Below are 114,434 nucleotides of genomic sequence, written 5' to 3' on the forward strand. Positions count from 1 at the left end.
CACGAGCGCCGGCTGTACTCGGTGCGGTCCGTTCTGGAGAGCGACCGCATCGCCCTGCTCAAGGTGGACCTCCCCCCCTTGGGCGTCGCCGTACTCGTAAGGCAGCTGCGCCAGCTGTCCATCTGCGACTTCAGTCCGGGAGTGGTCGCCTCCGCCGCCCGGCTGCTGTCCCACTACATCCACGCGGGTGCCCTGCTGAACTCGGTCACCAAGTTCGACCGGATGCCGGTCGACCTCAGGACGCACGCCAAGTCCTGGGTGCCGGGCTCCCAGTTCGCCGCGGTCGCGGGGCCGACCCCGCAGCTCGTCAGGGTCGGCCCGAAGGCGGACCCGCCGACCGGCCCGGAATTCGCCACCCATCTGATGACCGCCAAAGGGCAGTCGCAGTCGGAGTGGGTGCAGCGGACCCTCGCACCCGCGTGGCAGGTCCAGACCATTCATGAGGCCGCGCTTCCTTCCGATTCCCCGGCATGGTGGGGAACCGGGAAACTGGTGGAATTCGCTGCCTATCTGCCAGACATCTCCGTCCTGTATCAACTGGTGTCCTCCGTACGTCGCGAGAACTGCCACTGGTGCGGAATGGACCTCATCGGTGACCGCTGCGGGTTCTGCTCCTCCCCGCTACCCGCAGCCGAGAGCCGAATGCACTCCGCCGGTGTCGTCAGCCATGGAGTGCCCGCACCACCGCAGTCCTAGCGCTTCCGCTTTCCTCCGCAGACGCCCTCCCGTCCGCTGCCCCACGCATCCGATTCGAACGAGGTTGTCCGGCTCATGAACTCCCGCCAGCGCCGCGGCGTGATACTCCTGCTTTTGTCGGTTCTGTGCGCCTTCGGCGCCTTCGCCGGCGTGCTCTCGGTGATCAGCGATGTCAACACCAAGGTGGGCCCCGAGGTCTCGGCCTACCAGTTGAAATCCGATGTAGCGCCCTATACCGCCCTGTCGTCCGGGCAGTTCGAGAAGATCTCGATGCCGAAGCGCTGGCTCTCCGCCAACGCGGTGACCGACCTCTCCGAGATCAACGGCAAGATCGCCGTCACCCAGCTGCGCAAGGGCTCGCTGCTCCAGTCCGACATGATGCAGAAGCGCCCCGAACTGCAGCCCGGGGAGCAGGAGATCGCCATCATGATCGACGCCGCGACCGGCGTCGCGGGCAAGATCACCCCCGGTGCCACGGTCAACATCTACGCCACCTTCGCCAGTGAGCGCGAAGGCGAACCCTCCCAGTCGAAGGTCATCGTCTCCAACGCCAAGGTGCTGGACGTCGGCAAGCTGACCGCCCTGGAGCCCAGCCGCGACGGCAAGTCCAGCATGGGCACCGAGGCCGTCCCGATCACCTTCGCGCTCAACACGCTCGACACCCAGCGCATCGCCTACGCCGAGTCCTTCGCGGAGCACGTACGTCTCGCGCTCCTGGCCTCCGGCAGCGACAGCACCATCCGCCCGGGCGACCGCAGCTACACGATCGACAAGGACAAGTGAGGATCGCATGACCACCAGGATCCTCCCGGCCGTCGGTGACGTCGACGCGGCCAGATCCGTCTCCACCCTGCTCAGTCAGCTCCCCGACGCCGAGCCGGCTGCTCCGGTCAGCGACTCGACGCAGCTCATCGACACTCTCGCCCGGCTCGCGGGCGAGTCCCTCGACGAGCTGCCCGAGGTCGTGCTGGTCCACGAGCGGATCGGTCCGGTGCCGGCGCTGGAACTGATCAGGGAGGTCTCCCTGCGCTTCCCCGCCATCGGGGTCGTGCTGATCACCGCCGACGTCACCCCTGGCCTCTTCGCGTCCGCCATGGAGTCGGGGGCGCGAGGCGTCGTCACCCTGCCGCTGAGTTACGAGGAACTGGCCAACCGGGTCCAGTCCGCCGCCCAGTGGTCCGTCGGCGTCCGCCGCCACCTGAGTTCCGGAGCCGAGGTGTTCACCGGCCCCGGCGGTACGGTCATCACGGTCAGCGGCGCCAAGGGCGGGGTCGGCACCACCGTCACCGCCGTACAACTCGCCCTGGCAGCACAGGCGTCCGGCCGTACCGTCGCCCTCGTCGACATGGACCTTCAGGCCGGCGACATCGGCTCGTACCTCGATGTGCAGTTCCGGCGTTCCATCGTGGACCTGTCGACGATCACCGACATCTCGCCGCGCGTCCTGTCCGACGCCGTCTTCACCCACGGCACCGGCCTCGCGCTGCTCCTGGCACCCGGCGAGGGCGAGAGCGCCGAGGAGGTCAGCGACCGCTCTGCCCGGCAGATCGTCAGTGCCCTGCGCTCGCGCTACGGGGTCGTGGTGATCGACTGCGGCAGCCAGCTGCAGGGAGCGAGCGCCGCGGCCATCGAGATGGCAGACACGGCCCTGCTGGTCACCACGCCCGATGTGATCGCGGTGCGCGGCGCCAAGCGCCTCGTACGGATGTGGGACCGGCTCCAGATCCGCAAGGCGGAGGAGACGGTCACCGTCGTCAACCGTTTCATCCGCAACACCGAGATCCAGCCACCGCTGATCGAGAAGATCACCGGAACCCGGACGGCGAACACGGCCGTTCCCGCGAACTTCAAGGAACTCCAGAGCGTCGTCGACGCGGGCCGTCTGCACGACCTCGACTCCAAGAGCACCGTCAAACAGGCCCTCTGGGCCCTTGCGGGCGAGCTCGGCATCGTGAAGGTTCCGGACAAGGCCGAGAAGAGCGGCGCGAAGAGCAGCGGAATGTTCAAGAACGACCGAGGCTCGATCGGGCGCCCACGCGTCGGCCGACGTGACGGCGACGCCCGGAACCGGGCGACGACCAAGGGGGCAAGTTGACCAATGGCACTTACCGAGACGACAGACATGGAGATACGGGGAAGGCGCTACGGTGATCCGTCCCCGGCGCATGGCCGGACGCGTGGCCGACTGCACGGCCACCTGCTCGGCCGCAAGCGCGACCGCGGCCAGACCACGATCGAGGCCCTGGGCGTCACACCGCTGATCATCCTGCTGGCGGTCGTGCTCTGGCAGTGCGCGCTGATCGGCTACACGTTCTCCCTGGCGGGGAACGCGGCGGACAAGGCGGCGCACCAGGGGGCCATCACAGAGGGCCTGCGGGTGCAGGAATGCCGGCACGCGGCCAAGGAGCACCTGCCGAAGGCCTGGCAGAAGTCGATGAAGCAGACGAAGTGCCGTTCCAGGTCCGGCATGTACACGGCCGAGGTCAGGCTGCAAGTGCCGGTCCTGGTGCCCGGTGTACTCAACTGGCCGTTTCGCGTCGAAGGCAACGCCGCGTTCCCGCTGGAGGGCTGAGCGATGAGCAAGCGCACGCACACACCCGGCCGGACGGCCACTACCACCACCACCGCCGCCCCTCGCCGCGACCGCGGCCAGGTCGCCATCGAGTATCTGGGCTTCCTCCCCCTCCTGCTCCTGGTCGGCCTCCTCGCGATCCAGGCGGGCCTCGCCGCGTACGCCGCCAACCAGGCGGGGACCGGGGCCCGGGCGGGAGCCCGTACGGCCAGCATGTCGACGGGCGACTGCGACGAGCAGGCAGCCAAGGACGCGATGAGCGACTGGACCGCCGAACGGGCCGACTTCGAGCCCGCCCGCTCCTCCTTCGACAAAGTCACCTGCACCGTCATTGTCGACGTGCCCGACATCATCCCGGGCGTCCATATCTGGGGTCCGGCCGAACGCAGTTCCACGATGCCGCGCACCTGACCCCGCGGCGCACCACACCGCTGTCTCGTCGGCGGATCAACAAGCAAGTGGGAACGAGGAGTTACGGAATGAGTCTGCGGGCACGCATGACCGCCCCCGAGAAGAACGGCGGGGCGCGGGAGGACAGCCACATGGTGGCCGCCTATCGCGCCAAGCTGCTCGAAGAGATCGACCTGGCGGAGATGTCCTCGCTCGCCGCCGCAGACCGGCGGGCCCGGCTGGAGCGCGTGCTCAGCCACATCATCAGCCGCGAAGGCCCGGTCCTCTCGACTGTCGAACGCACCCAGCTGATCCGCCGGGTCGTCGACGAGGCCCTCGGTCTCGGCATTCTGGAACCGCTCCTCGAAGACGCGTCCATCACCGAAATCATGGTGAACGGACCTGACCAGATCTTCGTCGAGCGCAGCGGCAAGGTCGAACAGCTCCCGATGCGCTTCAGCTCGCACGAACAGCTGATGCAGACCATCGAGCGCATCGTCTCGACCGTCAACCGCCGCGTCGACGAGTCGAACCCCATGGTTGACGCGCGTCTACCCAGTGGTGAGCGTGTCAACGTGATCATCCCGCCGCTGTCGCTGAGCGGCGCCACGCTCACCATCCGACGGTTCCCCAGGGCCTTCACGCTCCAGGAAATGATCAACGTCGGCTCGCTCGACGAGCAGATGCTGATCCTGCTCTCCGGACTCGTCCAGGCCAAGCTCAACGTCATCGTCTCCGGCGCCACCGGTACCGGAAAGACGACGCTCCTCAACGCGCTCTCCGGCCTCATCCCCGACAGCGAGCGCATCGTCACCATCGAGGACTCCGCCGAGCTCCAGCTCCAGCAGAGCCACGTCATCCGGCTCGAGTCCCGGCCGGCGAACGTCGAGGGCAAGGGCCAGATCACCATCCGTGACCTGGTCCGCAACTCCCTGCGTATGCGACCTGACCGCATCGTCGTCGGTGAGGTCCGTGGCGGTGAATCGCTCGACATGCTCCAGGCGATGTCGACCGGTCACGACGGCTCGCTCGCCACCGTCCACGCCAACAACGCCGAGGACGCGCTCATGCGTCTGCAGACCCTGGCCTCGATGTCCGAGATCAAGATCCCGTTCGAGGCGCTGCACGACCAGATCAACAGCGCCGTCGACGTTATTGTCCAGCTCACCCGGCACGCCGACGGTTCCCGCAAGATCACCGAGATCGCCGTACTCGACTCGCACGGCCGCGACCCCTACCGCATCGTGACCGTCGCCCGGTTCGACGCCCAGCCGATGGACGCCGAAGGGCGGATCAACGGCGAGTTCAGGTACCTCCCGATCCCGCGCAAGATCGCCGACCGCCTCTTCATGGCCAGCCAGCCCGTCCCGCAGGCCTTCGGGGTCGCCGATTCCGCCGAACAGCTCGCCACCCGAGAGGCCAACTAGGTACCGTGCCATGACGAATCTTCCTCTACTCACCATCGGCGTGACGCTGCTCGCCGGCGTCACCGGCGTCGTGGGCCTGCACGCCTATTCCGGCGGGAAGGCCGACCGGGACGCCCTGGTGGACCGCCTTTCGCACACCGGCCACATCCCGGAGACCGGTCGACATCGCCGCTTCCGGGCACTCGACAGCAGACTGCGCAAGACCGGTTTGGGCCGGAAGCTCGAACTGAAGCTGGCCGCCACGGGTCTCGAGATCACCCCGGGCGAGTTCCTCGTCTACGCGCTCGCCTCCATGGCCGGCCTCTGGCTGATCGCCTCGTCCATGCTCGCCAGCTTCTTCGGCCCGGTCGCCGCCCTCATCGGCCTCTGGGGCACCAACGCCTTCCTGAACTGGCAGCGGACGAAGCGCACCGAGCGCTTCATCAACCAACTCCCCGAACTCGCCCGCATCCTCGCCAACGCCACCCAGGCCGGCCTCGCGCTGCGTACGTCCATCGGCATGGCGGCCGACGAGATGGAGGACCCCGCGGGCGAGGAACTGGCCCGGGTCTCGCGCCGCCTCGCCGTCGGCGAACCCCTCGAAGACGCCATGAGTGAGCTGACCGACCGACTGCCCTCCCGCGAACTCGTCGTCCTCGTCACGACCCTCGTTCTGTCCAACCGGGCCGGCGGTACGGTCGTCAGCTCCCTGCGCAACCTCACCGAAACGCTGGAGGAGCGCAAGGAGACCCGGCGCGAGGTCAAGACCCAGCTCTCCCAGGTCACCGTCACCGCCTACGCCGTTCCGATGTTCGGCCTGGGCGCCATGCTCCTGATGAACGCGGTCATGCCCGGCGCCCTCGACCGCATGACCGGCGCCTTCCTCGGCCAGGTCGCGGTGGTCATCTCCATCGCCCTGTACACGATCGGATTCATCGTGATCCGTCGCATGTCCCGGATCGACGTCTGATGGGCGGCGCGCATATGGGCCTCTTGCTCGCCGGCGTCATGGGTCTCGCGGTGTACGGAATAACCGCCGGCATACGGATGTACCGGCGCGACGCGAAGCTCCCCGGCGACCTCGCGATCGCCCTGGAGGTCGGTTCCACCCGCACCAGCGCGGTCGGCTCCGGTATCGACCGGCTCGGCATGCGCTGGGCCCCTTCGGTCCTGCGGATGATGGGCCCCAAGGCCGTCAACAAGAAGCGCCGCCAGATCGACCTGGCGGGCAACCCGGGCGGTCTGACCATCGACCGCTACGCCGCCCGCCGCGCCGTCTACGGCGGACTCGGCGCGTTCGGCGCCTTCACGATGCTCATGCGCGGCCAGATCCTCTTCGCGCTGCTGCTGATCGCCTTCGGACTGTTCTGGGTCGAGGTCGGCATCTGGTCGGCGGTCCGCGTCCGCCGCGACCACATCGACCGGACCCTCCCCGACTTCCTGGACGTCCTCGCCGTCGTCGTCTCGGCCGGCCTCGGCTTCCGCCAGGCGCTGGGACGCGTCGCCGAGAAGTACGAGGGCCCCTGGGCCGACGAACTCCGCATCACCCTGCGCCAGATGGACATGGGAGTCAGCCGCCGCGAGGCCTTCGACCAGTTGCGCAAACGCAACGACTCGGAGCAGGTGGCCATGTTCGTGACCACACTCCAGCAGGGCGAGGAGCTGGGTGCACCGATCGTCGAGACGCTGATCCAGATCGCCAACGACATGCGCCGCACCGACGCCCAGAACGCCCGCCGGAAGGCGGCCAGGGCCGTGCCCAAGGCGACCTTCGCCGTCACGACGTTCCTGCTTCCGGGAACCCTGGTGCTGCTGACGGTCGGCTTCGTCTACGGAGCGAACATCGACTTCGGCTCCCTCGCGGGCGGATGACGTGAACTCGGCGGGCGGCGGGCTGGACGGTCGGAGGGAGGTGACAGGCTCGTGTCATTCCCACTCGGCGGCACCCAGACCGGACTGAATGCGGAGCTGCGTCAGGCGATCGCCGACCCCGGGTCACGCCCGGCGTTCGCGATCCAGCTGAATGCGCTGCAGGCGATGTGTCGCCAGGTCTTCGGCTTCCGGCTCGCGATGATCGCCATAGCCACGCCGTTCGCGATCGGCCACACCGCGAAGGGACCGGCTTCCTGGCTGATCGGCTCGGCCATCCTTGTCACCTTCATGGGCTCGTACGTCCTGTTCCGCGACTGGGAACGCTTCGGCCCGGTCCTCCTGCGCCACCCCTGGCTGCTCGGCATGGACGCCCTCTTCGGTGCTCTGCTGCTGATCACCGCCGGCCCCGAGTCCACCCTCGCGTACGTCACCGTGTGCACCCCGCTGCTGGCCGGGCTCGTCTCCGGCTGGCGAGGGGCGGCGGTCTTCGCCGCGCTCCAGACCATCATTGTTCTCGGCGTGTACAACGCTGATCCGAAACTGCAGCCGACCGACGCCACGGCGATCCTCCTCCCCGGCTTCTGCGTCATCGCGGGTGCGGTCGGTGTCACCCTGCGCAACCTGCTTCTCCGCTTCGGTACGGCCAGCCAGGCCCTCACCGAGACCAGGGCCCGCCTGGCAGTCAGTGAGGCGGTGGAGGGCGAACGCACCCGACTCGCCCGAGAAATGCACGACTCCGTAGCCAAGACCCTGCACGGCCTGGCGCTGGCCGCCGACGGCCTGGCCGGTTCCTCCGACCGCATGGACCCGCTCACCGTCAAACACCAGGCCGAGCTGGTCGCCCGCGCCGCCCGTCGGGCCGCTGCCGAATCCCGCGAACTCCTCTCCGACCTGCGCCGAGAGACCGGACTCGACGGCGGTGTGGATGTCGTACGGGAACTCCGGGCCCGTGCGGACGACTTCACCTGTCGCCACGGACTCACGGCCTCCTTTCGACTTCTCGACGACGAACCGATACCGCACGTCCCCCAGGTCGTCGCGCGCCAGCTCCTCACTGTCGCCTCCGAGGCGATGGAGAACGCCCACCGCCATGCCCACCCCACCTACCTCGTCGTACTGGTCGGTGTGAAGGGCGATGTCCTGTGCGTCAGCGTGTACGACGACGGGCGCGGTCTGCCTCCGGGCACCACGCTCGACGGACTCCGGCACGCCGGACACTTCGGCCTCGTCGGCATGGTCGAACGCGCCGCATCCATCGGCGCCCGCATCCGTATCGGAAGGGGCCAGGCGGCCAAGGGCACCGAAGTACGCCTGGAACTCCCGATCGCCGCACTCAGTACCGCACCGCTCTCGACACAGAGCAACTCAACTGAGCAACCGAACTGAACCACTCCAACTCCACCCTCACCCCCCATAAAACCCTGAGAGGAGGTCGCAGATGCCGGACGACGTCTCCCGCGCGTCGGGCCAGAACTGGGCAGCACGGAACCATGCCTCCCAGCACACGTCCTCGCACGTCACGCCGCTCAACTCGGAGGCCAGCTCCCCCGCGGTTCCCGCCCCCGTCCCCCAGCAGTCCGCGGCATCCGAGTCCATGCATCCCTTCCCCGCGGCGCCGCCCACGCCCGTACCCGGTGTCCTGCGGGTCGTCGTCGCCGACGACAACCCCGTGGTCCGGGCCGGCCTGGGCGTCCTGCTCTCCGGTCGCGACGACATCGAAGTCGTGGCCGAGGCCGCAGACGGCCGCCAGGCCTACGACATGGCCGTACAACACCGCCCGGATGTCGTCCTGCTGGACGTCCGCATGCCCGGCGTCGACGGCATCTCCGCCCTGCCCCACCTCGTTCAGGTCGCGCCGGTCATGATGCTGACCTACAGTCGCGAGAGCGAGATCGTCCACGAGGCCCTGCGCCTGGGTGCGGGCGGCTATCTGGTCCACGGCGAGTTCACGGCCGACCAGCTGGTGCAGGCGGTACGCGACACCAAGAGCGGCCGCGCCCACTTCACCGCCACCGCGGCCAACGCCCTCCTCGCCCACATGAGGCAGGGCCACGGCCCGCAGGGACGACCACTTCCGGAGGGGCTTGGTGCCGCCCTGAACGCGGGCGTTCCGTACTCGGGGGCCGGCTACGACGGCCATGCCCCGAGTTCCGTACAGCAACACGGTGCGCCTGCACATGCCCCCAAGCCCGAACCGACTTCACCTGTGGCGCGACAGGTCCGGTCGTCACAGGGTCTTTCGCATCTGCAACCCGTTGTGGCACAGTCTTCCCTGACCGGAGGGTCGGGCCTGACACCCAACAGGCGGCAGTACGGGCTGAGTTCGCGGGAGGCGGAGGTCATGGAGCTGATCGCGTCCGGCATGAACAATCAGCAGATCGCCGCCACCTGCTTCATCAGCGAGAAGACGGTCAAGAACCACATCAACCGCATCTTCACCAAGTTGCACAGCGCCAGCCGTAGTGAGGCCATCGCCCGCTGGCTCGGCACGGCCCCCGCGGCGGGTCCAGGGGCGCACGGGGCCGGTGGTCACCGTGGCTGAGCGTCGCAGCGGAAGCATGGTGGTACGTGCGGGGCGTGGGGCCCCGTTCGTACCGGCGCGGGAGGCCCAACTCACGCTTTGGGCCCGGGAATGGGCCCTGGGACCCTCCGGCGAGCACGGCGTGCCGCCGTATGTTTCTCACGTCGCCGGCGGCTCCGGCCAGGAGGAAGCCGGAACCGCGGGCGACACCCAAGAAACGTGCGAGTCGGCCAGCTACCGGTCGGCCGAATCCGGAGGGGAATTCCATGTCGAACATCACCCTGAAGACCGCCGTGCGCGTCAACGGCTGGGCCAATACCGCGGTCAGCGCGATCCAGAAGCGCTACGAGGCCAAGGACCGGGGTCAGACGGCGTTCGAGTACCTGGGCATCATCCTGGTGGTCGTGGCGATCATCGGGGCGATCATGGCTACGGGTATCGGCGGCGACATCTCGGATCGGATCACCAACATGGTGGCCGAGATCACCGCGGGTGGCGAGTGATCGAGCGCAGTCGCCGCGATGCAGGGCAGGCCTTCCCCATCTATGTAGTGATGGTGGCGGGCCTGCTCTTCCTCGTGTTCGCATTCTTTGCCGTCGGCAAGGCCGCGGCCTTGCGCAATGGAGCCCAGGGCGCGGCGGACGCTGCCGCACTGGCTGCCGCTCAACAGAATCGTGAAGACTTCAAGGCCGGTTTCCTCGCGTCGCTCCCCAATGACATGCTGGAGCAGTTCCTTCAGGCCCACCTGGTTAACGGGTGCCCCGCGGCTCGCAAATTTGCCGCAGAGAATCAGGCGAGACTCAGCGGCTGCTGGCCGACGCTTGGCGGCTATCGAGACCAGATCGAGGTTAAGGTCAAGGGCCGTAATCCGGTGGACTCGTCGGTGATTCCCGGCACGGAGAGAAAGTTCGCGAAAGCCACGGCCACTGCCATTGTCGAGTTCCGTTGCCCCGTGTGGGAGGCCTTGGACTTCGACGATAACGGCGTCAAGGACTTGTACATCTTCCATTGCGGGAGCGCCGGGGTGGTCGAAATCGCCCCGGGCAGTCCCCCGCCTTGGTCCAAGGTGAGCAGGATTCTCTACGACGTGCACCTGGTCGACAATTGACAGCGAACGACGAGTAAAGGAATCAGAACCCATGAGCATTCGGCGCTCCACCAAGTCCCGAAGGGCAGTGGCAGCCGTCTCGCTGGCGGCAACAATGGCCCTGACCGTCGTCGGTTGCGGCACCGATGACGGTGGCGGAAAGACCAATGGTGCCGGTCCGTCGCCCTCCTCCGCTCCGTCCACGCCCTCGGAAGAAGGCAAGGGCGCAAAGCAGGAGGACACTGCGGCCGGGGAAAACGTGGACCCGAATGTAAAACTTGCGCAGGTCAATGGTCGTAGTGGGCTGACTCTTGTCGTCAATGAGGTAAAGCGCGACAGCGGCGGGTTCGTTACTGTCAGTGGCGTGATCAAGAATGACGGGGACGGTATTCGCAGTGCCGGTCAGTGGGCGGGTAGCGAGAATGAAATCGTCATCAATAATCCGAATTCCGTAGCAGGCGCCACGCTTGTGGACAAGGTCGGCAAGAAGCGTTACTACATTCTTCGGGACACGGATGGGCGATGCCTCTGCACGACCGGGCTGACAGCGATTCAGGAGGGTAAGTCGGTCTCTGTCTTCATGCAGTTCCCGGCACCGCCGGAAACCACCACTGAAGTCGACTTCACGCTACCGACGTTCGCCACTGCCTCGCTGAAGATTTCTGGGTGATGGCCGACATGGAATGCGTTCGTACACGGCACAGGCAACGCCATGCCGCAGGGCGGGCCATCGCTGTAGCGGTACTGCTGGCCGGAAGTACCGTCTTCGGCGCGACGGCGGCTCTGGCTGAGGACGGCCCGAGCGTGCCGCCAGGCACCGAGTCGGCATCGGTGCCGTCGGTAGAGCTCGACCCCAACGATCCCGACCTGAAGATGCCCGAAGGCGGCACGCTCGCCCCGGCCAAGGTTCTCGACATCGTCCAGGTGATCGAGGACGAGGGCGGTGAAGAGCGTCGCGAGGACAGCAACGCGAACATCAAGTTCGCGCTCCAGGCAGAGGTCCTCTTCGGCAAGGACAGCGCCAAGCTGAGCTCTGCCGCCAACGCGCGTATCGCGGCCATCGCCGCCGAGATCAAGAAGCAGAACGCGACCAAGGTGCGTGTCTTCGGCTTCACCGACAATCTCGGTTCCTCGGCCCACGGTGACGTGCTGTCCAAGCAGCGCGCGAACGCCGTGCAGTCGGTGCTGGTCAAGGAGCTGGGCTCGACCGTCAGCTTCGATATCCGCGGCTACGGTGAGCAGTACCCGATCGCCAACAACAGCACGGAAGAGGGCCGCAAGAAGAACCGGCGCGTGGAGGTCTCCTTCCCGCGCGGCACCTCTTCCTGAGGCACCCGCACACACAGGGGCCCGGCACTGCGAGCGCGTCGCGGTGCCGGGCCCTTGCTGTTACAGCAGGTGGTCGGCCTTGCCGGCCTTGATGTCGCGGATCAGCTGTTGGAGGGCCTCGCGGCTGTCGACGATGTAACGATCCTCCTCGCCTCTTACGGCGATGAACCCGTTGCCGTCTATGTCAGTGCCCAGCCGGAAACAGTTGTTTCCCTCACCGCAGTACGGCTCTTCCCAGTTGATCTCAGGCATGCTGAACTTCCTTAAAGTTGGCGAGAGACGGCACGGATGAAGTCCCGGGATTCGGCGGAAGACAGCGAGGCGCCCTCCATCCAGTTCAGGTGTGCGCGGTACTTGGTCAGCTGCGCATCCGCGTGCATGAACTCCGGGCCATGAGCTGAATCGAGCTGCACGGTGTCGAGTTGGGGAACGACACCGTGGGCATAGAGGAGGGCGTGCCCGGCTCCGGGGAAAGCACCTCGGTCCACCGGAATCACCCGTACATCGACATGCTTGCGTTCTGACATCTCGCACAGGTGCAACAACTGCTCGCGCGTGACGTCTCGACCGCCGAACTGCATGCGCAGGGCCGCCTCGTGGATGTAGCCCACGTAGTCGATCGGATCTTCGCGGTCGAGTACCTGTTGCCGTTCCATGCGGTGCGCGACCCGCAGTTCGATCTCCAAGCGGGACAGCTCGGGCAGAACAGCACCGAACACCGCTCGCGCATATCCGTCGGTGTGGAGCAGACCGGGAAGATGGACGGTCTGCGCCGTACGGATACGTGTCGCGTGCCATTCGAGCTCGGCGATGTCCAGGAGACCCGGCGGGAGTGTGCCCCTGTACTGCTCCCACCACCCACGCTCGCGCTGCTCGGCCATTTCGACGAGCGCGTCGACGTAAAGAGGCTGGGCACAGGAGTAGTTGCAGGCCAGGGTGCGAACGCGTGCGGGTGCGATCGGGCGGACCCCGCCTTCCATGTTGGAGATCTTTGTCCGGTCGATTCCCAGCAGCCCGGCCGCGTACGCGGTGGTTGCCTCGGCTGCGACGCGCATCTTGCGCAGTTCGGCGCCGAGTCGCTTCTGGCGCTCCGTCGGAGTGGAACTGCTCGGCATAGGCCCTCTCTTCCACGGACTGTGGGAACAGTCTGCCGTTGCACGCGCGCCCAGTCCAACAGATGGGAGGCAATTACCTCCAATCGGGAGACACGTGTGCCACCGCTGCGCTACGTTGGGTCACGCACCGCTCACACAGCGACGACGAGCCGGAAGTGCATCACGCGGTCCTGCCCGCAACCTCCTTCCCTGGGAGAGGCAGTCCCGCGTCAGGGAGACAGGCCACTGCTCGTCCACAACACAACAACGTGAGCCACCCGTGCGCGCCCACGCGAAAAGAGAGACGCCGCCAACTCACCATCTGCATCAGGGGAGTCAGTCATGCATTCATCTCCGATCGCCGCACTCTGTCCGGCCGCCGCCGAGACACGTATGCCGGTCCCGTCCACGCACCCGAATTCGTATCCGCATCCTGCCCTGCGACCGAACCCGCAGTCGCATCCCCGGCCCTACCTCCGACCCAAGAGCCGCTCCGCGCGTGGGCTCGGGCTGAGCTTCACGCTGCCAGGTGATGTCCGCAGCGCGTTCATCGGACGGACCGTCGTCGCCGCCGCACTGGAGGCGCACGGGCTTGCCCCGTACGTCTGGCCGGCCACGCATGTCGTGGATGAGCTGATCTCGGTCACCGCCAGAATGAGCCCGGGTAAGGACCTCTACGTGTCTCTGCGCCAGCGGGACGACGCGGTCCGGCTCCTCGTCTGGGACCAGCACCCGCATCACGCCGAACCCGACCTGGCCGCGCTCTGCGAAACGCGGCGTCGGCGCGCGCTCTGGCTGCTGGCGGCCGTTGTCGACGACTGGGGCGGGGAGTGGGGAACCGGCGAGGCCGACCCGCCGCAGCAAGGAATCAAGTTGTGGGTTCAGTTGCCCCGCTGAGGCCGCCCGCCGAACAGATCGGCCAGTGTCCTGAGCGAGGCCGCAGCGGTGGCCGTCCGCGCCCCGCCCCGGTCGCACGCACGCGGCGCCGGCGCGACCGGTGTCCCCGCCGTCCCAAGAGGCTCGCCGCCCCGGACACACGCACGCGGGGGCCGGTGCGTCCTCGCTCCGGCCCCCGCTGCGCGATCGGGAATGTGCTCAGCTCTTCGGCTGGGTGAAGCGGATGCGGTTGCCGAAGGGATCGCGCAGGCCGCAGTCGGTTCCGTACGGGCGGTCGGTGGGCTCCTCGGTGAACTCGACGCCCTGGGCCAGCAGCGTCTCGTACGTCTTGCGGCAGTCGTCCGTGGTGAGGATGAGCCAGCCGCCCATCGCACCCTTGGTCACCAACTCCCGTACCTGCTGGGCCGTGTCCTCGGACATGGCCGGGGCGCCCGGCTTCTCCAGCATGATCTGGCGCTCAGGGTGGCCGGGGACGCTGACGGTCAGCCAGCGCATGAAGCCCATGTCCACATCGGCGCTGATCTCCAGGCCGAGCTTGCCGACGTAGAAGTCGAGGGCCTCGTCCTGGTCGAGGACGTAAATCTGCGAGTGCGTAATGGCGTTGAACATGTGCCTCACGCTACGGGGCACGGTCGAGAAAAACTTATCCAGAACCGCTCAGGTGCTCGGCCGTACCCATGCCATGGTGAAGCACGTCGGGACGCTCGTGGCCGCCGCTTCCTTGCGGTACGTTCTCGGCGACCGGCCGACGATGTCGTGGAACGTACGGCTGAACGTCCCCGGGCTGCCGAAGCCGACCTCGTAGCAGATGCGCGTCACGCTGTGGTCGGTCTCCCGCAGCAGGAACATCGCGCGCTCGACACGGCGGCGTTGCAGGTAGCGGTGGGGTGTCTCGCCGAACGTGGCCCGGAACGTACGTGTGAAGTGGGCCGGGGACACGTGCGCGATACGGGCCAGGGCCGGGACGTCCAGCGGCTGCGCATAGGCGCGGTCCATCGCGTCCCGCGCCCGCAGCATGCGGCGGTTGGTCTCCTCCACGGCGCGGTTCATGGAGCCATGACACCACACAGCATCCGGGTCTGCGGGCCGAGGTCTTCCTGGCGGGCCCGTGCCCACTGTTCCTCGAAGCCGTCCTGGCGAGGCCCGGCGAGGCCCGGCCCGGCGCGTTGCGGGGGCCGGGCGGAGGTGTCAGCGGACGACGTCGAAGACGTTCTTCTGCAGGCCGTTGGGGTACGCCTCGTGCTCGACGAGCTTCAGCTTCTGGGTGTCCTTGTCCGCGTCGCTGAACAGGCGCTTGCCCGCACCGAGGAGGAGTGGGAAGACGAGGAGGTGGTAGCGGTCGATCAGGCCGGCGTCCGAGAGGCTGCGGTTGAGGTGGCGCTGCCGTGGACGATGATCGGGCCGCCCTCGGTCTCCTTCAGGGCGGCGACCTCGTCGAGTGAGCGCAGGATCGTGGTCTCGCCCCAGTTCTGGACCAGGTCGCCCTCGGTGAGGGTGGTGGAGACGACGTACTTCGGCATCACCTTGTAGTCGGCGAAGTCCGCCATGTCCGGCCAGACCGGGCTGAACGCCTGGTAGCTGACCCGGCCCAGCATCATCGCGGCAGCTTCCTGCTGCTCGCGGCCCTTGATCTCGAAGGCCTCCGGTACGAACTCCACGTTCTTGAGGGTCCACCCCGCGTTCCGGTAGCCGGTCTCCCCACCCGGAGCCTCCACCACCCCGTCGAGCGAGATGAAGGCGGTGCTGATCAGGGTGCGCATCTGAGTCTCCCGAGGTCATGTCACGTGGCTGCGGTGCATCAACTGTCTCCTACTCACTGACTGCCGATCGTGGAGGGACTCATCGGTCATTGCCGAAACAATCGCCGGCCGTTCCCTGCCGCTACGGCGAGTTGACCACGTCCGGTCCCGGAGGAGGGCGTTCGGTGCGCTCGTCAGTCCTCGGACCGGGAGAGCGTGGCGAACGAATCGGGAAGAGAGTCGGGAAGAGGGGCGGAGGGGTGTTTCGTCGAGCCGGGGCCCGCGCGTTGTGCACGAACTCGGGGTCCGCGGTGTAGTTCGCGATGCCGCTGGTGTGGTTAAGCAGTCGGCGCAGGGTGATCCGGCTGCCGTCGTACCCGTTGCCCCGCACCAGGCCGGGCAGCCAGGTCTCGACCGAGTCGTCCATGCTCAGCCGCCCCTCCGCCTCCAGCTGGAGCAGCACGGTCGCGATGAACGTCTTGGCGATGCTGGCCCCGCGAAAGTGGTCGCCGGGGGAACGCTCGCGGCCGGTGGCGGTATCGGCGAAACCGACCGCCGCGTACCAACTGCCCCTGGCATCTGGCCGACTGGCCTGGAACAACTACATCTTCTCGACCTCGGTGCCCATCGACCCGAGCAAGACCAGATAGACGGTCAAGCTGCCCACCCCGGCCGCGCACGATCTCCACATCTTCGGAATGGCCACGGCCTCCTGAGGCCTCGGTCGCCGACGCCTCAACGCGGAGACGCTGAGGCGTCCGTGACCTGCGGACCTCGCTGACCGCTCCACGGCCCATGCAGGCCCGGGGCGTCGCGGTGAGGCTGATTCTGTACGAGATGCCACGCCGACCGGGGGATCGATCGCGATCCCCCGGTCGGCGCCTTCGTGCAGGGGCGGGTGCGCAGGTGGGACCGAGGATCGCCGGGGTGCTCCGCGCGTGCCCGAGATGACCGGCGACGGCCTCGACCCGGACCTGCGATCGCCTGGGGGTGACCGCAGCCTTTGCGTCCGTTACGCAGCGTTCGCAGCGGGATCGTTAACTTATGCCTGTGCAGCCGTATTTGAGAAGTGTTCACCTGCGGTTTGGAAGGGTGGGAGTGAGGCGTACCTAGGCTGCTGGCTGCCATGAATGGCTGCGACAGCACAACGGAAACATCACCGTTTGCCTTTGCGGTGGTCTTCGCTGTGATGTCTGCGCGTGTGCTGTCGCTCTAACAAGGAAGAACCAGCATGCGCATAGCGCGCCCAAGCATCCGAGGCCTGTTGGCCTCGGCCCTGCTGGCATGTATCGCCCTCCCGGGGGTTTCTGCGGCTGCGGCGACTCCGGACGCCGGGTCTTCGGACGCCGCGCCTTCGGTGGTTGTGGCCCCGCCCGGGGTTCCCAAGCCTGACCACGTCGTCATGGTGATGATGGAGAACAAGGGCTACGACGACATCCTCCACAACCCGTCCACCAGGCCCCAGGACCAGGTGCCGTACATCAAGTCCCTGGAAGCCCAGGGTGCGTCGTTCACCGACTCGTACGGTCTCACGCACCCGAGCCTGCCCAACTACTACTCGCTGCTGTCCGCCTCGGACATCGTGAAGACCAGCGAGTGGCCGGCTCCGCAGTCGGTCGACACCGACAACCTGCCCAACCAGCTGGTGACCCACGGGCACACCTTCGCGAACTACGCCAACCAGGGCAAGCCCACGCAGTGGCTTCGCTACAAGAACATTCCGGGCACTTCGGGGAACCTGAACCCGATGGACAAGCGGCAGGAGGAGTTCCCGACCACGCCGGAGGGGTTCGAAAACCTGCCCACCGTCTCCTTCTACGTGGGCAACGCCCATCAGAGCATGCATGACGGGACCCTCGCGCAGGGCGACGCCTTCCTCAAGAAGACCTTCGACCCGTACATCCAGTGGGCCAAGACGCACAACAGCATGTTCGTGCTGACCTGGGACGAGGACAACTTCACCCCGGTCAACCAAATCCCGACGATCATGGTCGGGCCGATGGTCAAGGCCGGTGAGTACGACGAGAAGATCAACCACTACAACGTGCTCAAGACGCTGCTGGACATGTACGGCCTGGACCACATCAACCACACGGCCGACCCCGACGTCGCGACGATCACTGACGCGTTCGATCTGTCGCAGACCGAGCGCCTGCAGGGCATGGCCGGGCGATGCCTGGAGAACCACGTCACCAACCCGGCGGAGCCGGGCGAGATCGGCCTGTGGCACTGTGAATCCGCTGCCGACCAGCAGTGGGTCAGGCACGGGGACGGCACGCTCCGCAACGCCGACCAGTGCCTGACCGCCACCGCGGACGGGAAGGCCGGACTAGCCGACTGTGACGGCACCCCCGCGCAGACCTGGCAGCCCGGGACCGACGGTTCCCTGCTCAACCCGGCATCCGGCCGCTGCCTGACCGTCCCTGGCCCGAAGGTCGCCAACGGAACCCCGGCGGAACTCCGGGACTGCGACGGCAAGCTCCACCAGAAGTGGTACGTGCCCAACTACTTCGCACCCCACCAGTTCACGCTCGACGCGCCCTCGTCCATCCCGGCCGGTTCCACCGTCACCATGACGACCACCTACACCAACAACACCAGTCCCGCGGTGCAGCGGGACGTTTCCCTCGACCTCACGCTGCCCAAGGGCTGGACCGCGCAGGCGACCTCGCCCGCCACGTTCCCGAGCATCGGAATCGGCAAGTCGGTGCAGACGACTTGGTCGGTGACTGTTCCGGAGAACTTCAGGCCGCGCGCCTACAAGCTGTCCGCGCAGGCCACCTACCGGGGCGCGCGCGGCACCGATGTCGCGACCGCAGGCACCACGGTGCCCTACCCGCCGGGACTGTGGAACAACATCGGCATCAGCGACGACAACGACATGTCCACGGCCGACCTGTACGGCAACGGCTATAGCCTGTCGGCGCAGACCCTGGCCGCCGCAGGTCTCACCCCGGGTGCGACCGTCGCCCATGACGGTCTGAACTACACCTGGCCGAACGCCGCCCCGGGATACCCCGACAACACCATCGCCAGCGGCCAGACGATCCCCGTCACCGGATCAGGCGCAAAGCTCGGCTTCCTCTACATGTCGGTGGGCGGTGCAACCTCCGGCACCGGCACGATCACCTACACCGACGGCACCACCCAGTCCTACACCCTGTCCTACGCCGACTGGGTTGCGACGAGCCCGACCGCCGACAGTGACATCCTCACCACCCTTCCGTACGTCAACAACTCCGCTGGCGGCAAGCGCGACTACCGTGCGAACGTGTACGCAGTGACCGCGCCACTGCAGGCGGGCAAGACCGTCGTGAGTGTGACGCTGCCCAACATCAGCGCTGGGATTGGGCTGCGCGAGCCTGTCATGCACATCTTCTCTACCGCAATCGGCTGACCCACACCTCTGCTGAGTCAGCTCTCTCCTGGCCGGCGCCGCTCTGCGGCGTCGGCCCACTTTTTCGCCGTACCCGGCAAGCACTACGAGCCGCTCTGCACGAAAGTGCCGTCCCGGTTGCCGGGTGAAGGCCGGAATGAAGTTCCCCCGCCGAGCTTGGTTTGGGCGGGCATCGCGGCCTCGGTTCCTGAGCGCGAGCCGCTGTCCGTGCACATCCAGGGCCGAGTATCGCTGGTTCGGCTTCTCCGGCTGGCGCCGACGGCCGCAGCGTCGGCATTATGGTCCGCCGGCTCACCCGAGGTTGCCCTGCCAAACGGCCAGGACCACGGCGTCTTCGGTGGACAGCCCCGTAGTAGACGACAGGCACCTGCGACGCGTCAGGAATTCTGGACGGCGCCTACGAACCGCTCGACCTTGCTCCGCAGGTCTGGCGAGAGGTCGGAGAGGCCGCCGACGATGAAGGTCAGTTGGCTCGCAAGTTCCGGATAAGCGCTCCAGACAGCTGAGTTCCTGGTCAGGACCGCGCGCAGCAGGTCGCCCTCGTACATGTCGCCTTCGGCCAGCGGGTTGTCACGAAGCACCTCCACCGCGAGCGGAAGAAGCACCGGCAGCCCAATGTCCTGCCCGATCAGCAGGCGCAGGTCCTCAACGGTCAGAGTCCCGACCGGCCGACTCCGCAGGGCATGCGCCGTCGCAATGAGACGGGTGGCGTCAGGCGGGGGCGCCTGCCAGCGATCACGTTCAAGCTCCTCAAGGGACCGACTACGGTCGATAGATACAGTCACCAGACGATTCTCTCGTGAATGCGTGTGGTCGGGTGCCGGAGAGCATTGCTGGTCTCCGGCACCCGACCACAACGCGAGATCTCAAACACGGTCTCGGAGGGGGAAGGCCGAGATCCTGAGCAGCTGACAGCATCAGCCCTGTCCTTGATGATGAGTGCCGAACAGGGGGGCGAGATGACGCAACTGTTGCGTGGGGGCATTCGGCAGAAACAGGGGGTCGCACCGTCGTCGATCTCGATGGCTGTGCTGTGGGTGGAGGGCATTGGGCTGCTTCTAGCGACGCCGCTCTTCGGAGTAGTGCCAGAGGCGAGGTCAGTCTTTGTGCTGCCCCTGGTTCTGCTGGCTCTTCTCTTTATCGGCTCGTTGGTATCTGCCGCGTACGTACTGCCTTCCGTCTTCCTCGGCCATTGGATGGGGGAGCGTTGGGGCAGCGGAAGGTGTTGGTGGTGGGTGGTGACCGCGGCCGTGTTGGTACTGGTGCCCGTAGTGGGCCTGCCGCTGGCCGTGGCCTTCTACGGACGAGGACCTGTGTTCAGTTCATGGCAGGACATCCTCGACTGGTCGCTGTACGCGTCAGCCCTCTACTGCATCTCCATACCGGCCGCGCTGGCCGCGCACAGAACGGTTTTGCGCGAGGATGCCGGTTACCCGGTTCGGTCTGTTCGCCAGATCCTCGGATACGGATCACTCGTGCTGCTGGTGGAGTTGGCAGGAGTCCTGATGGTGTTGATGGTGCTCGACTGATGCGGGCCGAATGTCAAACCGCAGTTGCCAGCGAGCTGTTGAGTCTTACCTTCTTTGCCGCCGGTCAACGGCTTTCGGGAGCCTGTTCCTCAGAGTTGTGGCAGGTTCCGCGGTCTGCGGATCTTGCCGTATGCGGCCCGAGGCGCCGAGGCGTCTGGTGAGGTCGCGAGGTCATACGGGCCCGGCCACCGCGAGCGCGTCGCGGTGGCCGGGCCCGTGCCGTCACAGCAGGTGGTCGGCCTTGCCGGCCTTGATGTCGCGGATCAGCTGCTGGAGGGCCTCGCGGCTGTCGGTGAGGAAGTGCTCCTCCGCGCCGGTGACGGCGATGTAGCTGTTGCCCTGTTCATCGGTTCCGATCCGGTAGCAGGAGTTTCCTTCGCCGCAGAATGAGTCTTCCCAGTTGACGTCCGACATCGGTCATCTCCTCAGAGTTGGCGTGCGATGCTGTGGATGAAGTCCCGTGACCTGTCCGGCGACAGCGCGATCCCTTCCATCCAATCCAAGTGGGCCCGATACTTCGCCAGTTGAGAATCTGAGTGGACGAAGACAGGTCCGTGCGAGTTGTCAATCTGCACGGTGTCGAGCTGAGGCACCGGTCCTTCCGCGTACAGGACGGTCTGCCCAGCGCCGGGGAAGGCCCCCGCCTCGAAAGGGATGACCAGCAGCGTCACATTCGCCTGCTCGGACTTCTCCAGCAAGTGATCGAGCTGGGCGCGTGCCACGGCGCGGCCGCCGAACTGCATGCGAAGTGCCGCCTCGTGGACGACTCCTGTGTACGGCGGAGGAGTATCCCCGTTCAGAACCTCTTGGCGCTCCACGCGATGTGCAAGCCGTAGCGCGACCTCCCGTTCCGGCAACTGGGGGATCACCACCCGGAAAAGTGCCAGGGCGTGATCTGAGGTCTGCAGGAGGCCCGGGATGTGCATCGAGTACACAGCTCGCATGCGGAGCGCGTACGCCTCCAGTTCGGCAATGTCGAGCAGACCGTGAGGCAACGTGCCTCGATACCTTTCCCACCAGCCACGCCCGCGCGGCTGGGCCATCTCGACGAGTGCGTCGACGTACTTCTCGTCTGTGCAGTCGCAGTTGCAGGCCAGCGTACGTAGGCGGTCCGGGCTGATGGGGCGTGTGCCGGCCTCGATGTTCGAGATCTTGCCACGGTCCACGCCCAGCAAGCCGGCCGCGAACTCGGCAGAGACGTCGGCCGATGTGCGCATTTTCCGCAGCTCGGCACCAAGCCGCTTTTGACGTTCGGTAGGAGACGTCCTTGCTGCCATGCCGTTCCTTTCCGCATTCGGTCACCGGCAGTCTGCCGCGTGCGCGTGCGACGCGGCCACGAAAGGGTTCATTTCCCAGGGGTGGAGGGTTATTTTGCCCTCAGCGGGCTACATTAAGTTACGCACCGCTCACCCAGCGACGATGAGCCGGAAGTGCATCGCGCGGTCCTGCCCGCAACCTCCTGCCCTGGGAGGGGGCAGTCCCGCGCCAGGGAGACAAGCCACTGCTCGTCCGCAACACAACCGTGTGAGCCACCTGTGCGCACCCACGCGAAAGAGAGACGCCGCCAACCCGACACCCTGACAAGGGGAATCAGACATGCACTCATCTCCACTCGCCGCGCTCTGCCCGGCCGTCGCCGAGACGCGTACGCCGGTTCCGTATCCGCATCCCAACACCCAGCAGTACCCCCAGCCCTACCTGCGATCCAAGGGCGGCTCGGGGCGCGGGCTTGCTCTGAGTTTCACCCTCCCCGGCGACATCCGCAGTGCGCCTATCGGCCGTACCGCGATCGGCGCCGCTCTCAAGGCACATGGGCTCGCCCCATACATCTGGCCGGCCACCCTCGCCGTCGCCGAACTCATCACCGGGACCGCCAGGATGAGCCCGGGCAGGGAGCTGTACGTATCCCTGCGCCACCGGGACGACGCGCTCCGCCTCCTCGTCTGGGGCCAACACCCCCATCACCCCGAACCGGACATGGCCACACTCTGCGAGTCGCGACGTCGCCGGGCGCTCTGGCTGCTGACGGCGGTCGTGGACGACTGGGGCGGGGAGTGGGGTTTCTGCGAGGCTTCACCACCGCAGTTGGGTATCAAGTCTTGGGCTGTGTTGCCCCGTTGACGTTCCTGATCGGGACACCGTGATCCGCCCAATCTGCCAGACATTTTCGCTCACGGTGCCCACCGGCGCTCGCGGCGAACGCGAGGGGCGCGCCCCTGTGGCATCTCCACCCGTCCCTGTAGCGCCGCCATACTGGCCCTCGTGCCTTGCATGCTGCTTCCATTCGTCGCGCTGTTCGGCACACTGAGGAACGCGCCCCTCCAGATCGGAACGAGTCAGTTCCGATCAGGAGACGGATGTCGTGGTGGACGGTGGGGTGGGAGCGGCGCCGTGGCGGCGTTGACGGCGGCTGTATTCGGTGATCGCGTGCCATAGGTGGCGTCGGTCGATGTCGGGCCAGGAGTCGGGGGTGAAGTGCAGCTCGGCGTAGGCGGCTTGCCAGGGCAGGAAGTTGGAGGTGCGTTGTTCGCCGCCGGTACGCCACAGCAGGTCGACGTCCGGCATGGCGGAGTGGGGCAGGTGGCGGGCGAAGTCCTTTTCGCTGATGTGGTCGGGATCTAGTTGTCCGTCGCGTACGTGGTGGGCGAGTGCGGCGGCGGTGCGGGTGATCTCGTCGCGGCCGCCGTAGTTGATGCACGTGGTCAGCGTCAGGCCGGTGCGGCCGCGGGTGGTGCGCTCGCATCGGCGGAGCAGGTCGACGACATCGGTGGGGAGCTTGCCGGTGCGGCCGTGCCAGCGCATGTGGACGTCGAGATCGCGGAGGGGGTTGTCGGTCAGCTCACTGCGGACGACGTCGAGGATCGCGTCGACTTCCTCGGCGTCGCGCTTCCAGTTCTCGGTGGAGAAGGTGTACAGGGTCAGGTGGCGCAGGCCGATCTCCAGTGCGCCGTGGACCGTCTCGCGCACGGCGGCGGCTCCGGCTTGGTGGCCGGCGTACCGGGGCAGGCCGCGTTGTTGGGCCCAGCGGCCGTTGCCGTCCATGATCACGGCGACGTGGACGGGCATCTGCTCGGCCGGAATGCGCGGAGGATGGTGGCCGGCGGGGTGCGGCGGCGGTGCGCTGAACGTACCGTTTCGCGCTGCCCGTGCGGCGGGCAGGGCACTGTGCCGGGTTGGGTGGTGCTGGGGCGGCACGGTGACGGGGGTGAGGGTCCAGGCCAGGGCGGCGCGGGTTCGGGCGGGGGCGAGGATGCGGGCGCTGGTGAGGAGGCTGGGCCGGGGCGGGGTGCGCAGGAGGGTGGGGCCGGCGGCGACGATGGCGTCGAGCTGGGCGCGGAGCAGGTCGGCCATGGTGTTCACGATGGTGGCGGGTCCGGGGTGCATTCCCCGGGTGAGGGCGGGCTGGGTCCCCCACTGGCGGGCCAGGCCGCTCAGGTGGGTGATCAAGCCGCTGACAGCGGGGCTCCAGCGCAGGTCTGCCAGGTCGCCTGCGGCTTTCGGGTAGCGGTCGAGGGCGTCGTCGGGCAGGAGAAGATCGCCCTGGGCGAGGTCGGCAGACAGGTCGGTGAGGATGTCGGTGAGCCGGACGCCGTCAAGGAACTCCTCATAGACCTCCTGGGTGTCCAGGCGCAGCGCCACGGGTACGCCGGCCTTGTCGAAGAGGTCGCGGACCTGGTCGAACCAGGGCAGCAGGTTGCTGCGGCCCCAGGCGCGCCAGGCGCTCCAGTCGGCGAAGCGCCGGCCATGGGCGTCGTCCCGGACCAGGGTCATCGCATCGTGCAGCTCGCTCAGGTCCAGGCGCCAGCGCAGCGCGGTGTCCACCAGCGCGTGACGGACCGGGTCCGTGCTGCTTCCGGTCGTCAGCTCGCGCTCCAGCGCGGTGAGCCACTGCTCGACTTGTACGGCCCGCTTGGCGGCAGGGACGGTGTGGTCGTCGGCCAGGTCGTCGATGGCGTTGGCCGCCGCCCACAGTGCCCAGCACGCCGGGCGCAGCGCAGCGGGCACCAGCTGGATCAGCGCGTACTCCGCCGGGTCCTGCACCTTTGTCTGCTGCCGACAGTACTGGTACGCCGCCTGCAGCGCTGGGTCATCGCCGATCACCGCCCGGGAAGACTTCGCCGGGCGCCGCGCCGGTGTCATCATTGCGGATTGCTGCTGGACCTGGGAGGTGTGTTCATCCGTGGCTGTCACATCGCGCCCAACGATGCCAACAGGTATCCGGTTGCGGCACAGTCGCGCACGTCACAGCAGGTCAGCGGTCTGCTGACGCCGGGTGGGCTGCTCCGGCACAGACACGCGCGGCGGCACGGTCAGGGTAGTGCGGGTGCGCCGGTGGAAGGCGAGCAGGCCAAGCAGAGCCGCCGCGGTGAACCAGGCCAGCTGCCAAAGCACATACCGGGGTACGGAGATGCTGGAGAAGCCCGCGGCGGTGGCCGCCTGCATGGCGCCGTAGGACGGCAGGAAGCGAGTGATGGTGCTGCCTGCACCGGAGCTCGTGATCGGGTTTTGCAGCAGAAGATCCACAATGCTGGTCATCACGATGGCGAACATGCCCTCGACCTCGCGGCGCAGCAGGGCACCGAAGCCGACTCCGAGCACGCCGTAAGTCAGTCCGGCGCAGAAGAACGCCGCGGTCAGCAGCACCGGCTGGCGGGGTGTCCAGGTCAGGCAGGTCACCGCAGTGGCGTATGCGGCGATCAGGGCGCAGGCGAAGCTGAGCGCGGTGACCTTCGCCGCGACCAGGTGTGTGCGGGGATAGCCGGCCATGGCCAGGCGCCGGTCGAAGCCGCTGCTGGTGAAGGTCGCGGCGAACATGAGGAAACCAGTGATCAGAGTGACGGCGTTGAGAGCGCCGCTGATCGCGGTGATCTCGTTGCCCCGAGGAGCCAGCAGTTCCCCGGTGGCCCGCAGTTGCAGACGGGCAGGGGTATCCGGCATCGCAGTGTGGGCCAGCAGCGTCCACACGGGCAGGAACAGGGCGATCAGCACCATGGCAAAGCGGTTGCGGGCGTGCTCCAACAGTGCATACCGCGTGGCCGTAGCGAGCAGCATCATCTGATTCCTCATGCCGCACCTGCCATCTGCGGCTGAAGCCGGCCACCGCTCAAACACCACAGCTCATCCAAACGCTCGGTGTCGTAGGCGAGGTGGGAGACCACCAGGACCGAACGCCCCCGGTCGCGCAGACGGCCCGCCAGGTCCCAGAACCGCAGGTAGGTGTCCCAATCGAACCCCTGGTACGGCTCATCCAGCAGCAGCACCTGCGGATCGTGCATCAACGCCAATGTGAGGTTCAGCTTCTGCCGCGTGCCGCCGCTGAGCACTGCGGCCCGCTCATCGGCGTACTCGGCCAGGCCGAGCACCTCCATTACCTCCTGGGCATGTCGCAGGTCATCCAGCCGGAACGCCGCTTGGAGGAAGGCGAGGTGCTGGCGCACTGTCAGCGCGTCGTTGAGCACCACCTGCTGGGGGCAGTACCCGAACCGGCCGTCGTGCCGAACCTGGCCACCGGACGGCCGCAGCTCCCCGGCCAGGATTTTCAGCAAGGTGGACTTGCCTGCACCGTTCTCTCCCACGATGCCGGCCAGTAACCCTTTCGGCAGTTGCAGATCGACTCCTCGCAGCACGCGCCGCTTCCCGTAGCAGCGGTGCACATCAATGACTTCCACCAGTACAACCCCAGCCCAGCACACTCGACGACGGTCATCCAAAGCGACAACGAATGCGTTGGGGGAGAGAAACGGGCACCCGTAAGAACGGATGCCTTCAAGCTCACCTCGTTCGCGCGTGCCGCCCTCCGGATGATGAGGTGGCACGGTGACCAACCACGATGAGGCGGCGGCTGTCCTACCGTTGACACTGGCTTGGGTGAGCCGGCAACTGGAGGTCGGCGAACGGATCGTCAGGACCGACGCGCTGCACGGCGGCATCACTGCCGAAATGCGCAGGCTGACCATCGGCACGCGGGACGGATGCACCCGTGACCTGGTGCTGCGGAGCTTCGTCGACCCGTTCTATGTGGGACACGCCGAGGACTGGCTGAACAGGGAGGCCGGCGCCCTGTCCCTGCTCACGGGGACCGGCGTGCCGGCACCTGGACTGGTCGCGGTTGATCCGACCGCCGCGCAATGCGAGTATCCATCGCTCCTGATGACATATCTGCCAGGCCGGACGGTCCTCGACGATGAGGGATTGGAGACACGCGTTCCTCTGCTGGCCCGTCAACTCGTGGCGATCCACGCGTTGCGACCCGCCGAGCGGCCCCGGGGGTATGTGGCGTTGACGACCGCCGACACCGTCGTGACTCCGAAGTGCGCCGACGCGGCGGCGTGGGCCGCGGCGATCGACGTGATCCGCAGGCCTGCGCCGGCCTATGAAGGGCGATTCCTGCACCGGGACTTCCAACCCGGCAACGTGCTGTTCGACGTGCAGCCCCCAAGGCCGACAGGTGCCCGGATCACCGGCGTCGTCGACTGGGCGGCTACCTCCTGGGGCCCGGCGGATCTCGATGTGGCGCACTGCTCCACCAATCTCGCGCTGCTGCACGGCCCGGCGTGGGGTCTGCGGTTCGCTGAGGCGTATGAGGAGGCCGGCGGGGTGCTGGCCACGGCCGCGAGCGATCGGCTGTACTGGCAAGTGCGGGACGGGCTGGCGTGCTCAGAAGAAGTGCAGCTGGTGGCGCAGCCATGGCGGGAGTCAGGGAGGACAGAGCTGACGACGCGAGCCGTGGAGGAGCGGCTGGATGCCTATGTCACCGCCCTGATGGAAGCGCTGGGCTGAGCCAAGGCGGTCCGGGGCGCGGCCCGGGCCTCATCGTTCACTGCTCAACCAAGCGGAGAATCGAGGTTCGGCAGCGGCGATGTCGTGATCGGCGGGCCACCTCAGCGGCATAGGCGGCTCTGACAGCGCCTGCGGCCCAGCGCTCGGCAGCGAACTGGCTGATGCCAAGGAGCCGCTGAAGGACAGCTGGGTCGGGGCTTGCCGTTCGGCGGCGTCAGCAGCATCCGTAGGCGGCGTTCGCCGGCGCATCGGCGGCAGAGACCGTAGTGGAAGAGCCTCTCGTCGACTCCGCCGGCGTGAACCGGAGTCCCTACTTCGGCGACAGCGTCAAGAGGATGTTCGACGACCAGGGCTCCGTCACCTGACGTCCATCGGATCGGTGTTCACCCCGCCGCACAGCCAGTAGCGTGGCGGGGTGAGCGCCGTTCCCGTACGGCTCCGCACTCGCCAAGGAGGTCGCCCCATGAAGCGCTCCGGCATCCGCGCCCTCGTCGTCACCGCAGGCGTCGCTGCGGCTGTGTCCACCGTCGTCGCACTCCGTCAGGACACGTCCGAGTCCCCCGCCTCTCCGCCTGAGTCCGGGGGCGGCACATCGACCTCCGAGGTTCAGCACGACCAGCGCGACGTAGAGGAGTACTGGACTGACCGCCGCATGGAGGAGGCTGAACCGGCACCCATGCCGCACGAGGAGTAACGACCTCTATCAGGGAGTCCCGTTGCCTGGTTCACCGGGGCTTGACCCGCCACGCAAGACTCAAACGCAACGGTGTTGAGTTTTAAGGGAGGGTGAGCTTGTCGGTTTGCATGGCCAGGCCCGATGCCAGACAAACGCTCCGCCAACTACCGCCCTAACCCTATGCTCGGGGTAGCAACGCTTTCGGGTGGCGGGGGGCACAGAGGTGAGCGACGGTTCTGATACGCAGAAATTCGCTACGGGCCTGGGGATCGCGGTGTCCGTGATCGCCGTCTTGGCTTTCTTCGGCATCACGAGTTTCGATGACCTGGTGAACGACAAGGACTCTGCCCGGTCCAAAGCTTGCGCCCTGGCAGTCGCTGCTCGCAATGTCCAGACGATCACTGTGACGTCAGAGGAATGGCAAGTGAATGCCCTGGCATATGCCGAGAGGTTGCTCACGGCTGCGGAGGCAACCGATGAGCCGGAGCTCCGCGGGAGGTTGCGCGAGTCGGTATACGCCCACCAGGACTGGGCGGCCACGCTACGAAGACAACAGAACAGCGCAGCAGCGCTGGAGAGGGTGCACGAGGCTGAGCGAAAGTGGACCGCGCTCTGCAAGGTCCCCTACTCGAAGTAAGATTGGGCGCTTGCCGCACTGCGGAAGTGACCACTGCATGCAACACGGCCGCACAGACAGCAGCTTGCACTCAGCTCGTCGAACCGCCCCACAGTGGGCTATCGGATCTCCGACCGAACCGGAACGGAGGCCCAGGTGATGTAACCGGCCTCATCTGCGCGGTACTGCCCCCGATCGTCGGCGAGGCGGCGGGCGGTTCCGGAAAGGTTCGGCGGCGGTCTCCCAGCTCCGCGGCTTCACCGGCGGTCCGCACGACGCCAGCGGAGCCCTGCGCGGGCCGGCGAAGGGCTCCGATGTCCCGTATAAACGTGCGAGCTAAGGCTTTGCCTGACGGTACGGTCGCTGGGTGGAGTCGAAGCGGTTGAACGAGTGCCCGTTGCACGGGGCCGGTGTGCGTCCTGATTACATGATCGGGCGGCGTCTTGAACGAGTACTTGCGTCGTGGCACCTGTACGGTACGGAGCCCCGGTCCGGCCCGCTGGATGTGTGGCTGATCGACAGTGAGCAGGCTGCCACTCACGTGACGACCGGGTCGGACTGGTGCCTCATCGTGGAGACATCGGTCCCCATTGAGGGATACGAGATGGCGGAGTGGGGCCGCGTTGAGGTGGCGCCGGTTCACGGCGAGACCCCGTTTGCGGACCATCTCGGCGAGACGGTCCGGGCGGTACGCGAAGAAACGGACCCGGACACCGGCCGGCTCGCGCTTGAGATCACCTTCGACTCCGGCCGTGTCCGATGCGAGACCTGGGCCGGGGATCTGCGCCTGTCCAGCAAGTGATCAGCGTGCCAGTACCAGCGGGAACCGTGTGAGGATCTCGCCGTGACTGGTGTGATCACGGCATCGCAGCCGTCCTGGATAGCCCCGTTCACCGCGCTGAGCACGCGGTGCTTCGGCAAGTTCGCTCCGTGACCCGACTGGAAGACCGTGCCTGCCGACGCGTCATCGCCGATCCCGCCTGCCCTTGACCAGTTGCGCGAGCACCCGCGGCTGGTGGCCGGGGAGGTACCGGGCCTGCTGGAACGGTTGGCGGAGGTGGCGGACCCGCGTGATCCGCGCGGGGTGCGGCATGCTCTGGCGGTCGTGCTCGCCCTGGCCGCCTGCGCGGTGCCGGCCGGGGCGACCTCGTTTCCGGCAGTCGGCGAATGAATCGCCGACGCGCCGCCCCACGTGCTGGAACAGCTGGGCCTGCGGCCCGATCCGCTCCTGCCGCGCCGCCTGGTGCTTTACGAATCCGCAGTGCGTCGGCTGCTGGCCCGGATCGACGGCGACGCGTTGGACCGGGCTGTCGGCCGCTGGCTCGCGGACGGCCGACAGCCGCCCGAGGCCGAAGGACTCCGGCGGCCTGCAACCAGAAGCACCTGCGCGCGCAGCTCAAGTCGCTTACCTGGAAGGACATCCCGCTTCAGGGCCGCGCCAGGGGCAAGGGTCACGGCCGCTCCGAGATCCGCCGGATCAAGGTCGCCACAGTGAACAAGCTGCTGTTCCCCGGAGCCCGGCAGGCCATCCAGATCAAGCGTCGCCGTACCGACCGCAAGACCGGCAAGACAACCATCAAGACCATTTACGCCGTCAACAGTCCGACTGCGGAGCAGGCCTCCCCGGCCCGACTCGCCCAACTGATCCGCGACCACTGGAGCATGGAGGCACTGCACCACATCCGCGACACCACCTTCGCCGAGGATGCCTCCCAGCTGCGGACCGGCAACGTACCCCGCGCGATGGCCACCTGGCGCAACCTCGCCGTCGGCGCGATGAAGCTGACCGGCGTCACCAATATCGCGGCCGGACTGCGGCACAACGCCCGTGACCCCCGAGGGCCCCTCGCACTCCTCGGCCTCGGCTGATCACAAACCGGACGTCATCCGACTACGCCGAAGCCCTGCTACGTCCGGCGGCACTGGGAGATCAAAAATCTCGAGCATCGCCCTCACAAAGCCGTCTGGCGTGAAGACGACCACGATTCGACATTCGTCGGGCTGGCGCTGGGATTGTCCCGACGTTCGACCGATGACGGAGCTGTGCCGTCGGCCATAAGGTCCGCGTAAACCTGTCACCCCGGCAGAAGGGGCGAACAAAGTCTCGTGCACCGTGTCCTGTCGAACCCCTCGTGTCCACGAGCACCACCTCGGGGCTGGAAAGTGCCGACCCCGTCCGGTTGATCCAGGTTCTGGAAGCACGGTAATGAACATATTCTCGCGTTTCGTTATCGCATGAGGGGCGGCGAGGGTCACGATTCGTGAGCACGTACTGGAATCTGACTTGGACTATGGCGGCGACGGAAAGACCGACACGATCGCGGCTGAAATCATCCGGCGAAAAGCTCCCCGTGATCACGACGCCAGTCAGTGCTAAAGCACGCTGGCCGCCGCGGAAACGAGTCGCAGTTGAAGGAGTACGGATGAGCCGAGATCTGCCTAAGAATTCACGATTCGGGTTTTCATGCACCGCTTAGGAGAGCTGTACATGTCTCATCCCCCCTCCGCGCGACCATTCCGCCGCAGGTCGCGTCCGGTAGCGTTGACCACACTGGTTGGACGTGTCTGCACGCTGATCGTGGCGCTCGCCGTCGCCGCACTCACGGTGATCGCTTTACCGGCCGCGGCCTCCACCTCTACCGCCTCCGCCTCCACCGCCTCAGCCCCCGCTACCTCCGCCAAGAATCCTGTCCCGACCGGGAAGGCCGCCGGCCCGACGTCGCCTGGCCGGCACCCCGCCAATCAGGTGTGCGACAAGCCGTCAAAAGCCGGTGAGATGTCGTGCTTCGCCATGGTCCGCACCGACGTCGTCAAGGCGAAGGGTCTCCAGGCTGATGACGCTCCGGCCGGATTCGGTCCGGCCGACCTGCAGAGCGCGTACAACCTGCCCTCTACCGGATCCACTGAGACCGTCGCCGTCGTGGCTGCGTACGACAACCCGAAAGCCGAGGCGGACCTGGCGGTCTACCGTCAGCAGTACGGGCTGCCGCCGTGCACCACGGCCAACGGCTGCTTCAAGAAGATCGACCAGCGCGGCGCCACCAACTATCCGGCAACGAACTCCACGTGGGCCTCGGAGATCGCACTGGACATCGCCATGGTCAGCGCGACATGCCCGACGTGCAAGATCCTGCTGGTCGAGGCCGACGACCCCGCCCTCAAGAACCTCGGCCCGGCCGTGAACCAGGCGGTCGCCCAAGGAGCCAAGTACATCTCCAACAGCTGGGGCAGTACCGAGTCTTCCACCGAGCTCCAGAACGAAGCCTACTTCGACCACCCCGGTGTCGCGATCACCTTCGCCACCGGTGACAGCGGTCACCGTGTCGCGTACCCGGCTGCGTCGCAGCATGTGACGGCGGTCGGGGGCACTTCGCTGTTCAAGGACACTTCTACCGCCCGTGGTTGGACCGAGAGCGCATGGAATTTGGCGGGCAGCGGCTGCTCGAGGTACGTGCCCAAGCCGTCTTTCCAGCAGGACACCGGCTGCGCGCGCCGTACGACCGCGGATGTGTCCGCGGTCGCGGACCCGAGCACCGGTGTCGCGGTCTACGACGGCGGCTGGAGGGTTTTCGGCGGCACCAGCGCGTCCGCCCCGATCATCGCCGCGGTCTACGCGCTGGCCGGGACGCCGGAGGCGGGTTCGGCGCCCAACTCCTACCCGTACACTGCCCAGCCCTCCGCGCTGAATGATGTGACGTCCGGGAGCAACGGAAGTTGCACGCCTGGGTACCTGTGCAACGGAGGGCCGGGGTATGACGGGCCGACCGGGCTCGGCACCCCGAACGGGCTCGCGGCGTTCCGCTCCACGCCCGCCGGGCCGCGCGGCACTGTCGCGGGTACGGTGACCGACGGCACGGCTCCGCTGGCGGCGGCCAAGGTCACCGTGGGTGACGTCACGGCGATGACGGACAAGCAGGGGCGCTACAGCCTGACCGCGCCACCGGGAACCTACGACATCAGCGCGAGCAAGTTCGGGTACGGCACCAAGACCGTTTCAGGTGTCGCGATCGCTGACGGGCAGACGGTGACCGAGGACTTCGCGCTGAGCGCGAAGTCGCGTGTCAGCGTCACCGGCACGGTCCATGACGGTTCCGGTCACGGCTGGCCGCTGTATGCGACGGTGCGGGTCAAGGGCGAGCCGACAGCGGTTGCCTACACCGACCCGAAGACAGGGAAGTACACGCTGAGTGTGCCCGTCTCCGGCACCTACACGTTGCAGGTCGACCCGGTGTATCCGGGTTATAAGCGTAACTCTCAGGATGTGCAGGTGGGTTCGGCAGATGTGACGCATGACGTCAACGCGTCGGTCCACCAGGCGACCTGCACTGCCGCCGGGTACGGCTTCCAGTACCACGGCACCACCGAGTCCTTCAACGGCGGCACCAAGCCGGCGGGCTGGACCGTCGACGACAAGGTTGGCAACGGCCAGACCTGGCTGTTCAAGGACCCCCGCAATGTCGGCAACAGGACCGGCGGGTCCGGCGACTTCGCCGTCCTCGACAGCGACTACTACGGCCGCACCAGTTCACAGGACAGCTCGCTGATCAGCCCGGTCATGGACTTCAGCCAGCAAACCCAACCGGTCCTGACCTTCCACTCCGACTACAACGGCATCGGGTCCCAGACCGGAGACGTCGATCTCAGCGTCGACGGCGGCCAGACGTGGAAGACCCTCTGGCACCACACCAACGACAGAGCCTGGGGACCGCGGACCGAGGTCGTGGACCTGTCCCAGGCCGCCGGCAAGGCCAGCGTCCAGGTGAGGTTCCACTTCACCGCCAACTGGGGCCTGTGGTGGCAGGTCGACGACGTCCTGCTCGGCAGCCGCACCTGTGACCCGCTGCCGGGCGGCCTGATCGTCGGCCGGGTGACCGACAAGAACACCGGGGCCGGAATCAACGGCGCCACGGTGACCTCGGCCGACAAGCCCACCGCGAAGACGACGTCGGCGGCGACGCCGAACAACCCGAGGCTGGGCGACGGCTTCTACTGGATGTTCTCCTCGCTCACCGGGGAACACAAGTTCTCCGCCGAGGTGGGGCGCTACTACAGCCCACAGGACATCACGGTCAACGTGGCCCCGGACCAGGCAACGGACGGCACGTTCGCCCTGCCCGCACCCCGGCTCGCGGTCAGCCCGGCCCAGCTCAGCACGACCGTCGACTGGCAGGGCCAGGCCGGCTCCACCATGACCCTGAAGAACACCGGAACCGCCCCGCTGACCGCCAAGATCGGCGAGTGGCCGGGCGTCAACCAGCCCGCCGCGCAGCCCGCCGCGGCGCAGCAAGGTGCTCCGCTGCAGAGGGTGAAGGGAGATTACAGTCCCCTGCCGTTCCAGCCCGGCAAGACCACGCGGACAGCGACCGCCAAGCCGTCGGTGACGCCGTACGCGGCGCCGTGGACGACGGTGGCCGACTACCCCATGGAGATCATGGACAACGCCGTGGCGACCGTCGGCGGCAAGGTCTACTCGGTCGGCGGATTCGACGGCACGACCTACGTCGACAAGGCCTACCGATACGACGCGAGTGCCCAGGCGTGGAGTGCTCTGCCGAATCTGAGCGTCGCCCGGGATGCTCCGCAGGCGGCCTCCTACGGTGGCAAGCTCTACGTCTTCGGCGGCTGGGGCCTGGACGGGCGGCCGGTGGCCAAGACCGAGATCTACGACCCGGCGCGCGGTACCTGGTCCACGGGCGCCGACAACCCGAAAGCGTACGACGCCGCCGGCGTGGCCGTGCTGGGCGACAAGATCTACATCGTCGGTGGCTGCCTGGGCAGCATCTGCGCCAATGCGGATGTGCAGGTCTACGATCCTGCGGCGAACTCCTGGAGTTCGGGCCCGGCGTATCCGGAGCGGATCGCCTGGCTCGGCTGCGGTGCCATCGAGGACAAGCTGTACTGCGCGGGCGGGTGGAATGGCATCGGCAGCACGCACGCCTACAGCTACGACCCGGAATCCGCCAAATGGACTCGCGTCGCTGACCTGCCGATCGAGCTGTGGGGGATGGGCTCCTCGGTGTCAGCCGGCAAGCTCCTCGTGTCCGGTGGCGTGACCGACCACTCCAGCGTGCTCACCAACCAGGGCTTCGCCTACGACCCGGAAGCCGATGCCTGGGCCGCGCTGCCCAACTCAAACAACACTCTCTACCGCAGCGGCTCCGCCTGCGGCTTCTACAAGATCGGTGGTTCCGCCGGAAGAAACTACGGTTCTACGAATGCGGAGCTGTTGCCCGGCAATGACCAGTGCACCGCCACGGGTGATGTCCCCTGGCTCTCACTGGACAAGACCGAGGTGACGATCCAGCCGGGCGAGAGCGTTGACGTCAACGCGAGTTTCAACGCGAACATCGCCGAGATCACCCAGCCGGGCACGTACGCCGCGCAGCTCACGATCGGCGCGAAGACCCCGTACGGGGCGGCCCCTTCGGTGCCGGTGGCGCTCACGGTGAACCCGCCCAAGACCTGGGGAAAGATCACCGGGACGGTTACCGGGGTCGGCTGCACCGGCACGTCGGCGCCACTGACCGGAGCGACCGTGCAGATCACGTCGAAGACGGCGAGCTACACACTGAAGACCGACCGGAACGGTAAGTACGTGTTCTGGCTCGACGTCAGGAACAACCCGCTCACGGTGACCGCGTCCAAGGACGGCTGGGAGCCGCAGACCCGATCGGTCGAGATCAGGGCGGGTAAGGCGACCACGGCCGACTTCTCTCTCAAATACATGTGCACCTGACCTGGCGCTCTGTGCGGGCCGGGCCCGGCCCCGGCCCGCACAGACGGGCGACCCGAACCCGTTATCCGGCAGAGGGGGCGAATAAAGTCTCGTGCGCCGTGCCTTGTTGAACTTTTCGTTTTCCCGAGCACCGCCTCGGGGCTGGAAGGTCCCGTCCTCGTCCGGTTGATTCATCTTCTGGAAGCACGGTAATGAGCACATGTTTGACGTTTCGTCATCACATACGGAGCGACGACGGCCGTGGTATCCGGTCTCCAGCCGGTGACGGCTACTCAGGCACGGACACTGCCGGCCCCATCGTCGAAAGCGGCCTCATGCGGCCCGTGTTCTCCTGCAAGGATGCGATTCGTCAGCACGTGCTCGTGAAACCTGCCGTGGACAGTGACGGCGACGGAATTCCCGATGTGGTCGCGGCCGGCATCATCCGGCCGAAAGAGACCGAGTGGAGCCTCCAGCTCCCCGTGATCACGGACTTCAGTCCGTACTACAGCACGCTGGGCCGCGGAATCGAGTCGCGGTTGAAGAAGTGCGGCTGAGCCGAGATCTGTCTGATGAAGAATTCACGATTTGGGTTTGCACGCACCCGTAGGAGATGTACATGTCTCATCCCCCCTCCGCGCAACCAACCCGCCGCAGATCGAGTCCGCTCGCGTTGACCACGACGGTCATGTCACGTACCCGGCGCACCCTCAGGTGCGCGGCCGCGGTCACCGTTGCGGCCCTGACGCTTGGCGTCGGTCCGGCGCTGCCCGCGACGGCGGCGAGCCAGACCGAAGGTACGATCGAGAACGCGGGCGCGCCCGGTGCCATCAAGGATCGGTACATCGTGATCCTCGGCAAGGGAGCCGACGCCGACTCGCGCAAGGGCAAGGATCTGGCCGCCAAGTACGGTGCCAAGGTCAAGAGGACCTACGACACGGCGCTCAACGGCTACGCCGTCGAGCTGACGCAGAAGCAGGCCAAGCGGTTCGCCGCCGACCCGGCCGTGGAGTCGGTCGTGCAGGACGCGGTCGTCAAGGCGAGCGGCACTCAGCCCGATCCGCCCTCCTGGGGGTTGGACCGGATCGACCAGCCGGCCCTGCCGCTCGACAGCAGCTACACCTACGCGGGCACGGCGGGCAGTGGAGTCACGGCGTACGTCATCGACACCGGTGTGCGCATCAGCCACGAGGAATTCGGCGGCCGCGCCGGCTACGGGTACGACTTCGTGGACGGCGACGGCGACGCCGAGGACGGCCACGGCCACGGCACGCACGTCGCCGGCACGGTCGCGGGCTCGTCGTACGGTGTGGCCAAGGCGGCCAAGATCGTCGCGGTACGCGTGCTCGACGACAACGGCTCCGGCCCCATCTCCGGCGTCATCGCGGGCGTGGACTGGGTGACCGCCAACGCCGTCAAGCCCGCGGTGGCCAACATGAGCCTTGGTGGCAGCGCCAACACGGCGCTGGACACCGCTGTCCGCAACTCCATAGCCTCCGGGGTCACCTACGCCGTGGCGGCGGGCAACGAGAGCACCGATGCCAGCAGCGGGTCCCCGGCCCGCGTGGCCGAGGCCCTCACCGTCGGCGCCACAAACGACCGCGATGCCCGCTCCGGCTTCTCCAACTACGGCAGCGCGTTGGATATCTTCGCGCCCGGGTCATCCATCACGTCGGCGTGGTCCACCGACGACACCGCCACCCACACCATCAGCGGCACCTCGATGGCGTCTCCGCACGTGGCTGGAGCGGCCGCGCTCTACCTGGCGGACAACTCCGCCGCCACCCCGTCGCAGGTCGCAGGGGCGCTGACCTTCTCAGCCACCACCGGAGTGGTGACCGCACCGGGCACCGGTTCCCCCAACCTGCTGTTGAACGTCTCGGCGCTCTTTTCCGGGCCGCGCGGCACCGTCACGGGTACCGTCACCGACGGCACCGCTGCGTTGGCGAAGGCCAGGGTCACCGTGGGTGACGTCACGGTGCTGACGGACGAGCAGGGGCGCTACAGCTGGACCGTGCCACCGGGAACGTATGACGTGAGCGCGAGCAAGTTCGGGTACGCCACCAAGAACGTTTCGGGTGTCGCTGTCGGCGACGGTCAGACGGTGACCGAGGACATCTCGCTGACCGCGAAGCCCCGCGTGAACGTCACCGGTGCGGTCCATGACGGTTCCGGTCACGACTGGCCGCTGTACGCGACCGTACGGGTCAAGGACGAGCCGACGGCCGTCGCCTACACCGACCCCAAGACCGGGCGGTACACCCTGAGCGTGCCCGCCGGGGACACCTACCCTCTGCAGGTCGACCCGTTGTACCCGGGTTACCAGCCGGACTCGCAAGACGTGCAGGTGGATTCGGCGGATGTGACGCATGACGTCAACGTGCCGGTCGACCAGACGACCTGCACGGCAGCCGGCTACGCCTACGCCGGCACCACCGAGTCGTTCGACGGCACCACGGCGCCGTCGGGCTGGACCGTCGATGACAAGGTCGGCAACGGCCAGACCTGGGTGTTCAACGACCCCGGCAGACGCTTCAACAGGACCGGCGGGTCCGGCGGCTTCGCCATCGTCGACAGCAGTTACCACAGTTGGGGACAGACGCAGGACACCTCGCTGATCAGCCCGGTTATGGACTTCAGCCAGCGGACCCACCCGTCCCTGCACTTCCGCACCGACTACTGGGGCTACACGAACCAGACCGCGGACGTCGATCTCAGCGTCGACGGCGGCCGGACGTGGACCACCGTCGGGTCCCCCGTCGGCAAGCTCCGGGGGCCGCGGACCGAGGTCGTGGACCTGTCCCAGGCCGCCGGCCAGACCAACGTCCAGATACGGTTCCACTTCACCGGCAGCGAGGGCAGGTGGTGGCAGGTCGACGACGTCTTCCTCGGCGACCGCACCTGTGAGCCGGTACCGGGGGGCCTGGTCGTCGGCCGGGTGACCGACAAGAACACCGGAGCCGGCATCAACGGCGCCACGGTGACGTCAGCCGACAGGCCCGCGCAGAAGACGACCGCGGCTGCGACGCCGGACGACCCGAACCTGGGCGACGGCTTCTACTGGATGTTCTCCTCGCTCACCGGGAAGCACACGTTCACCGCCACGGCGAGGCACTACAGCGCACAGGACGTCACCGCCACCCTGGCCCCGAACCAGGCAACGGACGGCGGCACGTTCGCGCTGCCCGCACCCCGGATCGCGGTCAGCCCGGCCCAGCTCAGCAAGACCGTCGACTGGCAGGGCCAGGCCAGCTCCACCATGACGGTGAAGAACACCGGAACCGCCCCGGTGACCGCCAAGATCGGTAAACAGCCGGGCGGCTACCAGCCCGCCGCGGCGCAGCAGGGTGCTCCGCTGCAGGAAGTGAAGGGAAACTACAGCCCCCTGCGGTTCCGGCCAGGCAAGACCACGCAGACGGCGACCAATCCGTCGGTGACGCCGTACGCGGCGCCGTGGACCGCGGTGGCCGACTACCCCGTACGGATCATGGACAACGCCGCGGCGACCATCGACGGCAAGGTCTACTCGGTCGGCGGAACCGACGGCATGGCCAGCCTCGACAAGGCCTACGTCTACGACCCGGAAGTCCAGGCGTGGAGTGCCCTGCCGGACCTGAGCGTTGCCCGGATGGCGCCGCAGGCTGCCGCCTACGGCGGCAAGCTCTACGTCTTCGGCGGCTGGGGCGAGGGCGGGATTCCGGTGGCCACGACCGAGATCTACGACCCGGCGACCGGTGCCTGGTCCACCGGCGCCGACAACCCGAAACCGTACGCCGGCGCCGGCGTGACCGTGCTGGGCAGCAAGATCTACATTGTCGGCGGCTGTGACACCGCCTGCGGCAAGACCAATGTGCAGGTGTACGACCCGACGGCGAACTCCTGGAGTTCGAGCACGGCGTATCCGCAGCCGATCTCCTGGCTCGGCTGCGGCGCCATCGGAGACGGGCTGTACTGCGCGGGCGGGACGGTGTCGGTCAAGGGCAACACTGAGCACGCCTACAGCTACGACCCGGCATCCGAAGACTGGACTCCTGTGGCCGACCTGCCGATCGACGTGTGGGCGATGGGCTACTCGGTGGCAGACGGCAAGCTCCTCCTGTCCGGCGGCGTGACCAACGGCCAGAGCACGGTCACCAACCGGGGCTTCGCCTACGACCCGGGTTCCGATACCTGGACCGCGCTGCCCAACTCCAACTACCCCGTCTTCCGCGGCGGCTCCGCCTGCGGCTTGTACAAGATCGGAGGCTCCCTCGGAGGGTGGACCGGGGTCACCACGAACTCCGAGCTGCTGCCCGGCTATGGCCAGTGCGGCGCCTCAACCGATGTCCCCTGGCTGTCGGTGGACAAGACCGAGGTGACGCTTCAGCCGGGCGAGAGCGTCGACGTCAACGTGAGCTTCAACGCGAACATCGCCGAGATCACCCAGCCGGGCACGTTGGCCGCGCGGCTCACGATCGGTGCGAAGACCCCGTACGGGGTCGCGCCGGTGCCGGTGACGTTTGCGGTGAACCCGTCGAAGACCTGGGGAAAGATCACCGGGACGGTCACCGGAGTCGGCTGCACCGGCACGTCGGGGCCACTGACCGGAGCGACCGTGCAGATCACCTCGAAGACGGCGAGCTACACGCTGAAGACCGACCAGAGCGGTCATTACGTGCTCTGGCTCGACGTCAGCGACAGCCCGCTCACGGTGGTCGCGGCCAAGGACGGCTGGGCGCCACAGACCCAATCGGTCAAGGCCAAGGCGGGTAAGGCAATCACAGCCGACTTCTCTCTCAAAACCGACCGCACCTGCACCTGATGTGACGCCCCGTGCGGGCCGGGCCCGGCCCCGGCTCGCACGGACAGGTCGCGGTCCCCGCCACCGATCCGATGGCGGGGCCGCGACCTGGCCGGGGCAGTCGGCCCGGCGCTGGGATTGTCCCGACTTTCGGCCGATGACGGAGCTGTGCCGCCGGCCAAAAGGTCCGCGTAAACCTGTCATCCGGCAGAAGGGACGGACAAAGTCTCGTGCACCGTGTCCTGTTGAACTCCTCGTCTCCACGAGCGCCATCTCGGGGCTGGAAAGTGACGAATCCGTCCGGTTGAACAGCTGAAGAAGTGAGCCGAGATCTGCCTGATCTAAGAATTCACGATTCGGGTTTGCATTCCTGTAGGAGAGGTGTACATGTCCTATTCCCCCTCCGCTCAACCATCCCTCTATAGATCGCGTCCGCTTACGTTGATCACGACGGTCGGACGCCTCTGTGCGCTGAACGTGGTGCTCGCCGTCGCCTCAGAGGAGCTTTGATGCGAGTGATTGCACGTACCCGGCGCGCCCTCAGGGGCGCGGCCGCGGTCACCGTCGCAGCCCTGGCGCTTGGCGTCGGTCCGGCGCTGCCCGCGACGGCGGCGAGTCAGACCGAAGGTACGATCGAGAACGCGGGCGCGCCCGGTGCCATCAAGGATCGGTACATCGTGATCCTCGGCAAGGGAGCCGACGCCGACTCGCGCAAGGGCAAGGATCTGGCCGCCAAGTACGGTGCCAAGGTCAAGAGGACCTACCACACGGCGCTCAACGGCTACGCCGTCGAACTGACGGAGAAGCAGGCCAAGCGGTTCGCCGCCGACCCGGCCGTGGAGTCGGTCGTGCAGGACCAGGTCGTCAAGGCCACCGGCACCGACCCGACCGGCACTCAGCCCAAACCGCCCTCCTGGGGGCTGGACCGGATCGACCAGCCAGCCCTGCCGCTCGACAACAGCTACACCTACGCGGGTACGGCGGGCAGCGGAGTCACGGCCTACATCCTCGACACCGGTGTGCGCATCAGCCACCAGGACTTCGGCGGCCGCGCCAGCTACGGGTACGACGCCGTGGACGGCGACGACAAAGCCGAGGACGGCCACGGCCACGGCACGCACGTCGCCGGCACGGTCGCGGGCTCGTCGTACGGTGTGGCCAAGGCGGCCAAGATCGTCGCGGTACGCGTGCTCAACAACAACGGCTCCGGTTCCACCTCCGGCGTCATCGCGGGCGTGGACTGGGTGACCGCCCACGCCGTCAAGCCCGCGGTGGTCAACATGAGCCTCGGCGGATTTGCCGACACGGCGCTGGACACCGCCGTCCACAACTCCATAGCCTCCGGGGTCACCTACGCCGTGGCGGCCGGCAACGACAACGTCGATGCCGCCACTTCGTCTCCGGCCCGCGTGACCGAGGCCCTCACCGTCGGCTCCACCACCAGCGGCGACGCCCGCTCCAGCTTCTCCAACTACGGCAGCACGGTGGACATCTTCGCGCCCGGGTCAGCCATCACGTCGGCGACGAACACCAGCGACACCGCCACCCACACCCTCAACGGCACCTCGATGGCGTCCCCGCACGTGGCCGGAGCAGCCGCGCTCTACCTGGCGGACAACCCCACCGCCACCCCATCGCAGGTCGCAGGGGCGCTGACCTCCGCAGCCACCACCGGAGTGGTGACCGCCCCGGGCACCGGTTCCCCCAACCTGCTGTTGAACGTCCAGGATTTCCGTTCCGGGCCGCGCGGCACCGTCACGGGTACCGTCACGGACGGCACTGCTCCGCTGGCGGAGGTCAAGGTTACCGTCGGTGACGTCACGGCCATGACGGACAAGCAGGGGCACTACACCCTGACCGCGCCACCGGGAACCTACGACATCAGCGCGAGCAAGTTCGGGTACGGCACCAAGACCGTTTCAGGTGTCGCGATCGCTGACGGGCAGACGGTTACCGAGGACTTCGCGCTGAGCACGAAGTCGCGCGTCAACATCACCGGCACGGTCCTTGACGGTTCCGGTCACGGCTGGCCGCTGTATGCGACCGTGCGGGTCAAGGACGAGCCGACGGCAGTCGCCTACACCGACCCCAAGACGGGGAAGTACACGCTGAGTGTGCCCGTTTCCGACACCTACACCCTGCAGGTCGACCCGTTGTATCCGGGTTACAAGCAGGACTCTCAGGCTGTGCAGGTGGGTTCGGCGGATGTGACGCATGACGTCAACGCGTCGGTCGACCAGGCGACCTGCAGCGCGGCCGGGTACGGCTTCCGCTCCGCCGGCCCCACCGAGTCCTTCGACGGCACCACCGCGCCGGCGGGCTGGACCGTCAACGAGAGGCTCGGCAACGGCCAGACCTGGGTGTTCAACGACCCAGGTCAGCGCGGCAACAAAACCGGCGGGTCCGGCGGCTTCGCCGTCATCGACAGTGCGCGATACGGCTCCGACAAGTCACAGGACAGCTCGCTGATCAGCCCGGTGATGGACTTCAGCCAACGAACCCACCCGGTCCTGAGGTTCCGCACCGACTACTACAGCCTCCCGGGCCAGACCGGGGACGTCGATCTCAGCGTCGACGGCGGTCAGACGTGGAACAACGTGTGGCACCACACCACCGACGACGTCCGGGGGCCGCAGACCGCGGGCGTGGAACTGCCCCAGGCCGCCGGTAAGGCCAACGTCCAGGTGAGGTTCCACTTCACCGCCAGCTTCGGGCGGTGGTGGCAGGTCGACGACGTCTACCTCGGCGACGGCGCGTGCGACCCGGTACCGGGCGGCCTGGTCCTCGGCCGGGTGACCGACAAGAACACCGGAGCCGACATCAACGGCGCCACGGTGACCTCGGCCGACAAGCCTGCGGAGAAGACGACCTCGGCGGCGACGCCGAACGACCCGAACCTGGGCGACGGCTTCTACTGGATGTTCTCCTCCCTCACCGGGAAGCACACCTTCTCCGCCACGGCCCAGAACTCCTACAGCCCAGAGGACATCACCGTCGACGTGGCCCCGAACCAGGCAACGGACGGCACGTTCGCCCTGCCCGCACCCCGGATCGAGGTCCCGGCCCAGCTCAGCAAGACCGTCGACTGGCAGGGCCGGGCCAGCTCCACCATGACCTTGAAGAACACCGGAACCGCCCCGGTGGCCGCCCGGATCGGTGAGCAGCCGGGCGGCCACCAGCCCGCCGCGGCGCAGCAGGGTGCTCCGCTTCAGGAAGTGAAGGGAAAGTACAGCCCCCTGCGGTTCCGGCCCGGCAAGACCGCGCAGACGGCGGCCGCGAAGTCGTCGGCGACGCCGTACTCGGCACCGTGGACGACGGTGGCCGACTACCCCGTACCGGTCATGGACAACGCCGTGGCCACCGTCGGCGGCAAGGTCTACTCGGTCGGCGGAACCGACGGCAATGCCACTTACAACAAGGCCTACGTCTACGACCCGGGCGCCCAGGCGTGGAGTGCCCTGCCGAACCTGAGCATCGCCCGTGCGGCGCCGCAGGCTGCCACCTACGGTGGCAAGCTCTACGTCTTCGGTGGCTGGGACACGGACGGGCAGCCGGTGGACAAGACCGAAATCTACGACCCGGCGACCGGTGCTTGGTCCGCCGGCACCGACAACCCGAAACCGTACGCCGGCGCCGCCGTGACCGTACTGGGCAGCAAGATCTACATCATCGGCGGCTGCACGCTCGACGACTGTAGCGGGACGGACGTGCAGACGTACGACCCGGCCTCGAACACCTGGAGTTCGGGCGCGGTGTATCCGGAGCCGGTCTCCTGGCTCGGCTGTGGCGCCATCGCGAACAAGCTGTATTGCGCGGGCGGGGCGACCGAGGCCGGCACCGTCAAGCACGCCTACAGCTACGATCCGTCGTCACACAGTTGGACCGCCGTTGCCGACCTGCCGATCGACCTGTGGGGTATGGGCTACTCGGCGGCAGACGGCAAGCTCCTCGTGTCCGGCGGCGTGACCGACGGCTTGAACACGATCACCAACCAGGGCTTCGCCTATGACCCGGGCTCCGACACCTGGACCGCGCTGCCCAACTCCAACAACTCCGTCTACCGCGGCGGCTCCGCCTGCGGTTTCTACAAGATCGGAGGTTCCCCCGCAGGGCGGGACGCCGCCAAGAATTCCGAGCTGCTGCCCGGCTATGGCCAGTGCGTTGCAGTCCCCTGGCTCTCGGTGGACAAGGCCGAGGTGACGATCCAGCCGGGCGAGAGCGTTGACGTCAACGTGAGTTTCCATGCGGACGTCGCCGAGATCACCCAGCCGGGCACGTTCACCGCGGAGCTCACGATCGGGGCGAAGACCCCGTACGGGGCAATCCCGTCGGTGCCGGTAGCCCTCACGGTGAACCCGCCGAAGACCTGGGGAAAGATCACCGGGACGGTCACCGGAGTCGACTGCACCGGCACGCCCGCGCCACTGAGGGGAGCAACTGTGCAGATCACCTCGAAGACGGCGAGCTACACCCTGAAGACCGACGAGAACGGTAAGTACGTGCTCTGGCTCGGCGTCAGCAATAACCCGCTCACGGTGATCGCGGCCAAGGACGGCTGGGCGACGCAGACCCGATCGGTCAAGGTGTCGAAGGACATGGCGACCATGGCCGACTTCTCTCTCAAACCCGACCACAGCTGCACCTGATGTGACGCTTCGTGCGGGCCGGGCCCGGGCCCGGCCCCCGGCCCGCACGGACAGGTCGCGGCCCCGCCACCGATGGCGGGGCCGTCGCCCTTCTCCGCCGCCCGTCTGCGGCGCGGGGCAGCGGGGCGTCGCCGGACTGGGGGTTCAGTCGGCAGGCCGGTAGCGGCCGGTGAATCGCGCGAGTTTCAGTCCGAGGTGCAGGCAGAGACGTTCGTTGCCGTCTTTGAGGTTGGCGCCTGCCAAGTTCTCAAAACGCTGAATGCGGTAGTACAGCGACGTGCGATGCAGCTTCAGGCGTTTGGAGGTCGCGAGTGCGTTTCCGGAGAGATCAAGGTAGGTCTCCAGTGTCTGAAGCAGAGGCAGCGCCTCCGGATCGGTGAAAAGCCGCTCGAGCCCGGGATGAAGCACGAGCTCGCCGAGGTCTTGACTGAACAGTTGCGCGAGTACCCGGTAGATGCCGAGCTGGGACCATCGGGCAATCCGGCTCACGTCGGGCATGGAAGCAGCGATACGAGCGGCTTGGTCGGCCTCGAGATAGGAGTCCCGTGCCTGCGCCAACTCCGACCGTGGCTGTCCGATGCCGATCACGGATGACGACACCTGCTCGAGTCCGGACATCGCAGCCTGCAGAGCGTGGTCGAGGTGGGACGCACAGAGGTCCACCGTCAGCTCGTCGACCTCCCCCTCCGTGCCGAAGAGAAGCAACCCGTCGCTGTGAGAGACAAGGTGGACGGCGTGTCTTGCGGGCAGCCAGTAGCGGGTATTGACGAGTGCATGTTCGAGAGCGAGTCGCACCTGGGCATCCGGCTCGGCATCGGGGGTGAGCACCGGCCGGGCCACCAGCACGACGACACCGAGGCAGGGGTCGAAGTGTCCGCAATCGATGAGGGTGCGCGCAGCATCGGACTGGACATCGCTGCCGCAAAGCAGCAGGTTCCTGATCGCCTCTGTTTCCCGGTTCGACGCGAGTTCGCCGGCCAGCACCTCACGATGAAGCGCAAAAGCGAAGTCCTGGGCGGCGGTTTCGGCCAGCGCGATCTGCTCCGAGCTCATCGACTCGTCGGCATCGATGAGCCACAGATACCCCAGGAGAAGGTCGTGGTGCCGGATCGGTATGCATACCCGCGGCAGCATGCCGAGCGAGACGTTGTGGGGAATGCGGACCGGGTGTCGCGCCTTGGCCAGCTCGAACTGTCGCAGCCATGCCAGCACCTCGGCAGATACGCAGCGCTGCAGAATCGAAGCATGGCGCACCGCGTCGGGCAGCTCGCTGTGCGGGCTGTAGACCACCAGCCGCTGCAGGCGGTCCTCGACGGTCGCCGGGCGTGACAGCTTGGTCGCCAGCGAGTCAACGAGGTGCTGGAGCACCGGGTACATTGAACACCTCCGGGGCAGTGCAGCCGTGCTGGTCGTCGAGCACTCCGGCGCTCGGTGCCACGGGCGTGACAACGCTTCCTGCGCTCGTCGAATTCTCCGGATCGATCGTGATCGGCGGCGGCGCTCGCCGCGGTTGCCGGAAGACGGAGCCGGGTTGGGGCGTCAAGCCTCCTGAGATGCCGTTCTTTCGCTTTCGCCGTGAATATGGTGTGGCGGATGCACGAGCGCCTTCTACTCGTCGCGACAAAGAATGTTCTTGCTGTATCGAACAAATGCTCAGGCTTGCCAGGGGCCGAGGCAACTGATGGGCAGTGACGTATTTCTTCCATGCCGCAAACCCGCCACACCACTCGGCCCGGACAACCGGCGGGGAATGCCGGGTGGGTGACAAGGCCTCGGACATCGGGCACGGTATCGCCGACGGGGCGAAGAAGCTGGGCAGCGCCCTCAACCCGTTCGACTAGCGAGGGAAAGACATGCACACGACCATCAGCCCGTTCACGCTCGAGTACTGGAAGGAGAAACAGCCTGCCGGACGCACGAAGGTCGGCTGGCGGGGCACTTCTCCGGAGCTGGGCGACATCCGGGTGGTGTACCCGGCGGGTCGGGACATGCCGAACGTGATCGTCACGGATGTGCGCGGTGGTCTGATCCCCACGGCCACGTTCGAGACGCGTGGCATGCACACGGACGTCGTGTCGATGCCGACCCTTAACCGCGCGACGCTCCGGGTGGGCGACGGGCTCGTGCGGATGAGCCGGAACCGGTGGGCGCCTACGCACCGCGGGCGCTCCCTGCACATGACGTATCTGGGCGACACGTACACGCTCACGGCGATCAACCGCCGGGCGTACAAGCTGTCCCGGCAGCCCGACGCCGAAGACCCCGGTGTCGTCATCACGGTGCGGCAGTCGGGCGTCGGAGGCGGCAGGAAGGTGACCGTGCAGGCGGCGGGCCGGGTCCTGCCCGCCGACGTCTCACTCGCGGCTCTCTTCTCCGGAGTTGACCGGTCCGTGCTCACGCGGCGCGGCGCCGTACGGGCGGGCTTCTCGAGGATCTTCAGTTTCTGGGCCGAGTCCCAGGCCTGAGCGACTATCAAGTGAGTGTGTATGCCTTCGTTCGACGTTTCCCGCTCCCGCTTCCGGCTGGCCGACGAGCATGTGATCGTGCTCTCCGAGCCGGCGGCAGGCGGCGAGGTGCCCGACGAGTTCGCGGCGGCCAGGAAGGAGCTGCTGGACTGCGGTCTGATCGATGAGGACGGGAAGCTGTCCCCTCTGCTGCTGCCGCTGATGAAGACGGTCCTCACCTCGGAGGTGGTCATCTCGTTGGAGGCCGCCGGCTGGCAGGGCAAGCTGCACCACGGCATGCTCATTGGCGAGGAGCACGTCTTCGCGCACGAGGCTTGGCCGGGCGTGACCGAGGCCGAGTACGCGCGGCTTCGCCGTCTGGGACTGCGGCCCCCTCGGCTACTGGCTGCGGGAGCTGCCCACCGAGCCTGTGCCCGCGGAGCGGATCACCCCGGCGAGCGCCTTCAGGCTCGTCCGCGTGGACGCCAAGACGATCTGGACGCGGATCACCGGCCTCCTGCCCGACGAGGGCGAACTCCGGCACGCCGCGGCTCGCCGGCGGCGCCAAGGCTAACGCGCTCGACGCGCGCGGACTTTGCGGTGGAAGGCGTTGCGCCCCTCCTCCAGGCCGACGGGCTGGGAGGCGACCCGCGGGTCGGCAGTTCCGTCGTGCTGTGGTGTCGCGACCGTGCACACCGACCACACCGACCACACCCCCGTCGAGGATGACCCGCACGCCGCCCTCGCAGCCCCCTGGGACCGGGCTCCCGAAATGCCGACGACCCCGCCCTCGCGTAGCGTGATTCATGGCTACACAGGGTAGCCGTGTCGGTGGATTCGGAGGCTGAGAGCCTTGGTGGAAATCTATGGAACGAACGGGTCGAACCTGCGGGCGGACCTGAAGCGGTTGAAGTTCCCGGCGACGAAGGAGCAGGTCGTCTCCCACTTCGTCGCGAACGGGCTCACGGATCGCGCCACGGTCGCGAAGAACATGCCCGACCGCGAGTACGTGAACGCCGACGCAGTGCAGAGCGAGTACGCCAAGCACGAGTCCAGCTGAACACTCGGGCCGGGACGGCAACGCCGTCCCGGCCTGCTCTCCCTCGACCTGCGGAGGTCGGCCGTGAAGCTCGGCCTGCACTACTGGAACTACTCGACACCGGCCGACCCCGCGCTCATCGCGCCGACGCTCGCGGAGTCGGTGCGGATCGCCGAACAGGCCGGGATCTCGTCGTTCACCGTGATGGATCACTACTTCCAGATGGAGACCGGGCAGACCGTCGCCGACGACCCGATGCTGGAGGGGTACACCACGCTCGGCTATGTGGCGGCGGTGAGCGAACGCATGACGCTCGGCCTGATGGTCACGGGTGTGATGTACCGCCACCCCGGGCTGCTGGCGAAGATCGTCACCAGCCTCGACGTGCTGTCGGGCGGCAGGGCCCGGCTGGGCATCGGTGCCTCCTGGTACGAGCGGGAGCAGTACGGGCTCGGAGTGCCGGTGGTTCCGGTCGCCGAGCGGTTCGAGCGGCTGGAGGAGACGATCCTGATCTGCCTCCAGATGTGGAGCGACGACAACGGCCCGTTCCGGGGGCATCATTACCGGCTGGCCGAGACGCTCTGCGTGCCCGAGCCGATCGGCGAACGGCCGCCGATCATGATCGGCGGCGGCGGTGAGAAGAAGACCCTGCTCCTGGCCGCCCGCTACGCGGACGCCTGCAATCTGTTCGCCACTGGCCAGGAAGAAGTGGCCCACAAGCTCGATGTGCTGCGCGCGCACTGCGCCGCGGAGGACCGTGACTACGACGCCATCGCGAAGACCGTGATGTACAACGGCCCGGTGCTGGACAAACCGGACGCGTTCCTCGCCGACGCGGAGGCGTACGCGGACCTGGGCGTCAGCGAGATCCAGGTGCTTCCGGACCGGCACCCGGTCAGCTTCACCCACCAGGTCGCCGAACGCATCGCACCCCGTATCGCCGGGATGGGGTAGGCGGACGGGAAACGAATGCGGGCGACCGATGTGCACCCCCGCCACCCGGACATACTCGCCGCCCAACGCAAGGAACGCGCCCGCATTCGCAGCGAAAGGGGCTTCCGCTGGGGTGGCAGACCACTACCGGCAGCAGCCTGACCACCCGACCCGGGGGCCACAGCACTACAAGCTCGCGGCCTCCGCCAGGACGCGGGCAAGCTCGCGGGGGCGGGTGGCCATCGGCCAGTGGCCCGAGTCGAGGTCCACGTACTCAAGGCGGGTGGCGCGGGCGAGGTCGGGGCTCTCGCCGGCGGCGATCCACTCCTTGGCCTGGGCGGGGGTGAACTCGGGGCAGACGATCACGACGGGGACGTCGAAGCGGCGCTCGTCGGTCAGGCGCATGACCCCCCTGGCGACCCCCTCGGGGACAGGAATGGCGGCGGACGCAAGGCGGTGCCGGGTCTCCTGGTCCAGGTCGGCGGAGTCCGCTCCCTCGAAGGGGCCCCAGCCCGGGAAGGGCATGGCTCCGCTCTCAATCGCGAAGAAATCGGCGTAAGCCCGCCCGTCGGCCGCGGGAAAGCCGCCGATCAGCGCGACCTTGGCCACCTTCTCCGGTCGCGCGTCGGCGGCCAGCCAGGCCAGACTCGACGCGGCGGAGTGCCCCACCACCAGGGGCTTCCCCGGCATCGCGTCAACGGCGGCGAGCACTGAAGCCAGCTGGTCGTCAAGCGTCGCGGAGGTGGTGCCGTCGCCCTGGCCGGGGAGAGTGAGCGGTACGGGACGGTGGCCGAGCGCGGTGAGTTCGGGCACGACATCGTCCCATGCGGATCCGTCGAGCCACAGGCCGGCGATGAGCAGGATGTCCACGGTTCTCCCGGAGAGGAGTCGGATCTGGTCGCCGGCACGCTATCGGCAGGCTCTGACAACAGGTTCAGGCCACCCAACCCGGCAACCCTTCCCGGTCACGGCACTTAGACGCCGGTGGTGCCGTCGACGATCTCCCGGATCACGTCGAGGTGGCCGTTGTGCCGGGCGGTCTCCTCGATCAGATGCAGAACGATCCAGCGCAGATCGGGGTACCGGCCGTCACTGCGCGGGCGTTTGGCCGGCGTGTCCAGATCGTGGGAGGCGACCAGTTCGCGGTAGCGGGTGGTCCGTTCCTCGTACTGCGACAGCACGTCGGCGAGCGGCATGTCCACCGCGATGCGCATCTCACGGTCGGGGTCCTCGTCCGTCCACGGCCCTTGGTCCTCGCCGCCGAGGAAGGCCACCTCGAACCAGTAGTACTCGACCCAACTGAGGTGGTTGATCAGCCCGGAGACCGTCATCAGGGGGGAGCCGGGCAGCGGGGCCCGGCGGGCATCGTCCGGCGAGACACCCTCGCACTTCGCGCGTGCGGTGTCGCGGGCGTAGTCGAGGAAGGTGGCCAGCTGGGTGCGCTCGTCCCATGCGGGAGGCGAATCGGTGCGTGTCATCGACGTACACGATCTACGATCGTCGGCCCCCTGTCCATCACGTTGTTTCATTGGGGCCCGCACCTGGGTCCGTGGGCCCAAGCCCGGGCGGGCGGGGCTCATTACGCTCCTATGTGACCAACCGTGAGCACACCGACCCGGCGCCCGCTACAGGCGTCTGTCCGGCGTGCCCATACGCGCATGGAACTGCACGCTCCACCTGTTTCCGCTGGGCGGTCACCTCTCATCCGATGCTGTCCGTCCGAAGCGGAGTGTCCACACTTTCATGGGGTGATGTGTCGATGAGTGACGGTTTCTTCTACTCGTACCACCTCGGCTGGAGCCGCCCGGATGCCGAGTCGCTCTTCGGCGATCTCGACGCGGCGGGACTGCGGCTCAGCCACCCCGTCACGAGGCGGGTCACGCTCCTCGGCCCGGGGCCGGATCCGTGGGGCACTCCTTCGTGGGTGACCAGGGAGCAACTCGTACTCCTGGCCGGCCTGCAACGGATCGACAAGGTCGACTTCCTGCTGTGGGTGAACAGCGGAACCGACGTGCGCGCGCGCATCCGGCGGATGGGGGACGGAGTCGTCGCGCTCGAATTCGGATTCGGGCGGCTGACGTGGGACGAGCAGGAGGTGGCTGCGCGGGCGATCAGGGAGGCGATAGGGCGGGCTTCCGTGCTCTGTATCGGCTTTGTGGTCGACCGGGAGGGCGCCTCCGCGGCGACCGATTGGAGCGGTGTGGTCATCAACGGCACCACATTCTTCGACAGTTGGCCTGACACGCTTGCCGTACGGCATGAAATCGCCGCGATGCAGCCGCAGTTGTCCGGAGTGGCCTCATTCGACCAGTCGCCGTGGATGCTGTTCGGGAGCGAGGTCCCCAGTCGGTAGTGGCGCGGCGGGTCCTTGTTCGCTGGATATCCGCAACTCCTGCCGGAATCTGCAACGTTGAGCCTTGTATTGGGCCCTGAGGCCCATGTCCGAAGGGCGCCGATGTGGTCGGATGGGTGGAGTGGCTGAACTGTGGCTGTACACCGGCAAGCTGGGGGACTCGTCGTGTCTGGCATAGGCGGATTTGCGGATTCTGGTGGCGCCGGTGGAGGTGTCGCCGGTGGAGGTGCCGCCGTGGCGCGGCAGGGCAGGCAACCGCTGCCGCGCCCGTTGCAGGCGGTGCTGATCCTCGTCCAGATCCTCTTCGCGGCCGCGGTCCTGGGCGGCGTCGGTGTGCTGACGGTGGCGTCGGCGGTCAATGAGGTCGACGGCCAACTGCTGGGGTTGCTGCTGTACGCGGCGCTGCCGAGCGTGACCGCATTCGTGCTCTCGCTGTATTTGCGGACCGGCGGCATCTGGGTCTGGCGCGGACTTTTGGCCGCACACGTCTGGCTCACTTTCGGCGCACTGGCGACCCTCGGCGAGGGCGGCGGGCGAGGCGTGACGCAGCTGGTGATGCCTGTTGCCGTCATCGTCCTGCTGTTCCGGCCGAGTTCACGCGACTGGTTCGAGCTTCCCCTCGAACAGCGGTTGCCGCACCGGTCGTTCAGCATCGCGCGGATGATCAAGTGGCGCCGCGACGACGGCGGCCAGACCGCGATGGAATACCTGGGCATGGTCCTGGTGGTCGTGGCCCTCATAGGCGGACTCGTCGCCACGGGGATCGGCGCCCAGATCACCGGTGAGCTACGGAACGCGATCTGCCAGCTGACCGGGAGCGCGTGCCCTGCGCCCGGGGGCGATGTGGTGGCGGGGGGCGGGGAGCATTCCGGGGGTACGGCGGGGTCCGGGGGCACTGGATCGGACTCGGGCGGACCGGACTCGGGTGGATCGGATTCGGGTGGGACGGCTGCGTCCGGTGGTACGGATTCGGGCGGGTCGGTTGCCACCGGCGGTACGGGCTCCGGCGGGGCCAGCTCGGGAGGCTCCGGTTCCGGCGAGTCCGGTTCCGGGTCCGGTTCCGGTGGGTCGGGCGCGGCCGGTGGCTCCGACGCGGCCGGCGGTTCCGGCTCCGGCGGTTCCGGCGGAGGCGACACCGCCACCCAGGTCGACGACGGTGGCGACGACGTGGACACCTCCGGGGAGCCGGACGGTGGCGACGGCCAGGACGACGGCGACGACGGCGACGACGGCGACAACGGCGACAACGGCGGCGAGCAGCCCGGCGAGAGCTGCACCTCCGGAGTCGGCGCGTTCTTCTCCTGCGCCGCTCACCAGACCGGAGGCTTCTTCACGGGCCTGGTCGGCGACGGGCTGTGGGGCGACATCACCGGCACCTTCGACACGATCATCCACCCGGGTGAGGCGTGGGACGGCCTGAAGGACTACGGCAAGAGCCTCGGCGACCAGTGGAGCCAGGACGCCAAGGATGCCGGGGACAAGTGGTCCAAGGGCGACTACCTCGGTGCGGTCTGGGACTGGACCAAGGCGTCCGGTGGCACCGGGGTGAAGGTCCTCGACGACATGTTCATCGGCGACGACGTCCGCGACATGTGGAAGAAGGGCAACGAGGGCCAGGCGATCGGCACCGGCCTCTGGAACATCGGCTCGCTGTTCATCCCCGGCTACGGCGAGGCGAAGCTCGTCGGCAAGTTCGGAAAACTGGGCAAGCTCGGGAAACTCGGCAAGCTCGGCGAAGTGGCCGAGAAGGCGTCGGATGCCGCGAACAGGGCGAAGAAGGCGGCCAAGGCGGGCGATGTCGCGGGCGCGGAGAAGGCCGCGCAGGAAGCGCAGCGGCACGCCGACGACATGGCCGAGCAGGCCGGCCTCAAGGGCTGCACCGTCGGCATGGGCGGCCACGTACGCGTCCCGTACGCAGGCGAAGGCGAAGGCGAAGGCGAAGGCGCGGGCACCGGCCTGCCGGGCATGGGCCTGCCGGGCTCCGGCACCGGCGTCCTGGCCGGAGCGCGCACCGCGGTACCGGTCGGGCTGCTGGCCAAGGGCGGCTGCGACGAGGTCGACCCGGAGCAGAAGGCGGCCGCCGACGAGGCCCAGAGGCTGGCTGATGAGGCGAAGAAGGCGGCCGACGCGGCCAAGCGGCGGCAGAACCTGGAGCGTGCTCAGAACGAACCGAAGCCGGCCTGGTACAAGGACCTGAAGGACCCGCCCGCCGGGGCGAAGGACGGCGGGGAAGGCAACTGGCAGGAAATCAAGCCGGGCGTCTGGAACTACCCGACCGAAATGGGTGCCCGTTATCAGGAGCAGATCTCCAAGGTGGGCCGCGGAAAGGAGTACCGGGTTCCGCTGGACAAGCTCACGGGGAAGCCGGTCGACTTCGACGGCTGGGACGCCTCGCGCGGCACCTACCTGGAGGCGAAGCACGGGTACAAGGGCAAGGACTTCTACAACGCCGAGACCGGCGAACTCACCCCGAAGGTTGCGGATCGGTGGGCGGATCAAGCCAACCGGCAAGTGGATGCGGCGCGTGGGAAGCCGGTCGAATGGCACCTGTCCGATCCGGACGTCGCGGAGGCGGCCAGGGAAATGTTCGAGTCCCGGGGCATCAACGTTAAGGTGATCCACACGCCTGGTGATGTGACGGGCTGAGCACGGTGGGGCGCGCCGGAGAACGGGCCGGCCGACCGTGCGGCCCGCGACAGGCGGGAACGGAAAGCAAGGGCTGAAGGGAAAGCCGTGTTGTACGTCGTGGTCAATGGCCTGTGGGGCGTCCGCGAAGAGAACACATCAGCGGTCGCCGAACGCTGGCTGACCACTCTGAACGCGCTCAAGGACATCGACGGTCCGACGTTCGACGTATGGCACGAGTCGGAGGACGGTGTCGCATCGGACCCCGTCCTGGAACCCTCGGCCGGCGCACTGACCGCATACATCGAGCGGAAGAACGTGGCGCCGGACATCGGCGTGATCGGAGTGACGTCCTCGCTCTGGGCACAGAACCCGGGGATGCCGCGTGCGACCGTGGCCGTTCACGCCGGAGGCACGTCCCCGTGGGTCACGAACTCCCTCGCGGTCACCTTCCGCTCCCGAGAGGTGGAGGAATCGGCAGAGGTGATTCGGCGCGCCCCCGAGATGCTTCGCGTCATTGCCGAGGCCTGGGACATCGACGCCGGCCAGGTGTACAACAAGTCCGAGTATCGGGCCGTGTCCGATGAGTTCGACCTCGCGAATTCCCATCCCCGATGCGGCCGAGCGGTCTACCTCTCCGCCGGGCGGGCTGCGTCGGCACCCGAAGGGCTCGACGGCACGTACACCCGTGCCGCGACCGGTGGCCTGGTCATCGACCTCACCCGGGGCGGTACGACCGTGCCGAGCGTCGAGGCGATCGTCGAGGCCGACGGGGAACTGCGGGCGGCCGGGGCACTGGAGCCGATCCCGGTGCCGTACGACCGGGACAAGTTCTGACAGACGTACCGCCCGTACGCCCCGTCGGAGCCACCCCGCATCGCACGGCCTACTTGACCGTGATCGACTCGACGAACGCGTCGAGGTCCTGCCGGCTCAGCGAGCCCTTCACCGCGCTGATCCGGACCACGAACGGCACATCCTTCGAATCGACGCCCGCCACCACGACCCCCGTCATCGGGGTGCCCGGCGCCGGGGTCCGCTCCTTGCCGCTCGACGTGAAGTCGTAGTCGATCCTGCGCGCCTCACGGGAGCTCTCCGCACCTGAGAGCCGCACGTCCGCGGTTTCCTTTCGGGTCGCCCCGAGACCAATACCGGCACCTGCCGCAGCCGCTGCCTCACCCGCGTCGTCCACGCCCGTGGCGAAGTCGAGCTGCACGGAGACCATGCCGGTGCGCAGCCCGGCCTCCTCCTTGAGTGCGACGGCGGCGTTGGCCTCGGCACGGTCGGCCGCGGGCTGCTCCTTATAGCCCTTGCTCTCGGGATAGCCGACGGAGAGGCTCTTGGTGTCGAGCTCGCCCCAGCCCTCCGGGACCGCGGCGGCGTCCCCGCCGCCGCAGCCGGTGAGCAGGGTGAGGCCGACGGCGGCGGCAGCAGCTGCGCCGATGGCCCGGGACATCTTCATCGTCGTCGTCATTCGCCTATCGCCTCGTCGTCGTGCGTGGTTGCCGCGCACCGTAGCCGTACCCGAGGTACGAACTACTTCGCGCAGTAGCTGTACGGAAGGTACGAGCGCTTGTCGCCCTGCGGAGCCCCGAGGAACCGTGCGTTTGTCAGTGACTCCTGCTTGTGCTCGTCCGAGAGGGAGAATCCCAGACTCATGCCGAGCGAAACCTCGAAGCCGAACTCCTGGGCGTCCGTCTCACCGTGGTACTTCATGGTGCTCGACAGACCGTCCTCGAACATCAACTGGTCGAACGGGTCGGTTCCGGTGGGCTTCTGCTGCAGGGAGTGATCGCCGAACAGGTACTCGAACGGGGCGGTGTTGTTGCCGGAGCCGTTCAGCCACTGCTCGGCGACGGCCCGCTTGTCCTCGGTGGCCAGGTCCACTTCCTTGCCGAAGATGATCGAGTTCGTCAGGACCTCGATGCCGGTCTCGCCGGAGGAGTCGGTGCCGCCGACCTTGCCGCCGCGCTTGTCCTTGCCCTTCTCGCCGTTGTCGCCCTTGACGTCCCCCTTGCCGGACGTCGAGCCGTTGTCGGCGGTCCGGGTCATGTCGATACGGACGATCTTGCCGGTCTTCTGGTCGCGGGTGACGGTGACCGCCCCGGTCCGGCTGTCCTTCACGACGGCCGTGCCGCCGAGCGGACCGGCCGAACCGCCGGCCTTGCCCTCCAGTTCGAGCTTGGCGGTGTACGTGTACGACTCGTTGCCGTTGACGTCGTCCTTGGTGATGGTCACTTCGGGGGAGAACTTCGCCTTGCCGCCGAGCTTCGCGCCGAGCCCGGACTCGTCGCCCGCGCTGATGGAGAGACCGCCGTCGGCGTACGCGTTGAGGCCGATGGTCGAGTAGGAGATCTTCTTGTCCCCGATCTTGTTCTCGACGTCCTTCTTCTTGTCGGCCCACTTCATCCCGGAGTACCAGCCGCCGCCGTAGCCGCCGCTGTACTTGGTGGAGGTCTCCCACATCTTCATTTCCTCGATGTCGTCCCGCATCTTCTTGGCGTCCTCCTCGCTCTTGAAGACCCAGGTGTCACCGTTGGTGATCTTGATGCCGCCGCCGACGTCCACATCGGCCTTGCCCAGCTTGCCGAGCTTCACGCCGGGGGTGCCGGCGGTGGCGCCGGCCGATGCGGCGTCCGTGAACGTCATGTAGACCAGCTTGTCGTTCTCGTCGACCTTGCCGTCCTCGTTCACATCGGTCTTTGCCTGGCTGACCTTCTGCTGGAAGCCGTACTCGTTGCCCCACTCGAACCAGCCGATCTTGACCTTGCCGCCGACGGTGTCGGAGATGCTGGAGACCTGGCACATCTTGGGCTCGTAGTCGGCGTCCGTCTTCGGCTGCGCGGAGGTGTTCCCGCCGCTCGTGGAACAGCCGGAACTGCCGCCGACCATCGCGTTGATCGCGCAGCGGATGCGTTCCCCGATCTGCCCGCCGACACCCGCCATGGCCATCGCGCCGATCATCGTGACGACGAGGACGATCACCCCGAGGTACTCCAGGGCGGTGGCTCCGCCGTCCCGCCAGGAGTACGGGGTGTACGGCGCGGGCTCCTGTTCGTCGCGGTCGTCCAGCAGCCGGTCGACGGCCAGACCCACGGCCGAACCGGTCGCCAGCGCGACGATCGGCATCAACGTGCCCTCGAAGTCCACGAGATGCCAGGACACGGTGAATCCGTAGGCGAGCGCGGCCAGCGGAACACCCAGGGAGGCGAGCAGGGTCAGCAGGCGGGACTCACGCCGTTCGTCGGGCAGGACCCGGGCCGAGGCCAGGACCGTGAGCACGGTCGTGATGACGTTCGGTACGTGCAGCAGGGCCAGGCGCCAGCCGAAGCTTTCGAGCCGTTCTTCGGTGGCGAGCATCTCGACGAGCCCCCGCGACACCAGATATCCGGCGGCGATGTAGACCAGGGCACCGGCCGCCCAACTACGGGTCAGCGCGAAGAACACGCCACCGCTCGCGCCGGAACCGCCACCCCCGCTCCCCGGTGGTATGTGGCCCGCGCTTCCGCTTTCCCAGCCCCCGCCACCAGTCACGGTTCTTCCTCTCCGACGCCCAATTGCCTTGCCTGTGCCCGTAGTTCTGTCTTCGGCTGTGGCGTGAGCGTACGGGTGCACGGGCCGGGTGGCCCGGGCCCTTGGCCCCAAAGCCGGGCCCAACGAGCGATGCCCGGCTCCGCCCGCGGGGTGCGGGGGAGCCGGGCATCGGGGAGAGGCGGTGCGGGGCAGCCCAGGGCGTCCGCGAACGGTGCCGCGCGTTCGGCGACCTCCGGCTTCCGCACCCGTAGCACGGCGACGCCGACGACCAGCGCGCCGACGAATACGTACGGCAGCACATTCAGCGGCCGGGCCGGCGCCGCTGCCCGTCCCGCTGCGGGCGTGGCCACCTGCCGCGGAGATAATCGGCAGTATGTCCGACGACGATCCGGCCGCTCAGGCCACCGCCCCCGCACAGCAGCCCGTGCGACAGCGCAGCCGCCGAACGCAGTCGCAGCCGCCGAAGAGCTCGCGGCCCCCGGTCCGTGGCCGCCTCGCCGGGGCCCTCGCGGCGGCGGCACCGGCCCTCGGGGCGTACGCGGCCGTGCGCCTGATCGGACTCGTCGTCCTCGCCGCCGCCGCGTCCGACGCCGGGAAGAGCGCCTTCCACCTCCTCGGCGAGCGCTGGGACTCCGTCTGGTACCAGCGGATCGCCGAGAACGGCTACGGCTACACCGTCACCCTCCCGAACGGCGACGTCCACTCCGACCTGGCCTTCTTCCCCCTGCTGCCCGCCCTGGAGCGTGGCATCGCCGAGCTGACCCCGCTCTCCCTCGCGGGCGCCGGACTGCTGGTCGCCTGGGTCGCCGCGCTCTTCGCCGCCTGGGGGATCTACGCGGTCGGGGCGCGGCTGTACGGACGCCGGGCCGGGGTGCTGCTGGCCGCGCTGTGGGGCGTGTACCCGACGGCGTTCGTCCAGTCGATGGCGTACACCGAGACTCTGTTCACCGCGTTCGCCGCCTGGGCGCTGTACGCCGCACTGACCCGGCGCTGGATCGTGGCGGGCGCCCTGTGCGTACTCGCCGGGCTGACCAGGCCCACCGCGGCCGCGCTCATCGCCGCCCTCGCGATCACCGCCGCGGTCACGCTCGTACGGGAGTACCGGGCAGGCCGGACGGACGGCATCGTCCGCCGCAATGCGCGGATGCTGACCGGCACCGCACTCGCACCGCTGGGCTGGCTCGCGTACGTGGCGTTCGTCGCCGTACGGGAGGGCAGCCCGTTCGCGTACTTCGACGTCCAGGCGCAGTGGGGCAACAGCATCGACGGAGGTGTGGCGCTCGCCTCGTTCATCCTCGGGCTGCCGCTGCCCGGCGCGCTCGGGCTGTCCTTGGCGCTGGTGGGCCTGGGATGGGTGGTGTTCCTGTGCGTACGGCAGCGCCAGCCGCTCCCCGTACTCGTCTACTGCATCGCGGTCGTCGTCATCGCGCTGATCGGCTCCGGGTACTTCGGATCCAGGCCGCGGCTGATCATGCCCGCGTTCCCGCTGCTCCTCCCGCCCGCCGTCGCGCTGCTGCGGCTGCGCACCACGGCCCGTACGGTGACGGTCGTCGCCGTGCTCGCGGTGGCTTCGGCGGCCTACGGGGCGTGGACACTGCTGGGCTCCGGCCCGCCGTGAGCGAGGGCCACCACCGGAAGGTGATCGTGCCCGGCCACCGTGTCTCCCTGGACGGGTGTGACCGAGGTGTCACAGGCGCAGGAGCGGCCGGGCCGCCGTCACGTGACGGCGCCTTGGCCGCGCGTTGTGTATGAGGGCCCCCGGCCCGCCGTTTGTGTATGAGAGCCCCCGGCCGCCTGTTGTGCATGAGAGCCCCCGGCCGCCCGACAGGCTCTCAGCCCCGGCTCTCCTCCGTCTGGACGATCCGCACCCGGACCCCCGGCCGCAGCCCCCACTTCTCCATCGCCCCGGCCTCCGACTCGATCACATGACGGGCCCGCAACCGCGGCATCCCGAGCCGGCCCGGCTTCATCGTGTGGACGGCGACCACGTTGAACTTCCGGTCCAGGTACGCCACATCGATGGTGAACCGCATCCGGAAGGTGTGCACACTCCCGCACGGGGTGATCAGCAGGGCGCCGTCGATCCCGTCCTGCCCGAGCAGCCCCCGGCTCCGGGTCCGGTACGAGGCCGCGATCCGCAGCGGTATCTCCGGCTCCTGCCCTCCCTGTGGATCGGTGACCGTCAACGTTCCATTCCCATTGCGCCATTGAGCCATGGCCCAGACGGTAGCGCCCGGTGACGGCCGCTGGGTCCTCAACGGTGCGCAGTGGGCCCTCGGACCCATGACCCGTGCCCGGCACCCGCCTAGGGTCGGCTCCGTGTACGCCATGCTGACAGTGCTCGCCGCACTCTGGGGCGCAGCGGCCGGACTGCTGGTCCCGCGCGCCGCCTACCGGTTCTCCGTCGAACCGGAGGACGCCTGGCGGGACACCTGCCCTGCGGGCCACGCCCTGACCGGGGCCGCCCGCGGCTGGCTCGGCTCCACCCGGTGCGCCCCGTGTGCGGCGTCGGTGCCGGCACCCACCGCCGCGGGCGCCGAGCCGGGACACGGAAGTGGCGGGGAGGACCCCACGCGGCCCGCGGCACGCTACGCCCCCGGTGCCCTCGTCCCCGTCGTCACCGCGCTCGCCTGCGCCGCCCTCGCAGCGGCCACCGGACTCCGCCCCGAGCTCGCCGTGTGGCTGCTGCTGGCCCCCGTCGGCGTACTCCTCGCGACCATCGACCGCCGTGTCCACCGCCTGCCCGACCGGCTCACGCTGCCCGCCGCGGGAGCCGTCACCGTCCTTCTGGGCGTTGTGGCGCTGCTCCCGGAGCACGGCGGATCCTGGCTGTCCGCTTTGCTCGGCGGAGCCGCCCTCGGCGCCTTCTACTTCCTGCTCTTCCTCATCAACCCGAACGGAATGGGCTTCGGAGACGTCAAGCTCGCCCTGTCGCTGGGAGTGGCCCTCGGCTGGTACGGCTGGGCCGTGCTGTTCGCCGGAGGCTTCGCCGGGTTCCTGCTCGGTGCGGTGTACGGATTCGGGCTGATGGTCCTGAAACGGGCCGGGCGCAAGACCGGCATCCCGTTCGGACCGTTCATGATCACGGGTGCGCTGCTGGGCATGCTCCTCGGCGGGTCGGCCGCCTGATCCGTGCTCGGCTTACCGGCCGTCGGCCCCGCCGAAATGAGGTCGCGCCCGTCACGCTCCGGATGCCACCATCCCCGCATGACCGGAGCACCCGAACAAGCGGCAGAACGCGCACGGTTCGATGCCCTCGTCGCGGAGGCCGCCGCAGTCTCCGTCGACGGCTGGGACTTCTCCTGGCTCGACGGTCGGGCCACCGAACAGCGCCCCTCCTGGGGCTACGCCCGTGCCATGGCGGACCGGTTGGGAAGGGCCAGGGCCGCCCTCGACATCCAGACCGGAGGAGGCGAGGTCCTCGCCTCCGCGCCGAAGCTGCCGCCGCTCACCGTCGCCACCGAGTCCTGGCCGCCGAACATCGCCCGCGCCACCGCCCTTCTGCACCCGCTCGGCGCGGCCGTGGTCGCCGATGCGGACGAGCCGCCGCTGCCGTTCGGCGACAACGCCTTCGATCTGGTGGTCAGTCGGCATCCGGTGACCACCTGGTGGGCGGAGATCGCACGGGTGCTCACCCCCGGGGGCACGTACTTCTCCCAACAGGTCGGCCCGGCCAGCGTCTTCGAACTCGTCGAGTACTTCCTCGGCCCGCAGTCGCCCGAGGTGCGCGGTGCCCGTGACCCCAAGAAGGCGCGGGCCGAAGCAGAGGCGGCCGGACTCGACGTGGTCGATCTGCGGATGGAGACGCTGCGTACCGAGTTCTTCGACATCGGCGCCGTCGTCTACTTCCTGCGGAAAGTGATCTGGATGGTGCCGGGCTTCACCGTCGAGGAGTACCGCCCGCGGCTGGCCGCGCTGCACCACCGGATCGAGACCGAGGGGCCGTTCGTCGCCCATACCACTCGATTCCTGATCGAGGCCCGCAAACCGGAGTAGGTTGCGTCCCCCTGCTTTCGCCCGAAGGGTGCGACCCTGGACGGTGAGCGCATGGGGAGGGAACCGGTCATGAGGGTGGGAAACGAAGAGGAAGCACCGCGTGTCCCGCGGCAGGGGAGGGCCGACTGGCTCTCAGGAGCACGCATCGTCGGAGTGCTCGGCATTTTCTACCGGCCGGAGGGGCGGATGGGGGAGCCGGAAGCGGTCGAATTCCTGCTGGCCGAAGGCCAGTCGGTACTCCTGACCTGCGCCTCCGACTGGACCCTGCAGGTCGGCCCCGGCTCCTGGCCGCGGCTGCCCGATTGGTGCGTACCGTCGGGGCAGTGGGAGTTCGCCGCCGTGTCGAACCTGCCGCAGCCGCCCGACGGCGGCTGGACCGTCACCCGCACGGAGGAGCGCAGGGACGAGAGGGGCGAGGTGCACGAGGCCGTCATCCGGTGCGAGGGCGGACGTTTCGTCGTCATCGGCGGCGACACCGTGGCGATCCGCTTCACCCACGGCCACCGGGGCGCGCCGGCGACCACCTAGTGCCGTGACCGGCAGTGTTTGCCCCCTCGTGTACGGGTGCCGTGGCGGCGCGCCGGTCCAGGTCACTCGCCGGTCTCGGATACGGCCCCGAAACCATCTTCACCAGCACCTTCGGCCCCACCGCAACGCATTCATCATCGACCTCGGCCCGATCTGTGTGGCGGGGGCCCCGGACGGCATCGTCAACGGGCTCGTCAAGGCCGAGACCCAAGGCCGCCACCTCGAAGGAACCGGCTGCGTAAAGCCGGTCGGCAGCCACTGAGACCCCGCCGGACCCCGCGCTCGCACCGGAGTCCGGTGAATCCGGAGAGTAATTATGGAGTGGCGTGGCACGCAGCATCACTTACGAAGGGTTATGGTGGAAACCCCCCCTCGGGCCGGTCCGTATCCCCCCCCACGGACCGGCCCGTTTTTTGTGGGCCTGCTGTGCGGACCGTGTGACGGCCGCGTGCCGACGGCGTATCGGCCCCGCGAAGGAGGCCCCCGGTCAGCTCCGTCCGGCCCAGATGTTGGTGCCCGCGGTGTCGACGGCGAAGGTGTCGATCTCCTTCAACTCCTCGGCGGACAGCGGCGGTCCGGCGAGCGCCGCGACGTTCTCCTCCAGCTGCTTCACGCTCGAGGCGCCGATCAGCGCCGACGTCATACGGTTGTCCCGCAGCACCCAGCCGAGTGCCAGCTGGGCGAGTGACTGACCGCGCCGCTGAGCGATGTCGTTCAGCCCGTTCAGCCGGCGGAGCACCTCGTCGGAGAGCAGGCGGGGATCCAGGGACTTGCCCTGGGTGGCGCGCGAACCCTCCGGGATGCCCGTCAGATACTTGTTCGTGAGCAGGCCCTGGGCGAGCGGCACGAAGGAGATGCAGCCCATACCGGCCGCCTCCAGGGTGTCGAGCAGCCCGTCGTCCTCGATCCAGCGGTTGATCATCGAGTAGGACGGCTGGTGGATCAGGGCCGGTACGCCCATCTCCTTGAGCAGCCGGGCCGCCTCGGCGGTCTGCTCCGCGTCGTACGAGGACACACCTACGTACAACGCCTTGCCCTGCTGGACGGCGGAGGCCAGCGCCCCCATCGTCTCCTCCAGCGGAGTGTCCGGGTCGAAGCGGTGGGAGTAGAAGATGTCGACGTAGTCGAGCCCCATCCGCTTCAGCGAGGCGTCGAGCGACGACAGCAGATACTTGCGGGAGCCCCACTCGCCGTACGGGCCGGGGTGCATGTCGTATCCGGCCTTGGTGGAGATGATCAGCTCGTCCCGGTACGGGGCGAAGTCCTGTCGGAATATCTTGCCGAAATTGAGCTCGGCGGAGCCGGGCGGCGGCCCGTAGTTGTTGGCCAGATCGAAGTGGGTCAGCCCGAGATCGAAGGCGCGGCGCAGAATCGCCCGTTGGGAGTCCAGTGTGCGGTCGTCGCCGAAGTTGTGCCACAGGCCGAGGGAGACGGCCGGGAGCTTGAGACCGCTGCGGCCGGTGCGGCGGTACTCCATGGAGTCGTAGCGCGAACCGGCAGCACGATAGAAGAGAGGAGAATCAGTCACGTTTCTCTCTTTATCATGCACTTGTGACAGGCCGGGTTGGGCCGGTGCGCCGCCTGCGCAGTAATGTGGCGGCCTCGGGGATGCCACGGCGCGGCGGGGCGATGGACTCTGCGGAGTAGTGCGGCGGTCCCCAAGGGGACGACCCCGGACCCCGGGCAATGGGGCGGGCGGGCCCGCACAGAACCGAGAGGTGAACTCAGTGAACTTGCGCGACCTGGTGTACAGGCTCTACGCGCGCCGGGTGGAGGCCCGCCTCGACCACACCCAGGTGCCCAAGCACATCGGCGTCATCCTCGACGGCAACCGGCGCTGGGCGAAGGCATCCGGCGGCACGGCCGCGCAGGGGCACCAGGCCGGGGCGGACAAGGTCCAGGAGATGCTCGGCTGGTGCAGTGAGACCGATGTGGAGGTCGTCACGCTCTGGCTGCTCTCGACGGACAACTTCGACCGGCCCGAGTCCGAGCTGACGCCGCTCCTCGGCATCATCGAGAACACCGTGCGTGGCCTCGCGGCGGACGGGCGCTGGAGGGTCCACCACGTCGGCACGCTCGATCTGCTGCCCGCCCACACCCAGACCGTCCTCAAGGAGGCCGAGCAGGCCACGGCCGGTGTCGACGGGATACTGGTCAATGTCGCCGTCGGCTACGGCGGGCGCCAGGAGATCGCGGACGCGGTCCGCTCGCTGCTGCTCGACCACTCGTCGAAGGGGACGTCCTTCGAGGACCTGGCGGAGATCGTCTCCACCGACCTGATCTCCGAGCACCTCTACACCCGGGGCCAGCCCGACCCGGACCTGGTGATCCGTACCAGCGGCGAGCAGCGGCTGTCCGGCTTCATGCTCTGGCAGAGCGCGCACTCCGAGTACTACTTCTGCGAGGTCTTCTGGCCGGCCTTCCGCCGCGTCGACTTCCTGCGCGCCCTGCGCGACTACGCGGCCCGCCACCGCCGCTACGGCGGCTGACACCGCCGCCTCCTTCGGACGGGCTCGGACGGCGCGTTCGGCCTGTCGGGTGTTCGAGGACAGAACCGTTCGGGTGATGTGCCCGAACCCACGTGCCCGTGGCACCACTCCCAGCTCACCCGCCCACCCCAGGGGGGCATGGCTTCGCGTGTTCGAGGGAATACCCCTGACAGGTCGATGTCCGGTCACAAACCAGGCGGACGTCGTGTCCAAGTGAGCGGCATGGAGTCCGCTCGCCCGGGAGGCCCTTTGCACACGAAGGACCGTACATACAGTGCGGCCGACGCGGAGGGCCGGTGCTCGGCCCGTGCATCGGAGCCGCAGCCCGGTCTGTCCTCTCCCATTGGGATGCTCCGCGACGCCGTCGCACCCCAACCTCGTCCGAGGGGGTACGTCCTTCCGTGGTGACCAGCACAAAGCGCCGCATGCCCGACAGGCGCACCTATGTTCTCGACACCAGCGTCCTGCTGGCCGATCCGAAGGCCATGGTCCGGTTCGACGAGCACGAAGTCGTGCTCCCGATCGTCGTGGTCACGGAACTGGAGGCCAAACGGCACCACCCGGAGCTGGGGTACTTCGCCCGGCAGGCCCTGCGCCTGCTGGACGACTTCCGGACCCGGTACGGCCGGCTGGATGCCCCGATCCCGCTCGGGGATCTGGGCGGGACACTGCGCGTCGAACTCAACCATTCCGACCCCGGCGTACTGCCCGCCGGCTACCGGTTGGGGGACAACGACTCACGGATCCTCGCGGTCGCGCGCAACCTCCAGGCCGAGGGGTACGACGTCACGGTCGTCTCCAAGGACCTGCCGCTGCGCATCAAGGCGTCCTCGGTGGGCCTCCTCGCCGAGGAGTACCGTGCCGAACTCGCCGTCACCGACTCCGGCTGGACGGGGATGTCGGAAGTACCCCTTGCCGCCGAGCAGGTGGATCTGCTCTACGGGGAGGAGATGCTGTACGTACCCGAAGCGGCCGAACTGCCCGTGCACACGGGGCTGGTCCTGCGGTCCGAGCGCGGCAAGGCGCTCGGCCGGGTCACCGCAGAGGGCAATGTGCGTCTGGTGCGCGGCGACCGGGAGGCCTTCGGCATCCACGGCCGCAGCGCCGAACAGCGCATCGCGCTGGATCTGCTGCTCGACCAGGACGTCGGCATCGTGTCGCTGGGCGGCCGGGCCGGCACCGGCAAGTCGGCGCTGGCGCTCTGCGCCGGTCTCGAAGCGGTCCTGGAGCGCAGGCAGCATCAGAAGGTGATGGTCTTCCGCCCGCTGTATGCGGTCGGCGGGCAGGAACTGGGCTATCTCCCCGGCACCGAGGCCGAGAAGATGAGCCCCTGGGCGCAGGCCGTCTTCGACACGCTCTCGGCGGTCGCCGGGCGCGAGGTGATCGAGGAGGTGCTGGGGCGCGGCATGCTGGAGGTCCTGCCGCTCACCCACATCCGGGGCCGCTCGCTCCACGACGCCTTCGTGATCGTCGACGAGGCGCAGTCACTCGAACGGAACGTACTGCTGACCGTGTTGTCCCGAATCGGGGCGAATTCCCGGGTGGTGCTCACGCATGACGTGGCCCAGCGGGACAACCTCAGGGTCGGCCGGTACGACGGAGTCGTGGCCGTGGTCGAGAAACTGAAGGGCCATCCGCTCTTCGCGCATGTCACGCTCACCCGCTCCGAGCGCTCGCACATCGCCGCGCTGGTGACCGAAATGCTGGAGGAAGGCCAGATCTGATACGGGATACCACAGTTGGTGCCGCCCGGCGAGCGAAGTAGCTTAGCCGGGCGGCATCGTGCTGCGGCGGCATTTCCGAAAAACACTTGCTCCAAACGAGGTGTGAGCTTTCACACGCAACGGAGAATTGCCTACCGGCGTGCCGTTCCGGCAGAGTCTTGCTTCCGTCAGGCCCCGCATACGGCACACCCGCACCTCCAGAGGTGCCACGCACCAGACAACTCAACAATCGCCGTCCGTATGCCGCCCGCGAGCATCATGCGGCACTCCCCCAGGGGAGTTGCCCACCGGGCCCGTGCCTCCTGTGACCCAAGCAGTAGGGAGGCCAGTGCCAGGGGCACGATTGCGTCCGCGAGGTCACCTAAGCGGGCGATGCTGGAAGGACACCGTGTGAGCCGGATCTCGGTCCGGGGGTTCGCCGTGGCGTCAGCCACTGCGGTCACCACCGTCGGCGCCGTCGTAGGCGTTGCCTCGGGCGGCGCTGCCGCTGCCGACGACAACAACTTCGAGGCGACCGCAGCCGACACGACGCTTCTCGCCGACATCCCTGCGGGCCAGCAGGCCCAGGTGCAGACCGCCTCGCTGACGCAGCAGGCCGACGCCCAGGCGTCCGCGGCCGACGCGGCGGCGAAGAAGTCCGTGGAGGAAGCGGCCCGTATCCAGGCCGCCAAGGACGCCCAGTCGAAGAAGCAGGCGGCCGAGGCCGAGCTGGAGAAGGAGCGCCAGGAGCGCCAGGAGAAGAAGGACGCGGCCGAGCGCGCCAGCCGTTCCGAGGTCCGCAGCGCCTCCACGTTCGCCCAGCAGAGCTCGTACACCGTGGCCGAGGTCCAGGCGATCGCGCGGCAGATTGTTCCTGCCGACCAGTTCCAGTGCTTCAGCAACATCGTGAACCACGAGTCGACCTGGAACTACCGGGCGAGCAACCCGTCCTCCGGTGCCTACGGCCTAGTCCAGGCGCTGCCCGGCTCGAAGATGGCATCCGCCGGCGCCGACTGGCAGACCAACCCGGCCACGCAGATCAAGTGGGGCCTCAGCTACATGGACGGCCGCTACGGCAGCCCGTGCGGTGCCTGGTCCTTCTGGCAGGCCAACCACTGGTACTAGTGCCCTCTTGAGGCTCTGGTCCCAACCTTGCGAAGCCCCTCGCCGTGCTACGGCGAGGGGCTTCGCGCGTGTACGGTCGTTCCGGACGCTCGGGGGGAGAGCGGTGGGGAGAGGAACGGGGGAAGAGGAACGATCATGTCGAAACTTCCGGGGTGGCTCGGCCGTCTGGGTTCCGAACTGACCGAACTGGGCAAGCGGCTGGAGCGGCGCAGGGCCGAGGCTGAGCGGGCCGAGGGCGAGGCCGCGCCGATCGAGCCACCGGTGACCGCCGCCTTACCCGCTGGAGTCTTACCGGAGGAGGCGGCCCGGCGCGGCGGCGCGGCCGACCATGTGCCTCCGCCGCCCGCGTACGCCCCCTCCGTGGCCGCCCGGCCCGATCCGGTCGCGGCGATCCCCTGGGGCATGCGGGTCGCGGCCGAGGCGGGCTGGCGGCTGCTCGTCCTGGCGGGCACGCTCTGGGTGCTGATGCGGGTCATCAGCGCCGTGCAGCTGGTGGTGCTGGCCTTCGTCGCCGCGCTGCTCGTCACCGCGATGCTCCAGCCGACCGTCGCCCGGCTGAGGCGGTACGGCATGCCGCGCCAACTGGCCACCGCGGTCACGGCGATCCTGGGCTTCGTCATCATGGGGCTGGTCGGCTGGTTCGTGGTCTGGCAGGTCATGGACAACCTCGACACCCTCTCCGACAAGGTGCGGGCGGGTATCGACGAGTTGAAGCGCTGGCTGCTCGACAGCCCCTTCCATGTCACCGAACAGCAGATCAACGACGTCGCGAAGAACCTCAGCGACACCATCGGCACCAACACCGAACAGATCACCTCCGCCGGACTGCAGGGCGTCACCGTGATGGCGGAGGTCCTCACCGGGATGCTGCTCGCGATGTTCTCGACGCTCTTCCTGCTGTACGACGGGAAGCGCATCTGGCACTGGGTGTTGAAGCTGGTACCCGCCCAGGCCCGGCCGGGTGTCGCGGGGGCCGGGCCGCGTGCCTGGCGGACCCTGACCGCCTATGTGCGGGGCACGGTCATAGTGGCGATGATCGACGCGATCTTCATCGGGCTCGGCATCTGGTTCCTCAACGTGCCGATGGCGGTGCCGCTCGCCGTCTTCATCTTCCTCTTCGCCTTCATCCCGCTGGTCGGCGCGGTGATCTCCGGCGCCCTCGCGGTGGTCGTCGCGCTGGTCACCGAGGGCGTGTTCACCGCGCTGATGGTGCTGGCCGTGGTGCTCGCCGTGCAGCAGATCGAGGGCCATGTGCTGCAGCCGTTCATCCTGGGACGCGCGGTGCGGGTGCATCCGCTCGCCGTCGTCCTCTCGGTCGCCGCGGGCGGCGTGGTCGCGGGCATCGGCGGCGCGGTCGTCGCGGTGCCGCTGGTCGCGGTCACCAATACGGCGGTCGGCTATCTGCGGGCGTACGGGCAGGAGGAGGCCCTGCGGTACGCGCCGCCCCCGCGCGGGGCGACCGCGGCCGACTCCGCTCCGACGCCCGCACCGGGCTCGCCGTCCGAGGACATCGACTACGGCGACGACGAGGGCGGCGGAGGCAAGAGGACCAAGTAAAGGAAGAAGGGCCCCGTGGACGGTCGGTCGTCCTCGGGGCCCTTCTCGTACAAGGGGTACCGCTGGTCCTACTCGGCGAGCACGGCCTCGGCTTCGAGGGTCACGCCGACCGCCTGGATCACCGAGGCGATCTTGACGGCTTCCTGAATGGTCTCACGGTTCACGCCGGCCTTGCGCAGCACCTGCTCGTGGGAGTCCAGGCACTGGCCGCAGCCGTTGATGGCGGAGACGGCGAGCGACCACAGTTCGAAGTCGATCTTCTCCACGCCGGGCTTGCCGATGACGTTCATCCGCAGGCCTGCACGGAGCGTCCCGTACTCGGGGTCCGACAGCAGGTGCCGGGTCCGGTAGAAGACGTTGTTCATCGCCATGATGGCGGCGGCCGACTTCGCGGCGGTGTACGCCTCCGCGGAGAGGTTGGCCTTCGCCTCCGGTTCCAGCTCGCGCAGCACCTTCGGCGAGCGCGAGGCGATCGCGCAGGCCAGGACGGTGCCCCACAGCTGCTGCTGCGGGAGCTCGCTGTTCCCGATGACCGAACCGAGGTTCAGCTTCAGGTCCTTGGCGAAGTCCGGGACGGCGGCCTTCAGTTCGTCGAGTGCCATGTCGCTGTCAGCTCACTCGCCCGAGAGGAGCGCGACCGGGTCGAGGGTGTTCTCGCCCTTGGTCCAGTTACAGGGGCACAGCTCGTCGGTCTGCAGGGCGTCCAGGACCCGCAGGACCTCCTTGGGGTTACGGCCCACGGAACCGGCGGTCACCATCGTGAACTGGATCTCGTTGTTCTGGTCGACGATGAAGACGGCGCGCTGTGCGAAGCCGTCCTCGCCCTCGATGCCGAGGTCACGCATGAGCTCGTGCTTCGAGTCGGCCATCATCGGGAAGGGCAGGTCGGTCAGGTCCGGGTGGTCCTTGCGCCAGGCGTGGTGCACGAACTCGGAGTCACCGGAGAAGCCGAGGATCTGGGCGTCACGGTCGGCGAACTCGTCGTTCAGCTTGCCGAAGGCGGCGATCTCGGTGGGGCACACGAAGGTGAAGTCCTTCGGCCACGCGAAGACGATCTTCCACTTGCCCTCGTAGGTCTTGTGGTTGATCTGCTCGAACTCCTTGCCGCTCTCCAGCGAGACACAAGCAGTCAGGTCGAACTCGGGGAACTTGTCACCGACAGTGAGCACGCGCTCTCCTTGTAGCGTAGGAATTCCCTCGTGCGGGAGTTCCTGAGGGTTGGACGGTCCCCACCTTGGCACAGAGTGCATTGATCGCGGAAATAGCTACAATCGGTCGTGATGATCGGAGGTGCTTATCAGTGGCGCAGGGTAATCAGGGCAACCGGAGCAAGCAGCCCAGCCTGTCGCAGCTGCGCGCCTTCGTGGCCGTCGCCGAACATCTGCACTTCAGGGACGCGGCGGCAGCAATAGGGATGAGTCAGCCGGCACTTTCCGGAGCCGTCTCGGCGCTGGAGGAGGCGCTGGGTGTCCAGCTCATCGAGCGTACGACGCGCAAGGTGCTGCTCTCGCCGGCCGGGGAGCGGCTCGCGATCCGGGCCCGGGTGGTGCTGGAGGCCGTGGGTGAGCTGATGGAGGAGGTCGAGGCGGTCCGGGCGCCGTTCACCGGAGTGCTCAGGCTCGGCGTGATCCCGACCGTCGCGCCGTATCTGCTGCCGACCGTGCTGCGGCTGGTCCACGAGCGCTACCCGGAGCTGGACCTCCAGGTGCACGAGGAGCAGACCTCCTCGCTGTTGGAGGGGCTGGCCGCGGGAAGGCTGGATCTGCTGCTGCTCGCCGTGCCGCTCGGGGTGCCGGGCGTGACCGAACTTCCGCTCTTCGACGAGGACTTCGTGCTGGTGATGGATCGGCAGCACTGGCTGGGCGGGCGTACCGACATTCCGCGCGAGGCCTTGCGCGAACTGCCGCTGCTGCTGCTCGACGAGGGGCACTGTCTGCGCGACCAGGCGCTCGACATATGCAGGGAGGCGGGGCGTACGGAGGGGGCGCCGGTCACCACGACCGCGGCCGGGCTCTCCACGCTGGTGCAGCTGGTCGCCGGCGGGCTCGGGGTGACGCTGCTGCCGCGTACCGCGGTGACGGTCGAGACCGGCCGCAACGATGCGCTGTCCACTGGGTTTTTCGCGGACCCGGCACCGTCGCGGAGGGTGGCGCTGGGGATGCGGACGGGGGCGGCGCGGCACGAGGAGTTCGAGGAGTTCGCGGCGGCGTTGCGGGAGGCGATGGCGGTGCTGCCGGTACGGGTGACGGCGGGTACGCGGAGCAGGCAGTAGGGGTGCGGCCCCGGGGACCGCACCCCTTGCGGCTACCGCGTCATCACTCCGTGCGCAGGCCGTCCGGCCGCATCATGCGCCACAGGGGCGGCAGCGAGATCAGCGTGATCAGGAGGATCAGTGCCGCTCCCGCGCCCGCCATGGGAAGGAACAGCCACCAGTCGGTCACCTTCTTGGCGATCATCCTGGTCATCACCGCGCCCAGGCCGAGACCGCCCGCGACGGCCACCACCAGGCCGATGACCACGGGTACGGCGGTCTGCCAGAGCACCGACCAGCCGAGCGTGGTCCGCCGGGTGCCGAAGGCGACCAGAACCGAGAGCAGGCGCTTGCGCTCACGCAGCTGCTCCAGCTGCGAGACCAGCATCGCGGCGGCGATCAGCAGCAGGGTCGCGGTCGCGCCGACCTGGAGACCGGTCTGCACGCTGGCGTACTGCCGGTCGCGGGCCACCGAGTTCAGGGGGACGACCCGCATCCCCGGGTCGATCCGGGCCGCCGTGTTCCGTACGTACTCGGAGACGTCCTCGACGCTCTCGTCGACCCGGATCTGCGCGTTGGTCTGCGCGTGCGGCAGGGTGGTCGGGTCGATCGCGCCGACCGTCGCCACGATGCCCCAGTGGTCCCGGCCCATCGGATCGCGACGCTCGAGAACGGTCGGAGTGTCGGCGGGCAGGGTCCACAACTTCGACTTCTCGCCGGGCTCCGATCCCACCAGGTAGTTGAGTTCGACCGCCTTGCCCTTGCGGGCCGTCTTGTCCACCCACGCGGCCATCTCCTTGTCCTCGGGGTGGACGACGAACGCGTCGCCCTCCTCGCAGGAGTCGATCCGGGCGATTTCGCGCAGGGTCGCGCAGTCGCCGATGGTCAGCGAGGTGGTGGGCTGGATGTCGTCGTCCTCGTACGTGCCCGGCTTGACCGCGTACGACTCGACCGTGCCGATGACGGCCTCCACCCCCTCGGTGGCCCGGAACTCCTCGATGGTCCGGGTGGCCGCATCACCGGTGACGTTCTCGGAGAGCGTGTGGAACTGGGCGCGCGTCGGGTCCTGCCCCGTCATCCGGTTGAAATCGTCGCCCACCGCGGCGAACAGCATCTGCAGTGCCACCGCACCGGCGACCGCGACCGTGATCCCGCTGACCGCGCGGGAGGCCGCCCCGCTGCTCAGCTGGAGCCTGCGGGTGGCGAGCTGCCAGGCCACAGGGCCGCCGCGCAGCCGGTTCACGCACGCCTCGACCAGCCAGGGCAGCAGCAGCGCGAGCCCGACCAGGACCAGTACGGCGCCGCCCGCGATCGGATAAGGGTTGACCGGGGAGAACTCGTCGGCCTTGCCGGTCAGCCCGAGCACCGCCAGGCCCGCGACCGGCATCAGCAGCCGCCACCAGAGCCGGCGCCTGCGGCTGCGGCCGTTGCGTACGACGCCGAGCGGTTCGATCACCACCGAACGCAGGGCGGTCAGGGTGACGAGCACCGCCGCCACCGGAACCGCGACGGCGATCAGGGCGGCCAGTAAGGGATCGGGGACCAGGTCCGACGGGAAGGCGCTGACGTCCCACACCTCGACGTAGCCCGTGAACTGACGCCCCACCAGAAAGAACGCCAGGCCCGCAAGCAGGCCGAGCACCGCCCCGAAGAACGCCTCCCCGGCCGCGATCCGGCGGGTCATCCGGATGTTCGCACCGACCAGGCGCAGTGCGGCGAGCCTGCGGTCGCGGCGGTCACCGCCGAAGCGCACGGCCGTCGCGATGAAGATCGCGACCGGCACCAGCAGCACCACGCAGACCATGATGACCAGCACGATGAGAATGGGCGGCATCTCCTTGCCCGGACCCGGGTCGCCGTAACCGGAGATCCGGTGGCCGCCGTTGGCGGGGGTCAGGGTGTCGCTGCCCGCGTAGAAGAACAGCTCGCGCGGGGAGACCAGGCCCGCGTCGGCGATCGTGCCGGTGATCCGGTACGGCAGCCGCTCCTTGAGCAGGCTGCCCTCCGAGGACTCCAGCAGCTCCTTCAGGGCGGGGGAGACCACCATCTCGTCCGCGCCGGGGAAGTGTGCGACGCCTGGCGGGACGACCGGGTGGGCACCGTCCGCACGCATCAGGAAGCCGCCGATCGAGCGGCCGCGGTACTCCGTCTCCGCGTTGATCCGCAGCACAGAGGTGTCCGACTTCCCGGCCGTGGCGTCGGGCGATTGGGAGATCTCGGTCTCGGCGCGGGCCCGATCACGCGCGTCGCGCTCGCCGAGCAGATGCGGTGCGGAGGCGGCGGCCAGCAGCAGCGCCACGCCGAGGCCGACACCGACGGCGGTCAGCAGGGTGCGGATCCAGCCCTCGCGTCCGCCGGAGACGGCGAACCGGACGCCGAGGGCGAGATCGCGCAGCAGGGCGGCGATGCCGGTGGGCTGCGTCGGCCGGGGCGGTGCGTCGGCCGGGGAGTCCTTGTGGTCGAGCAGGGTCATACCGCGTGCTCCGGGTCGCGGGTCCGGCCGTCGCGCACCGTCACGTCGCGGTCGGAGTACGCGGCGACCCGGGCCTCGTGGGTCACCAGGACCAGGGCGACATTGGCGGACCTGGCCGCCTCGGTGAGCAGTTCCATGACCCGCTCGCCGTTGAAGGAGTCCAGGGCGCCGGTCGGCTCGTCCGCGAAGACCACCTTCGGGGAGGCGGCCAGCGCACGGGCCACGGCGACGCGCTGGCCCTGGCCGCCGGAGACCTCGCCGGGGCGCTGGGCGCCGATGTCCTCGACCTCCAGGCGCTCCAGCCAGTGGCGGGCGGTGCGTTCGGCGTCTTTGCGCCTGGTGCCGTTCAGACGCAGCGGCAGGGCGACGTTCTCCACGCAGGTCAGTTCGGGGACGAGTTGGCCGAACTGGAAGACGAAGCCGAACTCGGTGCGGCGCAGGGCGCTGCGGTCGGCATCCGACATCGCGGAGAGCTCGCGGCCCGCGTAGGTGATCGTGCCTCTGTCGGGGGTGACGATCCCGGCGAGGCAGTGCAGCAGGGTCGACTTGCCGGAGCCGGACGGACCCATCACGGCGACGACCTCGCCGGGGTGGATGGAGAACGAGGCGCCGTCGAGCGCGGGCGTGGACCCGTACGACTTGTACAGGCTGTCGGCGCTGAGCAGGGAGCCGGCGGGGGTCACGCGCGAACCTCAGCGGCGAGGCGGTCCAGCCGGGCGGCGGTCAGTTCCAGCCAGCGCAGATCGGCTTCGAGGTGGAAGAGCGCATGGTCGCAGATCAGCTGCTCCGCGAGGTCGCCCTTGCGCTTGCGGTCGGTGAGGATGCGCATGAGGCGCAGGTGCTCGGCGCGCTGGGCGTCCAGCAGGGCCTCGGCGCTGCGGCCGCTGAGCAGGGCCAGGACGACCTTGGTGTAGAGCGTCGACTGGAGGTACGGCTCGGGCTTCTCCGGCTGCGCGAGCCAGGCACCGACATCGGTGATTCCGGCGTCGGTGATGGCGTACCGCTTGCGCTCGGGGCCGCCGCCGCTCTCGATGCCGTCGACCTCGACGAGGCCGTTCTTGAGCAGGCGGGACATGGTCGAGTAGACCTGACCGTAGTGCAGGGGACGGTCGTGGCCGAACTTCTCGTCGAACGTGCGCTTGAGGTCGTAGCCGTGGCGGGGGCCGGACTCCAGGAGTCCGAGCAGGGTGTGGCCGATAGACATGCGAAGCACTGTACACGGCGTGTATACCACGGGTGTATACCCCGGGCCCGGTCCCGGAGCCCGGCCCTCGATCGCCGGGCGGGCTCAATCGGCCTCGGGGGACTTGGGAGGGCGCCCCCGGCGGGGGATCGGGCGGGCCGTGCCCGGCAGCCGGCCCGCCTCCGCCAGTGCCTCGCGCAGCAGGAACTCGATCTGGGCGTTCGCGCTGCGCAGCTCGTCGGACGCCCAGCGGGCCAGCGCATCGTGCACCGCGGGATCCAGCCGCAGCAGCATCTGCTTGCGCTGTTGCGGCTGCCTGCGCCCGGGGGTCTCTTCCTTCACTGGTGAAGAGTGGGCGTGAGATCGGCGGCCAGGGTGGGCATATCGTGCGAATTGCCTTGGACGGGCATGGAATCCCCCGTTTCGGAAGAATGGTGTGATGCCGTGGAGCTAGCAATGTGATTACACATTATCTGTGTTGGCAACCCTGGGCGCCTCTCGCGAGTCAGTTCCCGAAGAGCGGGTGCTGATTGTCACGTCCGGAAAAGACCGCATCACTCGGGTTTTGCCCTTACCGACAGTGTTAGCTGTTTGGGCTGAGCTGATCTGGTCGAACAGAGAAACAGGAGCAACACAGCGATGGGTCGAGCGGATGCGCGACGAGCCCAGCGGCGCGGGGCGCGGCGGGCCGCGAAGAGCGGCGGCATACGCAGACTCTTCACCTGGCGGAAGATGCTGGGCACGTTCTTCGGGTTCTGCCTGCTGGGCATGGGCGCCTTCGTGGTGCTCTACCTGTCCGTGGACATCCCGAAGCCCAACGCCATGGCCGAGCGGCAGAGCAACGTCTACCAGTACAGCGACGGCACGCTGCTGACCCGGACCGGTGAGGGGGTCAACCGCCAGAACGTGGACCTGGCCGAGGTCCCCGAGAAGGTGCAGCACGCCTTCGTCGCCGCCGAGAACAAGACGTTCTACAAGGACCAGGGCGTCGACCTGAAGGGCACGACACGCGCCCTCTTCAACACGCTCAGCGGCAAGGGCAAGCAGGGTGGCTCGACCATCACCCAGCAGTACGTGAAGAACTACTACCTGTCGCAGGACCCGACGATCAGCCGCAAGCTCCAAGAGCTGGTGATCTCCCTCAAGGTCGACCAGAAGTACAGCAAGAGCGACATCCTCGCCGGGTACATCAACACCTCGTACTACGGACGCGGCGCGAGCGGTATCCAGGCCGCGGCGCAGGCCTATTACGGGGTCGACGCCAAGGACCTCGACGTCTCCCAGGGTGCGTATCTGGCCGCGCTGCTCCAGGCCCCCAGTCAGTACGACTGGGCGGTCGCGACGGACACCGGAAAGAAGCTCGTCAAGGACCGCTGGGCCTACACGCTCGACAACATGGTCGAGATGCACTGGCTCGACAAGGCCGAGCGCGACACCCTGGAGTTCCCCGTCCCGGACAAGCCCAAGCCCGCCCCCGGCATGGAGGGCCAGACCGGTTACATCGTCGACGCCGCCAACAAGGAGCTGGACAAGCAGGGCCTCACGGAGGACGTGCGGCAGGCCGGTGGCTGGACCTTCACCCTCAACATCGACAAAAAGCGGCAGGAGGAGCTGGAGAAGTCGGTCGACCAGCAGCTGGAGTCCAAGCTCGACCGCGAGAACAACAAGGTCGACGCGACCGTCCAGGCGGGTGCCACCTCCGTCGATCCGAAGACCGGTGGCGTTGTCGCGCTCTACGGCGGGGTGGACTACGTCAAGCACTACTACTCCAACGCCACGCGTCAGGACTACCAGCCCGCCTCCACCTTCAAGCCGCTGGTGTTCGCCTCCGCGCTGGAGAACGAGGCGAGGACCCAGGACGGCGATCTGATCGGTGCCAACACCATCTACGACGGCACCAGCAAGCGGCCGGTCGTGGGCAGCGACACCCCGTTCGCCCCGCAGAACGAGGACGACCTGAGTTACGGCGACGTCACCGTCCAGACCGCGATGGACAAGTCGATCAACTCGGTCTTCGCGCAGATGGTGGTCGACGTCGGCCCGCCCGCGGTGAAGGAGACCGCGCTGGCGCTCGGCGTACCGGACAAGAACTTCCCCGAGCGCCCCGCCGTATCGCTGGGCACCATGAACGCCTCGACCTGGGACATGGCGGGCGTGTACGCCACGCTCGACAACCACGGCGAGAAGGTCACCCCGTTCATCGTGAAGTCCGCCGAGCACCGGGACCGCACCGTCGAGCCGGTGGAGGGCATCGGGGACCAGGTGATCAGCCGCAAGTCGGCCGACACCGTGACCTCCGTCTTGCAGCACGTCGTGGAGAACGGCTCCGGCAAGGCGGCCAACACCTCGGCGTACGAGGCGGCAGGCAAGACGGGTACCTCGGAGAACAACAAGTCGGCCTGGTTCGCCGGCTACACCCCGGAGCTCACCACGGTCGTGGCTCTCTTCGGCGAATCCCCCAAGGAAGGCGGCGGCCAGGTCAACCTGACCGGTACCGCGAACTCCGGCCGGGCCAACGGTGGTGGCTTCCCGGCGGAGATCTGGGCGGACTACACCCTCGCCGCGCTGAACGGCGGCTCCAGCGCCCAGTTCGATCTGGAGGACGTCGAGCAGGGTGAGGTCTCCGTACCGACCACCCCGCCGCCGAGCCCCTCGCAGTCGGCGAGCTCCGACCCGTCACCGTCCCAGTCGTCGAGCGTGCCCTCCCAGAGCCCGAGCGAGTCGCCCAGCCAGTCGCCGAGCCAGTCGCCGAGCGAGTCGCCGAGCGAGTCGCCCAGCCAGTCGCCGAGCCAGTCCCCGGAAGTGCCGGGCGGGGGGGCGGGCTCCGGACTGCCGGGCAACGGCAACGGCAATCCGCCGAGAGAGTGAGCCCATGAGGGACCGGTGAACGCATGAGGGACCGGTGAGCGCAGGGGAGAGGGGCGGTGCCGGACCGGCACCGCCCCTCTCCCCTGCGTCCCGCGTACGGCGGTGTCAGCCGCCGTTGACCTTCTTCGCGATCCGGTCGCCGAGGTCCTTGTCCACGTTGCGCCAGTACTGCAGCGCCCGCTCCAGGACCGGATCGCTCACACCCTCCAGCAGATGGCCGGAAATGTTCGACACCAGGCGGTCCCGCGCCGCGTCGTCCAGAACCTTGCGCACCATCGTGCCCGCCTGGCCCCAGTCGTCGTCCTCGCGGTGCAGCTTGTACGCCTCGTGGACCATCTCGCCCGCCGTGGCCCAGCCCGCCGGGTCGCCGAAGCGCTCGGTGTCCGCCGCCGGACCGCCGTACGAATTCGGTGCGTAGACCGCTCCCGTACGGGTCGGCTCGTACCGCATGGGGCCGTCCTTCGCGTACGAGTTCCGGCCGAACCGCGGACGGTTCGGGGGAAGTTGCGCGTAGTTCGGGCCGATCCGGTACCGATGGGTGTCCGGGTACGAGAAGAGCCGGCCGAGCAGCATCTTGTCGGGCGACGGACCGATGCCGGGCACCAGGTTCGACGGCTCGAAGGACGCCTGCTCGATGTGGACGAAGAAGTCCTCGGGGTTCTCGTTGAGCGTCATCCGGCCGACTTCGATCTCCGGGTAGTCGCCGTGCGGCCACACCTTCGTGAGATCGAACGGGTTGAACCGGTAGTCCGGTGCCTCGTCGAACGGCATGATCTGGACGTACAGCGTCCAGCTCGGGTAATTGCCGCGCTTGATCGACTCGAAGAGGTCGCGGCGGTGGATGTCAGCGTCGCTGCCCGCGATCTCATCGGCCTCGGCCTGGGGGTAGAAGTCGATGCCCTGGTCGGTCTTGAAGCGGTACTTGACCCAGAACCGCTCGCCGCCCGCGTTCACCCACATATAGGTGTGCGAGCTGTAGCCATTCATGTTGCGGTACGTCTTCGGGATGCCGCGGTCACCCATCAGCCAGGTGACCATGTGTGCCGACTCGGGGGAGAGGGTCCAGAAGTCCCACTGCATGTCGTGGTCGCGCAGGGCACTTTCCGGGCGCCGCTTCTGCGAGCGGATGAAGTCCTGGAACTTCATCGGGTCGCGCACGAAGAAGATCGGCGTGTTGTTGCCGACCATGTCGTAGTTGCCGTGCTCCGTGTAGAACTTCAGGGCGAATCCGCGCGGGTCGCGCCAGGTGTCGGGGGAGCCCTGTTCGCCGGCGACCGTGGAGAAACGGGCGAGCATGGCGGTCTGCTTGCCCGGTTGGAAGAGGTCTGCCTTCGTGAACTGGCTGACGTCGTTGGTCACCTTGAAAAAGCCGTAGGCACCGGAGCCCTTGGCGTGGACCACCCGCTCGGGGACCCGCTCACGGTTGAACTGGGCCATCTTCTCGATGAGGTAGTGGTCCTGGAGCAGAATGGGTCCGTCGGATCCGACAGTGAGCGAATGTTCATCGCTCTCCACCGGGATTCCGGCGTTGTTCGTGGTGTAGGGGGTGTTCTTGGTCTTCGTTTCCTCAGGCACGAGCGTCCTCCCGTCGGTGGGGTTTCGGTCAGGTCGTCTCGTTCACGACTGAAGTCAACTCCGCCGACAGGAGGTCGGCAACATTTGGCTACCGTCCGTGCAGAGCTCTTGTCCGCACCCGGCCCGGCCCCTCCCACCAGCCCCCGAACGGACCCCCTCGCTGCCTCGTCCGGCCCCCTACTGGCCCCGGGTCGGCATCTCGAACCAGACCACCTTGCCGGTCGAAAGACGCGTCGCCCCCCACCGCCTGGCCAGCCGGTTGACCAGGAACAGGCCGCGGCCGCCCTCGTCCATGTCCCGGGCCCGGCGCTGCCGGGGCAGCTGCGGGGCGTCGTCGCCGACCTCGCAGCGCAGGATGTCGGTGCGCAGCAGCCGCAGCGTCACCGGCCGCTCCGCATAGCGCACGGCGTTGGTCACCACCTCGCTGACGAGCAGCTCCACCGAGTCGGAGAGATCGTCGAGCCCCCATCGGCTCAGCGCCAGGCGGGCCAGCCTGCGGGCCTGTCCCGGAGCGGTTTCCTCCGGTTCCAGGTGCCAGTACGCGACATCACTGGGCGCGATCCCGTCGAACCGGGCGGCGAGCAGCGCGATGTCGTCGTCCCGGTCACCGGGGCCGAGTATGTCCAGGACGTCGTCGCACAGGGCCTCCAGTGGAGGCGAGTGGTCCGGGCCGGTGAGCTGGGCGGTGGCGGCGAGCCGTTCGCGCAGTTGCTCGATCCCGGTCCAGACGTCCCGCAGCCGGGATTCCACCAGACCGTCGGTGTAGAGCAGCAGTGTGGCGCCCGCGGGCGCGTCCAGCTCGACGGCCTCGAAGTCCACACCGCCGACGCCGATCGGGGCGCCCGGCGGCACCCGCAGCACCTCCGCGCGGCCACCCAGATGAAGCAGGACGGGCGGCGGATGCCCGGCGTTGGCGATGGTGATCCGGTGCGCGACGGGGTCGTACACCGCGTACAGGCAGGTCGCCATGCGGTCGCTGCCGAGGCGCTGCGCCTGCTCGTCGAGGTGGTGCAGCACCTCCTGCGGCGGCAGGTCGAGCCCCGCGAGGGTCTGCGCGGTGGTGCGCAGCTGGCCCATGATCGCCGCGGACGTCATGGAGTGGCCCATGACGTCGCCGACGACCAGGGCGACCCTGCTGCCGGGCAGCGGGATCGCGTCGTACCAGTCGCCGCCGACCCGGGCCGTCTCGGCGGCCGGGAGATAACGGGAGGCGAGCCGGACGCCGGTCGGTTGCGGCAGCGAGTCGGGCAGCATGGTGCGCTGCAACTCGTCGGCGATGTACGCCTCGCGTCCGTACAGCACGGCCTTGTCGATGCCGAGCGCGGTGTGCGTCGCCAGTTGGGCCGCGACCAGCAGGTCATTGGCCTCGAAGGACGGCCGCCCGGTACCGCGAAGGAAGACTGCGGCGCCGATCACCCGCCGCCGTCCGCGCAGCGGAGCGAGGATCGCACGGTGCCCGGTGGGTACGGGCCGGCCGGTGCCGAGCAGTTCGGGCAACGCGGCACGGGCCGCCGCGGAGTCCCCGAAGACCGGCCGGACACCGCGCAGCACCTCGGCGAGCGCGCCGCCCGAGCGGACCTCGCACAGCTCGGCCGCCGGGGGCAGATCGCCGTGCGGATCGATGGCGGGCAGCCGCAGACGTTCGATCTCCGACGAGGTCTCGGTCTCCTCCTCGTTCAATCGCAGCCGGTCCGACCGGCGCAGCCGCAGCACGAAGGGGGCGACCGGCCGCTCGTCGCCCACCGGGAGCGGGTCGCGGAGGTAGACCAGTATGGCGTCGGAGAACGTCGGCACACTGGCCCGGCACAGGCCCAGCACGATCTCGTCCAGGTCTATGCCGCGGGCGATCCGCCGGGTGGCGGCCCCCACGAAACGCAGCCGGTCGCCCTCGCGACGGGCCGCGGCATGTGGGTCGAGTCCTGCGGGGCCGGTGCTCGCCGCGGAAACCGCCGGATTGGCTCCCGCGCCCGGCGCCGGGGCCGGGCCGGGGATCGCGGCGGCGGCAGGGGAAGCAGCCGACGCGGCATCCTGCTGCCGCGGCCGGGTGCGTTCCTGCGACCGGGCGGCGAGAGGCTGCCGGCCTTCGTGGGAGGTGGGATGCTCCGTCACGCGTGGGGTTCCGTCCGTCCGGGCCGGTTGTATGAGGCAATCACCTCGTGGGGCGCCACTGTGCCCCGGCAAGAGCGGCGATAACAACGGCTGTCACCGGATGCCCCCGACTGAGGGGCCGAAACCGGATGCCCGCAGCGAGGTTCGGTGACAACGTTTCCAGCGACGGGGAAAGCGACAGCGAGCACGTCTCCACCCCCTCGTAGTGGCTCATACGGTTCATACGACTGATGTGGCTCATACAGCTCATACAGCTCATGCGGTGCGTGGTGCTCGTGCGATGACTTGCAGTCAGGTCCGGTACCGCGCCCGCCGGTTGGAGCGGAGCGGCCCTTCCCGGAGGGCGATCCTACGTTTGCCCCCCTGGGGTGCATCAAGGGTCTCACGACGGCATATGCGAGGGGGTACGGTCCCAGTCATCCGGGAGCGCGGGAACGCGCCAGCGCGGATCGGGCCGCCAGTTCTCCCAGCCGTCCCGGAACGGCGTGCCCCAGTCCCGGATCACCTCGACGGCCGCGCGGCCCGCCTCCCGTACCCGCTGCGCGGTCTGCGGGGTCATCAGGCCGACCCGCTGCGCCTGGGCGAACTCGTCCTCGTCGCGCCAGACCCAGCTGCGGTCCGGGTACACGGAGATGTCGAGAAAGTGATCCTCGGAGTCGATGCCGCCCGCCCAGCGGGTGCGCGGTTCCTCCAGGTTCACGTACCAGCTGCGGAACTGCCAGCCGGCCTCCCAGAACAGCCAGACCGACCAGGGGTCACCGGGACGGGCGAGCTTCAGCACGCCATTGCCGAGCCAGGCCGAGCGGGCGGTGGTGCGCGGAGCGGTGTAGCGGGTGGCGAGCGGCTCGTCGTGCACGTCGCTGCCGTTGGCCAGCACCGGCTTCACACATTCGGTGCCGGGTGCCACCCATACGGCGAGCAGCTCGTCGGTGTCCTGGACGACGGTGACGGGGCGACAGATGTGGACCGGGCCCGGGGCGGGGCCCGGCGTGGCGTCCCGCGGCAGCGGGCCGTTGCCGCGGTAGCGCCACAGGATCTGATCGCCCGGCGCCCAGTGCTCGATGTATCCAAGACCTGCCATGGGCAGATCTTAGAGATGCCGCAGCTCCGTCGCCGCGACGCATGTCACGGGCGGGTCATACGCAACACGTCCAGCGCCTCGTCGAGCTGCTCCACCGTGAGGTCGCCGCGCTCGACATATCCCGAGTCCAGCACCACCTCGCGGATCGTCCTGCGTTCGGCCAGGGACTTCTTGGCGACCTTCGCAGCCTCCTCGTAGCCGATGTACTTGTTCAGCGGGGTGACGACCGACGGCGAGGACTCCGCGTACTCCCTGGCCCGCTCCACGTTCGCCGTGATCCCGTCGACCGTACGGTCCGCGAGCAGCCGGGAGACATTGGCCAGAAGCCGCACCGACTCCAGCAGATTCTTCGCGATGACCGGAAGCATCACATTCAGTTCGAAATTGCCCGCCGCGCCCGCGACGGCGACCGTCGCGTCGTTCCCCATCACCTGGGCCGCAACCATCAGGACGGCCTCGGGAATGACCGGATTCACCTTCCCCGGCATGATCGACGAGCCCGGCTGGAGGTCGGGAAGGCTGATCTCGGCCAAACCGGTGCGCGGTCCGGACGCCATCCAGCGCAGATCGTTGGAGATCTTGGTGAGCGAGACGGCGAGGGTACGGAGCTGGCCGGACGTCTCCACGAGGCCGTCCCGCGCGCCCTGCGCCTCGAAGTGGTCCCTGGCTTCGGTGAGCGGCAGCCCGGTGACGCGGGCGACCTCGGCGATGACGGCGGCCGGAAAGCCGGGCGGGGTGTTGATGCCGGTGCCGACGGCCGTGCCGCCCAGCGGCAGCTCCGCGAGGCGGGGGAGGCCGGCGCGCAGCCGCTCGACGCCGTACCGGATCTGTGCCGCGTAGCCGCCGAACTCCTGGCCCAGGGTGACGGGCGTGGCGTCCATCAGGTGCGTGCGTCCCGACTTCACGACCGTCGCGAACTCGGCGGACTTGCGCTCCAGGGCGGCGGCCAGATGGTCCAGGGCCGGGATCAGCTCGCCGGTGACGGCCGCGGTCGCGGCGATGTGGATGGAGGACGGGAAGACGTCGTTGGACGACTGTGAGGCGTTGACGTGGTCGTTCGGGTGGACCTCGCGGCCCAGGCGTTCGGTCGCGAGGGTTGCCACGACTTCATTGGTGTTCATGTTGGACGAGGTGCCGGACCCGGTCTGGAAGACGTCGATCGGGAAGTGGGCGTCCCAGCGTCCCTCGGCGACCTCCTCGGCGGCCTCCTGGATGGCCAGGGCGATGTCCGGGTCGAGCACCTTCAGTTCGGCGTTCACCTTGGCGGCTGCCGCCTTGATCCGGGCCAGGGCCTCGATGTGGGCCCGCTCCAGGCGCTGGCCGGAGATCGGGAAGTTCTCCACCGCGCGCTGCGTCTGGGCCCGCCACCTGGCGTCCTTCGGCACCCTCACCTCGCCCATCGAATCGTGCTCGATGCGGAAATCCGTACCGCCCGCCGGGGCCGGTGCGGGGGCCTGTGCCGCGGCCTGTGACTCGTCCATGGGGTTCAACCTCCTGAAAAAGTTGAGCACTTGTCTTGTTCTGTGTATTCCCAAGTCGCCTACCGACCAGTAAATACCGGGGGTGCTGCATTTTCCCGGGGGACGACCCCCGTACCCCCGTGCAGCAACCCGGGGAGGCGCAATGAGGCGCACCAGGCACAGACTTCGCCGTACGGTCGCGGCCGCCGCGGCCATGGCGGCGGCATTCGGCGGTATGGCCGCCGCCGCAGGACCGGCGGGCGCGGCGGACCGGTCCGGCACCAGCACTACCGCATCCACCCCCCTGTCGCCCGAGCTGGAGGCCATCCGCGCCGCCGAAGCCACCCGGCTGTACGGCGACCCGGCCGAACGTCCGCTCGCCGACCGCAAGACCGGGCTGATCTCGCTCGGCGACAGCGAGATCTCCGGCGAGGGCGTCGGCACGTACGAGTCGGGCACCGACGGCCCCGACAACTGGTGCCACCGCTCGCCCGACGCCGCCATCCACCGCACCGGCATCCAGGCCGACGTCACGTACAACGTCTCCTGTTCCGGCGCGTACACCGGCAACATCGTGATCGGCGGATCGAAGCAGTACGCCGACGAACTCGTGCAGAGCGACAATCTCGCCATCAAGGCACGCAACACCCGCATCAAGATGATCGTGCTGGTCGCCGGCGCCAATGACGACCTCCAGTTCGGCCCGGTCATGACGGACTGCGTCCAGCGCTGGGTGCTTTCCCAGGGGACCTGCCAGCCGAAGTACGAGGGCGGCTGGCAGGCGCGCGTCGACGGACTCGTCCCCAAGGTCGAGAAAACGGTGCGCGATCTGAAGACCGTCATGTCCGATGCCGGATACGGCAACAGCGACTACAAGCTCGTGGTCATGGGCTACCCGAGCCCCATCGGCCCGGACTTCTACGACAACCCGAACTTCCCCGGCAAGCTTCCCGGCGGCTGCGCCGGCTACGACTCCGACGCCGCCTGGGGCCGTAACGTCGCGGTCCCCGCTTTCGAGCGAGGCATGCGCAAGGCCGCCTCCGACACGGGAGCCGTCTACCTCGACAACTCCCGGCTCTTCCACGGCCATGAGGTCTGCAGCGAGAACACCTGGGCCCGCGGCCTCTACATCGACCTGTCGCACTTCCCGCCGGACTCCAACTCCGTCCGGCAGTCCTACCACCCGAACGCGCGCGGTCACGCCGCCTTCGCCTCCTGCCTGACCCAGATCTACAACTCGGGCCTGCGCGAGGCGAGCTGCGCCGACCCGGCGAGCACCGGGTCGCCCGTCCTGCAGACCGCGGCATGGGACGACGTCTTCAGGCCTCTGAAGAACGAGGCCACGGGCACCTGCGTGGACGTCCCCGCCTCGGTGACCCGCAACGACACCGAGGTCACCGGCTGGGACTGCCACGGCGGACGCAACCAGGGCTGGTGGTACGACTCCGGCACGAAGAACATTCGTACGGAGCTGAGCCACGACCGGTGCCTCGACGTTCCGGGCGCCGACTACAAGGCGGGCGCCACGCTCATCTTGTGGAACTGCTCGGGCGCGGCCAACCAGCAGTTTGTCAGGCAGTCGGGCACCTTGCGCCCGGCGGCCTCGACCGGGCTGTGCCTGACGCTCGCGACGGCCAAGGACCCGCTGAAGCTGCAGAGCTGCGACGGCAGCGCGAAGCAGCGGTTCGCGTAACTCCGTCCCGCGGTGATGGGAGGGGAGGGGCGGGGCGGTCTCGGGCCGCCCCGCCCCGGCGCATGTGTCAGCCGGACGTCACGAACGCGCCCAGGACGGCCGCCAGGTGCCCGGGATCAGCGGCCCCGCACAGCTCGCGCGCCGAGTGCATGGACAGCCCCGGCACCCCCACATCGACCGTCGCGACACCCAGCCTGGCCGCGGTGAGCGGGCCGATCGATGTGCCGCACGGCATCGCGTTGTTGGAGACGAACGGCTGCCACGGCGCTCCCGCCCGCTCGCACGCCGCCGCGAACACCGCCATCCCGGTGGCGTCGGTGGCGTACCGCTGATTGACGTTGACCTTGACCGTGGGGCCGCCGTTGGGCAGCGGACGGTGGCCCGGATCGTGTTTCTCCGCGTAATTGGGGTGCACCGCGTGCGCCATGTCGGAGGAGATGCAGAAGGCACCGGACAGGGCGCGGGACCAGTCCTCCGAGCTGCCGCCGCGCGCGGTGACCGAACGGCCGAGGACCCGTTCCAGCAGGGGGCTCTGCGCACCCGTCTCCGAACCGCTGCCGACCTCCTCGTGGTCGAAGGCCGCCAGGACGGGGATGTACGAGGGATCACCGGCCGCGGTCGCCGCCCCCGCCAGGGCCGTGACACCCGCGTGTACCGACACCAGGTTGTCCAGCCGCGCCGACACCACGAACTCCCGGTCCGCGCCGAGATACCCGGGGGGCTGAATGTCATGGAGCATCAGATCCCAGCCGAGGACGTCGTCCCGGTCCACCTCCGCGGCCGCCGCGACCCGGCGCAGCAGCGCACCCTCCTCGGGCGCCCCGAGTGCCCACAGCGGGGCGAGATGGCGCTGTCGGTCGAGGGAGAGCCCCTCATTGACCGTACGGTCCAGATGGATGGCCAACTGGGGTACCCGCAACAGCGGTTCGTCGATCTGGATGAGCCGGGATTCCACCCCGCCACCGGGGCCGCGCAGCGCGAGCCGCCCGGAGACGCCCAGATCGCGGTCGAGCCAGGTGTTCAGCGGAACGCCGCCGTAGATCTCCACGGCGATCTGCCGCCAGCCCGCGGAACCGGTGTCGGGGGCCGGCTTGACCCGCAGATTCGGGGAGTCGGTGTGTGTGCCGATGATCCGGAAGGGGGTGTGGGCGGGGGCGCCCTCGGGGACGTACCAGGCGATCAGGGCGCCGCCGCGGGCGACGAAGCAGCCGCCGGTCGTGCCCGTCCAGTCGTCCGTGCCGTGCAGTTCACGGAAGCCGGCCTTCTCCAGACGCTGGGTGGCGCTCGCCACCGCGTGGTACGGGGAAGGGCTGGCCCTGATGAAGGACAGCAGGTCGTCAGCGTGGCTGCGGTGGGGAAGCGGCGTCATACGGCGTCCGCCTTTCCGGTGTTCGACGGTGAGGGGGAGGGTGGGTAACCCGCGCCGGTCCGCTCGGTGAGGCGCGGTGTGGTGCCGTGCGGTGCGGTGTTCGAGGTGTGGGGGGTGGAACCGGTTTCTGCTTGCCCAGGGCGGTTTCCTGATGACCCGGGGCGGCGGGGTACTTCAGGAACGTTCGACAACCCACCGCAGCGGCCCGGCGCGGCGCAAGTCCGCGGCGCGGCCCGCTGCGTGAAAGCAGCGGTGCCGGAGGTGCCGGATCGGCCGCCCGGAGCTCGGGTCCGAGGTGGACGGGGGCGTACGAGGCCCGTGCCGTAGGCGTCCGGGAAGGCGTTCCGGAGGCCCGGGAGACGCGGGACCCGGTTCTCGGACACCGTCCGCGCCCGCCGGCCCCGCACGGGTGCGCCGCAAGATTGGCTGAATTCCGTCGTACGCGAACCCTCACCGCGCCTGCCCACCGCGATCGGGAGTGGGGCGCGGGGACGCTGCCTCGCCTTCGAGGCCCCGCCACCCTGATCAGGAACACCACGGCGATCACGATGGCCACCCCGTGAGACCAGGCGACGACGGTCAGCGGGCTGTGGCTGTCGAGTGCCGCCGCGACCAGGATCATGCCGACGCCGAACCCGAGATCCTCGACGGTCGCGGAGAGCCCGAACGCATGACCGCGCAGACCGGCGGGAGTGGGAGCGGGCCCGCGGGAGTGGGAACGGCCCGCGGGGGCGGGAGCGGGCCGCGGGAGTGGGAACGGCCCGCGGGGGCGCCCCGGCCGATGGAATGCGGCCGGTACGCCCCCGCGGGACCGTACCTCTCGTGTCTCCGGTACGTCTCAACTCATCAGGCGAGACCCGGCCCCCGCACCGGAATGCTGGTGAACGTCGGTGCCGGGGCGGGCTCGGTGAAGAAGTCGTTGCCCTTGTCGTCGACGACGATGAACGCGGGGAAGTCCTCGACCTCGATCTTCCACACCGCTTCCATGCCGAGCTCCTCGTACTCGACGACCTCGACCTTCTTGATGCAGTCCTGCGCCAGGCGCGCCGCCGGTCCGCCGATCGAGCCCAGGTAGAAACCGCCGTGGGCATCGCACGCGTCGGTGACCTGCTTGGACCGGTTGCCCTTGGCGAGCATCACTTTGGAGCCGCCCGCTGCCTGGAACTGCGCGACGTAGCTGTCCATACGGCCGGCCGTCGTCGGGCCGAAGGAGCCGGAGGCGTACCCCTCGGGCGTCTTCGCCGGGCCCGCGTAGTACACCGGGTGGTCCTTCAGGTACTGCGGCATCTCCTCGCCCGCGTCCAGCCGCTCCTTGATCTTGGCGTGCGCGATGTCGCGGGCCACCACCAGCGGGCCCGTCAGCGAGAGCCGGGTCTTGACCGGGTACTTGGTCAGCTCGGCGAGGATGTCGTCCATCGGCCGGTTGAGGTCGATCTTCACGACGTCCCCGGCCTCATCGAGGTGCTCGTCGGTGGTGTCGGGCAGGAAGCGGGCCGGGTCCTTCTCCAACTGCTCCAGGAAGACGCCCTCGGCGGTGATCTTCGCGGTGGCCTGGCGGTCCGCCGAGCAGGACACGGCGATCGCGACGGGCAGCGAGGCGCCGTGGCGGGGGAGGCGGACGACACGCACGTCGTGGCAGAAGTACTTGCCGCCGAACTGGGCGCCGATGCCGATCTTCTGCGTCAGCTCGAAGACCTTCTCCTCCAGCTCCTTGTCCCGGAAGCCGTGACCGGTGGGGGAGCCCTCGGCGGGCAGCTCGTCCAGGTAGTGCGCGGAGGCGTACTTCGCGGTCTTCAGCGCGAACTCGGCCGACGTACCGCCGACGACGATCGCCAGGTGGTACGGCGGGCAGGCGGCCGTACCCAGCGAACGGATCTTCTCCTCCAGGAACTTCATCATGGAGGCCTCGTTCAGCACGGCCTTCGTCTCCTGGAAGAGGAACGACTTGTTGGCCGAGCCGCCGCCCTTTGCCATGAAGAGGAATTTGTACGCGCCGCCGTCGGTGGCGTACAGCTCGATCTGCGCGGGCAGATTCGAGCCGGTGTTCTTCTCCTCCCACATGGTGAGCGGAGCCATCTGCGAATAGCGGAGGTTGAGCTTGGTGTAGGCGTCGAAGATGCCGTGCGACAGGGCCTCTTCGTCACCGCCCTCGGTGAGGACGTTCTGCCCCCGCTTGCCCATGACGATCGCCGTACCGGTGTCCTGGCACATCGGCAGGACACCCGCGGCGGCGATGTTCGCGTTCTTCAACAGGTCGAGTGCGACGAACTTGTCGTTGGACGAGGCCTCGGGGTCGTCCACGATCCGTCGCAGCTGTGCCAGGTGGGCGGGACGCAGGTAGTGCGAGATGTCGTGCATGGCCTCGGCGGCCAGGGTGCGCAGCGCCTCCGGGGCGACCTTGAGGAATGTACGACCGTCGGCCTCGAAGGTGGAGACACCCTCGGAGGTCACCAGACGGTACGGCGTGGTGTCCTCTCCCAGGGGGAGCAGATCGGAGTACGCAAACTCTGGCATTACGGCCATTCCTCACTCGGCAGACGGCGGCTGATCTCCCTTGGACAGCGCACGCACCAGGGTAGAACGCCCCACGGACACCGAAGCTGTGAGGTAAGGCTCAGTTCGGCATTCACGCGGGGGCGGCACGGAGCGGCATGGAGCGGCGCGGGGCGACACGGCGGAGGCAGGTCGGGGGCTAGTCGCGATCTATCGCGTTTGGGTACGCTGGGCCGGTGGACCTCGAAAAGCACCCCCAGCAGCCCGTAGCCGCGGCGGAGCCGGCCGGTATCCGCGCCTCCGACGCGGACCGTGACCGGATCGCGGACATCCTGCGCGAGGCGATGGCCGAGGGTCGGCTCACCGCCGAGGAACACGCCGAGCGGGTCGATGCGGTCTACCGCGCCAAGACCGTTGGCGAACTCGAGCCGCTGGTGCGCGATCTGCCCACCCCGGGAGGTGCCTCCCACGTGGCCGACGCGCTCGGCACCCACGGCCACGTGAGCCCCACGGGTCCCGCCGAGAACCTGGTGGCGATCTTCAGCAGCTCGACTCGCAAGGGGCGTTGGCGGGTCGGCGGCCGTACGAACGCCTTTGCGGTCTTCGGCAGCGTGGAGATCAATCTGACCGAGGCGCTTTTCGGTCAGAGGCTCACCGTCATCAACGCGACCTCCATCTTCGGAAGTGTGGAGATCAAGGTCCCCGAGAACATCTCGCTGCGCGGCAGCGGCACGGGCGTTTTCGGTAATTTCGAAGTCACCACACTGGAATCCGCGGACCCTGAGGCGCCAGTGGTCGTCGTCAACGGCTATTCGGTGTTCGGCAGCGTCGAGGCGAAGCCCAAGCGCGGGAAGTTCATCGCGGATCTCCAGGACCGGCTGCGCAAATACCTCGGCTAGCCAGGAGCGATGTGGTCCTCCCCTCCGAACTCCTTCGAAAACAAGCCATATTCCTGACCGGCCGCAATTCCGCAGCCCGGAACCGAGTGCCACTCAGTGCATAGGCGCGCGCACAGCGGGTAGGGAGTGCTGCGTCGTCTCTCGCTCGCGAAGCCGTCGTCAGGAGTAGACCGTGCTGCAACTGCCGCATCAGCCCCTGCAGGTCGCCGCCGTCCCTCCCCAGCGCACCCCCGCGCGGGAGGACCAGGCCGGCCCCTGGCACTCGGAGGCGGTGTGCCGCCGGGACGAAGCCGGGCTGTTCTTCGCCCCGTCGAAGGAGCCGACTGCTGCCAGACTCGCGCGCGAGGAGTCCGCGAAGCGGGTCTGCGCGCGCTGCCCGGTGATGGTCGAATGCCAGGAACACGCCCTTATACAGCCGGAGCCGTACGGGGTGTGGGGCGGCCTCACCGCTGCCGAACGCCGTGTGGTGCTCGCCCGTCGCAGACGGCGCGAGATGGAACTCAAGGCCTCGTCCGCATCCTCCGGCGCGACGGGCCGCATAGCCGCAGCGGGCTGACCGGACAGCATGCGGGCCGGCTGTTCGCCTTCGTGCCGAGGGTCCGAACCGCCGGGGTGCCGAGGGCCTGAACCGCCGGGGTGCCGAGGGTCCGAACCAATGTCCCCGCGTCCGTACACGCGAAGAGGCGCCCCCACCGCACACGGGGGCGCCTCTTCGCGTCCTTCTCCCCGGACGCCGGGGAGAAGGACCTACTTCGCGCGGTCGAAGTCGATTGCGCTGTAGGCGCGCAGCTTCGACAGCCGGTGCGTCGAGTCGATCTTCCGGATGGTGCCGGACTTGGAGCGCATGACGATCGACTCGGTGGTCGCCGTTTCAGCGCGGTACCGCACCCCGCGCATCAGCTCACCGTCGGTGATGCCGGTCGCGACGAAGAACACGTTGTCACCGCTGACCAGGTCGTCGGTGGACAGCACCCGGTCCAGGTCGTGCCCGGCGTCCAGCGCACGCTGCCGCTCGGCCTCGTCCTTCGGCCAGAGCTTGCCCTGGATGACGCCGCCGAGGCACTTTATGGCGCAGGCCGAGATGATGCCCTCGGGGGTGCCGCCGATGCCCATGAGCAGGTCGACGCCGGTCCCTTCGCGGGCGGCCATGATCGAGCCCGCGACATCGCCGTCGGAGATGAACTTGATCCGGGCGCCGGTCTCCCGGATCTCCTTGACGATGCCGTCGTGGCGGGGGCGGTCGAGCACGACGACGGTGACGTCCTCGGGGGCGGAGTTCTTCGCCTTCGCGACGCGGCGGATGTTCACCGAGACAGGGGCGTTGATGTCGACGAAGTCGGCGGCCTCGGGGCCGGTGACCAGCTTGTCCATGTAGAAGACCGCGGACGGGTCGAACATGGCGCCGCGGTCGGCGGCGGCCAGCACGGCGATCGCGTTCGGCATGCCCTTGGCGTTCAGGGTCGTACCGTCGATCGGGTCCACGGCGATGTCGACCTCGGGGCCGGTCCCGTCACCGATGTGCTCGCCGTTGAACAGCATGGGGGCTTCGTCCTTCTCGCCCTCGCCGATGACGACGATGCCGTTCATCGAGACGGTGGAGACGAGGGTCCGCATGGCCTTCACGGCGGCGCCGTCGGCGCCGATCTTGTCGCCGCGGCCGACCCAGCGCCCTGCTGCCATGGCGGCGGCCTCGGTGACCCGGACCAACTCCATGGCGAGGTTGCGGTCGGGGGCCGCCGGGGAGACCTCGAGCTGAGACGGCAGATGATGTTCGGACATCGGAGCGCACCTTTCTGTACGACGACGACCGGAAGAGGGTGCTCTGACTCTATCGTCAGGTCGATAAAATGAGCAGACCGGGTCACGTATGAGCGGCCTGCCCCCGGGTCGGCTCGATTGGGCCTGATGCGACCATGGACCCGTGGCTAGCAAGCGAGGCAAGCAGACGGTGCGGGACATGTTCCTGTCGATGGCGGTGGTCTCCGCTGCGGCAGGGGTTGTTTACATCTTCGTTCCGCACGACGAGAACGCCAACCCGGTCAAGGCGATCGACTACCGGGTGGAGCTCCAGACGGCGCAGCGCGCGGCACCGTACCCGGTGGCCGCCCCGGTCGGACTGGCCAAGGAGTGGAAGCCGACGTCGGTCAGTTACGACCGTGAGGCCGGCAACAGTTGGCACCTGGGCTTCCTCGACCCGGACGGCAAGTACGTCGCGGTGGAGCAGTCCACGTCCCCGACTAAGAAATATGTGACCGAGGTCAGCCAGGACGCCAAGGACACCGGGCGTACGCAGCAGGTCGCGGGCGAGGCCTGGCAGCACTGGAAGGGCGAGAAGTACGACGCCCTCGTGCGTCAGGACAAGGACGCGACCACGGTGGTCACGGGTTCCGCCTCGACGGAGCGGCTGGTGCAGATGGCCGCCGCGCTCAAGTCGTCCTGACGCCGTCGGGGCATGTGCCTCGCACAAGGCGTACAGAGAGGGCCCTGGAGTCACTTGGTGCTCCAGGGCCCTCTCTTCTGTACACGTGGCGACGATCAGACGGTCGTGACGACCTCGTCGTAGGCGAGACGCGGCAGACGCGGGAGCCAGGCGTCCTCGCCCGGCTTGCCGATGTTGACGACCATCAGCACCTTGTGGTCGGCGTCCAGGAACTCCTTCTCGATGCCCGCGGCGTCGTAGCCGGTCATCGGGCCCGCGGCCAGGCCGGCGGCGCGGACGCCGATGATGAAGTACGCGGCCTGCAGCGCACCGTTGAGCGAGGCGGAGGACTCGCGGACCGGGCGCTCGGAGAAGAACGCGTCCTTGGCCTGCGGGAAGTGCGGCATCAGGGCCGGGAGCTCCTCGTGGAACTCGTTGTCGGCGACCAGGATGGCGACCAGCGGGGCGGTCGAGGTCTTCGGCTGGTTGCCCTCGGCCATGTGCTTGACGAGGCGCGCACGGGCCTCGTCGGAGCGGACCAGGACGACGCGCAGCGGCGACTGGTTGAACGCGGTGGGGCCGTACTTGACCAGGTCGTAGATCGCCTGGACCTGCTCCTCGGTCACCGGCTCGTCGGTGAAGGTGTTGGCGCTGCGGGCCTCGCGGAAGAGGAGGTCCTGGGCGGCGGGGTCAAGGGCGAGGGGCATCTTGCGTATTACCTTCCGGACGTACAAGTGGATCAAGCAACGGCGACCACGGTAAGGGAGAGGTACGTTAACTTTCAACTAAAGCGGAAGCTGAGTGACTCGTCGCACAGCGTGGACCTCTTGAGCCGCAGCCGACCGGGGCTCGGCCGCAGGCGCCGCCCTGTCCTCCCTGCCCCTGTCTGCCCCGCAGACCTCACCGTCATCGTGGCCGGGCTGGTCCCGCGGAAGTCTCAGCCGTTGTCGGCGGCCGTGCCGTCGCTGTTCTCCTGGGGGTCGGCAGGCCCCGCCAGGGCCGCGTCCAGCCGTGCGCGCGCGCCTTCCAGCCAGTGCCGGCACACCTTCGCCAGCTCCTCACCCCGCTCCCACAGCGCGAGGGACTCCTCCAGCGTCGTACCGCCCGCCTCCAGGCGGCGCACCACCTCGATCAGCTCGTCGCGGGCCTGCTCGTATCCGAGCGTGCCCGTCGCGCCAGCCGCTGTGGTCCCGTCGTCCGTCATGCGCTCCACCCTACGTTCCGGCCCACCAGGAGCCTGTGACCTCGCTCGCCCGCCGTCGCGGTCGAGCGCCCTCCGCCGATCCCTCGCTCGCTCCCGCTCACTCACCCACCCGCACCGCGAACTCGCCCCCCGAAACCCGCGCCCGAAGCACATCGCCCGGCGCCCCCGCATCCGCGGGAGCCCGCACCACATGGCCGTCCGCCCGCTGCAGCACCGCATACCCGCGCTCCAGCGTCGCAGCGGGCGACAACGCGACCACCCGCGCCCGGGTATGGGCGAGCTCCGAGTCCGCCCGGTCCAGCAGATGCCCCAGCACTCGTCGGCCCCGCCCGATCAGCGCATCGACCTCCGACGCCCGCTCGTCCACCATCCGCAGGGGATGCTCCATCGACGGCCGACCCAGCGCATGCGCCAGCCCCCGCTCCTCCCGGTCCAGCAGCCCCCGTACCGTCCGCAGCGCACGGTCGCGCAGCTGTTGCACCCGGTCCAGCTCCTCGCCCACATCGGGCACGACCTTCTTCGCCGCGTCCGTCGGCGTGGAGGCGCGCAGATCCGCGACCAGGTCGAGCAGCGGGGAGTCCGGCTCATGACCGATCGCCGACACCACCGGTGTACGGCACGCGGCGACCGTACGGATCAGCTGCTCGTCCGAGAACGGCAGCAGGTCCTCCACGCTGCCGCCGCCCCGCGCCACGACGATCACGTCGACGTCCGGGAGGTCGTCCAGCTCCTTCACGGCCTGGACCACCTGATTCACCGCGTGCACCCCCTGCACTGCCGTGTTGCGCACCTCGAACCGCACCGCGGGCCACCGCCGCCGCGCGTTCTCCAGGACATCGCGCTCGGCCGCCGAGGCCCGCCCGCAGACCAGTCCGATCAGCTGCGGCAGGAACGGCAGCGGCTTCTTGCGGTCGAGCGCGAAGAGCCCCTCCGAGGCCAGCGACTTCTTCAGCCGCTCGAGGCGGACCAGCAGCTCACCGATGCCGACCGGCCGTATCTCCGTAGCCCGCAGGGACAGCTGACCGCGGGGCGCGTACCACTCGGGCTTGGCGAGGACGACGACCCGCGCCCCCTCCGTCACCACATCGGCGATCCGGTCGAAGACCTGGCGGAAGCACGTCACGCTCACCGAGATGTCCTGCGACGGGTCGCGCAGCGTCAGAAACACCACGCCGGCGCCCGGCCGCCGTGACAGCTGGGTGATCTGCCCCTCGACCCAGACAGCCCCGAGCCGGTCGATCCACCCTCCGATCAGCCGCGACACATCACCGACGGGCAGCGGAGCTTCCGGGGACGTTTGGAGAGCCATGCGAGCGAGCGTATCCGCCCCCACCGACAATCAGCCGCAGACGGCGGATGGCGGACGGCGGGCGGCGGACGGCAGACGACCGACGCGACCGAGGACGACCGAGACGACCGAGGTGACCACGGATGACCGAGACGACCACGCACGACCGAGGCGACCAAGAACGACCGAGGCGACCAAGAACGACCCAGGCGACCACGGACGACCCAGGCGACCACGGACGACCGAGACGACAACATGCACTCCGGCTCGCGCCCCGCCTCAGACCGTGCGCCGCCCCCACTGCAACGCCAGCACCACCAGCCCCACCCCCAGCCAGCACACCCCCACCACCTGAGAGCTCGGGGTCGCCTCCACGATCACCGCGATCAGCACCCCCGCACCCACCACCGGCACCAGCACATGCCGCCACCAGATCGGCGGCCCCTCCATCCGGCGTACGGCGAACCAGCCGACCACCGACGCGTGCAGCAGCACGAACGCCGTCAGTGCACCGATGTCGACGACCGACACCAGATGGTCGAGACCGTTGTCGCGCCGGGCAGCCCAGACCGCCGCCACCAGCGTCACCGCCGCGGCCAGCAGGATCGCGACCCGCGGTACCCCGGATCGCGGATCGACCTTGGACAGCAGCGCGGGCAGCCGCCGCGCCCTGGCCATCGCGAACAGCAGCCGCCCCGCAGCCGCCTGCCCGGCCAGCGCCGCGAAGGCCGCCCCGATCGCCTTGCTGACCGCCACCAGATCGTGCAGCCAGGTCCCGACCGAGGAGTCCACCGTGTCGTAGAACGCCGATCCCTGAGCCGCCGGATCGGCGGCCAGCTCCGCCGATGTCATCGGCTCCAGCAGCGCGGCCAGATACGTCTGCGCCACGAACAGCACACCCGCGAGGACCAGACAGAACAACACCGCCCGCGCCACCTGCGACGAGCCCCCCGTCCCCTCCTCCGCGAACGAAGCGATCGCGTCGAAGCCCAGATACGACAGCACGGCCACCGACACCGCCCCCAGTACCGCGGTCGAGGAGAAACCGGAATCACCCGTCAACGGAGTCAGCCAGCCGCGCTGAGCCCCGTCCCGAACGAGAACCACCACCGCCGACACCAGGAACACCAGCAGCACCACGATCTCCATCGCGAGCACCGCGAAGCCGACCCGGGCGGCAGCCCGTACACCCCAGAGATTGAGCAGCGTGGTGACGACGACCGCGAGCGCCGTCCACACCCACTGTGACACCGACGGCACGAGCGCATTCAGCGCGATCCCGGAGAAGAGATAGGCGACCGCCGGGATCAGCAGATAGTCGAGCATCGCCATCCACCCGGCGACGAACCCCGGCCCCTCCCCGAGCCCCTTGCGCGCATACGCGAAGACCGAGCCCGCCAGCGGGGCCACGCGTACCATCTGGGCGTAGCTGAAGGCCGTGAACGCCATCACGACGGTCGCCGCGACATAGACCAGCGCGACCGCTCCGTCCGATTTCGCGTCGAGCGTGCCGAACACTCCGACCGGCGCCATCGGCGCGATGAAGAGGAGTCCGTAGACCACCAGATCCCGGAAGCCGAGCGTCCGCCGCAGCCTGCCTTCCTCCTGGTGCGCCCCCTGCGCCTCCTGCGCCTCCTGCGCCTCCGTAGCCCCGCCGCTGCCGCTGTCGGCGCCGCCGCCGTTGCCGGTCCCCGACATGAGCCCTCCGTTGATCGCGTACGCATCAGTCTCGCGACCCTGCCGATCATCCGCGCGTTCGACTCGGCCTTACGATGGGACGCATGACTGCTCCGACATCTCGCCGTGTCCTGCTTGCCGCTCCCCGTGGCTACTGCGCGGGCGTGGACCGTGCCGTGATCGCCGTGGAGAAAGCCCTGGAGCAGTACGGCTCCCCGGTGTACGTCCGCCACGAGATCGTCCACAACAAGTACGTCGTACAGACCCTGGAGAAGAAGGGCGCGATCTTCGTCGAGGAGACGGCGGAGGTCCCCGAGGGATCGATCGTGATGTTCTCCGCGCACGGCGTCGCGCCGACCGTGCACGAGGAGGCGGCCGAGCGGAAGCTCGCCACGATCGACGCGACCTGCCCCCTGGTCACCAAGGTCCACAAGGAAGCTGTCCGCTTCGCGCAGGACGACTTCGACATCCTTCTGATCGGCCACGAGGGCCACGAGGAGGTCATCGGCACCTCCGGCGAGGCCCCCGAGCACATCACGCTGGTCGACGGCCCGGAGGACGTCGCCGATGTCGAGGTGCGCGACCCGTCGAAGGTCGTCTGGCTCTCCCAGACCACGCTCTCCGTCGACGAGACGATGGAGACGGTCGGCGCCCTCAAGGAGAAGTTCCCGCTCCTGATCTCGCCGCCCAGCGACGACATCTGCTACGCCACGCAGAACCGCCAGATCGCAGTGAAGCAGATGGGCGCGGACGCCGACCTCGTGATCGTCGTCGGCTCCAAGAACTCCTCCAACTCGGTCCGCCTGGTCGAGGTCGCCCTCGGCTCCGGTGCGAACGACGCCCATCTGGTCGACTTCGCCGACGAGATCGACGAGGCGTGGCTGGAGGGTGTCTCCACGGTCGGCGTCACCTCGGGCGCATCCGTTCCCGAGGTCCTGGTCGACGGCGTACTGGCATGGCTCTCGGAGCGCGGTTTCGAGGACGTGGAGATCGTGAAGGCGGCCGAGGAGTCCATCACGTTCTCACTGCCCAAGGAGCTCCGCCGCGACCTGCGGGCCGAGGCCGCGGCGCTCATGGAGAAGTAACGGCTTCGCGCCGGCTCACTTCGCGCTCCGGGAAGTGAGCCGGGCCACCTGCCCGTACCGTGGATTGCATGCAGATCTTCGGCGTGGACATCGGCGGATCCGGGATCAAGGGTGCTCCCGTGGACCTGGACCGCGGAGACCTGGCGCAGGAGCGCCACAAAGTACTGACACCGCACCCGGCCACGCCCAAGGACGTGGCCGATTGCGTGGCCGAGGTGGTCGGTCATTTCGACTGGTCGGGCCCGGTGGGCATCACCTTCCCGGGCGTCGTCACCGGCGGCTGCACGCGCACCGCGGCCAATGTCGACAAGGGCTGGATCGACACCGACGCCCGCGAAATGCTCGGCGACAGACTCGGCCTCCCCGTCACCGTCCTGAACGACGCCGACGCGGCCGGCATCGCGGAGATGGCGTTCGGCGCGGGGCGTGGGCGCAAGGGGACCGTGATCGTACTGACGTTGGGTACGGGGATCGGCAGCGCCCTCTTCATCGACGGCAAGCTCGTACCCAATACCGAGCTGGGCCATCTGGAGCTGAACGGCCTCGACGCGGAGAAGCACGCCTCCACCAAGGCCAAGGAGGACGAGGAGCTGAGCTGGCACCGCTGGGCGCACCGGGTGCAGAAGTACCTGGCCCATGTGGAGATGCTGTTCTCGCCCGAGCTCTTCATCATCGGCGGAGGAGTCAGCCGCAAGGCCGACAAGTTCCTGCCCCTGATCGAGCATGTGAGGGCGGAGATGGTGCCGGCGGAGTTGCAGAACAACGCCGGCATCGTGGGCGCGGCGATGGCGGCGGCGGACTCCCACTCGGCCCGTACATCCCACTAGGCCTCCCACTAGTACCGTACTTCGCGGGGCCCCGGCCACCTTTCTTTCCCCTGTCCGCTCGGCTGCCTTTTCGGTTGCCTTTCGGCCGCCGGTCAGCGCTCGGGGCGGCGCGGTCCCTGTGTGGCCCGCGCTGTCTGCGCGGCGAGCAGCATCCGCCGCTGCCGCTGCCGGGCCCGCATCTGCCGCACCTTCCGTACGGTCGCGATGACCCCGGCGATGAGCGTCCCCCCGTACAGCCACCCGGCATGTACGGCGAGCGCGGTGACGAGCGCCATGGTCTGGCCGCCGAAGCCGCTCGTGCCGCCGGAGATCGGGATGACCCCGACGGCGAACGCGATCGGCACGATGATCGGCGCGGTCACCAGGTCCGCGGGCCGCACCCACAGTGCGGTCAGCGCACTGACGGGCAGGAACAGCACCCCGAACACGGTCGACGAACCGTCCAGGAGCAACCAGTCGAGGCATGCCAGTACGAACATGACGGTGGCGGCGAAGAGCCCCGCGCCGATGCCGGTCAGCCGGGGATTCGGTAGCCTGCGCAGCGCGAGAACGACGGGCGGCACCGGCCGTGACCGGCCCTCCGGCTTCGTGTCCATCACCCGATAGACGGCGGCGGCCTCGTCGATGGTGCCCTGCGGGGACAGCGGGGCCTGCCGAGACTGCCTGCGCTGCGGGGGACGTGTTCTGTGCTGCTCCACCGGGACAACGTAGGTCGCCGGGCGGGAGTAAACAGGTGCGGGACACGCGCTTTGGGTGACCTTGGGGATGAGTTCGATGCCACACGGCCGAACGGCAACCGAATCGGCGCCCGACCGGACCCGTGGTTACCCGGTCGCCCCCGCCCGTAAACTGGAGAATCGGCCCAGCCGGGCCGAGGTCATCCCGTCCTCCCTCACCTCCTCCTCACTCCTCAGGAAGTCGCCAACGTGTCGCTCACGATCGGAATCGTCGGCCTGCCGAATGTCGGCAAGTCGACCCTGTTCAACGCCCTGACCAAGAACGACGTGCTGGCGGCCAACTACCCGTTCGCCACGATCGAGCCGAACGTGGGCGTCGTCGGTGTCCCCGACTCGCGCCTGAACAAGCTGGCGGAGATCTTCAGCTCCCAGCGGCTGCTCCCCGCGACGGTCGACTTCGTCGACATCGCCGGCATCGTCCGGGGCGCTTCGGAGGGTGAGGGCCTGGGCAACAAGTTCCTGGCGAACATCCGCGAGTCGGACGCGATCTGCCAGGTCATCCGCGCCTTCAAGGACGAGAACGTCGTCCATGTCGACGGCAAGGTCTCGCCCAAGGACGACATCGAGACCATCAACACCGAACTGATCCTCGCCGACCTCCAGTCCATCGAGAAGGCCGTCCCGCGCCTCACGAAGGAGTCCCGCCTCCAGAAGGAGAAGGTTGCGGTCCTCGCCGCGGTCGAGGAGGCCCAGAAGATCCTCGAGTCCGGCCAGACCCTCTTCGCCGCAGGCATCACCGCGGGCACCGAGAAGGGCAAGCTCCTCCACGAGCTGCACCTCCTCACCACCAAGCCCTTCCTCTACGTCTTCAACGTCGACGAGGACGAGCTGGTCGACGAGGACTTCAAGGACGAGCAGCGCGCCCTGGTCGCCCCCGCCGAGGCGATCTTCCTCAACGCCAAGATCGAGTCCGAGCTGATCGAGCTCGACGACGACGAGGCCCTGGAGCTCCTCCAGTCCATGGGCCAGGAGGAGCCCGGCCTGGCGACCCTCGGCCGCGTCGGCTTCGACACCCTGGGCCTGCAGACCTACCTCACGGCAGGCCCGAAGGAAGCCCGAGCCTGGACGATCAAGAAGGGCGCCACGGCCCCCGAGGCGGCCGGTGTGATCCACACCGACTTCCAGAAGGGCTTCATCAAGGCGGAGATCATCTCCTTCGAGGACCTGATCGAAACGGGCTCGGTCGCCGAGGCCCGCGCCAAGGGCAAGGCCCGGATGGAGGGCAAGGACTACGTGATGCAGGACGGGGACGTGGTGGAGTTCCGCTTCAACGTGTGACGGGCTGACGCCGTGATCGGCTGAGGTGCTGGTCAGGCAGTAAAACCCCAGGTCAGGGGCCAGATCTTAGGGTCTGGCCCCTTCCTTTTTCTCCGGCTGGATCAGCCTGTTTCCTGGCCGTGCGCTGACTTGGTGCTGTGGAAAGCCCAGGTCAGAGCCCTTGGCAGGGCCCCGCCGCAGGTCAGGATCCGGCTTCAGACGTTCCGCTTCAACGTCTAATACGTTCAGCGAAAGGCCATCTGACCTGCGGTGGAGCGGGTTGGGCGGCCTTGCGGTCCGTCCGGCCGCACCCGCAAGGCCATCACCTCGATCCGCTTCAGGCTCGCGGTCTACCAGCGCCGCCGCGTCCCCGGCGCTGGATCTCGCCCTCCGTGCCCGCCTCCGTTGTCCCCGCTAGAGCGCGGGGTGAAGTAAGATTCAATCTACGTAATAATCTATCTACGTTAATCACCCTGGGGGGGTGTGTCGTGGAATTCCAAGGTCGGGTCGGAGATCTGGAACTGCTGGCTGAGCAGTACCGGACAGTGGCAGAGGGTGTTGGAGCCACTCGAGGGCGGGCTGTGATCATGACTGGCCGACGCCGAGTGGGGAAGTCGCGACTGGTCCAGGAGTTCTGCGACCGCTCGGGAGCGCCGTACGTGGTGTTCCAGGCCACCCGGGGGCGTAACCCCGTGGCGGAGCGCGCCGACTTTGCCGCGACTCTCGCGCAGTCGCTCTTGCCGGGGGTGGAGTTGGTCGCCGGCCTCCAGGCGCAGGACTGGAACCAGGCCCTGCGCTCGCTGGCGCTTGCCGTACCCGATGACTCACCCAGTATTGCGGTGATCGACGAGGTGCCCTGGCTGGTCGAGCAGGATCAGGAATTCGAGGGCGCACTCCAAACTGTCTGGGACCGTCACCTGTCTTCCAAGCCCGTGCTTCTGCTGCTGGTTGGCAGTGATACGGCGGTGATGGAGGCACTGCAGTCGTACGGGCGCCCGTTCTTCGGCCGAGCAGCGAAAATGACCGTCCACCCCCTGAACCTGGCTGACGTGCAGGCCATGACCGAGCTCGACGCGGCAGGGGCCGTCGATGCTCAGTTGATCACCGGCGGATTTCCCGAGATCGTGCAGTCATGGAAGCCGGGTATGGGACGTACGGCCTTCTTGCAGGCTTCGGTTGCCAATCCTCTCTCGCCTTTGCTCGTGGCCGGCGAGCTGACCCTGCTGGGTGAATTCCCTGAGGCTTCGCACTCGCGGGCCGTACTCGAAGCGGTTGGCAGTGGTGAGCGCACGTTCAGCGCGATCGCGGCCCAGGCCGGCGGCGCCAACGCGCTGCCGTCCGGCACGCTCTCCCCGCTGCTGGCCATGCTGCAGGCCAAGCGAGTCCTGGCCGCTGATCTCCCCCTGTCCGCCAAGCCGGACAGCAAGAACAAGCGCTACCGGATCGCTGACCCGTATCTGCGGTTCTGGCTGGCTTTCTTGGCACGCGCGATCCCACTCATCGAGCGTGGTCGGGGTGACTTGGCACTGGAGCGCATCGAGCGGTCGTGGACCACTTGGCGCGGGCGAGCGGTCGAACCGCTGATCCGCGAGTCCTTGCTGCGTCTGATGCCCCATGACGAGTGGCCCGAGACCGAGGCCATCGGCGGTTGGTGGAACCGTCAGAACAACCCCGAGATCGACCTCGTTGGTGCAGATCGCGAGCCGGTGGCCCGGCAGGTGCACTTCGTCGGGTCGGTCAAGTGGCTGGAGACCCAGCCTTTTGGCCGTCATGAGTACGACGCCTTGGTGCGCGACATGCTCGCTGTCCCCGGTACCGCCCCGGATACTTCACTGGTCGCGGTCTCCCGCTGTGGGGTGGCCGATGATCTGCCGCTCACCGCGCACTGGGGGCCGGAGGATCTCGTCCAGGCGTGGCAGCCCCGGTAGGTGCGGAGCCTGAGACCTCTCATCTCGCGAGTACTCCAGGTAGGCGCGCTGTGGACGGCAGCAGGGACAGGGGTAGCGGCGGCTCACCTGCGCAGTCTCGTTGACCTGCGGTCCCCGGGCCATGTATTTCCAGGCCGGTGCGGGGCCTGCCAGTCCGCAGGACACTCGTAAACAGCCGTCGGGAGTCAACGCTTGCCAACGGAGAAATCGCTGGTCAGGGCCCTGGATGGGGCTCCGTCGCAGGTCAAGATCGGGGATCAGGCATTCCGCTTCAATGTCTGACGTTCCATCAAAGATGGTACCTAGCCTGCTTGTCTGGCGGGTCGGGCGCAGGTGCCTGTCCGCGGGGAGTCCTCGTCCGCGAAGTGCTGTGGCTGACGGCTGGCCTGGTTGGCGTGGCTGTGGTCGGCGCTTCAGACCTTGACGACCTCTACAGAAGGGCCGGACAGGAGCGTCAGGTCCTCGGGGTCGGAAGTGAGGACGGTGACCGGCTGGGGCGCGTTGCGGGCGATGACGGCGAAGGCGGCGTCGATGGCGTACTTGTGGCCGTGGAGATGATGGGCGCGAAGGAGGGCGGCGGCTTCGTCGGTGACCTCTCTGGTGACGTCGTGAATGTCGACGCGGGAGAGGACCCACTTGATGCGGGCCGGGTGGATCCGCTCGTAATCGGCCTCAAGGGTGGTCATGGCGCTGGTGGCCACGCGGACGCCTTCCTCTGATGCTGCCTGGACCAGAGCCACGACGGTGCGGTCCTTGCGGTAGAGCTTGGAGAGTCCTTCGCTGTCGAGCAGCAGGGTGCCAGGCATCAGGCGGCGGCACCGCCGACCTGTCGGTGGTCATGGCGCAGCAGCGCGCGGGCGGCCTCGATCTCCTTGCGGGTGAGCTCGTCGTTGTCGGTCTCGAAGTCGGCGACGATCTCTCGAAGCTTGTCCATGGCGACCCGTTGTTCCAGGGCTTCGGCGACGTAGGCGGAGAAGCCACCGGGCCCGACATGGGTGCGTACGGCCTCGGCGAGGTCCTCGGGCAGGCTGATGGAGTACTTTCTACTACCACTCATGGTGTCGATCCTACCAGCGGTCGTAGCTCTGTGGGCGCGCATGCAGCGCGGGGGAGGCGGCTCGGCGCTCCACCTCCCCCTTGCGGGACGCTGCCCGGTCCGTAGGTGGTCCGCAGGGCGGTCGTAAACGCTCGTAAACGCTCGTCGGGGGCCAACGCAATCAAACGGTGAAATCCCAGGTCGGCGGCCTGGGCGAAGCTTTGTCGCAGGTCAGGGTCGGGGCTCAGGCATTCCGCTTCAACGCGGATGGACCGTCGGGTGTGCCGGCCCGCTGCCTGCGGGGAGCCCGGTGGTATTCGGTGAAGGCGAGCTCAGCCAGTTGGTGGCTGGGGGTGAGTGTTCGGTGCCGCTGGAGGATTCGGGTCGAGGTTCCCCTCAAGGCGGACCGGGCAGGGGCGGTGGCAAAACATTCACGACGACCGGAGGCGGAGGGTTCGAAGGCGTGGGTACCTGAATGAGGAAGGGGACGAATGTAATCCGGCCGCCCCTGTTCAGAGCCCGCTTCGAAAGCCGATAGCACACGATCGCGTCTGGATTGCCAATGGTCGTATAGCACTTGAGCACCGATGGTGAGGCCTGAGTGTTTTGTGGTGAGGCAATGGAGCTACTTGCTGATGTGCCCAATATGCCGGCCTCCAAGGCGAAGGAGGCTGCCACTGCGACAGTAATGTTTCGCAAGGCTGTCTTCTGCATGTCCATCAGTCCAAAGGCGTAGGAGTGAACTGGACTGTCTCATCAGCGCGCTGGGGCTTCAGGGGCCACGCACGTTACGGATCAACGGGAACGATTCGCTTTGGGCTACTGGGCGTTGGCGACTACCGTCTTGTTCGGCCCGGTCCGCTGCCGGCCCGCTTTCCCGTTCGTTCAGCTGGGTCTCTGGAGACGGCCTCAGTTCGAACCGGCAATCTCCGGGTAGCGTCTCGTACGACACCGACCCCAGCTCCCGCAGCGTCTTCGCGTACATTTTCTCATGCTTCGGCCGCTCTTCACTTGCTTTCCGGTCGCGCACCCGCGTAACGGCGCATGGCGAACGGTCGATGGAGACAACTCCTCGAGCCATGACTGGCTGGTTGAATACGGAAAAGCTTTCGGCGCGACATTCTCAAAGAGAACGCGCAAGCTGTAAGAGCGCGGGTTCGGCCTGCCCCACCTCATCGCTCTGCGGGCCGGCCCTGGTGCTGGGCGGAATCCTCCTCGGACGGCCGGTGGCCCGGAGGGTAGTGCGACGTGCTCCGGCGATCCGGGAGGGCTCCGGGCAGGCGGGACTTTCGAATCACACCCTAGGGCTGCGTGACCCTCAACTCCCTTACGCCCACCGGCTTCTCCGGATCCTCGCCGGTGACCGTAAGCCGCACCCGACGGGCCACCGCCCCCCGCCGGTACGGATGCCAGCCCGTGCCGTTCACCGATGTCTCCAGGCGGTACGAGGAGGAGCGCACGTCCGTCCACTCCGGCTCGATCGAGGTCACCGGGGCCGTGCGCCCCAGGTCCACCGTCAGTGTGCCCGTCACGCCGTTCGGGGACCAGGACGTGGCCGGGCTGCCGTCCACCGCGGCGGCCGCGTACAGGCCGGGGGTCTCGGAGGTCGCTGTCACCGGGCGGCAGCGGGCCGCGTCGGTCGTCCGGGCGAGGTCGGGGCGGCGGGTGGGGAGGGTGAGCGTGCCGGTGAGGAGGCGGGGCCCGGTGGGAGTGTGGACGGTGAAGGGGACACCGGAGGTCAGCCGGACCGTCGTCGTCAGGGGGCCGATCGCGATGTCGTACACACGGCCCCGGAAGCGCAGGCCCGTCAGCGTGACGCCTTTGCCCAGCTGCGGCGGCAGCAGCGGATCGAGACGCACCCCGTCCTCCCGCAGCCGAAGGCCCGTCAGGCCGTGCGTGAAGACCTGGAGGAATCCGCCTTTCCCGGTGAGGAAGTCCTGGGCGGGGAAGCCCGACAGAGGGTCCTGGGCGCCGGACTTCGTGCCCCGGGCCTCACTGAAGAGGGCGTACGGACCGCGCATGAACGGGCGCACGGCACGCTGGAGATAGGTGTACGTTGCGCAGCCGGCTTCCCCGATCGCGGCCGCGTCGATCGCATGGACCGAGTCCGTCATCGCCGGGCCGTCCGGATCGGTGCGCTCGGCGTAGTAGTTGAGCGTGGACGCCCGGGCGCCCGGCTCCATCGGCCACTCAAGTGGGTAGATCAGCAGCACCGTGTCGGCCTGTTTGATCGTCGAGCCGTTGTAGCCCGCGTACTGGAGGAAGAGCTTCCGCTTCGGGTCGTACGGGATGCGTAGACCGTCCGCGACCCGCGTCCACTCGGCCGGCGCAGGATGCCCGAGCAGCTGCGCCGCACGGGTGGCGTTGCGCAGAGCCGTGGCCGCGACCGCGTTGGTGAAGACCCCGTCGGTGACGCCGTTGCTGTACTCGTCGGGGCCCGCGACATCCTTCACCGAGTAGCTGCCGTCGTCGTTGGCGGTGGCCCGTGACACCCAGAAGTCGGCGATCCCCCGAAGCAGCGGCCACCCGTGCCCGGCCAGCCAGTCGCGGTCCCCGGTCGCCAGGTAGTACTGCCAGACGGCGAGTGAGACATCACCCTGGAGGTGGTTCTGGGTGATGCAGTGCGGGGGGTCCCAGCTCTGGCACTCCGACCGGAGATCGCCCCTGCTCGCGCTCGTCCACGGATAGAACAGGCCCCGGAATCCCAGCCCCCGGGCGTTGGCACGGGCGGCTCCGCGCGTGCGGTAGCGGTACTCGACGACCGAACGGGCCAGCTCCGGGCGGGTGACGAGCAGCCCCGGGTACATCCAGATCTCGGCGTCCCAGAACACCAGGCCCGCGTAGTTGTCGCTGGTCAGACCGGCCGGGGCGATGCTGTCGCGGGACCCGGTGCGGGTGGAGGCGAGAAGTCCGTACTGCGCCGACCGCAGCCACTTCTGCAGCTCGGGGCTGTCCGGTACGGAGATGTCGGACGTCCAGGCCTGCCGCCAGGCGGCGGCATTCGAGGCGAGGACACCGGACCAGCCGCGCCGGGCCGCGCGCCGGGACGCCTCGCGGGCGGCGGTGCGCGGGGCGGACGAGGTGAGCGCGGTGTCGACTCCCACGTACTTCTCGAAGGTGTACGTGCGCCCCTCGCGCACCTGGTGCGTGCCGCGTAGCTGGTGAGTGCTCTGCGTCGGCGCCGATCCGCCGGTGCGCATCGTCTGGACGATGGCGCCCGCTGTCCCGGTGCCCTGCGTGCGGAACGTTCCGTCGTCGTTCAGAGTGATCCGGCGTGCGCCCCGCGGGTCGAGGCGGCCGGTGACGGTCGCCGTACCGCTCCAGTGGGGAGTCATGCTCAGCCGTACGGCGCCGGTGTGCACATCGGACCGGTCGGCGAGCACCTCGTACGTCAGGTCCGTCGCGCGCCCGTCGGCCGTGGTCCAGCGCAGTGACGTACGCACCAGGCCGCAGCGCAGGAACACCGTCTGGCGGTAGTGCGAGATGCTGCCCGGGGGCGTGTCGGAGCTGTAGGTCTCGTTGCCCACACGCACGTCGAGAGTCGTCCAGCTCGGCAGTGCGGCGGCCACCTCGCGGCCGCCGGCGAGGTCCTTGTCGCGCCCGAACAGGCCAGAGACGAAGGCTCCGTCGTAGCGCGGAGTGAACAGCGGCCAGCCGGTCTTCTCGCGCGACGCGGCATATCCGGCGCCTGTGGCGGGCACTCGGTGGCCCAGATAGCCGTTGCCGACATAGGGGGCGTAGCCGTCGGCTTCACCGAACCGGGTGGAGGTCGGCGCCCAGGCGGGGTCGGTGTCCCGTTCGCAGGCCGTGGGCGCGGGCGGGAGGGGAGTGGCCGCGTAGGAGAGGGGCGGAGGCGGCGCGATCAGCGCGCCTGCGACCAGGGACGTCAGGGACGTGAGGAGACAGATGCGCGAGAGGCTCACCGTACGAAGGTAGGGAAGCGCGCGCCCAGCGGCGGTGCACGGCGCGCGGCGCGCGGGTGAACGGCCGATCAAGGAGCGGGGCAGCCTTCCTGTCGGCGTGTCAGTGGACGCAGCGCCTGGGCGGGCTCCGTGCCGGCGAGAGGGTGCTGTTGCCGACCGGCACGGCGATGGCGTCCAGGAGGCGGCCGCCGAGGTCTTCCCACATCTCGGGCGACAGACGGCGGGCCGGTTCGGCGAGCATCGCGGCGCTGCGGTCCTTGAAGGAGAGCGTCGGCATCAGGAAGTCGAGCTTGGCCGAGACCGTGCGGTGAGCGGGACGAGCGGGGTGCGGCCCTCGCCGAGGGTGGTAGCGGGTGAGGCCGGGAACGGCGCCTCTTCGTAACGCCACAGTGAATTGGCACGTCCGGTCAGGGAGTTGAGCGAGAGCGGCCAGGCGGCCTCGAAATCGAGGTCCCAGGGGCCGCGGCAGACCGGGCAGCACCAGATGAGAGCGGTGGTTTCGGCGCGGGTGCTGTCCTGCGGGCAGAGATACAGGGCCATGCCCGCCGACATGTCGGGCGTGTAGCGGCCGAGTGGCGGCCGAGTGGCGGTGGCATGACACGCACCCTTGTGCGATTCCTGTGGATCGGTCAATCTTTCGCTGTCGGCCGGGTCGTGGGCAGCGCGGAATCGGTAGCAGATGATTGTCATGCCCATGATATCCGTCCTGCCGTGCCGCGTACCTCGTAGAACCCCCCACCAGCGCAACGCAATCGAGGAGGACCCCTCACATGTCAGTGATGCGTCACACCCCCCACGCGCGTCGAAGACTTGCCGCAGCGAGTGTCATAGCCGGTGCCGCCCTCGCGCTTTCCACCGCGGCGGCGTTCCCCGCCACCGCGGCAGGGGCGACGGCGGAAGGCCGGATCGAGAACGCCGGTGCTCCGGGCACCATCAGCGGCAGCTACATCGTCACGCTCGACGAGGCGGCGGCCTACGCCGGCTCCGCGCAGGGCAAGGCGCTCGCCAAGAAGTACGGCGCCGAGATCAAGAAGACCTACCGCGCCGCCCTCAACGGCTACGCGGTCGAACTCTCCGCCGCGCAGGCGAAGAAGTTCGCCGCGGACCCGGCCGTCGAGTCCGTTGTGCAGAACCGGACCTTCACGGTCTCCGGCACCCAGCCCTCGCCGCCCTCGTGGGGGCTGGACCGGATCGACCAGAAGACCCTGCCGCTGAACCAGAGTTACACCTACCCCGACAAGGCGGGCGAGGGTGTCACCGCATACGTCATCGACACCGGTGTCCGGATCACCCACAGCGACTTCGGTGGCCGGGCCTCGTACGGCTACGACGCCATCGACAACGACAACACCGCGCAGGACGGCTACGGCCACGGCACCCATGTGGCGGGCACCGTCGCCGGTTCGGCGTACGGCGTCGCCAAGAAGGCGAAGATCGTCGCCGTCCGGGTCCTCGACAACAGCGGCTCCGGTACGACCGCGCAGGTCGTCGCGGGCATCGACTGGGTGACAGCGAACGCCGTCAAGCCGGCCGTCGCCAACATGAGCCTGGGCGGCGGGGCCGACTCCGTGCTCGACGCCGCCGTACGGAAGTCCATCGCGTCCGGCATCACCTACGCGGTGGCCGCGGGCAATGAGTCGACCGACGCCTCCACGAAGTCCCCGGCCCGGGTCACCGAGGCCATCACGGTCGGCTCCACGACCAGCACGGACGCCCGCTCCAGCTTCTCCAACTACGGCAGCGTGCTGGACATCTTCGGCCCGGGCTCGTCGATCACCTCGGCCTGGAACAACAGCGACAGCGCCACCAGCACGATCTCCGGTACGTCGATGGCGACCCCGCATGTCGCCGGCGCCGCGGCCCTCTACCTGGCCGACCACCCGAGCGACAGCCCGGCACAGGTCTCCGCCGGACTGGTCGCCGCAGCCGCCACAGGAGTGGTGACGAACCCGGGGACGGGGTCCCCGAACCGGCTCCTGAACGTCGGCACCGGCACCACTACGCCGCCGGGCCCGAAGTTCGAGAACACGACGAGCTACACCATCAGGGACAACTCCACCGTCGAGTCGCCGATCACCGTCACCGGCGTTACCGGCAACGCGCCGGCCGCGCTGAGCGTGCCGGTCAATATCACCCACACGTACATCGGCGACCTGAAGATCGACCTGGTCGCACCCGACGGTTCGGTCTACAACCTGAAGGCGTACCGATCGGGCGGCAGCAGCGACAACGTGGTCACCACGTACTCGGTGAACGCCTCGTCGGAGGTGGCCAACGGCACCTGGAAGCTGCGGGTCAGCGACAACGCGGCGGCCGACACCGGGAGAATCAACTCCTGGGCCCTGCAGTTCTGATGACGGCTCCGTGAGCCGGTGAACGTGTGTGTGGGGTGGCCGCATCCGGGGCCGCCCCACACGCCGTGCGCCGACGCCGGTCGAGGTGCCGGTCGACGGTGGTCATCGGCTCGCCGTCGTCCGTGTCCCCGTCCAGTGACCAGCACATCGCGCCGCCCGGACCGTGCTGAGAGGTACATGAGTCGCGCTCTGCGGAGAGAGCTATTGGTCTGGATCAAAGGGGTCAAGGGGTTGGGAGGAGCCCTGGGGGAGAAGGGATGAGGCCTGCACGGCGGTTGGTGGCGGGATATGCGCATGGTCGGCGCGAATCATCACTTCGGGTGAAACTCTGGCCTGCGCTTGCGGTCCACAACCGATGGTTGTCAGGCTGTTGCAGACTGTCAACCTGTTGGGAGTGGCTTGTGGCTTTCGGTGAGCAGCCCGCCTATCTGCGTGTTGCAAGCGATCTGAGAGAGAAGATCGTCAACGGTTTGCTGCCGCCGCATGCGCGCCTGCCCTCGCAGGCCCGTATTCGCGAGGAGTACGGGGTGTCGGACACCGTCGCGCTGGAGGCGCGCAAGGTGCTGATGGCCGAGGGCCTGGTCGAGGGACGCTCCGGGTCCGGTACGTATGTGCGTGAACGCCCGGTCCCGCGCCGGATCGCCCGCTCCGGCTACCGGCCCGGGGCCGGGGCCAGCCCGTTCCGTCAGGAGCAGACGGCAGAGGGGGTGCGTGGAACATGGGAGTCCCGCAGCGAGCAGGAGGGCGCGAGCGCCGAGATCGCCGAGCGGCTGGGCATCGAGCCGGGTGACCGGGTGATGTGCACGAGATACACCTTCCGGGAGGCCGGTGAGCCGATGATGCTCTCCACCTCCTGGGAACCCCTCGCCGTGACGGGGCGTACGCCGGTGATGCTGCCGGAGGAGGGCCCGTTGGGCGGCTGTGGGGTGGTCGAGCGGATGGCCGCGATCGATGTCGTCGTGGACAACGTGGCCGAGCAGGTCGGCGCGCGCCCGGGGCTGGCGGAGGAGCTCCTGGCGCTCGGCGGCGTTCCGGGTCATGTGGTGATGGTGATCGAGCGTACGTATTACGCATCGGGCCGCCCGGTCGAGACGGCGGACGTGGTGGTGCCCGCCGACCGTTTCCGGATCGCCTATCACCTTTCGGTCAGATGACGGATGCGCGGAGGGTGCCGTCCCGTGCCGGTGACGGCAAGTCAATGCCCTGCCGGCTCCCGTAATCGACGGGCCATCGCCGGCTGCGATGGCTTGTCATGTCCCGCTCTTATCTGACAGTGGCGCCGGTCCCGGCGGGCTGCGGCTGTTGATCGCCCGGGCGACGAAGGGGGAGTGCTGCCTTGCCCGGCCCCACCCGGTGAATGGGCCGGTGTCGGGATCGCGGACAAACATCACCACCACCCACACCTGTGCGGTCTGCGAAACCGCCCACGAACTGGCGGGCATCGCTGACTGTCCCGTACGGGCGGGGCCGATCTGCTCGCTGTGCTGCTCACTGGACGCGGAGCGCGGGGACATCTGTCGCGAGCAGCCGTCGGTCGACCCCGTCCTCATGCCGATGCCGACGGTGCGTGCGGCGGCGCAGGAGGCGCGATAGGGGCCGGCGGGCGCCGGGGGGTGTAACTGCCACAGGGGGCGCATTCGGCCGGGTGCGCCCCTTCTTGATGGCCGGATCGGTATCTCTTTGTGTAATTACTTATCCGTTGAGTGAAGGTCAGGCGTAGGCTCCGGCATATGCGTACTGCGGTTTCCTGGGGATCCTTAGAGACGTGCATGCCGTTCGAGGGAGGGGCGCAATGCTGGGGAGAGGCCCGATGAGCGACAGCGGTGCCGAGCTCCCCTGGCTGGTGATACGGCAGGACGACAACGGCAATCGCTACCGCGTCGGCAGGTATGCCACGCAGGGCGAGGCCCGGAAGATTGCCGACAAGCTCGACAGCCATGGCCACAAGCAGCTTTATTGGGTGGAGCGCATCGGGCAGAGCGCCCGGCCGTAGGGCGTCCGACAGGAGCGGGACGGGGGCGTTACGCTCCGGCTCATGAACGATCGTGTGGTGGTGGCCGGAGCCGTTTACGACCAAGGTCGCCTGCTGGCCGCGCGCCGTAGCGCCCCGCCCGAGCTGGCCGGCCGGTGGGAACTGCCCGGCGGGAAGCTGGAGCCGGGGGAGAGCGGCGAGCAGGCGCTCGTGCGGGAGCTCCGCGAGGAACTCGGCGTGGAGACGGAACCGCTGGAGCGCATCCCCGGCGAGTGGCCGCTGAAGCCCGGGTACGTGCTCCGGGTGTGGACGGCCCGCCTGGTGTCCGGGGTGCCCGCGCCGCTCCAGGACCATGACGAACTGCGCTGGATCGGCCCGGGCGAGAGCGACGCGGTCGACTGGCTGGACCAGGACCTCCCCGCGGTCGCGGAGGCGATGCGTCGCCTGCCGGACGGCGCGCCCCACTGACCTGGATTCCGGCGGCGCGTGCTGACGTGGATTCCGGCGGCGCGTGCTGACGTGGATTCCGGCGGCGCGTGCTGACGTGGATTCCGGCGGCGCGTGCTGCTTGCCCCGTGCGCCCCTCCTCTCTGTGTCCATCTGTTCGTGCGCGCGGCCATACACCCGTACGCCCCACGTGTTGATGCCGGCGGTAGTTCGTCCCGAATATCGGGTATGTGCTGATTATCCCTCGTAAGCAGGATGTTCCCCGTTGCTGGTCCTGGGAAGTGATCGGCGTGATCGACACCGAAGGCGACTGCGCCGAGTGGACCTTTCCGGCTGTGCCGGGAGCCGTGCGCAGCGCGCGGCATGCGGTCCATGAGGCGCTGCGCGGCTGGGGGCTCGACGCCGCCGTCGGGGATATGACAGTTCTGCTGGTCAGCGAGTTGGTGACCAACTCGCTGCGGTACACATCGGGCCCCATCGGTGTACGGCTGCTGCGCCCCCATCCCAACGGCGACGCCCCTGCCGCCCGCCCCGGACTGCTCGTGGAAGTCTCCGATCCGCTTCCGGATCCGCCCACTGAACGTATGGCGGGACCCGACGACGAGGGTGGCAGAGGGCTGCAGTTGGTGGCCAGTTCCGCACGCCGCTGGGGGACCAGTCGCGGAAAGAGCGGCAAGACGGTGTGGTTCGAGCTGGCCCTGCCTGGTTAGGAGTGGGGTGGGACGCACAGCGATCACAAGGGTCGGACAGAACCTGGCTGAAAGGGACTGAGACCGTGCTGTGATCGTGAACGCCGTGTCGGTAGGGGCCGCAGTGCTGAATACTGCGTGCAGGACCGGTCCGGTGTGTGAGCTGGAGGGGACGGTCGCGTGAGCGAAATACCTGGGACAGCGGGCGATGTCGTGTGGCAGAGCAGCCCGCCTGGCTCGATCTATGACTACATCAGGGTCGCCTCCTTCTCGATCGGCCCCGACGGCCTGATCGAGCAATGGAGCCGCCGGGCCGCCGGCCTCTTCGGCATTGCCGCAGACAAAGCGGTGGGCACGGATCCGGTCGAGGCGTTCATGCCTGCCGAACTGCGCGCGGACGGGCACCGCCGGGTCGGCGAGATCCTCGACGGCAAGGAGTGGACGGGCCTCGTCCCCTTCCGGATACCGGGCGACGACGCCGTGCACGGGCTCGCCGAGATCTATGTGATGCCGAGTGAGACGGAGAGCGGGGAACGGGCCGCGCTCTGCATCGTCGTGGATGTCCGCGCGCTGCGCCGCATCGAGACGGAACTGGCTGCGTCACAGGCCATATTCGGCCAATCTCCCTTCGGTTTCGTGTTGTTCGGTACGGACCTCACGGTGGTACGAGCCAACCAGCGCTTCGCCACCGTCTTCGGCGGCCAGGCCGCCGACCACCGAGGCCGTACGGTCGAGGACTACCTCTCCCGCCCCGAGGCGGACCGGCTCACCGCCACCCTGGAGCGGGTTCTGGAGACCGGCGCATCCGTCACCGATCTCCAGCTCGTCGGCACCGCGCCCGGCGATACCGGCAGCCGCCACTGGTCCATGAACCTCTACCGCGTGCACAGCGGATCGGGCCGCCCCATCGGCATCGCCGGACTGGCCACCGATGTGACCCGACGGCACATCGCCGCCCGCGAGGCCGCCAGCGCCCGCCGCAACCTCGCCCTGCTCAACGAGGCCAGTGCCCATATCGGCAACTCCCTCGACCTGGAGACCACCGCCCGCGAACTCCTCGACGTCGCCG

Annotated in this window: 99 protein-coding genes and 11 pseudogenes (2 of these 110 only partly in view); 67 read left to right on the forward strand and 43 right to left on the reverse strand. The window is 68.4% G+C overall.

Translation table 11 applies throughout. The features are described 5' to 3' along the window. The 14 genes from ACZ3IC_RS02765 to ACZ3IC_RS02830 form a co-directional block, all read left to right on the forward strand. A protein-coding gene (locus ACZ3IC_RS02765; RefSeq protein WP_467411821.1) for a hypothetical protein crosses the window boundary here: on the forward strand, positions 1-696 show its 3' portion. 171 nt of this gene lie to the left of the window's left edge; the window shows 696 of its 867 coding nt (coding positions 172-867); its start codon lies off the left edge, out of view; the stop codon is at positions 694-696. Between the two features lie 75 nt (positions 697-771). Then, entirely contained in the window at positions 772-1,479 is a 708-nt protein-coding gene (gene cpaB, locus ACZ3IC_RS02770; RefSeq protein WP_467411822.1) for a Flp pilus assembly protein CpaB, read from the forward strand. A 7-nt stretch (positions 1,480-1,486) separates the two neighbouring features. After that, a complete protein-coding gene (locus ACZ3IC_RS02775; protein WP_467411825.1) occupies positions 1,487-2,791 on the forward strand; it encodes an AAA family ATPase in 1,305 nt (434 codons plus the stop codon). A gap of 3 nt (positions 2,792-2,794) precedes the next feature. Continuing rightward, a complete protein-coding gene (locus ACZ3IC_RS02780) occupies positions 2,795-3,268 on the forward strand; it encodes a TadE family protein (RefSeq protein ID WP_467411826.1) in 474 nt (157 codons plus the stop codon). Positions 3,269-3,271: 3 nt separating this feature from the next. Then, the gene (locus ACZ3IC_RS02785; RefSeq protein WP_467411828.1) at positions 3,272-3,679 is read left to right on the forward strand and encodes a TadE/TadG family type IV pilus assembly protein; all 408 of its coding nucleotides are present in this window, start codon (positions 3,272-3,274) and stop codon (positions 3,677-3,679) included. 68 nt (positions 3,680-3,747) lie between these two features. After that, complete coding sequence (locus tag ACZ3IC_RS02790) at positions 3,748-5,085, forward strand: CpaF family protein (protein WP_467411830.1); 1,338 nt, start codon at positions 3,748-3,750, stop codon at positions 5,083-5,085. Positions 5,086-5,095: 10 nt separating this feature from the next. Further along, positions 5,096-6,034 (forward strand): type II secretion system F family protein, encoded by a 939-nt coding sequence (locus tag ACZ3IC_RS02795; RefSeq protein ID WP_467411832.1) that lies wholly within the window; start codon positions 5,096-5,098, stop codon positions 6,032-6,034. Between the two features lie 14 nt (positions 6,035-6,048). Continuing rightward, entirely contained in the window at positions 6,049-6,936 is an 888-nt protein-coding gene (locus tag ACZ3IC_RS02800) for a DUF5936 domain-containing protein (RefSeq protein WP_467412118.1), read from the forward strand. A 51-nt stretch (positions 6,937-6,987) separates the two neighbouring features. Then, positions 6,988-8,322, forward strand: coding sequence for a sensor histidine kinase (locus tag ACZ3IC_RS02805; RefSeq protein WP_467411835.1), 1,335 nt, complete (start codon positions 6,988-6,990; stop codon positions 8,320-8,322). Between the two features lie 52 nt (positions 8,323-8,374). Continuing rightward, the gene (locus ACZ3IC_RS02810; protein WP_467411836.1) at positions 8,375-9,478 is read left to right on the forward strand and encodes a response regulator; all 1,104 of its coding nucleotides are present in this window, start codon (positions 8,375-8,377) and stop codon (positions 9,476-9,478) included. Between the two features lie 245 nt (positions 9,479-9,723). Further along, the gene (locus ACZ3IC_RS02815; RefSeq protein ID WP_467411837.1) at positions 9,724-9,960 is read left to right on the forward strand and encodes a hypothetical protein; all 237 of its coding nucleotides are present in this window, start codon (positions 9,724-9,726) and stop codon (positions 9,958-9,960) included. Further along, positions 9,957-10,565: a pilus assembly protein TadG-related protein gene (locus ACZ3IC_RS02820; protein ID WP_467411839.1), complete on the forward strand. Its 609-nt coding sequence runs from the start codon at positions 9,957-9,959 to the stop codon at positions 10,563-10,565. The genes ACZ3IC_RS02815 and ACZ3IC_RS02820 overlap by 4 nt, the downstream gene beginning before the upstream one ends. 31 nt (positions 10,566-10,596) lie before the next feature. Further along, positions 10,597-11,214, forward strand: coding sequence for a hypothetical protein (locus ACZ3IC_RS02825; RefSeq protein ID WP_467411841.1), 618 nt, complete (start codon positions 10,597-10,599; stop codon positions 11,212-11,214). Positions 11,215-11,222: 8 nt separating this feature from the next. Next, the gene (locus tag ACZ3IC_RS02830) at positions 11,223-11,873 is read left to right on the forward strand and encodes an OmpA family protein (RefSeq protein WP_467411842.1); all 651 of its coding nucleotides are present in this window, start codon (positions 11,223-11,225) and stop codon (positions 11,871-11,873) included. Positions 11,874-11,933: 60 nt separating this feature from the next. Here ACZ3IC_RS02830 and ACZ3IC_RS02835 read toward each other — a convergent pair whose 3' ends face one another. Together ACZ3IC_RS02835 and ACZ3IC_RS02840 are read right to left on the reverse strand one after the other, a co-directional pair. Continuing rightward, positions 11,934-12,125 carry a hypothetical protein gene (locus tag ACZ3IC_RS02835; RefSeq protein WP_467411845.1) on the reverse strand — a complete coding sequence of 64 codons (192 nt, stop codon included), beginning with the start codon at positions 12,123-12,125 and terminating at the stop codon, positions 11,934-11,936. Between the two features lie 11 nt (positions 12,126-12,136). After that, on the reverse strand, positions 12,137-12,988 hold the full coding sequence (locus ACZ3IC_RS02840) for a DUF5753 domain-containing protein (RefSeq protein WP_467411847.1): 852 nt from the start codon (positions 12,986-12,988) through the stop codon (positions 12,137-12,139). Positions 12,989-13,309: 321 nt separating this feature from the next. Here ACZ3IC_RS02840 and ACZ3IC_RS02845 point away from each other — a divergent pair, with 321 nt between their 5' ends. Beyond that, complete coding sequence (locus tag ACZ3IC_RS02845; protein ID WP_467411850.1) at positions 13,310-13,864, forward strand: ATP-binding protein; 555 nt, start codon at positions 13,310-13,312, stop codon at positions 13,862-13,864. A 198-nt stretch (positions 13,865-14,062) separates the two neighbouring features. On the opposite strand, the gene ACZ3IC_RS02850 is transcribed toward ACZ3IC_RS02845, so the two are convergent. The 4 genes and pseudogenes from ACZ3IC_RS02850 to ACZ3IC_RS02865 all read right to left on the reverse strand — a co-directional run. Beyond that, a complete protein-coding gene (locus ACZ3IC_RS02850) occupies positions 14,063-14,473 on the reverse strand; it encodes a VOC family protein (protein WP_467411851.1) in 411 nt (136 codons plus the stop codon). Positions 14,474-14,521: 48 nt separating this feature from the next. Further along, on the reverse strand, positions 14,522-14,914 hold the full coding sequence (locus ACZ3IC_RS02855; protein WP_467411853.1) for a helix-turn-helix domain-containing protein: 393 nt from the start codon (positions 14,912-14,914) through the stop codon (positions 14,522-14,524). Between the two features lie 138 nt (positions 14,915-15,052). Next, positions 15,053-15,624: pseudogene (locus ACZ3IC_RS02860) on the reverse strand (dihydrofolate reductase family protein). A gap of 253 nt (positions 15,625-15,877) precedes the next feature. Further along, positions 15,878-16,204 (reverse strand): annotated as a pseudogene (locus ACZ3IC_RS02865) (serine hydrolase domain-containing protein); the annotation flags it as partial. Positions 16,205-17,005: 801 nt separating this feature from the next. On the opposite strand from ACZ3IC_RS02865, the gene ACZ3IC_RS02870 reads away from it, so the two are divergent. Beyond that, the gene (locus ACZ3IC_RS02870) at positions 17,006-19,000 is read left to right on the forward strand and encodes an alkaline phosphatase family protein (RefSeq protein ID WP_467411855.1); all 1,995 of its coding nucleotides are present in this window, start codon (positions 17,006-17,008) and stop codon (positions 18,998-19,000) included. 377 nt (positions 19,001-19,377) lie between these two features. On the opposite strand, the gene ACZ3IC_RS02875 is transcribed toward ACZ3IC_RS02870, so the two are convergent. After that, on the reverse strand, positions 19,378-19,785 hold the full coding sequence (locus ACZ3IC_RS02875) for a contact-dependent growth inhibition system immunity protein (RefSeq protein WP_467411857.1): 408 nt from the start codon (positions 19,783-19,785) through the stop codon (positions 19,378-19,380). Between the two features lie 174 nt (positions 19,786-19,959). Here ACZ3IC_RS02875 and ACZ3IC_RS02880 point away from each other — a divergent pair, with 174 nt between their 5' ends. Next, positions 19,960-20,529, forward strand: a complete 570-nt coding sequence (locus ACZ3IC_RS02880) for a hypothetical protein (RefSeq protein ID WP_467411859.1) — start codon at positions 19,960-19,962, stop codon at positions 20,527-20,529. 222 nt (positions 20,530-20,751) lie between these two features. Here ACZ3IC_RS02880 and ACZ3IC_RS02885 read toward each other — a convergent pair whose 3' ends face one another. Next, on the reverse strand, positions 20,752-20,943 hold the full coding sequence (locus ACZ3IC_RS02885; protein WP_467411862.1) for a hypothetical protein: 192 nt from the start codon (positions 20,941-20,943) through the stop codon (positions 20,752-20,754). Between the two features lie 11 nt (positions 20,944-20,954). Further along, the gene (locus ACZ3IC_RS02890; protein ID WP_467411864.1) at positions 20,955-21,806 is read right to left on the reverse strand and encodes a helix-turn-helix domain-containing protein; all 852 of its coding nucleotides are present in this window, start codon (positions 21,804-21,806) and stop codon (positions 20,955-20,957) included. Positions 21,807-22,125: 319 nt separating this feature from the next. Here ACZ3IC_RS02890 and ACZ3IC_RS02895 point away from each other — a divergent pair, with 319 nt between their 5' ends. Then, complete coding sequence (locus ACZ3IC_RS02895) at positions 22,126-22,650, forward strand: ATP-binding protein (protein WP_467411867.1); 525 nt, start codon at positions 22,126-22,128, stop codon at positions 22,648-22,650. Between the two features lie 225 nt (positions 22,651-22,875). Here the strand turns inward: ACZ3IC_RS02895 and uppS are convergent, their stop codons facing one another. From uppS to ACZ3IC_RS02910, 3 genes are all read right to left on the reverse strand, one after another. Beyond that, positions 22,876-24,570 (reverse strand): polyprenyl diphosphate synthase, encoded by a 1,695-nt coding sequence (uppS, locus tag ACZ3IC_RS02900; RefSeq protein WP_467411868.1) that lies wholly within the window; start codon positions 24,568-24,570, stop codon positions 22,876-22,878. Positions 24,571-24,771: 201 nt separating this feature from the next. Then, the gene (locus ACZ3IC_RS02905; RefSeq protein ID WP_467411869.1) at positions 24,772-25,596 is read right to left on the reverse strand and encodes an ABC transporter permease; all 825 of its coding nucleotides are present in this window, start codon (positions 25,594-25,596) and stop codon (positions 24,772-24,774) included. Continuing rightward, positions 25,593-26,198, reverse strand: a complete 606-nt coding sequence (locus tag ACZ3IC_RS02910) for an ABC transporter ATP-binding protein (RefSeq protein ID WP_467411872.1) — start codon at positions 26,196-26,198, stop codon at positions 25,593-25,595. Before ACZ3IC_RS02910 ends, ACZ3IC_RS02905 begins: the two co-directional genes overlap by 4 nt. 148 nt (positions 26,199-26,346) lie before the next feature. Here ACZ3IC_RS02910 and ACZ3IC_RS02915 point away from each other — a divergent pair, with 148 nt between their 5' ends. The 16 genes and pseudogenes from ACZ3IC_RS02915 to ACZ3IC_RS02990 all read left to right on the forward strand — a co-directional run. Beyond that, on the forward strand, positions 26,347-27,309 hold the full coding sequence (locus ACZ3IC_RS02915) for a phosphotransferase family protein (RefSeq protein ID WP_467411874.1): 963 nt from the start codon (positions 26,347-26,349) through the stop codon (positions 27,307-27,309). Positions 27,310-27,772: 463 nt separating this feature from the next. After that, positions 27,773-28,003 carry a hypothetical protein gene (locus tag ACZ3IC_RS02920; RefSeq protein ID WP_467411875.1) on the forward strand — a complete coding sequence of 77 codons (231 nt, stop codon included), beginning with the start codon at positions 27,773-27,775 and terminating at the stop codon, positions 28,001-28,003. A 205-nt stretch (positions 28,004-28,208) separates the two neighbouring features. Then, positions 28,209-28,622 (forward strand): hypothetical protein, encoded by a 414-nt coding sequence (locus ACZ3IC_RS02925; RefSeq protein ID WP_467411877.1) that lies wholly within the window; start codon positions 28,209-28,211, stop codon positions 28,620-28,622. A gap of 550 nt (positions 28,623-29,172) precedes the next feature. Then, on the forward strand, positions 29,173-29,403 hold the full coding sequence (locus ACZ3IC_RS02930) for a hypothetical protein (protein WP_467411880.1): 231 nt from the start codon (positions 29,173-29,175) through the stop codon (positions 29,401-29,403). 42 nt (positions 29,404-29,445) lie between these two features. Continuing rightward, a pseudogene (locus ACZ3IC_RS02935) lies at positions 29,446-29,523 on the forward strand (IS5/IS1182 family transposase); the annotation flags it as partial. A 72-nt stretch (positions 29,524-29,595) separates the two neighbouring features. Next, complete coding sequence (locus ACZ3IC_RS02940) at positions 29,596-29,772, forward strand: transposase family protein (protein ID WP_467411881.1); 177 nt, start codon at positions 29,596-29,598, stop codon at positions 29,770-29,772. 320 nt (positions 29,773-30,092) lie between these two features. Continuing rightward, on the forward strand, positions 30,093-30,470 hold the full coding sequence (locus ACZ3IC_RS02945; protein WP_467411883.1) for a hypothetical protein: 378 nt from the start codon (positions 30,093-30,095) through the stop codon (positions 30,468-30,470). Positions 30,471-31,698: 1,228 nt separating this feature from the next. Continuing rightward, positions 31,699-32,637, forward strand: a pseudogene (locus tag ACZ3IC_RS02950) (carboxypeptidase regulatory-like domain-containing protein); the annotation flags it as partial. A gap of 84 nt (positions 32,638-32,721) precedes the next feature. Further along, positions 32,722-33,402: pseudogene (locus tag ACZ3IC_RS02955) on the forward strand (choice-of-anchor J domain-containing protein); the annotation flags it as partial. A gap of 630 nt (positions 33,403-34,032) precedes the next feature. Further along, complete coding sequence (locus ACZ3IC_RS02960; RefSeq protein ID WP_467412120.1) at positions 34,033-35,337, forward strand: Kelch repeat-containing protein; 1,305 nt, start codon at positions 34,033-34,035, stop codon at positions 35,335-35,337. Positions 35,338-35,699: 362 nt separating this feature from the next. Further along, a complete protein-coding gene (locus tag ACZ3IC_RS02965) occupies positions 35,700-35,873 on the forward strand; it encodes a hypothetical protein (RefSeq protein ID WP_467411884.1) in 174 nt (57 codons plus the stop codon). 131 nt (positions 35,874-36,004) lie between these two features. Beyond that, positions 36,005-37,432: pseudogene (locus ACZ3IC_RS02970) on the forward strand (S8 family serine peptidase); the annotation flags it as partial. 327 nt (positions 37,433-37,759) lie between these two features. Next, a pseudogene (locus ACZ3IC_RS02975) lies at positions 37,760-39,352 on the forward strand (choice-of-anchor J domain-containing protein); the annotation flags it as partial. A 27-nt stretch (positions 39,353-39,379) separates the two neighbouring features. Beyond that, positions 39,380-40,117, forward strand: coding sequence for a carboxypeptidase-like regulatory domain-containing protein (locus tag ACZ3IC_RS02980; protein ID WP_467412122.1), 738 nt, complete (start codon positions 39,380-39,382; stop codon positions 40,115-40,117). 488 nt (positions 40,118-40,605) lie between these two features. After that, positions 40,606-42,138, forward strand: a pseudogene (locus ACZ3IC_RS02985) (S8 family serine peptidase); the annotation flags it as partial. A gap of 255 nt (positions 42,139-42,393) precedes the next feature. After that, positions 42,394-44,742, forward strand: a pseudogene (locus tag ACZ3IC_RS02990) (Kelch repeat-containing protein); the annotation flags it as partial. 144 nt (positions 44,743-44,886) lie between these two features. On the opposite strand, the gene ACZ3IC_RS02995 reads toward ACZ3IC_RS02990, so the two are convergent. Beyond that, positions 44,887-46,119, reverse strand: coding sequence for a PucR family transcriptional regulator (locus ACZ3IC_RS02995; protein ID WP_467411885.1), 1,233 nt, complete (start codon positions 46,117-46,119; stop codon positions 44,887-44,889). Positions 46,120-46,430: 311 nt separating this feature from the next. On the opposite strand from ACZ3IC_RS02995, the gene ACZ3IC_RS03000 reads away from it, so the two are divergent. From ACZ3IC_RS03000 to ACZ3IC_RS03020, 5 genes are all read left to right on the forward strand, one after another. Further along, positions 46,431-46,583 (forward strand): hypothetical protein, encoded by a 153-nt coding sequence (locus ACZ3IC_RS03000; RefSeq protein WP_467411887.1) that lies wholly within the window; start codon positions 46,431-46,433, stop codon positions 46,581-46,583. 12 nt (positions 46,584-46,595) lie between these two features. Further along, complete coding sequence (locus ACZ3IC_RS03005) at positions 46,596-47,207, forward strand: hypothetical protein (protein ID WP_467411889.1); 612 nt, start codon at positions 46,596-46,598, stop codon at positions 47,205-47,207. Between the two features lie 21 nt (positions 47,208-47,228). Continuing rightward, a complete protein-coding gene (locus ACZ3IC_RS03010) occupies positions 47,229-47,915 on the forward strand; it encodes a hypothetical protein (RefSeq protein ID WP_467411890.1) in 687 nt (228 codons plus the stop codon). Positions 47,916-48,042: 127 nt separating this feature from the next. Continuing rightward, a complete protein-coding gene (locus ACZ3IC_RS03015) occupies positions 48,043-48,246 on the forward strand; it encodes a DUF2795 domain-containing protein (protein ID WP_467412123.1) in 204 nt (67 codons plus the stop codon). 63 nt (positions 48,247-48,309) lie between these two features. Next, positions 48,310-49,179, forward strand: a complete 870-nt coding sequence (locus ACZ3IC_RS03020) for an LLM class F420-dependent oxidoreductase (RefSeq protein WP_467411892.1) — start codon at positions 48,310-48,312, stop codon at positions 49,177-49,179. Positions 49,180-49,344: 165 nt separating this feature from the next. Here ACZ3IC_RS03020 and ACZ3IC_RS03025 read toward each other — a convergent pair whose 3' ends face one another. After that, the gene (locus ACZ3IC_RS03025; protein ID WP_467411894.1) at positions 49,345-50,028 is read right to left on the reverse strand and encodes an alpha/beta fold hydrolase; all 684 of its coding nucleotides are present in this window, start codon (positions 50,026-50,028) and stop codon (positions 49,345-49,347) included. 104 nt (positions 50,029-50,132) lie between these two features. Then, positions 50,133-50,636 carry a DinB family protein gene (locus ACZ3IC_RS03030; RefSeq protein ID WP_467411896.1) on the reverse strand — a complete coding sequence of 168 codons (504 nt, stop codon included), beginning with the start codon at positions 50,634-50,636 and terminating at the stop codon, positions 50,133-50,135. A gap of 281 nt (positions 50,637-50,917) precedes the next feature. On the opposite strand from ACZ3IC_RS03030, the gene ACZ3IC_RS03035 reads away from it, so the two are divergent. The 3 genes from ACZ3IC_RS03035 to ACZ3IC_RS03045 all read left to right on the forward strand — a co-directional run bounded on the left by ACZ3IC_RS03035 (position 50,918) and on the right by ACZ3IC_RS03045 (position 54,973). Continuing rightward, on the forward strand, positions 50,918-51,511 hold the full coding sequence (locus ACZ3IC_RS03035) for a hypothetical protein (RefSeq protein ID WP_467411897.1): 594 nt from the start codon (positions 50,918-50,920) through the stop codon (positions 51,509-51,511). A 234-nt stretch (positions 51,512-51,745) separates the two neighbouring features. Next, a complete protein-coding gene (locus ACZ3IC_RS03040) occupies positions 51,746-54,157 on the forward strand; it encodes a Tox-REase-5 domain-containing protein (RefSeq protein WP_467411899.1) in 2,412 nt (803 codons plus the stop codon). A gap of 87 nt (positions 54,158-54,244) precedes the next feature. Continuing rightward, complete coding sequence (locus tag ACZ3IC_RS03045; RefSeq protein WP_467411900.1) at positions 54,245-54,973, forward strand: Imm52 family immunity protein; 729 nt, start codon at positions 54,245-54,247, stop codon at positions 54,971-54,973. Between the two features lie 49 nt (positions 54,974-55,022). On the opposite strand, the gene ACZ3IC_RS03050 is transcribed toward ACZ3IC_RS03045, so the two are convergent. The 3 genes from ACZ3IC_RS03050 to ACZ3IC_RS03060 all read right to left on the reverse strand — a co-directional run bounded on the left by ACZ3IC_RS03050 (position 55,023) and on the right by ACZ3IC_RS03060 (position 58,020). Beyond that, complete coding sequence (locus tag ACZ3IC_RS03050) at positions 55,023-55,610, reverse strand: hypothetical protein (RefSeq protein WP_467411902.1); 588 nt, start codon at positions 55,608-55,610, stop codon at positions 55,023-55,025. A gap of 62 nt (positions 55,611-55,672) precedes the next feature. After that, positions 55,673-57,670 (reverse strand): hypothetical protein, encoded by a 1,998-nt coding sequence (locus tag ACZ3IC_RS03055; RefSeq protein ID WP_467411904.1) that lies wholly within the window; start codon positions 57,668-57,670, stop codon positions 55,673-55,675. Beyond that, the gene (locus tag ACZ3IC_RS03060; RefSeq protein WP_467411906.1) at positions 57,667-58,020 is read right to left on the reverse strand and encodes a hypothetical protein; all 354 of its coding nucleotides are present in this window, start codon (positions 58,018-58,020) and stop codon (positions 57,667-57,669) included. The genes ACZ3IC_RS03055 and ACZ3IC_RS03060 overlap by 4 nt, the downstream gene beginning before the upstream one ends. A gap of 23 nt (positions 58,021-58,043) precedes the next feature. On the opposite strand from ACZ3IC_RS03060, the gene ACZ3IC_RS03065 reads away from it, so the two are divergent. Beyond that, a complete protein-coding gene (locus tag ACZ3IC_RS03065; protein ID WP_467411907.1) occupies positions 58,044-59,288 on the forward strand; it encodes a glycosyltransferase family 39 protein in 1,245 nt (414 codons plus the stop codon). 214 nt (positions 59,289-59,502) lie between these two features. Here ACZ3IC_RS03065 and ACZ3IC_RS03070 read toward each other — a convergent pair whose 3' ends face one another. Further along, positions 59,503-59,886: a DUF192 domain-containing protein gene (locus tag ACZ3IC_RS03070; protein ID WP_467411910.1), complete on the reverse strand. Its 384-nt coding sequence runs from the start codon at positions 59,884-59,886 to the stop codon at positions 59,503-59,505. A 103-nt stretch (positions 59,887-59,989) separates the two neighbouring features. On the opposite strand from ACZ3IC_RS03070, the gene ACZ3IC_RS03075 reads away from it, so the two are divergent. The 3 genes from ACZ3IC_RS03075 to ACZ3IC_RS03085 all read left to right on the forward strand — a co-directional run bounded on the left by ACZ3IC_RS03075 (position 59,990) and on the right by ACZ3IC_RS03085 (position 62,194). Then, complete coding sequence (locus ACZ3IC_RS03075) at positions 59,990-60,799, forward strand: prepilin peptidase (RefSeq protein ID WP_467412126.1); 810 nt, start codon at positions 59,990-59,992, stop codon at positions 60,797-60,799. Positions 60,800-60,877: 78 nt separating this feature from the next. Beyond that, the gene (locus tag ACZ3IC_RS03080) at positions 60,878-61,666 is read left to right on the forward strand and encodes a class I SAM-dependent methyltransferase (RefSeq protein WP_467411911.1); all 789 of its coding nucleotides are present in this window, start codon (positions 60,878-60,880) and stop codon (positions 61,664-61,666) included. Between the two features lie 69 nt (positions 61,667-61,735). Then, positions 61,736-62,194 (forward strand): hypothetical protein, encoded by a 459-nt coding sequence (locus tag ACZ3IC_RS03085; protein ID WP_467411913.1) that lies wholly within the window; start codon positions 61,736-61,738, stop codon positions 62,192-62,194. 487 nt (positions 62,195-62,681) lie between these two features. Here the strand turns inward: ACZ3IC_RS03085 and mgrA are convergent, their stop codons facing one another. Beyond that, complete coding sequence (gene mgrA / locus ACZ3IC_RS03090) at positions 62,682-63,722, reverse strand: L-glyceraldehyde 3-phosphate reductase (protein WP_467411915.1); 1,041 nt, start codon at positions 63,720-63,722, stop codon at positions 62,682-62,684. Between the two features lie 199 nt (positions 63,723-63,921). Between mgrA and ACZ3IC_RS03095 the strand changes: the two genes are divergently transcribed. From ACZ3IC_RS03095 to ACZ3IC_RS03110, 4 genes are all read left to right on the forward strand, one after another. Continuing rightward, entirely contained in the window at positions 63,922-64,683 is a 762-nt protein-coding gene (locus tag ACZ3IC_RS03095; RefSeq protein WP_467411917.1) for an isoprenyl transferase, read from the forward strand. 401 nt (positions 64,684-65,084) lie between these two features. Beyond that, positions 65,085-66,407, forward strand: a complete 1,323-nt coding sequence (locus tag ACZ3IC_RS03100) for a PhoH family protein (protein WP_467411920.1) — start codon at positions 65,085-65,087, stop codon at positions 66,405-66,407. A gap of 390 nt (positions 66,408-66,797) precedes the next feature. Then, positions 66,798-67,511 carry an aggregation-promoting factor C-terminal-like domain-containing protein gene (locus ACZ3IC_RS03105; RefSeq protein WP_467411923.1) on the forward strand — a complete coding sequence of 238 codons (714 nt, stop codon included), beginning with the start codon at positions 66,798-66,800 and terminating at the stop codon, positions 67,509-67,511. Positions 67,512-67,646: 135 nt separating this feature from the next. Further along, positions 67,647-69,068 carry an AI-2E family transporter gene (locus ACZ3IC_RS03110; protein ID WP_467411924.1) on the forward strand — a complete coding sequence of 474 codons (1,422 nt, stop codon included), beginning with the start codon at positions 67,647-67,649 and terminating at the stop codon, positions 69,066-69,068. 68 nt (positions 69,069-69,136) lie between these two features. On the opposite strand, the gene ACZ3IC_RS03115 is transcribed toward ACZ3IC_RS03110, so the two are convergent. Continuing rightward, positions 69,137-69,670: an alkyl hydroperoxide reductase gene (locus tag ACZ3IC_RS03115; RefSeq protein WP_467411926.1), complete on the reverse strand. Its 534-nt coding sequence runs from the start codon at positions 69,668-69,670 to the stop codon at positions 69,137-69,139. 12 nt (positions 69,671-69,682) lie between these two features. Next, positions 69,683-70,237 carry a peroxiredoxin gene (locus tag ACZ3IC_RS03120; RefSeq protein WP_031083404.1) on the reverse strand — a complete coding sequence of 185 codons (555 nt, stop codon included), beginning with the start codon at positions 70,235-70,237 and terminating at the stop codon, positions 69,683-69,685. Positions 70,238-70,368: 131 nt separating this feature from the next. On the opposite strand from ACZ3IC_RS03120, the gene ACZ3IC_RS03125 reads away from it, so the two are divergent. Next, on the forward strand, positions 70,369-71,340 hold the full coding sequence (locus ACZ3IC_RS03125; RefSeq protein WP_467411927.1) for a hydrogen peroxide-inducible genes activator: 972 nt from the start codon (positions 70,369-70,371) through the stop codon (positions 71,338-71,340). Between the two features lie 43 nt (positions 71,341-71,383). Here the strand turns inward: ACZ3IC_RS03125 and ACZ3IC_RS03130 are convergent, their stop codons facing one another. The 4 genes from ACZ3IC_RS03130 to ACZ3IC_RS03145 all read right to left on the reverse strand — a co-directional run bounded on the left by ACZ3IC_RS03130 (position 71,384) and on the right by ACZ3IC_RS03145 (position 75,269). Beyond that, positions 71,384-73,792 carry an FtsX-like permease family protein gene (locus ACZ3IC_RS03130; protein WP_467411930.1) on the reverse strand — a complete coding sequence of 803 codons (2,409 nt, stop codon included), beginning with the start codon at positions 73,790-73,792 and terminating at the stop codon, positions 71,384-71,386. Beyond that, the gene (locus tag ACZ3IC_RS03135; protein ID WP_467411932.1) at positions 73,789-74,475 is read right to left on the reverse strand and encodes an ABC transporter ATP-binding protein; all 687 of its coding nucleotides are present in this window, start codon (positions 74,473-74,475) and stop codon (positions 73,789-73,791) included. The genes ACZ3IC_RS03130 and ACZ3IC_RS03135 overlap by 4 nt, the downstream gene beginning before the upstream one ends. Further along, the gene (locus ACZ3IC_RS03140; protein ID WP_467411934.1) at positions 74,472-74,996 is read right to left on the reverse strand and encodes a PadR family transcriptional regulator; all 525 of its coding nucleotides are present in this window, start codon (positions 74,994-74,996) and stop codon (positions 74,472-74,474) included. The genes ACZ3IC_RS03135 and ACZ3IC_RS03140 overlap by 4 nt, the downstream gene beginning before the upstream one ends. An 84-nt stretch (positions 74,997-75,080) precedes the next feature. Further along, complete coding sequence (locus tag ACZ3IC_RS03145) at positions 75,081-75,269, reverse strand: type II toxin-antitoxin system antitoxin (protein ID WP_467412127.1); 189 nt, start codon at positions 75,267-75,269, stop codon at positions 75,081-75,083. Positions 75,270-75,614: 345 nt separating this feature from the next. Here ACZ3IC_RS03145 and ACZ3IC_RS03150 point away from each other — a divergent pair, with 345 nt between their 5' ends. After that, positions 75,615-77,843, forward strand: a complete 2,229-nt coding sequence (locus tag ACZ3IC_RS03150) for a transglycosylase domain-containing protein (protein ID WP_467411935.1) — start codon at positions 75,615-75,617, stop codon at positions 77,841-77,843. 105 nt (positions 77,844-77,948) lie between these two features. Here ACZ3IC_RS03150 and ACZ3IC_RS03155 read toward each other — a convergent pair whose 3' ends face one another. From ACZ3IC_RS03155 to ACZ3IC_RS03170, 4 genes are all read right to left on the reverse strand, one after another. Then, positions 77,949-79,418, reverse strand: coding sequence for a catalase (locus ACZ3IC_RS03155; protein WP_467411937.1), 1,470 nt, complete (start codon positions 79,416-79,418; stop codon positions 77,949-77,951). 177 nt (positions 79,419-79,595) lie between these two features. Then, a complete protein-coding gene (locus tag ACZ3IC_RS03160; RefSeq protein ID WP_467411939.1) occupies positions 79,596-81,527 on the reverse strand; it encodes an ATP-binding SpoIIE family protein phosphatase in 1,932 nt (643 codons plus the stop codon). Positions 81,528-81,909: 382 nt separating this feature from the next. Further along, the gene (gene fomD / locus ACZ3IC_RS03165) at positions 81,910-82,608 is read right to left on the reverse strand and encodes a cytidylyl-2-hydroxypropylphosphonate hydrolase (protein ID WP_467411941.1); all 699 of its coding nucleotides are present in this window, start codon (positions 82,606-82,608) and stop codon (positions 81,910-81,912) included. Positions 82,609-82,652: 44 nt separating this feature from the next. Further along, positions 82,653-84,089: a class II fumarate hydratase gene (locus ACZ3IC_RS03170; RefSeq protein WP_467411943.1), complete on the reverse strand. Its 1,437-nt coding sequence runs from the start codon at positions 84,087-84,089 to the stop codon at positions 82,653-82,655. Between the two features lie 142 nt (positions 84,090-84,231). On the opposite strand from ACZ3IC_RS03170, the gene ACZ3IC_RS03175 reads away from it, so the two are divergent. Further along, entirely contained in the window at positions 84,232-85,761 is a 1,530-nt protein-coding gene (locus tag ACZ3IC_RS03175; RefSeq protein ID WP_467411944.1) for a ricin-type beta-trefoil lectin domain protein, read from the forward strand. 67 nt (positions 85,762-85,828) lie between these two features. Here the strand turns inward: ACZ3IC_RS03175 and ACZ3IC_RS03180 are convergent, their stop codons facing one another. From ACZ3IC_RS03180 to ACZ3IC_RS03190, 3 genes and pseudogenes are all read right to left on the reverse strand, one after another. Next, entirely contained in the window at positions 85,829-87,130 is a 1,302-nt protein-coding gene (locus ACZ3IC_RS03180; RefSeq protein WP_467411947.1) for a M18 family aminopeptidase, read from the reverse strand. A gap of 490 nt (positions 87,131-87,620) precedes the next feature. Next, positions 87,621-87,821: pseudogene (locus ACZ3IC_RS03185) on the reverse strand (MFS transporter); the annotation flags it as partial. A 155-nt stretch (positions 87,822-87,976) separates the two neighbouring features. Beyond that, positions 87,977-89,644, reverse strand: a complete 1,668-nt coding sequence (locus ACZ3IC_RS03190; RefSeq protein ID WP_467411948.1) for a fumarate hydratase — start codon at positions 89,642-89,644, stop codon at positions 87,977-87,979. Between the two features lie 215 nt (positions 89,645-89,859). Between ACZ3IC_RS03190 and ACZ3IC_RS03195 the strand changes: the two genes are divergently transcribed. Both ACZ3IC_RS03195 and ACZ3IC_RS03200 read left to right on the forward strand, forming a co-directional pair. Continuing rightward, positions 89,860-90,522 (forward strand): DUF1707 SHOCT-like domain-containing protein, encoded by a 663-nt coding sequence (locus ACZ3IC_RS03195; RefSeq protein ID WP_467411951.1) that lies wholly within the window; start codon positions 89,860-89,862, stop codon positions 90,520-90,522. Between the two features lie 172 nt (positions 90,523-90,694). Continuing rightward, positions 90,695-91,078 carry a WhiB family transcriptional regulator gene (locus tag ACZ3IC_RS03200; RefSeq protein ID WP_467411953.1) on the forward strand — a complete coding sequence of 128 codons (384 nt, stop codon included), beginning with the start codon at positions 90,695-90,697 and terminating at the stop codon, positions 91,076-91,078. 191 nt (positions 91,079-91,269) lie between these two features. On the opposite strand, the gene glpX is transcribed toward ACZ3IC_RS03200, so the two are convergent. Continuing rightward, entirely contained in the window at positions 91,270-92,301 is a 1,032-nt protein-coding gene (glpX, locus tag ACZ3IC_RS03205; protein WP_467411954.1) for a class II fructose-bisphosphatase, read from the reverse strand. Positions 92,302-92,443: 142 nt separating this feature from the next. Here glpX and ACZ3IC_RS03210 point away from each other — a divergent pair, with 142 nt between their 5' ends. Further along, positions 92,444-92,962, forward strand: a complete 519-nt coding sequence (locus tag ACZ3IC_RS03210; RefSeq protein ID WP_467411956.1) for a DUF4245 domain-containing protein — start codon at positions 92,444-92,446, stop codon at positions 92,960-92,962. A 95-nt stretch (positions 92,963-93,057) separates the two neighbouring features. On the opposite strand, the gene ACZ3IC_RS03215 is transcribed toward ACZ3IC_RS03210, so the two are convergent. The 4 genes from ACZ3IC_RS03215 to ACZ3IC_RS03230 all read right to left on the reverse strand — a co-directional run bounded on the left by ACZ3IC_RS03215 (position 93,058) and on the right by ACZ3IC_RS03230 (position 97,131). After that, positions 93,058-93,648, reverse strand: coding sequence for a malonic semialdehyde reductase (locus tag ACZ3IC_RS03215; protein WP_467411957.1), 591 nt, complete (start codon positions 93,646-93,648; stop codon positions 93,058-93,060). Positions 93,649-93,878: 230 nt separating this feature from the next. After that, positions 93,879-94,145, reverse strand: a complete 267-nt coding sequence (locus ACZ3IC_RS03220) for an exodeoxyribonuclease VII small subunit (protein WP_467411959.1) — start codon at positions 94,143-94,145, stop codon at positions 93,879-93,881. A 97-nt stretch (positions 94,146-94,242) separates the two neighbouring features. After that, complete coding sequence (xseA, locus tag ACZ3IC_RS03225) at positions 94,243-95,454, reverse strand: exodeoxyribonuclease VII large subunit (RefSeq protein ID WP_467411960.1); 1,212 nt, start codon at positions 95,452-95,454, stop codon at positions 94,243-94,245. A gap of 258 nt (positions 95,455-95,712) precedes the next feature. Continuing rightward, positions 95,713-97,131 (reverse strand): APC family permease, encoded by a 1,419-nt coding sequence (locus tag ACZ3IC_RS03230; RefSeq protein ID WP_467411962.1) that lies wholly within the window; start codon positions 97,129-97,131, stop codon positions 95,713-95,715. A gap of 74 nt (positions 97,132-97,205) precedes the next feature. Between ACZ3IC_RS03230 and ACZ3IC_RS03235 the strand changes: the two genes are divergently transcribed. Together ACZ3IC_RS03235 and ppgK are read left to right on the forward strand one after the other, a co-directional pair. Next, positions 97,206-98,195, forward strand: coding sequence for a 4-hydroxy-3-methylbut-2-enyl diphosphate reductase (locus ACZ3IC_RS03235; RefSeq protein WP_467411965.1), 990 nt, complete (start codon positions 97,206-97,208; stop codon positions 98,193-98,195). Positions 98,196-98,263: 68 nt separating this feature from the next. Then, positions 98,264-99,022 (forward strand): polyphosphate--glucose phosphotransferase, encoded by a 759-nt coding sequence (gene ppgK, locus ACZ3IC_RS03240; protein WP_467411967.1) that lies wholly within the window; start codon positions 98,264-98,266, stop codon positions 99,020-99,022. A 92-nt stretch (positions 99,023-99,114) separates the two neighbouring features. Here ppgK and ACZ3IC_RS03245 read toward each other — a convergent pair whose 3' ends face one another. Beyond that, on the reverse strand, positions 99,115-99,618 hold the full coding sequence (locus tag ACZ3IC_RS03245) for a DUF6542 domain-containing protein (protein ID WP_467412130.1): 504 nt from the start codon (positions 99,616-99,618) through the stop codon (positions 99,115-99,117). 330 nt (positions 99,619-99,948) lie between these two features. Between ACZ3IC_RS03245 and ychF the strand changes: the two genes are divergently transcribed. Next, on the forward strand, positions 99,949-101,037 hold the full coding sequence (ychF, locus tag ACZ3IC_RS03250) for a redox-regulated ATPase YchF (protein WP_467411969.1): 1,089 nt from the start codon (positions 99,949-99,951) through the stop codon (positions 101,035-101,037). A 467-nt stretch (positions 101,038-101,504) separates the two neighbouring features. Further along, positions 101,505-102,944, forward strand: a complete 1,440-nt coding sequence (locus tag ACZ3IC_RS03255; RefSeq protein ID WP_467412131.1) for an ATP-binding protein — start codon at positions 101,505-101,507, stop codon at positions 102,942-102,944. Between the two features lie 413 nt (positions 102,945-103,357). On the opposite strand, the gene ACZ3IC_RS03260 is transcribed toward ACZ3IC_RS03255, so the two are convergent. The 4 genes and pseudogenes from ACZ3IC_RS03260 to ACZ3IC_RS03275 form a co-directional block, all read right to left on the reverse strand. Continuing rightward, the gene (locus ACZ3IC_RS03260; RefSeq protein ID WP_467411971.1) at positions 103,358-103,750 is read right to left on the reverse strand and encodes a DNA-binding protein; all 393 of its coding nucleotides are present in this window, start codon (positions 103,748-103,750) and stop codon (positions 103,358-103,360) included. After that, positions 103,750-104,001: a hypothetical protein gene (locus ACZ3IC_RS03265; RefSeq protein WP_467411974.1), complete on the reverse strand. Its 252-nt coding sequence runs from the start codon at positions 103,999-104,001 to the stop codon at positions 103,750-103,752. The genes ACZ3IC_RS03260 and ACZ3IC_RS03265 overlap by 1 nt, the downstream gene beginning before the upstream one ends. Before the next feature lie 1,280 nt (positions 104,002-105,281). Then, positions 105,282-107,903, reverse strand: a complete 2,622-nt coding sequence (locus ACZ3IC_RS03270; protein ID WP_467411975.1) for a discoidin domain-containing protein — start codon at positions 107,901-107,903, stop codon at positions 105,282-105,284. Between the two features lie 205 nt (positions 107,904-108,108). Further along, positions 108,109-108,455: pseudogene (locus ACZ3IC_RS03275) on the reverse strand (threonine synthase); the annotation flags it as partial. A 218-nt stretch (positions 108,456-108,673) separates the two neighbouring features. Between ACZ3IC_RS03275 and ACZ3IC_RS03280 the strand changes: the two are divergent. The 7 genes from ACZ3IC_RS03280 to ACZ3IC_RS03310 all read left to right on the forward strand — a co-directional run. Continuing rightward, positions 108,674-110,257, forward strand: coding sequence for a S8 family peptidase (locus ACZ3IC_RS03280; protein WP_467411976.1), 1,584 nt, complete (start codon positions 108,674-108,676; stop codon positions 110,255-110,257). 401 nt (positions 110,258-110,658) lie between these two features. Next, positions 110,659-111,411, forward strand: coding sequence for a GntR family transcriptional regulator (locus tag ACZ3IC_RS03285; protein ID WP_467411978.1), 753 nt, complete (start codon positions 110,659-110,661; stop codon positions 111,409-111,411). Between the two features lie 211 nt (positions 111,412-111,622). Continuing rightward, a complete protein-coding gene (locus ACZ3IC_RS03290; RefSeq protein WP_467411980.1) occupies positions 111,623-111,850 on the forward strand; it encodes a hypothetical protein in 228 nt (75 codons plus the stop codon). Between the two features lie 217 nt (positions 111,851-112,067). Next, a complete protein-coding gene (locus tag ACZ3IC_RS03295) occupies positions 112,068-112,250 on the forward strand; it encodes an SPOR domain-containing protein (protein ID WP_467412134.1) in 183 nt (60 codons plus the stop codon). 42 nt (positions 112,251-112,292) lie between these two features. Beyond that, the gene (locus ACZ3IC_RS03300) at positions 112,293-112,697 is read left to right on the forward strand and encodes a (deoxy)nucleoside triphosphate pyrophosphohydrolase (protein WP_467411982.1); all 405 of its coding nucleotides are present in this window, start codon (positions 112,293-112,295) and stop codon (positions 112,695-112,697) included. Between the two features lie 260 nt (positions 112,698-112,957). Further along, the gene (locus tag ACZ3IC_RS03305) at positions 112,958-113,386 is read left to right on the forward strand and encodes an ATP-binding protein (protein WP_467412135.1); all 429 of its coding nucleotides are present in this window, start codon (positions 112,958-112,960) and stop codon (positions 113,384-113,386) included. A gap of 192 nt (positions 113,387-113,578) precedes the next feature. Continuing rightward, positions 113,579-114,434, forward strand: the beginning of a protein-coding gene (locus ACZ3IC_RS03310; RefSeq protein WP_467412137.1) for a SpoIIE family protein phosphatase. It continues 1,706 nt past the right edge of the window; 856 of the gene's 2,562 nt are visible here — the first part of the coding sequence; it begins with the start codon at positions 113,579-113,581; the stop codon falls past the right edge of the window.

Source organism: Streptomyces sp. NPDC002958 (assembly GCF_055563255.1).

Excerpts from the sequence above, each read along its gene's own strand:
- ACZ3IC_RS03010 (WP_467411890.1), top strand. The coding sequence starts at position 47,229 with ATGCCTTCGTTCGACGTTTCCCGCTCCCGCTTCCGGCTGGCCGACGAG.
- ACZ3IC_RS02850 (WP_467411851.1), bottom strand. The coding sequence starts at position 14,473 with ATGTTCAACGCCATTACGCACTCGCAGATTTACGTCCTCGACCAGGAC.
- ACZ3IC_RS03235 (WP_467411965.1), top strand. The coding sequence starts at position 97,206 with ATGGGACGCATGACTGCTCCGACATCTCGCCGTGTCCTGCTTGCCGCT.
- ACZ3IC_RS03190 (WP_467411948.1), bottom strand. The coding sequence starts at position 89,644 with ATGCCAGAGTTTGCGTACTCCGATCTGCTCCCCCTGGGAGAGGACACC.
- ACZ3IC_RS02890 (WP_467411864.1), bottom strand. The coding sequence starts at position 21,806 with ATGGCAGCAAGGACGTCTCCTACCGAACGTCAAAAGCGGCTTGGTGCC.
- ACZ3IC_RS02835 (WP_467411845.1), bottom strand. The coding sequence starts at position 12,125 with ATGCCTGAGATCAACTGGGAAGAGCCGTACTGCGGTGAGGGAAACAAC.
- ACZ3IC_RS03175 (WP_467411944.1), top strand. The coding sequence starts at position 84,232 with ATGAGGCGCACCAGGCACAGACTTCGCCGTACGGTCGCGGCCGCCGCG.
- xseA (WP_467411960.1), bottom strand. The coding sequence starts at position 95,454 with ATGGCTCTCCAAACGTCCCCGGAAGCTCCGCTGCCCGTCGGTGATGTG.
- ACZ3IC_RS03265 (WP_467411974.1), bottom strand. The coding sequence starts at position 104,001 with ATGAGTGGTAGTAGAAAGTACTCCATCAGCCTGCCCGAGGACCTCGCC.
- ACZ3IC_RS03215 (WP_467411957.1), bottom strand. The coding sequence starts at position 93,648 with ATGCCCCTCGCCCTTGACCCCGCCGCCCAGGACCTCCTCTTCCGCGAG.
- ACZ3IC_RS02980 (WP_467412122.1), top strand. The coding sequence starts at position 39,380 with ATGGGCTACTCGGTGGCAGACGGCAAGCTCCTCCTGTCCGGCGGCGTG.
- ACZ3IC_RS02785 (WP_467411828.1), top strand. The coding sequence starts at position 3,272 with ATGAGCAAGCGCACGCACACACCCGGCCGGACGGCCACTACCACCACC.
- ACZ3IC_RS02895 (WP_467411867.1), top strand. The coding sequence starts at position 22,126 with ATGCACTCATCTCCACTCGCCGCGCTCTGCCCGGCCGTCGCCGAGACG.
- ACZ3IC_RS03245 (WP_467412130.1), bottom strand. The coding sequence starts at position 99,618 with ATGGACACGAAGCCGGAGGGCCGGTCACGGCCGGTGCCGCCCGTCGTT.
- cpaB (WP_467411822.1), top strand. The coding sequence starts at position 772 with ATGAACTCCCGCCAGCGCCGCGGCGTGATACTCCTGCTTTTGTCGGTT.
- ACZ3IC_RS03115 (WP_467411926.1), bottom strand. The coding sequence starts at position 69,670 with ATGGCACTCGACGAACTGAAGGCCGCCGTCCCGGACTTCGCCAAGGAC.
- ACZ3IC_RS03180 (WP_467411947.1), bottom strand. The coding sequence starts at position 87,130 with ATGACGCCGCTTCCCCACCGCAGCCACGCTGACGACCTGCTGTCCTTC.
- ACZ3IC_RS03295 (WP_467412134.1), top strand. The coding sequence starts at position 112,068 with ATGAGCGACAGCGGTGCCGAGCTCCCCTGGCTGGTGATACGGCAGGAC.
- ACZ3IC_RS03170 (WP_467411943.1), bottom strand. The coding sequence starts at position 84,089 with ATGGACGAGTCACAGGCCGCGGCACAGGCCCCCGCACCGGCCCCGGCG.
- ACZ3IC_RS02905 (WP_467411869.1), bottom strand. The coding sequence starts at position 25,596 with ATGAGGAATCAGATGATGCTGCTCGCTACGGCCACGCGGTATGCACTG.
- ACZ3IC_RS02920 (WP_467411875.1), top strand. The coding sequence starts at position 27,773 with ATGAAGCGCTCCGGCATCCGCGCCCTCGTCGTCACCGCAGGCGTCGCT.
- ACZ3IC_RS02825 (WP_467411841.1), top strand. The coding sequence starts at position 10,597 with ATGAGCATTCGGCGCTCCACCAAGTCCCGAAGGGCAGTGGCAGCCGTC.
- ACZ3IC_RS02840 (WP_467411847.1), bottom strand. The coding sequence starts at position 12,988 with ATGCCGAGCAGTTCCACTCCGACGGAGCGCCAGAAGCGACTCGGCGCC.
- ACZ3IC_RS03110 (WP_467411924.1), top strand. The coding sequence starts at position 67,647 with ATGTCGAAACTTCCGGGGTGGCTCGGCCGTCTGGGTTCCGAACTGACC.
- ACZ3IC_RS02830 (WP_467411842.1), top strand. The coding sequence starts at position 11,223 with ATGGAATGCGTTCGTACACGGCACAGGCAACGCCATGCCGCAGGGCGG.
- ACZ3IC_RS03030 (WP_467411896.1), bottom strand. The coding sequence starts at position 50,636 with ATGACACGCACCGATTCGCCTCCCGCATGGGACGAGCGCACCCAGCTG.
- ACZ3IC_RS03065 (WP_467411907.1), top strand. The coding sequence starts at position 58,044 with ATGTCCGACGACGATCCGGCCGCTCAGGCCACCGCCCCCGCACAGCAG.
- ACZ3IC_RS03035 (WP_467411897.1), top strand. The coding sequence starts at position 50,918 with ATGAGTGACGGTTTCTTCTACTCGTACCACCTCGGCTGGAGCCGCCCG.
- ACZ3IC_RS03280 (WP_467411976.1), top strand. The coding sequence starts at position 108,674 with ATGTCAGTGATGCGTCACACCCCCCACGCGCGTCGAAGACTTGCCGCA.
- ACZ3IC_RS03005 (WP_467411889.1), top strand. The coding sequence starts at position 46,596 with ATGCACACGACCATCAGCCCGTTCACGCTCGAGTACTGGAAGGAGAAA.
- ppgK (WP_467411967.1), top strand. The coding sequence starts at position 98,264 with ATGCAGATCTTCGGCGTGGACATCGGCGGATCCGGGATCAAGGGTGCT.
- ACZ3IC_RS03050 (WP_467411902.1), bottom strand. The coding sequence starts at position 55,610 with ATGACGACGACGATGAAGATGTCCCGGGCCATCGGCGCAGCTGCTGCC.
- ACZ3IC_RS02845 (WP_467411850.1), top strand. The coding sequence starts at position 13,310 with ATGCATTCATCTCCGATCGCCGCACTCTGTCCGGCCGCCGCCGAGACA.
- ACZ3IC_RS02960 (WP_467412120.1), top strand. The coding sequence starts at position 34,033 with ATGGACAACGCCGTGGCGACCGTCGGCGGCAAGGTCTACTCGGTCGGC.
- ACZ3IC_RS03070 (WP_467411910.1), bottom strand. The coding sequence starts at position 59,886 with ATGGCTCAATGGCGCAATGGGAATGGAACGTTGACGGTCACCGATCCA.
- ACZ3IC_RS02855 (WP_467411853.1), bottom strand. The coding sequence starts at position 14,914 with ATGAACCGCGCCGTGGAGGAGACCAACCGCCGCATGCTGCGGGCGCGG.
- ACZ3IC_RS03140 (WP_467411934.1), bottom strand. The coding sequence starts at position 74,996 with ATGTCTATCGGCCACACCCTGCTCGGACTCCTGGAGTCCGGCCCCCGC.
- ACZ3IC_RS02780 (WP_467411826.1), top strand. The coding sequence starts at position 2,795 with ATGGCACTTACCGAGACGACAGACATGGAGATACGGGGAAGGCGCTAC.
- ACZ3IC_RS03130 (WP_467411930.1), bottom strand. The coding sequence starts at position 73,792 with ATGACCCTGCTCGACCACAAGGACTCCCCGGCCGACGCACCGCCCCGG.
- ACZ3IC_RS02810 (WP_467411836.1), top strand. The coding sequence starts at position 8,375 with ATGCCGGACGACGTCTCCCGCGCGTCGGGCCAGAACTGGGCAGCACGG.
- ACZ3IC_RS02790 (WP_467411830.1), top strand. The coding sequence starts at position 3,748 with ATGAGTCTGCGGGCACGCATGACCGCCCCCGAGAAGAACGGCGGGGCG.
- ACZ3IC_RS03300 (WP_467411982.1), top strand. The coding sequence starts at position 112,293 with ATGAACGATCGTGTGGTGGTGGCCGGAGCCGTTTACGACCAAGGTCGC.
- ACZ3IC_RS03260 (WP_467411971.1), bottom strand. The coding sequence starts at position 103,750 with ATGCCTGGCACCCTGCTGCTCGACAGCGAAGGACTCTCCAAGCTCTAC.
- ACZ3IC_RS02880 (WP_467411859.1), top strand. The coding sequence starts at position 19,960 with ATGACGCAACTGTTGCGTGGGGGCATTCGGCAGAAACAGGGGGTCGCA.
- ACZ3IC_RS03230 (WP_467411962.1), bottom strand. The coding sequence starts at position 97,131 with ATGTCGGGGACCGGCAACGGCGGCGGCGCCGACAGCGGCAGCGGCGGG.
- ACZ3IC_RS02995 (WP_467411885.1), bottom strand. The coding sequence starts at position 46,119 with ATGTACCCGGTGCTCCAGCACCTCGTTGACTCGCTGGCGACCAAGCTG.
- ACZ3IC_RS03150 (WP_467411935.1), top strand. The coding sequence starts at position 75,615 with ATGGGTCGAGCGGATGCGCGACGAGCCCAGCGGCGCGGGGCGCGGCGG.
- ACZ3IC_RS03085 (WP_467411913.1), top strand. The coding sequence starts at position 61,736 with ATGAGGGTGGGAAACGAAGAGGAAGCACCGCGTGTCCCGCGGCAGGGG.
- ACZ3IC_RS02775 (WP_467411825.1), top strand. The coding sequence starts at position 1,487 with ATGACCACCAGGATCCTCCCGGCCGTCGGTGACGTCGACGCGGCCAGA.
- ACZ3IC_RS03080 (WP_467411911.1), top strand. The coding sequence starts at position 60,878 with ATGACCGGAGCACCCGAACAAGCGGCAGAACGCGCACGGTTCGATGCC.
- ACZ3IC_RS03145 (WP_467412127.1), bottom strand. The coding sequence starts at position 75,269 with ATGCTGCTGCGGCTGGATCCCGCGGTGCACGATGCGCTGGCCCGCTGG.
- ACZ3IC_RS02800 (WP_467412118.1), top strand. The coding sequence starts at position 6,049 with ATGGGCCTCTTGCTCGCCGGCGTCATGGGTCTCGCGGTGTACGGAATA.
- ACZ3IC_RS02870 (WP_467411855.1), top strand. The coding sequence starts at position 17,006 with ATGGTGATGATGGAGAACAAGGGCTACGACGACATCCTCCACAACCCG.
- ACZ3IC_RS03220 (WP_467411959.1), bottom strand. The coding sequence starts at position 94,145 with ATGACGGACGACGGGACCACAGCGGCTGGCGCGACGGGCACGCTCGGA.
- ACZ3IC_RS02885 (WP_467411862.1), bottom strand. The coding sequence starts at position 20,943 with ATGTCGGACGTCAACTGGGAAGACTCATTCTGCGGCGAAGGAAACTCC.
- glpX (WP_467411954.1), bottom strand. The coding sequence starts at position 92,301 with ATGTCCGAACATCATCTGCCGTCTCAGCTCGAGGTCTCCCCGGCGGCC.
- fomD (WP_467411941.1), bottom strand. The coding sequence starts at position 82,608 with ATGGCAGGTCTTGGATACATCGAGCACTGGGCGCCGGGCGATCAGATC.
- ACZ3IC_RS02795 (WP_467411832.1), top strand. The coding sequence starts at position 5,096 with ATGACGAATCTTCCTCTACTCACCATCGGCGTGACGCTGCTCGCCGGC.
- ACZ3IC_RS02815 (WP_467411837.1), top strand. The coding sequence starts at position 9,724 with ATGTCGAACATCACCCTGAAGACCGCCGTGCGCGTCAACGGCTGGGCC.